This is a genomic window from Candidatus Dechloromonas phosphoritropha (genome assembly GCA_016722705.1).
Classification (GTDB): Bacteria; Pseudomonadota; Gammaproteobacteria; order Burkholderiales; family Rhodocyclaceae; genus Azonexus; species Azonexus phosphoritrophus.
The window spans coordinates 2293322-2408664 of sequence record JADKGN010000004.1 but is presented as its reverse complement, the minus strand read 5'-3'; the positions used below and the strand labels follow the sequence as shown (position 1 = coordinate 2408664).

The following is a 115343-nucleotide window of genomic DNA, read 5'->3' as shown; positions in this document are numbered from 1 at the left end:
CGGTCGACCATATCTGCTTCCTCGATTTTCCAGTCGGCAACCAGACGCAGCGCGTCGGTGCCGGCAATTGCGTAGGACGTTGCGCCAAGCATGAAGTGGAAGCGCCAGACGATTTCCGCCCGCGGTACGTCGGGCAATGCCTTGAACAAGGCCTGCTTGTAGCGCTCCATCACGCCAGCATACTCGTCGGCAATAAACGTCCGGATGAATTCCGATGGCTCGGTGTGCGTGCGCCCGAAAAGGCGCAGGAAGACAATGCCGCCGCGCAGGTCGTCGTCGGCCAGGCGCAGCAGCGTCCCGAAGAAGCCGTCGACAATCTGCGACGGCTTCAGGGGCCTGCCGCCCGCCGCCCGCTCCATCTCGTCGAGAACACGCAGGCGCTCCTCATTGAGCCAGTCCAAGCGGCGCCGGAATACCTCCTGCATCAGCGCTTCCTTGGAACCGAAGTGATAATTGACGGCCGCGAGATTGACCGCCGCTTCGCTGGTAATCTGGCGCATCGAAGTCCCCTCATAACCGTGCGCCATGAACAGGCGCTCGGCCGCGTCGAGAATGCGCTCGCGGGTATCAATGTTGCGGACTTCTGCCATAGACCTTGCCTGTTTCGTGAAAAGGTTGATTCATACGTTCGTTTTAATGATAGGTGAGATTTTTTGCTACCGCAAGTCAATCTTTAGGCAAAGTCGCCAAAAATTTCCGACTCACGCTGTCTGCCGCGCCCTGCCCCGCGATTGACTCCCGCGGCCCTGCTCGGCGATACTCGCCCGTTGGGGTGCCGGATATACGCTCGCCGCCCGTCAGTGCGTGCTGCACGTGGCACACGAAACCCTGACGAAAAACAATCAAATGGAGGCGGAAAGATGGATTCGTTAACAGTATGGGTCAACCTTGGACTCATCTTTTTGTTCGTCGCGGGAAATGCTTTCTTCGTCGGTTCCGAGATCGCGATTTCCTCGGCGCGGCGGAGCCGGATCAAGCAGATGGCCGACATGGGCAACAAGGCGGCGAAAACCGTCGAGATGCTGCACAACGAACCGGAGCGCTTCTATTCAGTCACCCAGGTCGGCATCACGCTGGTCTCTCTCGGCCTCGGCGCTTTCGGTATGGAAACGATCAGTACTCTTACCGACGCCTCCTTCGTCGCACTCTTCGCAATTTTCGGCGACAGCCATGCGATCCAGACGGCAGCGCATACCGCCTCCTACGCCTTCGCCTTCGTGGTCATCTCGTTCCTGCACGTCGTCGCCGGGGAACTGGCGCCCAAGGTACTCGCCTTCCACAAGGCTGAAGCGATCGCCATGGCCGTAGGTTGGGTGATCAACCTGATGTACATCATCCTCAAGCCCCTGATCTTCGTCATGAAGCTCTCCTCCAACGCCCTGCTCTGGGTATTCGGGCAACGCGATCTGGCACATGGCGCCGAGAGCCACTTCACGATGTCGGTCGAGGAAATCCGGATGGTCCTCTCAGCCAGCGAAAAGGATGGCGTCCTCGCCCCGGAAGAAACACAGATGATTCGCGGTGTCTTCAACCTTGACGAGCACAACGTGTACGAGGCGATGGTGCCGCGCACCGAAATCGTGGCGCTGTCGAAGGATGCAACGCTGTCCGATGCGCTACGCCTGTTCCAGGACATGCCGCACGCCCGTTTCCCGGTTTATGACCAGACGATCGACCGCATCACCGGCATCGTGTCGATCAAGGAACTGCTCACCGTCATGGCTGAACATACCTGCACAATGCTGGACAAAGTCAGCCAGCAACCGGTCGGCGAATTCGCCAAGAAGCCGCTGGTCGTTCCGCACACCAAGACGCTCAGCGAAATGCTGAAAGCCTTCAAAAAGGGACGGCAGCAGATTGCGATTGTCATCGACGAATACGGCGGCACCGAGGGACTGATCTCGCTCGAAGACATCCTTGAGGAAATTGTCGGCGAGTACGACGACGAGTTCACGCAAACGGCGGGACGCCGTGTGAAGAAGCTGGAAGGCAGCCAGTACGAAATCGACGCCTCGATGCGGGTCAGCGACCTGGAGCCGATCATCCATTATCCATTCCCCGAGGACGCCGACTATACGACACTCGCCGGACTGATATACAAGGTGCTCGGGCACGTCCCGCACGTCGGCGAAGCGGTCGACATCCATTCGGCCCGGCTGGTCGTTCTGGAAATGGACCATCACCGCATCACCAAGGTGCGCTTCGAGGATATTGCGCTTGATGACGCGGGCCAGGTAAGTCTGTCGGAATCACAATCGGCGGCCGACCCGACTTGACGTCATATTGGATGGAAGGGCGTGGCCACGCCCTTAAAGAAAATGACTTCCGGGCGCGCCAGGATCACCCTGCGAGTTAACCTCCGCCCTGCCCTGACCCGCGCCAAAACATCAATGTTTATGTTATAAGGCTCGCTGATTGAAGGGAGTGAACTGCGTGATTACTCCAATCGGGCGTTGCCACAGTTAAGGGAGTCTGACCATGTTTATGGAATTACCGTCCTGGCTCGACCTGGAACTGATCGTCCGGCTCTGCGTCCAGGTGCTCCTGCTGACCACATCGGCGTTCTTTTCGGGATCCGAAACGGCACTCTTTTCATTGACCTCCTTCGATCTGCAGAGGTTGCAGAACAGCCAGCATCCACGTTTCAGGGGTATTCAGGACATGCTGGTAGAGCCGCGGCGCCTGATTATCTCGTTGTTATGTGGCAATGAGTTGGTGAACATAGCCTCGGCGGCCAACATGGCGTCGATCCTCCTGATGTTTTTCACCGAAGACCAGACCACCTGGCTCAACATCTTGGTGATGGTCCCGATGCTTCTGCTTTTCGGCGAGGTGACGCCCAAGACCATTGCTGTCACTTACCCGATGATGGTCGCCACTCGCTTCTCCGCGCCGCTTTTGCCCAGATGGATCGCTTTCATTGCACCGCTGCGAAAGGTGGTGCGTGCCATCGCCGACCGGATTACCACGGCCATCGTCGGCGAACCGGTGAAGAAGGAAAACATTCTCCACTCCGACGAATTTCGAACGCTGGTCGAGGAAGGCGAGGCCAGTGGTGCGATCGTGCCCACCGAGCGGATTCTCATAGACAACTTGCTGGAGGCTTCGGAAGCGGAGGTCGTGGACATCATGACGCCGATTTCGAGCATGGTTTCCCTTGACGTGGACGCTCCGCTGCCGCAACTGGTAAAGGCCTTTCAGGCCATGCGCCATCCCCGCGTGCCGCTCTTCGAGGGTAATCCTGCGAATGTCGTCGGCTTCCTCCATTCGGAAGACATCATCAAACTGGTCCGCAGCGGCGGCGACTTGGCGTCACTCGAGGTGCGGGACGTGATGCGCCAGCCCCAGTTTGTGCCGGCCACCAAGAAAGTAGATGAATTGGTCGAATTCTTCCAGGAGAACCGCACCCGTCTCGCTCTGGTGATTGGTGAATATGGCAATGTTCTTGGCATCATCTCGATCCGCGACGTGGCCGCTTTCATGCTCGGCCGGCTTGCGCCGCCGCAGGAGGAGCCCGGTATCAGGGAGATCGAGGAGAGCAAGATCTATTCGATCCCCGGCGAGATGAGCCTGGTGGATTTCAATCAGTTGGTGGGCGCCAGCCTCGATGACCCGAGCATGAACACCGTCGGTGGCCTGGTCATGCGACTGCTGAATCGCCTGCCGCGGGTCGGTGACTCGGTCACCTTCGAGGGCTTCATTTTTTCCGTCGAGAGCATGCTGGGTTTGCGCATCGGCGGGTTCCTCGTGACCCGCCTGGACTTGGGCCCGGACCCCGAACTGGTGGACACGGGGTGCAGCCCGCCGCCACCAGTTGATGGCCGCCACGAGGACCAAGATCCGTCTGCTGGCGAGACGGACGCGCCTGCGGAGGCGCTTGCGGAGGTTACCTCGCAGTCGGTATCCAAAATCGATGAGGCAGCGTCCGGACAGGGTGTGGCGCCTTACGCTAACCCGTCAGCAGCGAAAGGGGCCTGAGCCGTGGAAATGTTCATTGAATGTACAGCGATCGTGATCTTCCTCTTGCTCAAGGGCTTTTTTTCCGGCTCCGAGATCGCCATGGTCAACAGCGACAAGATCAGGTTGCGTCATATGGCCAAGACCGGCGACAAAGGCGCGGCTCTCGTGCTCAAGATGTACAAAACGCCGGACCTGCTTCTCGGGACGACACTGGTGGGCACCAACGTGGCTACCGTTACCGTCACCACGCTGATCACCATCATCTTCATCGAAGCCATGGGTCCGAGCGGCGACATCATTTCGGTGGCGCTGGCGACCCCTTTCCTGCTGATCCTCGGCGAAATCGTTCCGAAAAGCATCTACCAGCAGAAAGCCGATTTTCTGGTGACCCGCATCGTTTTCGTGCTGCGCTTTTTTGCCTGGCTGTTCTTTCCCGTAGTTTTCGTTTTCAGTCGTGTTGCCCGCTTTGCGACCCGCTTGGCCGGGGGAAGTACGCCGGTGAATAGTGGTTTCATCAGCCGCGAGGAACTGCGTATGCTGCTCGAGACGTCGTCGGGCGCAGACGATGACGATGGCGGCTTCGATGCGGAGAAAGTTGCTCGCATCACGCGTTTCTCCGAGACTTCGGTAGGTGAGGTGATGACTCCCCTCGACGAGGTGGTAGGTATCAGCGAACATGCCAGCATGGAGGAAGCGGTGCAACTCGTGCTCGCCCACGGCTACAATCGCCTGCCGATCTATCGAGGCAACATGTCTAATATCGTGGGCATCCTCACCCTGAACTCGTGGGACCTGATGGCGACTGACATCAACCGGAAAGCCAAGGCCGACTACATCCAGGAACCGGTCTATGTCTCCTCCAGGCAGCCCATAGACCGCACCATCAAGACACTCCTTCTACGCCCGATAGACTTCATGGCGATAGTTGTGAACGAGTTCGGTTCAGCCATCGGCATTCTCAGCATGGAAGACATCTTCGAGGAGGTGGTTGGAGAAATCGATGTCGGCTACGATTTTGACGAGTACGAATCGCACCGCAGCAAGCAGCGCATCATGATCAAGGAGTTGGGATCCCAAGAGTTTCTGGTCGATGGCCGGACTCCAATCTCGCAGATCAACGAGGAACTGCACCTGAACATTCCCATGGAGGCGGCTCATACCGTGGCCGGGCTGATCATAAACCGCCTGCGCACGATTCCACCCGTGGGCAGCCAGATCCGCGAGGAAAGCTACCTGTTTACTGTGCGGGCGGTCAGCGCCCGCACCATCATCAAGGTTCATATCAAGCGAGCATAGCCAGCCGCAGCTTAGGCCTCCGCACTGCTTGACGCGGAGGCGCCCAGTCTTCCCGCGAACTGGGTTACTGGCACGCCTATCCACCGCAAGTCGCCAGGGTTACGCTCTCTCATTGCCTGTAGAATTCGCTGAAACGCTAGCGGGAGCAATAAATCGTGCGCGTCACCCTTGTTCACCCTGCCGGCTTCAATTTCGTTCCCGGACAGCCCGATTTTTCGGTGCTGGCCAACCGGATGCCGCCGATCGGCATCATGCAACTGGCCTCGTGGCTGGAAAAGTTCAGTCATAGCGTCCAATTGCACGATTGCCTGGGCCCCTATGCCCCGCCGAGCATTGCCGAGAATGCCGAGATCGTGCTGGCCAGTGAGCCGGAAATGGTCGGTTTTTCAGCGACGACCTCGGGGTTCATGGATGCCATCGAACTCGCCTCATATATTCGCGCGCGGCGACCGGACATCAAGATTACCTTTGGTAACGTGCATGTTTCGTCGCTCGGGGCGCCCATTCTCGAACACTATCCCGAGATCGACTATCTGGTAATCGGCGAGGGTGAAGGGGCCTTTCTTGAACTGGCCGATGGCAAGCCGTTGAAGGGGATCGCCAACCTGATTTACCGCGACGAAAGCGGCAAGATTCGCATCAACCCGCGCCGCGACCGCATCCTCGATCTCGATGATCTGCCCTTCCCGGCCTACGAAAAGCTGCCCGGCTTTCCGCATGCCTATCACCTGCCGCTGTTTGCCTACGAGAAGCGCTACGGTGCGACGATGGTCACCTCGCGCGGCTGCCCCTACACCTGTTCGTTCTGCGACCGGACGGTGTTCGAGCGCCTTTACAAGACCAATTCAGCGCAATACACCTACGACCACATGAAATACCTGCGCGACCGGTTCGGGGTCTATCACATCAACATGTACGACGACCTGTTCACGGCCAAGAAGCAGCGCGTGTTCGATTTATGCGAGCTCTTGATCGAGAAGCCGCTGGACATCCAGTGGAACTGCGCGATCCGCACCGGCCATACTTCGGACGAAATGCTGGCCAAACTGAAGCAAGCGGGCGTGCTGATGGTGTCGATGGGCATCGAATCGGCCGATCCGGCGATGATGGAAAGGCACAAGGCCGGCGTGACGCTCGATGCGGTGCGCGATACGGTACGGCAGATTCACGCCGCCGGCCTGCGCGCCAAGGGGCTGTTCATTTTTGGCATGCCCGGCGAAACGCCGGATACCGTGAAGGTGACCAGCGATTTCATTCTCTCGCTGGAACTCGACGAGATGAACATGACCAAGTTCAGCCCGCTGCACGGCGCGCCGATCTGGGAAGAGTGCGCCAGCCAGGTGTCGGGTGAGTTCATCGAAGACTGGCGACTGATGAATTGCCTGAATTTCGTCTTTTTGCCCGAGGGCTTCACGTCGCGCGAGGAGATGGATGCGCTCTACAACTGGCACGTCAAGCGCTTCTATGACAGCAAGGGTTATCGGCGCCGTTTTGCCAAACGGCTGTGGGCGCATCGCTGGAGCCTCTGGCATGTGCTCAAGCATTTACCCGAAACCATCGCCGCCGCCCGCTATTTCAGTGCCAACAAGGCGCAATTGGAAAAGGCCAAGCGCGAATTCAAGCTGCATCCCCGCCAGCCGCTCGGCCTCAAGCCTTACCTGAGCCAAGACTTACAGGTGGACAACATCGTTTCGATGTCGCCGGTCAAACTCTCGCGGCGGGAAGTGATGAAATCAATCGCTCCGCGGGTTGAAGACGGCAGCACCTGTTGTGTCCCGCCGGCAGCTCAGGCAGCAGTATAATTTTGGCCCCAATATGGTCCGCTTGTTCGGCAACAAGGCAGGCCATCTTGATTCCCCCCGGAGACCGCGGACGGGATGACTTCTACAGGCGAATTTTTTCTGGCCGCTCCCGGAGAAACTGACAGAATGAAACAGCAAGTGCAGGAAATTGAACGTCGGGAATGCGATGTTCTGGTCATCGGTGGCGGCCCGGCTGGAACGACGGTCGCGCCCCTGCTGGCTGAAAAGGGCTACCGGGTCGTCCTGCTCGAGAAGGCGCGCCACCCGCGCTTCCACATCGGCGAATCGCTACTGCCGGCCAACCTGCCGCTCTTCGAGCGCATGGGCATCGCCGACGAGGTAAAGGCGATCAGCATGGAGAAATGGGGCGCCGAGTTCGTTTCACCCCACCACGAAATGTCGCAAACCTTTCATTTCGCAGACGCTTGGGACAAATCGATACCCTACGCCTACCAGGTCAAGCGCGCCGAGTTCGACGAAATCTTGATTCGCAATGCAGGGAACAAGGGTGTTGAAGTACATGAGCAGTGCAAGGCCAAAGCGATTGAATTTTTGCCCGACAACAGTGGTGCAGTGATTCATGCCGAGCATGATGATGGGTGCAGGGTCGAATGGAAAGCCCGTTTTGTTGTTGACGCCTCCGGTCGCGACACCTTTCTGGCAAACCGTTTCCAGATCAAACACCGCAACCCGAAACACAACAGTTCTGCAATCTATGGCCATTTCTCCGGGGCCCGGCGCCATGATGGTCAGGCTGAGGGCCATATCAGCATCTTCTGGTTCGAGCACGGCTGGTTCTGGTTCATCCCGATGCAGGGCGATGTCACCAGCATCGGCATGGTGACCTGGCCATATTTCATGAAGACCAAGGGAAACCGCGACGTCGAGAAGTTCCTGATGGATGGCATCACCATGTCTCCGGCGCTGGCCGAACGCCTGAAGATGGCAACACTGGTTAATGAAGTCGAAGCCACCGGCAACTTCTCGTATGTCTCGGAGCGCAATCACGGCCCGAACTACCTGCTGCTCGGCGACGCCTATGCCTTCATCGACCCTGTCTTCTCTTCCGGCGTGCTGCTGGCCATGAACAGTGGCGTGATCGGTGCCGAAGCGATCGATACCTGCCTGAAAAATCCGGCTGCGGCAAAAACCGCACTCAAGCGTTTTGACGAACTGATGAAGCACGGCCCTAAGGAATTCTCGTGGTTTATCTACCGGGTAACCAACCCGATCATGCGCGACTTCTTCATGCATCCGAAGAACATTTTCCGCGTCAAGGAAGCCCTCCTTTCGGTCCTGGCCGGTGACATTTTCGGCAAGACGCCGATCTGGCGCGCCATCCTGATGTTCAAGACACTCTATTATATCGCCAACGTCATACAGCCCCGGCGCGCCTTTTTGGGGTGGAAGCGGAGGCGCATCAACATCCGCCGGGTCGACGATCCTGCGCTTAATTCCGCTTCGTGAATCTCTGTTTTCTTTCCTGCCTGAACGACACCGATCTGTCTTGCGCCATTGCCGGCCGCGAAGAATCCATTCTCGGCGGCGTCCGGATCGGCGGACGAGGCGCGGGGGCTGCCCCGGCGTGGCCAGTGCAGTTTATTGGGGCCCTGCCGATCGGTCAAATGGCGGGCAAGGTTGATGAAGTCTGGTGTTCCGATACACCCTGTTCTTCGGGCGAATTCGCGGACATCGCCTGGCGCCGTGCCGGTCCGGTGCTCTACGGCGTCCTTGAACTGCCAGAGAGCGATTTCCCCGGGGCGTCTGACTGTTCGCCACTCCAGGCCGCCAGTCAGGAGGCCTATCGCCGTATCTTCCGGCTGCTCGAGGCCCAGCAGTTGCCGTATCTGTGGCGCGTGTGGAATTACCTGGCCGACATCAACCTTGAAACGCACGGGCTAGAGCGCTATCGCCAGTTCAACATCGGCCGCCAGGATGCCTTCCTCGAATTCAGCCGGGGCGCAACCGGGAACGTGCCGGCCGCCTGCGCCATCGGCCTGGCCGGGGGACCGTTGCGCATCGCCTTCATGGCCGGCGGCGAAGCGGCCACTGCGGTCGAGAACCCGCGCCAGATCAGCGCCTACGACTACCCAGCCAAATACGGGCCACGCAGCCCGACCTTCTCGCGCGCCGCGCTGGTCAGTCTGGCCCGGCAGGAGATCCTTTTCATCTCGGGAACGGCCAGCATCCTCGGCCACCAGACGATGCATTGCGGAGATGTCGTGGCCCAGACGCGGGAAGCGCTAAACAATGTCGCAACCGTCGTTGCCGAGGCAAACCGTCTCGCCCGATCGGCTCCTTACCGAGTCGAGAAACTAGCTTACAGAGTATACCTGCGCCACGCGGCCGACTTGGCCGCCGCGCGCGACACGGTGCATCCGTTCCTTGGCACGGCTGCGGAAATTTCTTATGTTCATGGCGACATCTGCCGTTCCGATCTCCTTGTGGAAATCGAGGCGACGGCGCTGCACGACCTGGAGACTGCCGGATGAAGCATCGTTCCGCTTGTGGCGCCGGTCTGGCGCTGACCGTGACCTTAAGCTTGCCGGTGCCCGTCGGCGCCGCCGAGGAAAAGCCGTTGTGGGAAATCGGCGCCGGGGTTTCCGCTCTCACGCTCCCCGCCTATCGTGGTTCGGACCAGACCAGCAACTTCATCCTGCCGGTTCCCTTCTTCAGTTACCACGGCGACTTCTTCAAGGCCGACCGCCATGGCATCCGTGGCAGCTTTTTCGATACCGACCGGGTAGACTTCACGGTGAGCCTGGCGCTCTCACCGCCCACGGGAAGCGAGGACATTCGCGCGCGGGCTGGCATGCCGGACCTCAAGGCAAGCTTCGAGATCGGCCCGCAAGTGGACCTGACCCTGTGGCGTTCGGAAAACCGTGCCCGCTTCCTCAAATTGCGGCTGCCCCTGCGCACGGCACTGACCGTCGAAGGCTCGCCACAGGATGTTGGCTGGGTATTCAGCCCCAATGCCAATTTCGACATTACCGATCTGCCGGGTCTGCCGGGCTGGAATCTCGGATTGCTGGCCGGCCCGTTGTTTGGAAGCCGGCGTCAGAATGCCTATTACTATTCGGTCGCCTCACAGTATGCGACGCCGTTCCGCCCAGCCTACGAGGCCCCCTCGGGCTACGCTGGCATGGAATACACAATGGGCGTATCGAAGCGCTTCCCGAACTTCTGGCTCGGCGCCTTCGTGCGCTACGGCAATCTTGCCGGAGCCAAATTCGAGGACAGCCCGCTGGTGCTGCAGAACGAGGCACTGTCGGCTGGCGTGGCCCTGTCCTGGATATTCGGCGAGTCGAGCACCCGCGTCATGGTCGATGACTGAGCGCGCGCGCGGTCGCCCATACTGGTGGATCGCCTACGAATATCTGGCGATGGTCGTCGGCCTCGGGTTTCTGGCACTCATCTGCGTCCTCTGGCTGCCCTTCGCAATGATTCTCCACCGGCTGCTGCCGCGGCGCTGGGGGCAGCCGCTGGGACGCTTCATGATCATGGCCAACTTCCGTATCTATCTGGGTTTCCTCACACTCTGCTGCGCCTGCCGTTTCGAACTGTCAGCGCTCGACAACCTGCGCCATGAGGGACCGCTGATCGTCGTCGCCAACCACCCGTCGCTGCTCGATGCCGTGATGATTCTCTCGCGCCTGCCGAACGCCGTGTGCGTGATGAAGGCCGGACTGATGGACAATATCCTGTTCGGCGCCGCCGCGCGCCTCGCCCGCTATATCCGCAACGATGCGTCACTCAACCTCATTCTCGACGCCCGCGAGGAATTGCGTGAGGGCGCGCAACTCGTCATCTTCCCCGAGGGCACGCGCACCACGAAATTTCCTGTCGATCCGTTTCTGCCGACGGCGGCGGTAATCGCCGCGCGCGCCGGAACGCCGGTACAGACGCTGTGCATTACTTTCAGTTCACCCTATCTGGGCAAGGACTGGCCGCTCTTCGCCAGGCCGAAGCTGCCCCTCGACATCAGCATCCGCCGCGGACGCCGCTTCGCGGCGCAGAAGGACGCCGGCGACCTGACTACGCGGCTCGAACAGTACTTCCGTGCGGAATTGGGCCCTTCCGGAGCGTCGACCGCAACAGGTGCCACCGCGTCATGACCTCGGCGTCGCTCACCCATCTCGTCCTCATTCCAAGCTACAATCCGGGTCCCCGGGTAGTCGACACGGTGCTCGCCGCGCGCCGGCAATGGAACCCGGTGTGGGTCGTCGTCGACGGCAGTACCGATGACAGTTGTCAGAAAATCCAGGAAATGGCTGCTGCCGATGACGGCCTGCACGTCATCGTGCTGCCCGAGAATCGCGGCAAGGGCGCAGCGGTGCTGGAAGGCATCACGCACGCCGCCTCCGCCGGGTACACTCACGCCCTGACGATGGATTCGGATGGCCAGCATCCGGCCGACCTCATCCCGGTCTTCATGAAGGTGTCGCAAGCCCATCCCGAAGCGATGGTGCTCGGCAAGCCGGTCTTCGCCGCCGATGCCCCCGCCTTGCGCGTCAACGGCCGCAAGGTTTCGAACGCCTGGGCCAATCTCGAAACGCTGTGGATGGGCATCGGCGACTCGCTCTATGGGTTCCGTGTCTACCCGATCGCGCCGCTGGTGCGCGTGATGCAAGCCAACCGCTGGATGCGCCGTTTCGATTTCGATCCGGAAGCGGTCGTCCGCCTGTGCTGGGCTGGGATCAAACCAGTCAATATCGATGCGCCGGTACGCTATTTCCGTGCCGACGAGGGCGGCGTCTCGCATTTCAAGTACCTGCGTGACAATACGCTGTTGACCTGGATGCACACCCGCCTCTTCCTCGGCTTTCTGCTGCGCCTGCCCTTACTATTGCTGCGCCGGACCGGGTGAATACGACGGAAATCTTCCTGATCGCGATGACGATCATCTTCACCGTCCCTTTTCTGATCTGGCGTCTCGGGCGGACCGACTATTACGCGCCGCTGGTCGTCGTCCAGATCATCGCCGGCATCCTGCTCGGGCCGGGCGTTCTTGGCCGCTTTTTCCCGGATTACTACGCCTTCGTTTTCACCTCGCCGGTGGTGCAGTCATTGAACGGGATCGCGTGGTGGGCAGTCATGCTCTTCGTCATGATCGCCGGCATCGAGATCGACCTCAAGAAGGCCTGGGACCACCGTCGCGAGAGCTCGATTTCCGCCAGTCTCGCGCTCGCGACCCCGCTGCTTTTTGGTTGTATCGCCGCCGCCGTTCTGCTGTTCCAGGAGGGCTGGATCGGCCCACGAGCGCTGACCTGGCAGTTCGTGCTTGGCATCGGCATGGCCTGCGCGGTCACCGCGCTGCCGATCCTGATCCTGCTCATGGAAAAGCTCGAGATCCTGCGCCAGCCAATCGGTCAGCGCATCCTGCGCTACGCAAGTGTCGACGACATCGCCATCTGGGGGGTGCTGGCGCTGATCCTGATGGACTGGGGCCGGGTCGGCAAGCAGATTGCCTTCCTGACAGCATTCGCCGTGCTCGGCCACGGCTTCCGGCGCCTGATGATCCGGCTGGGCGAGCGCGACCGCTGGTATGTCGCGCTGATCTGGCTGGCCGCCTGCGCTTTCGGCGCCGACTGGGCCGGCCTCCATTTCATGGTCGGCGCCTTTCTCGCCGGGGCGATCATTGAATCGGACTGGTTCGATCAGGAACGAATGGACCTGCTGCGTCACCATGTCCTGCTCGTCATGATGCCGGTCTTCTTCCTGAGCACCGGTCTGCGCACCAACTGGACAATGGGCGGCGAGGCGGTATTGATCGCCGCGGCGCTCCTGCTCGTCGCGTCGGTCGCCGGCAAGCTGATCGGTGTCCGGATCGCCGGCAGAATCCTCAAGTGGGCGCCCGGCGAGGCTAGCATCATCGGCTGGCTGCTGCAGACCAAGGCGCTGATCATGATCATCTTCGCCAACATCCTGCTCGACAAGCAGATCATCACCAGCGAAGCCTTTACCGCATTGTTGCTGATGGCGATCGCCAGCACCATGCTGACCATGCCGATGGTGGCGCCCAGACTGGCGCGCATGAAGGAAATTCCGCAGCGCGCGCCGTGACAGGGCAATCGGTGGCTTCACCGCACCAGCGCGGTCAATGCCTTGGACCAAATGGCAGAAACCCCCGAACCGGACGACATTCCGCTTCGTGCGCCAGTCGCCGGCTGCTGAAGCTTACTTCGCGATATCGAGCAATTCGACTTCGAAAATCAGTGTCGAACCCGGCGGAATCCCCGGAACATTCTGGTTGCCATAGGCCAGGTTGGGCGGGCAGACCAGTCTGGCCTTGCCACCGACCTTGATCTTCTGCACTCCTTCGGTCCAGCAGGGAATCACCCGGGTCAGCGGGAAGGTCGCTGGCTGCCCGCGCTTGTACGAGCTGTCGAATTCCTGACCATTTTCCAGCGTGCCGCGATAATGAACCTTGACCGTGTCACTCACCTTGGGATTGGCTCCCGTACCCTCCTTGAGAGTCGTGATGCCGATGCCGGAGGCCGTTTTTTCCTCCTTGGAATCGGCGGCATGAGCCTGAAACGTGAGGACGACAAAAAGTGCTGCGGTGGTAATGACCAGTTTGTTCATAAGTCTGCCTTTGCGAAGGTTAAAAATCGAATACCGGATGCGGTGGCGTAATTGTGCCGCAGAACTTGTCGTATTGGCAGCGGCATGCACGCGTTGGCAGAGGTTCATCAACTCAACAGGCAGGCATCGCAGCCCCCGTGCCGACTGCGGGAAGCGATGACGTGGAATCGAAGTATCCGAGACCTCGTGGAGCTCGATTTCCCAGTGCCTGAGCGCCAGGGCGACGAGGTCCGCCTCGCCGCCAGTCAGGCGGCGGTCCGAATTCACGATGTAGAGCATCGCGCGAACGATCTTCCTTTCAGCACCGGGCCGCGGATTTCGTCGAGCAGCAGGCCGATGGTGCCGGAATCGAGCTCGAGTTGCCCGTTCGGCAAGCGGTTGGCACTGATCAGCAGATCTTCGCAATAGTCCGAGAGGACTTTGGCGAAATGGCCGGGAAATCGCGTTGACCGCAGCAGGCGAGGAATTGCTGCTCACTGTCCGTGATTTCGACGACGCTTGGAATCGCCTCGAATCGGCAATCGACGATCTCAAGGGCTTCAAGCGCGGCAAGCTGCGCGTCGGCCTGGTGACCACGGCCAAGCATGCCCTGCCGCACATGCTAGGCGATTTATTCTGGCACTCTCCGGAAATCGACATCGAGTTGGAGATCGCCAACAGGCAGAGGATCGTCGAGCGCCTGTTCGGCAACCAGGACGACCTTGGCGTGATGTCCTACCCTCCCGCAAATCTCGACATCGTCAGCCAGCCCTTCCTCGACAACGAATATGTCGTGCTGGCGCCTGCGGCCCACTGGGCCGTCGGCAAGGCTCTGAGATTACAGGAGCTGGCAACCGAGCATTTCCTGCTGCGCGAGGAAGGATCGGGTTCGCGCCACGTTATCGACCCGCACATGCGCGATACCGGTATCCAGTTGAAGGTCCGGCTGTCGCCGGCGAGCGACAAAGCGATCCGCGAACTCGTCGCCAGCGGCAATGGGCCTGACCGTGCTCTCGCGCCAGGCGCTCGGCGACAGGCCTGGGCGCGATGGCCTCGCTATTTTGGATATCTCAGGTTTCCCACTCAATCGTCGATGGAGCGTCGTTCACCTGCGTGGCAAGATCCTTTCTTTGCCGGCAATGGCCTTTCTCGCTGATCTGCTGCACGGTGCGGCCGGCGACCGAACTTCTGCGGCCTGACGGACTCAAAGCAACATTGCGCAACGGAATTGCCGTTGCCGCGGCGACCGGAAAGGAACCGATCATGGAAAGACCCGTACACAGCCTGTCAGTACTTTTCGCTCAACTCGGCCAGCCCAACGACGAAAAGTCCATCGCACAGTTCATCGATAGTCACCGCCCGCTGGCCGCCGACGTGTGCCTGCATGAAGCCACCTTCTGGACCCCCGCGCAGGCGGCGTTTTTGTGCGAGGCCATCGCCAGCGACGCCGACTGGGCCGAAGTCGTCGACGAGTTAAACCTCGACCTGCACGCACAGCGCTAGGCGAGCCGCGATGACCCGCCTCGAAAAAGACTCGTTCGGCACCATCGAAGTTGCCGCAGGGCGCCTGTGGGGGGCGCAGACACAGCGTTCGCTGGCGCATTTCGCCATTTCCAGCGAGCGCATGCCCGACGAACTGATCCACGCCCTGGCGCTGACCAAGGCCGCCTGCGCCAATGTCAACCTGGAGCTTGGCCTGTTGACCGCCAGCAAGGCCGGCGCCATCATGGCGGCCGCCGATGAAATTGCTTCCGGCCACCACACGGAGGAATTTCCGCTTTCAGTCTGGCAGACCGGCTCGGGGACGCAGAGCAACATGAACATGAACGAGGTGCTGGCCAACCGCGCCTCGGAATTGCTCGGTGGCGCACGTGGCAGCGCGCGACTGGTGCACCCGAATGACGAGGTCAATCTCGGGCAATCGTCAAACGACATTTTCCCGACCGCCATGCATCTGGCGGCAGCCCTCGGCATCACGCGCTACCTGCTGCCCGCGCTCCGCCAACTGACCACCACGCTCGATGAAAAAGCGACGGCCTTCGCCGGCATCGTCAAGATCGGCCGCACCCACCTGCAAGACGCCACACCGCTCTCGCTGGGGCAGGAATTCTCGGGCTACGTTGCCCAGTTGCAGCACGTCGAGGCATTCATCGTCGCCAGCCTGCCCTCACTCTATCCGCTGGCGGTCGGCGGCACCGCCGTCGGCACCGGGCTCAACACGCACCCGGAATTCGGTCTGCGGGTCGCCATTAAGCTGGCCGACCAAACCGGCATTCCCTTCACAAGCGCCGCCAACAAGTTCGCCGCACTGGCCGCCCACGACGGCCTGGTCGCCGCCCATGGCGCACTGAAAATGCTGGCCGTGGCGCTCATCAAAATCGCCAACGACATCCGCTGGCTGGCCTCCGGCCCGCGTTCCGGGCTCGGCGAGATCAGCATCCCCGAAAACGAGCCGGGCAGCTCGATCATGCCCGGCAAGGTCAATCCGACCCAGTGCGAGGCGCTGACCATGCTCTGCTGCCAGGTCATGGGCAACGACGTGGCAATCGGCATCGGCGGTGCATCAGGCAACTTTGAGCTGAACGTCTTCAAGCCGCTGATCGCCCACAACATGCTGCAAAGCATCCGCCTGCTGGCCGACGGCATGCACAGCTTCGAACATCACTGCGCACGCGGCATCACCGCCAACAGCGAGCGCATTGCCGAGTTAATGGAGCGTTCGCTGATGCTGGTCACCGCGCTGGTGCCGCACATCGGCTACGACAAGGCTGCCGAAATCGCCAAACGGGCCAGCCGCGAGGGCACGATACTGAAGCAGGCGGCGCTGGCCTCGGGCTACGTTACCGCCGATCAATACGAAAGCTGGGTGATACCGGAAGCGATGATTCAAGCGCGAGAATGACGGAACAAGACAAACCGGGACCAAAGACTCGGCCGTAGTTCGTACCGCCCGCATGAATTTTGCGACACGTCGACAAGTCAACACAGATTTGCTATAAGAAATTTGTAAATCGCCCGACAGAGAGATTTCATCCGCCTGAACGCACAGAGTCGGCTTAAGCTGACCAGGGATGAAATGGGGCGTTGAATGTGTTTGTCCGACAGGAGAAGACGCATGAAACGTGCTTCACTGGCCGCCATTGCGGCTATTGCGATCGCCGCCGGCATCGGGGTATATCAGATTGACACCCGCCCGCTAGGCGAAGTCCATGCCCAGAATACCACCATCGCAGCAGCAGCATCACCGCCAGGAAAGCCGATTCCGGAGCCCTCCGCAGTCGATCAGGATGCCCCGTACCATGAAGCCTGCGCCCGCGAGGGGCTGAACGAATCGGAATGCGTCGGCCGGCTGATCTGGTTCAAGGCGACCGGTGGCAACGAACGTTTCCACACCTACACCTTCCAGCAGCGCATCGGCGTCCTCGTAGACTGGTACCGCGTCCTGCGCACCGACCAGCGCGACGACCGTTTCTGGGCTTGGGGCATCATCAACGACCCTTCCTGCTGCAAGCCCGGCGCGCCCGACTGCCCGGCCAAAACGGCCGAAGAAACCTACGGGCTCGACTGGTGCCCCGGCGACGACGTGCTGCTCAAGTATGTCGGCAAGAGCGGCTACGTGGACCCGGCCTGCGGCCTCAAGGACGCGGCGCTCGACGCCGACGATCCGCACAGCCAGGGCGGCAAGGTCGACCAGCGCCACTCAGCCTGCGACCTCCGGTTCGGCACCTCGACCGGTGCCCTCGGTCTGCGCAAATTCCCCAACCCGCGCTTCGACGCCGCCAAGTGGCAGGCGCTGAATGGTGGCAACGCCAACTGGTCCGGGTTCAACGCGGCCAAGGCCGCTGCTACCGGTATCGAATCGGACCAGCGTGTCAGCAAGCTGGCCGATGCGTCGGTCGAACCGCCCTTCCTGATCGGCACCGCCTGCGGTTCCTGCCATATTGCCTTCGATCCGCTCAACCCGCCGGCCGACCCCGCCCATCCGCAATGGCAGAACATCAAGGGCCTGATCGGCAACCAGTACACGCGAATGTCCGAACTGCTCGTCTCCGGCATGCCCAGGAGCAGCCTCGAATTCCAGATATTCGCCCATGCCCGGCCCGGCGTGACCGATACTTCGGCCATTTCGCACGATCAGATCAACAATCCCGGGACCATCAACGCGCTGATCAACGTCGCCCAGCGTCCGGTGTTCAAGGGCGATGTCGTCACCAAGTGGCGCAAGGCCACCACCTGCGGTGCCGAGAAGGACGAGGACAAATGCTGGTGCGAACCCGGTCGCAGCGGCAAATGCTGGCTGAAAAGCACGCACGATGACGATACGACACCGGTCAACCTGGGTGGCCAGAAGGTCGTGCTACCCGGTGTCCATCACATCCTGAAGGGTGGCGAAGACTCGATCGGAGCACTGGAAGCTATCCAGCGCGTCTATTTCAACATCGGTTCGTGCTCCGAGCAGTGCTGGGTCAATCACCTGACTGATTTGCGCCAGATCGACCCCGAACAGCGGGGCTTCGACCAGACGCCGTTCAACATCGGCCAGTGCCGGCGCGATTGTCCCAACTTCCGGGCGGTCGAGGATCGTCTGCAGAACGTCCTTGATTTCTTCGTTTCCGCCGAATCCGACGAAAGCGACCTCTATGCCGCCCGCGCCAAAGCCGGCAAGCCCAGCTACAGCCGGGCCGACCTCGCCATCGACCTCGACAAGGAATTCGGCAAAGGCGCCGTCAGCCGCGGCCAGACGGTCTTCGCCGATAACTGCGCACGCTGCCATTCGAGCCTCCCGGAAAGTGCCAACGGTCCCTTCAAGAACCGCGATTTCGCCGCACCCAACGAAGCGCATCCGCGCAAGGTACGTGCCGATTTCCTCGGCAACGACCAATCGACGCCAGTCACCGAGGTCGGCACCTTCCGTTGCCGGTCCCTGCACTCCAACCACAAGGCCGGGCACCTCTACATGGAATATTTCTCCGACACGATGCGCCAGCGACCGATCGTGGCCGACATCCCTGAGCGTGACGAACTGAAGGACGGCGGGCGCGGCTACATGCGGAATATCTCGCTGGTCAATGTCTGGGCTACGGCCCCGTTCATGCACAACAATGCAATCGGACCTGAAATCTGCGGCAAGCCGGCCAACAAAGACAACGATTTTTCCCGCGTTCGCTATGTCGGCTCTGATGGCAAGCTGCTCGCCAGCCAGCCCGACTGCCTGCGCTACGACCCGACCGTCGATGGCCGTTTCCAGCTCTACAAGCTCTCCATGTTCGAGCTACTGCACCCGAAGGAACGCGGCAGCAAGCGCACTCTGACCAATAGCGACTTGATCATCGACGTCGGCATCCGTCCGCTCGATGGCAAGGCCGAGAAACCGCTTGGCGGCTTCGGCCAGGTCAGGATACCGGAGGGCGCCAGCGTCGGCTTTCTGAACGGGTTGCAGCACAAGCAGCTGATCGGCGACCTCTTCCTCGCCAAGCGTGACCCGGTGAAGCTCGAAGCCGCCGGCAAGAAGGATCTGGTGCCAACCCTGCAGGCGATGGCCGATGAAGTGCTGAAACACCCGGCCCGCTTCGTCGAGATATTGCGCGAACAGCGCGACTTCCTCAGCGCCAATTACGAGACCTGCACCCAGGAGATCGAGAACGAGGGCCACCGCTTCGGCGAGGACCTTTCCGAAGCCGACAAGAAGGCACTGACCGCCTTCCTCGCCACGCTTTAAGGGACGGGAGACCATCATGCGACTGCCGCACACCTTCACCCTGCATACTGGACTGATCGCCCTGCTTGCCCTGACCCTGGCCGCCTGCAGCAAGCCGGAACCGCCCAACATCGGCTTCGCCCCCTACGACAAGGGCTACCAGTCGAAGCTGGACCTCGCCCAGGTGGACCACAAGTACCCAATCCCGCCGGCCGAAGTGGCGAAGATTACGCCCGACTGGCTGGCCACGCTCGACCAGGAACAGCTCGACCAGATTTACGCCCGCCTGTCCGCCGGCCCCATTCCGGACGGCGCCTTCGACGGCCGTATCCTGCTGCCACGCGGGGAAAGCGGCAAGTTCCGGCTCTCCGAAATCGTCGGCGGCTTTACCGGCACCGCGCTGCATCTCAAAGGTCTGGTCATCGAGGATATCGGCGAGGCGCTATGGCGCGGCAAGGTCTTCTTCCGCGACGAGCGGGTGCTGCGCAACCGCATCGAAGACCTGTCGATCCTGAAGAAGATCGGCCTCGTCGAAGGCGAGCCGAAGAAGATGAACTACGGTGGCAAGGAAACCTGGCTGCTCTTCCCGGCCAAGCTTTATTGCGGGCAGAGCCTGCTCGACGCGCGTCGCGAATCGATCGTCATCGATTATTTCTTTACCGACGAAATCCCCGGCTACCAGGAGAGCCCGGACTTTCTCGCTGGCCGCCGCGGCCTCAAGGTGCGCGACGAAATCCGCATGATTCGCCCCGGCCTCTACCTCGGCCGCGCCTACCTCGACCGCGGCTTCGCGCTCAACTTCACCCTCTACGACAAGGCCACCGACGACAAGGCACGCGACGAATTCGTCAAGACCGGCAAGGTTCAGGAAGACTGCTGGCCTGGCACCCAGACGCGTGCCGTCGTCGCTGCCGCCAAACCCTGACGCCCCAGGTCAGCGGTGGCGTCCCGCCATGAGGCTGCGCAAGCTCCTGCTAGTCAGCCTGCTTGGCCTGCTCGGCCCAGGAGCACTCGCGCCGGCAGCGGCTGACACCCATCTTCCGCCGCCGACCTGGGTCATCGACCCGGCCGCCCCCGGCGACAACCTGCCCGCTGCCGGCCGCTCCCTTTTCGACCAGGTTTTCGCCGTTGACCGCAACGGCCGGGCGGCCATCGAGTTGCCATTCCCCTTCGCGGCCCTACTCGCCCGCCTCGACGCCCAACTGGCCCAAGACCCGGCCAGTCCGTTGCCACCGGCCAAGCGCGTCCTCATTCCCCTCGGCCGCTCCCTGCAGCGCACTGCAGCGGCCCCGGACTACTTCGCCTATCCCCGCGTCGTGGTTGCCGTCGATGGCGAACCGGCCTCGGCCGCCACGCCCTTCCTCAAGGACCGGCTCTACATCGGCTACCAGGAAAAATCCGCCGTGCTCGAGGTCATCAGCTACAACGAGGCCGCTGGCCGTTTCGAGTTTCAGTTGGTCAAGGACTACCGGGCCGGCGGCCAGCCACAAGTGGTCTACGCCCCCCGCATGGTGTGTTTTGCCTGCCATCAGAACGGTGCGCCCATCTTTTCCCGCGCCCTGTGGGATGAGACCAATGCCAATGCCCAAGTGTCCACCCTGCTCGCCGCCAGCGGCCGAAGCTTTTACGGCATTCCGCTCGACAGAGGCGTGGATATCCCTTACGCCATCGACAACGCCACCGAACGCGCCAACGGTTTCGCTCTGACCCAGCGTCTGTGGCGAGAAGGCTGCGGTGATGCCGATCTGCCCGCCCGGCGCTGCCGGGCCGGCCTGTTTTCCGCCGCTCTCCGCCACGCCCTAGCGGGCGGCCAGGCGTGGTTACCGGATGCCAATTTTGAACAAACAGTCAGTGCCGCATTGCGAGCTACAGCTTTCCACCGTTGGTCCGGCGGACTGGCCATCGGCAACCCGGACCTGCCCAACCGCAACCCACTGCAAGCCATGAGTACCTGGCCGGCCAATGACGCAGCTCGCAGCGCCTTCTCCCACGTGCCGGCCCGCTTCGAACCCCTGGCCCCGCGTCCGGCCCGGGGCCTCTGGCAAGCCGAAGCACCAGGCGCTGCAAGCACCTTGATTGCCGGCCTGGCGGAGTTCATAACAGCCCCGGACCGCCGGCGCCTCGAAGCTGCCCTGGCCGAGCAAGCGAATATCGTCACCAAACGAGTGACCGTACCCTGCCAGATCAACGCCAGCGCGCCGGCATCACGTTGGTCAGTGCAATGCGCACCGCTTCCTGGGCAACCAGGGCCGACGCTGAACGGCACCCTCTCTCTGGCTGCCGGCCGGCCGACAACAGGTCAACTCGGCCGCCTGACCCTGCCCGGCGGCACCGCCTTGAGTAGCCTCGAACTTATAGCTGCTGGCAAGTCTTCGGCGAGTGGCGCGGTATTCCTCGCCCGCGTCGACGGACGCCTGCCGCGCACCGCTGACGGAGACGCCATCCGCCGCCTGGAATTCCGCCGTAGTGCCAGTAACCCGGCTAGCGGCGAAGTAGTATTGGAGATTCGCCAGGAATTTGCCGCCATCGAGCTGGCCATGACAACCTTGGTTGAAAGCGCCAAAGGCCAAACCCTCTTCGTCCCCGGCGTACTTCCACGGGAAGCCATGATGGCAGCAATATTCAAGCAACTTGGCGTGCCCGCACAACCCCCCTGCTGCGCTGCTGCCCAAGCCCTGCCCACACCGCGCCTGGAAGTTTCGGCGCGTGTCCCGGGCGCCCAGACGAGCGCCCCGATGGACGGGTTCCTGCAAGCTTTTTATCCCTACTGCGCCGCCTGCCACCAGACTGCGGAAACTTTTCCACCAAATTTCCTTGCCGGCGACGGTGCCCAGGTCGCTGCCCGGTTGCGCCAATGCGCACCACGGCTTTACGTACGTCTGGCCATGGCAGATGTGCCAGCCGAGAAGCGAGAGAAAACGCCCATGCCACCGGAAACCATGCTGCCAGCCTTTGCCACCGACGTCAAAGGCTGGCATGCCAGCCCGACCCGCGCCGCCCTGCTCGCCCAAGTCGGCAACTGGCTGCAGGCCGAAACCGGCCAGCCGCCGAACCTGGCCCACCTGCTGGCCGGCGGCTACGAAGCCCTGCGCCCCTGCCTGCCGGCGCTATGAGACAGAATCACTTGCCAGCCAGACACGCGCCGACGCGAGAGTTGTGGATGGAAACGCTCAGCCGAACCGCGCATCGGGGAGGCGTTAGATCCGCCTTGGAATCTTCACCAACCTGTTGCGCTGCGGACATGAAGGCGCAAGGAAGCACGCTATTCGGCAGGGCCTAGGGAAACGCCTCCGAGCCGTCCGGCTCGTAGTGCGGCACCTTGTTCATGTCATGCCGAAACTTCGAGAGTTCGTAATACATGCGCTTGCGCGCGCGGCTTTGATTGCCGAGTGGACGGTGGTCCGGGATGCAATGCCACGGGTTGTACGACAAACGCCGCGCGAAGGCGATCTGCTCGGGCGAATCAAATTTCTGCCTGGGGATGTGCAGGGTCGCCACCGATACGCGCGGCGACAGCCGTTCCGGCCACAACACGGCGGCATTTTCGATCGGCATCAAATGCGGATCGGTCTGCAACTGTACCCGGACATCGAGATCGACATCGCCCTTGGCGAGCGCAGCCACCATCGCGTTGCGCAGATAGTCGTCAGGCGGGCGCAGCGGTAGCCGCGGTATCGGGGTCTTCTCCTTCGACACCGGCCAGAATGAATACTCCATCGCCTGCCCTTCGCCCATGAGATAAGGCACGCAACTGAAGTACGGGGCTTCAAGCGGACTGCTTTGCGTCTTGGTGAACAACCCCTGCATGATCAAGTCCAGCACGTGCGGACGCCTGAAATTCAGGAAGTGAAAGATCGCCGCATCCTTGGCGCTCCACTCCTGCAGGTGCGCATTGGCGCGGGTGTCTGGGGTCACGAAGGTCGGCGTCGACACACCGAACATATCCTGTGTGAATCTTTCTTCGCCCATGAGCTTGCGGCCAGGCACGTCCATCAGCTTCACGCTGATGCTCATGAAGCCCACGTCATCGATATCCGGCGTGACATACGGTCCCGGTCCGGAAAACCTCACCCACGCCGGATACGAACGCCGCACCGCAAAAATGCCACGGCGGAGCGGCTCCGGGAGATTGTCATGGACGATGAACTCGGCGCGGACAATGCCTTGAGTCTTGGTGTTGCCGCCACGCTCAAAGCCTCCCGGCTTCCACAGCCCGCTCATCTGCTTGCGAAATGTCGCGATGATCGACTCGAGATATTCCTCTTCGCCGGGCTGCAGGCGCTCTTCGGCGATCTTCAAGCCTTCGTCGGTGCGTCGAGCGTTGATCAACATCGTAACGAAACGTGCGACCGGGTCGCGCAGTACCGCGTCAAACGCCGGGCGCATCCACGGATCGATGCGCCGCTGCATTTGTATCAGGAACAAAGACGTATCGGCGACCCAGTCGAGCAGCAGCGAGCCGCTATTGGCGGGCGGCACCGGACGACTGGTATTCGAATTCACATTCACCTCCCTCGCCGGAACACTGCTGGGCAGACCGGCCGTCGCCAGATAGCGCAATGCGCGTATGCCGGGCATGAAAAAATATGCGCCTCCACGTACCGTAACAAACGCTGGCATTTCCGTGAGCCGCTGTATGGCTCCGTCGCTCTGCGGCACCGAATACACATTCGTGGGACTGCCATCGGGCCCCGGCTGGCGATGCCCGAGCAACGGATCGCCTTCATTGGCTAATCCCGCAAACTTCGTGCCGGCGATCCATGCCGCCTGCACGAACTCAAACTGGCGGCCGATGTTGGCCCCCAGACAAACGAAGTACAGTCCCGTTTCACTTGGCGCAGGCTTCTCGGAAAGCGCCTCGTCGAGGGTAATCTGCGTACCGTACTTGCGACCACGGCGCAGCAATCGGTGAAGGCGTGTCGTGGCGACGAGATCGGCATCGAGCAGATCCGACTTGAATCCCAGCGTGCGTATGAGACGCGAAATGAAAGAGGACTTGCCGCCCGGCAGATCGGCATTGCGCGGATTGCTGCGGCGGATATGCGCGCCCAGCGGACACTGCAAACCCTCCGCATCGGCGCGATAATCAAAACCGTTGAGATCGTCTTCGGCTTTCACCGGGTCGCTGGCGACTGCACCAGCCGGGCAGCCAATCAGCGGTGTGCCATCGCGGTTGCGGCCCACCATGGCCGCTGCCAGCGGCTCGCGCATCGTCGCATCGCCAGCGGCCTGGGCATCAAGATAATGCCAGAACCCGTGCACATCCTGCTCAAGCTGGCGCATCACGAGATAACTGCCGTTACGCCCGAGGTCGGCCTTGTCCGGCGCATCTTCCGCACGCGCGAGCGCGGAGGCACCAGCACGCTTTGGATCGAGCAACGGGCGATCGGTATAAGCGCCATACTCATTCGGATAACCTAGGACATATTCACCCAGGCATGACAAATTCAGGTAGCTGTACTGATCCTCGTCGACCGCCGGGCGCTCCCGGCGCCAATCGACCTCCGGCTGCGAGATGCCGTCGACAAATCCGAAAGGTTCAAGACGATCCAGATCCGCAGTCGACAGACAGCCAATTTCATCGAAGCCCACACGGCACTGTGCCCGGACGTCACGCTGGAAATCAACCAACTCACCGGGCAAGGCATAGAGCATCACCAGCACATGAGGCGTACGTTCTCCGGCGCCCCATGCCCACTTCGCCGGATCGTTCGCCGCAATATCACCGAGCCGGCGCGAGCGTCCGGGATCGGCGCTCATGCCGTTCATGAACTCGTTCGAAAAACCTTCGACGATGTCCGGCGCCACATCCAGTGCACGCAGTCCATCGCTGGTAAAGGCAATCTGCAGTGCGGACCTGGGTAGCGGCTTGGCCGCGATCGCGCTGGTAACCGGCGCCGCCGCGAGCCAGGCACGCGCCGCAACACGATCCTTGACCCGCAACAGCAGAAAGCACGATTGCGTCAGATGCCTGTACCCAAAGCGCAAGAGGCCCTGTATTTCCTGCCATTCCTGGGCCAACGGATCTTTTTCCACCGGTGTGCTCATAGCAGCCTCAACCAGGCAAGCGCCTGCGCATCGGACATCGATGCACACTCAATGCCCTCGCGTATGCGTTGGTTGCGCACCATATCGGCCAGTGTCAGTCCGGGGCAGGCCTTGTACCAGACCTGGCTCGGAATCTGGTGCCGGCGTTGGTAATACTTGAAGCGTTGCTCGGATCGCGCGCCGCGCTTGATCAGCCAATCGGTGCGCGGCCAGCCGATACCGTTGCTGAATATCAGGTTCAGCCCCCACGCCACCTTGTTGATGAAGTCATCCATGTAGGCCTCGTGGCTGCCATCGTAATTGCTGGTGAACAGGATGCGCGCCTTGTTGTCGATGAATACCCAGCGCGCGAAATGAATCGTACGCACGCGCCCCAAGTGACCGCGATTGAACACATGCCTGCACGCATAATCGATCAGCAGCAGGATCACCGACGCCAGCCAGCGGCGGAACCGTCCCGGCTTGAGCGAGCCCAGCGCCGAAAACTGGTTGGTGACATCGCGATCTTCGAGAAGCCGCAACGCTTGCAGCGCATCGGGATCGGGGCGTGGGCAGTATTCCGGATCACTCTTCTCGCGCTTGCGCAAAACCATTAGCACGAACGGCAGCGCCAGGATAATCAGCGGCGACAACAGGATCCCCGCCAGTGGGAGCCCGATTACGTGCAGTCCGTTCGCGATGCGCCAGCCGAGCGGCGTGGGTTGCGGACGGGTCAATCTCAGCCTGCCAGCTTGCACCTCGTCGTGCGCGAAGCGCACCATTTCGTGCCGCAGCGCTTCAGCACATTCGCTGGCGGGCGATCTGCCTGCCCGCAACCTCGCGGACAACGCATGCTGCAACGCGCTGTCTTCGCGCACCTCGCGCACCGTGCGGCCACGCCAATTCACATAATTGGCGGCAACCGGCACATCATGCTCGACCAGCCACGCATATAGATCACCAGCCGGGTCAAAGCCCTCGCAATGCGCGAAAATTCTGCGCAGGCCGTCACCCGCGCGTTGCGCGAAATCCGCAAGCAACACGCGCGCCGTGCCGTCGCAATCCCCCATGAAAACCAGATAAACAGGAAACTCGGGCGCCGGCCGCCTGTGCACAGCGAAATCATTCAGCGTCGCATCGTCGAGCAGCGCAAAGCGCGCAAAATGTACCTGCCCGAATTGGCCAAAGGGCACCAGTGAGTTGTTCGGGTCGGCGATCCCAGGCTGCAGATTCATTGTGTCGAGCAACGCGCGCAACGCGGCCTCGCGTCCGGTCGCGACGGGTACTAGCACCATGAAGGGAAATTGCGGCGTCACAGGATCAGAACTTCAGGCAGAAGTCGATCCGCGACGCATCGGATGAAGCGAGCACGATGCACTCCTTTCCATCAAGCCAGTTGGGTTCCCCATCAATTTTGCCAACAACGGCTGCGCGGCCCACCATGGGTCTCCGGTTCCTCGGCAAGCCTATTTGTGAGTCGAAACCTTTGCCTTGCCATCCGCAACAATTGCCAGTTTCGGCGGCCTTCGACGATCTGGCAGTGCGAGACATAACGATCGCGGCGCCCCTGGCTCGATCGTTCGGCATGGCGTCCGCAAGGCTATCGCTGAACGCGTTGTCGAGGTAACTTTGCGTCATCGACATCCGCTTTGCTTCCTCGTGTTCCATGGCCATCTCCTGTAGAAGGTTCCGCGAAGGACAGCTAATGCGAAGCCATTATCACAAATATCGCGATCTCGTCAATCCGGGCCAAGTCGAGTCCGCTGCCCGACGCCCCTGGAAATCCCGCGCGGACGCAGATTCGGGCTATACCTCGGGTTCTGAAAGTTCGCATGGGCGCGACCGTCAAGCGTCAAGGTCCCTTGACTGCCAGATCAAAGTTGCCGAATATGGATCACTCGCATCTCGCCCGGGACGAAAGTTGCCAGGCCTCCATCCTGTGCAATGCCCGACCTGGCCCAAGGAGTAATGACCGCCTGCCGGATCGACAGAAATTGACGGTCGACCGCGAAATGAAACGTAATTTCCATCGGCGATTCTACCGAAAGCAGGTTCGGACAGTCGTTTGGAAAGTTTTTCGGCTTTTGATTTTCAACCTTGCCGGGAGGGGGGCATGGCCGACATCTTCCTGAGTTACACGGCGCAGGACCGGGAGCAGGCGCGGCGCGTTGCGACGATGCTGGAATCGGTCGGCTGGTCGGTCTGGTGGGACCGCCGGATTCCGGCCGGCGAAACCTGGCGCGGCGTGTTGGAAAAAGCGCTTGAGAACATGCGCTGCATGATCGTCCTGTGGTCGGCCCGCTCGATCGAAAGCGAGTGGGTTTACGAGGAGGCCACCGAGGGGCACCGGATGGGCAAGCTGGTTCCGGTGTTGATCGAAGCCGTTCGCCCGCCGGCCGGTTTTCGCGAGATCCAGGCCGCCGATCTGACGAACTGGGATGGCTCGCGTGAATTCGAGGGCATGCGCATGCTGATTACCGACCTCGAAAATCTCCTCGGCAAACCTGTTCCTGCCGCGCCGCAGACCCCGGTTAAGTCGTCCGACAATATCCCGGCCTATGACCCGGCTGATCTAGCGGGTGGCACAACGACAAGGCATTGGTGGCCACCAAGCGTGTTAACGACGATGGCAGTTGCCGGTGCGCTGCTCCTTGTCGCTGCTGCCGCCTTCTTCATCCTCTCATCACGGGAACCCGCCGTGGTCGCCCCCCAGGCACGCGAACCCGTGCGGCAGGAACCCGCCCGCAGGCCACTACCGGCTGAGCACGTGCCACCGCTGGCGGTGCCCTCGCCAGCCGAACCAGCGGTAGCGACGATTGCCCCCCGGGAGCCCGCGCCGAAACCCGCACCCACCACAGAAGTAACCACACCGGCCATTGCACCACCCCGTACCGTGGCGCGACCAACCACCAAACGCGCCGAAACGACACGCGCAACCAGCGCGCGCTGCGCCGATCTTCTCTACCGGATGCAGCTGGGAGAATCGCTTTCTTACGAAGCGCAAGCCACATTCAGAAAGGAGTGCCAGCAATGACTACCCTCTATCGCCAAACCGCTATCGCCAGGCAATTGATCGCCGCACTGTCCGTCGCACTGCTGGCCTTTGGCTGCGCCAGCCTGGGCGAAGCGCCACCAACTTTGGCGGCACCTGGCGCCAGCAGCGCCGTCCAGCCACCCGCAACGCCGCCGGCACCGCCCCCCGTGCAGCCATACGACAAGGCAGTCCTGAGCGCGGCGACTGCCCTGTTCAAAAACGCCAGGCTGCCGCCCGAGGGGGTGCCGGTGCAAACCCGGTACACCGTGGTAATCGACCCGTTGATCGACGGCATGACCGGTACGCAATCGGTCGCCACCCACTCGATGGGCGCGCGCCTAACGACGATGATGCACGAACAGTACCCGCAATTCGACGTCAAGGAATTCTCCGCCGCCAATGTCGCCAAGAGCCCGCTGGTGCTGATCGGCACCTTCACCGGCGTCAACGCGCAGCGGCAGACCACGGGGCCGCGCGAGGCCTACCGGATTTGCCTGGCGCTGGCCGACCTGCGCACCGGCAAGCTGGTCAGCAAGGGGCTGGCATTCGCCTTGCCCGAGGGCGTCGACCCGACGCCACTCGCATTCTTCCGCGACGCCCCGGCATGGTCCGAAGATCCCGCGACCGAGGGCTACATCAAGACCTGCCAGGGCACCAAGGCCGGTGATCCGATCAACCCGCTGTACCTCGACCGCATCGTTGCCGCCTCGCTGGTTGCCGAGGCCATCGAGGCCTACGACATGGGGCGCTACCAGGAGGCGCTTGATCTCTACAAGAGCGCCCTGTCAACGCCGGCGGGAAATCAGTTCCGCGTCCTCAACGGCATCTATCTCGCCAACTGGAAGCTAGGGCGCCAGCAACAGGCGGAAACGGCCTTCGCCAAGATCGTCGACTATGGCCTCGAACACCGGCGCCTTGCCGTCAAGTTCCTGTTCCGGCCCGGCTCGACCGCTTTCGTGCAGGACCCGAAACTGAGCGGCCCGTATCCGGTCTGGCTGAAGACCATTGCCGCACAAACATCGAGCGGCGGCAAATGCCTGGAAGTGACGGGCCATACCAGTCCGACCGGCCCGGAACCCTTGAACGAACGATTGTCACTATTACGGGCGGAATACGTGAAATCGCGTCTGGAAGGGGCGTCACCCGCACTCGCCAAGCGGATGATCGCCAACGGTGTCGGGTCCAAACAAACAATGGTCGGCAACGGCCGCGACGACGCCAGCGATGCGCTCGACCGCCGGGTGGAATTCAAGGTGATCGGCTGTTGAGGGCCGGGCCGCACGCCCTACCTGCCCTCCCAGACAGGCTGGCTGAAGCGCAACCGCATCTCGTCGGGAATCGGCACGATCTTCAGGCGGTTGTATTCGTCCGCGATGCGTTGGTAGGTGCCGTCGGCCTTTACCGCCTCAAACGCTCTTTCCCACTTCTGGGCCTCGGCATCGGGCAAGTCCTTGGAGGCGGCGAGGTAAATTTCACTCTTGCGCACGATCTCGCCGAAGTTGAGCGCTTCGAGGTTGCCGCCGACCTCGTGCATGGCGTAGATTACCATCAGCCGCGGCGCCAGCCAGGCGTCAATCCGGCGCTGCTGCATAAGGCGCGCGTTTATCCATTCCTCTGGCTGCGGCTTGATGCGCGTGAAGCCGCGTTCCCTGAGTAGAGCCTCGGCACCCGAGCGGCCGAGCACGCCAACCGGGCGGTCCTTGACCTTGTCGAGGCTCGAAACGTCTACGCCCTGGCCACCGACAAGGATCAGGTCATCCGTGACGACCCTGACCAGCCAACGGTACTGATTCTCCCGCTCGGGCGTTCGCGTCAGCGCCAGGATGCCGATGTTCGGCTGCGTCCTTGCAATGCGTTGCGCCTCGCCCCAGGGGATAAACTCTATCAGCCCGGTGTGGCCGACGCGTTTAGCCATTTCGGTGACGACCTCGTACACAAGGCCCTGGTCGACTCCGGGCGTCTCGCCGACGCTGGCTGGCGGAATCTGGAAGGAATAAGGCGGAAGCTCCGCCGCGAGCAGGCGCAGTTCCTTCGTCTGCGATTGCGCCTGCACGCCGGCAGGCGGAAGGAACGATATCGCCGCGACAAGACACAGGATCAGGGTACGCACGGTCATCCCCTCAGAAAGTGCCGAACATGCCGTTGAGGAAGATCACGGCCACCATCGCCAGCAGCGGGAAAGCAACCGCCACCATGAAGATGTCGAAGTACGACTGCTTGTGGTTCAGCCCGCAGATGGCGAGCAGCGTGATCACCGCACCGTTGTGCGGCAGCGCGTCAAGGCCGCCCGAGGCGAGCGCGGCGACGCGGTGCAGAATTTGCGGGCTCAGGCCGGCAGCCTGCGCCAGCTCGAGGTACTGCTGCCCGACCGCCTGCAGTGCAATGCTCATGCCGCCCGAGGCCGACCCGGTTATGCCGGCGAGCACGTTGACGATGATCGCCAGGCCAACGACCGGGTTATCGGTGAGCGACATCAGCCAGATCTTGATAACGGCAAACGCCGCCAGACTGGCAATCACGGCCCCGTAGGCGACTTCCGAGCCGACGTTCAGGATCGGCAGCATCGAGCCAAGGGCACCGTCGTTCAGCGACTGGCGAACATTCCGGAAACGCTTCCAGGTAAGGGCGATGAGCACGATACAGGCCGTCACCATCGCGACGATGATCGCCCATGTGCCACCGACCGCCGCGGCGGTCGTCTTGCCGTACTTGGGTGTGGCCAAGTAGGAGAAGTCGAGATCGACGATGATGTACTTGCTGAAAATGAAGTTGATCACGAGCACCAGAATGACCGGGGTAATCGCCACGGCGAACGATGGGAGCCCTCCCGCCGGCGCCAACGCCTGTGACGCTGAAGTCTCCGGCCCCTCGGCGCCAAAACCTTCGCCGGCGCCCTGTGCGCGCCGCGCCCGCATCATGAGCCAGAGGCTGCCCAAGGCGAACATCATGACGCCGGCGATGATCCCCAAGCCGGGCGCAGCGAATGCATCGGTGTGGAAGTAAGGCATCGGGATGGCATTCTGGATCGCCGGGGAACCGGGAAGCGCCGACATGGTAAAAGTGAAGGAACCGAGTGCGATGGTCGCGGGAATAAGGCGCTTTGGCAGGTTGCCCTCACGGAACATCTGGATGGCGACTGGGAACACGGCGAAGGCGACGACAAACAGCGAAACGCCCCCATAGGTGAGCACGCCGCAGGCGAGGACGATGGCGATGATCGCGCGCTCCTTGCCGGTCCACTCGACGATCTTGTGCGCGATGGTCCGGGCGCACCCCGAATCGTCCATCAGCTTTCCGAAGACGGCACCAAGCAGGAAGAGGGGGAAGAACTTGATCAGGTAGTTGCCCAGGGCCGGCATGAAGACCTGGGTATAGGTTGCCAAGACAGGCGCCCCCGGATCTCCGATCAGGAGGCCCGCCAGCGCGCAGATTGGCGCGATCAGAATGACGTTCCAGCCGCGATAGGCGAGGAAAATCAGCAGCAGAAGTGAAACGAGAATTCCCAGAATACCAAGCATGGCTACCCTCCGTTCGCACAAGCATGAATCAGGATACTAGACTTTCCGCGACTGCATTCTAAGCACGATTATGATTTTTGGACAAGATTAATGGAACAGGGCCATTGCATAAGCAGATGCCAAAGATCCTGACGGAAAGTTTTCTTACAGTCAGGTAGTTATGGTAAGAACTTGTGGACCCGGGTGAAGCTCAGTGACCTGGCGCACCGAATCAATGCGGCCAATGACGGCACAGTCCGAGCAGTCGACCAACGCCACGACGCCCTCCGGCGGCAGGATCGAAGCGATCTGCGCGACGACGCAGTCATGGGATTTTTCGACATGCGGGTGAGGCAAGGCTTTCTTATAGTCTCAAGTAGCGCCATACTCACGCAGCAAAAATGGGTTGGCGGCAGGGCGGACCGGAACTTGAGGAAGGACGGTTGGCTTTCTTAGCACCAATCGGTCTTTTTGGGTAACTTGAAAGAGGAGACTGGAAATGTTTGAATCGGCAATGCTCGGTCACAAGATCGACAAGGAAACGTTCAAGGTTGAGGTACCCAAGTTGCGCGCGGGGCTGCTCGAAGCACAGGAGAAATTGCGCGAAAACGGTACCTTTCCGGTCATCATCCTGATTAGTGGCGTCGATGGGGCGGGCAAGGGTGACACAATCAATAGCCTCTACGAGTGGATGGATCCGCGCTACATGTCTACGCGCACCTTTTCCGCGCCAACGCAGGAAGAGCGGCAGCATCCGTCGATGTGGCGTTTCTGGCGGGCTCTACCGAAGAAGGGGCGAATCGGGATTGCGGCGGGTTCGTGGTATTCATGGCCAGTTGCCGATCGGATTGCCGGTGGTCTTTCGCGATCCGATTTTGACCAGCGCATGGATGAACTCAACCGCTTCGAGGAGATGCTGGTCAACGAGGGAGCGTTGGTGCTCAAGTTCTGGATACATCTCTCCAAGGATGCACAACGTGAGCGCCTGGCGTCGATCGAAGCGAATCCGCTGACCCGCTGGCGGGTGACCAAGGCGAGTTGGGATCGGCTGAAGACCTATGACAAAATGCTTGCGGTGGCGGGACATCTGCTACGTACGACAAGCACGCCTTGGGCACCCTGGATCATTGTCGAGGGGGCGGACGACCGCTATCGGTCGCTGACCGTCGGCAGGACAATTCTCGAATCGCTTCAGAAGCGCCTGGCCGACAACCGACCACAAACGTCCCCGGTGGCGCCACCGTTCTCACCGCGGTTCGATACTCTCGACGTGCTGAGTGCGCTGGACATGACACAAAGTACGCCGAAGAAGGACTACGAGACCGAACTCGCGACATGGCAGGGACGGCTGGCGGAACTGATGCGCCATCCCGAGTTCAAGAAGCGCGCTCTGATTCTCGCATTCGAAGGTTCAGACGCGGCTGGCAAGGGCGGTGCCATTCGACGGGTGATGTCGGCGATGGATGCGCGGCAATATCAGATCATCCCGATCGCGGCACCGAACGAGGAGGAGCGGGCGCGGCCCTATTTGTGGCGATTCTGGCGGCGAATGCCGCGCCTCGGGCGCGTTACGATTTTCGACCGCACGTGGTACGGCCGGGTGCTTGTTGAACGGGTAGAGGGATTCTGCAGCCAGGCCGACTGGCTGCGCGCTTATGCCGAAATAAACGATTTCGAGCATGACATCTGGCGTGCTGGTGGCATCATCGTCAAGTTCTGGTTGCAGATAACTGACGAGGAGCAACTCAGGCGCTTCGAGGAGCGCGCCCAGGTCGAGCACAAGCGCTTCAAGATCACCGAGGAAGACTGGCGCAATAGGGAGAAGGCCGGGGCATATCACGAGGCGGTCTGCGACATGGTCGATCGTACCAGTACGGGCACCGGACCGTGGACGATTGTCGAGTCGAATGACAAGTACTTCGCCCGAGTCAAGGTCCTGCGAACGATCTGCGAGCGCCTGGAGAAAGAACTCAAGATCGACCTGGCAAAGGAACCCAGGACGGTGATAACAAGAGACGCAAAGGTGGCGCCGGCCAAGGATGCGTCCGGAAAGGAAGCCTCGAAGGCGAAGGGCGACCACGGCAAACTCTCGACGGCTCAGTTAGCCAAGGAGCGGACGGCCGAAAAGGCGAAAGCGGCTAAGGAAGCAAAGGTCAGCAAGGAAACCGAAAAGACCGGCAACCCTTCTTGAGATGTGGTGAGTATCGAGTCTTGCCCGAGTTGTCGCTTGGTTCCGGTCGGTAATACCTTAGGCCAACGTCTTTCGCGGCAGGACTCTTCTTATCGCATTCAGTAGCAAGGCGCCGCAGGGCCAGCCACAAGCGTGCGTCGGCGCCGATATGCCATGCCGGGAGCGGTTTTGCCGTGGATTGATCGCGCAGTCGTGTGAAGCGCGATACGCTTAATTGCCTTCGGAAACGGAAGCGAACTGTTCACCAGTTTCCGACGGGTGCGGGCGCGGCTTTCCAAATTTTGCGTACGGTACCCGGGTGGATGCGCAACCACCCGGGATAAAGGGCGACCGGAACAGGTCCCGGTCGCGGAGATACTCGATCAGAAGATTTCGGGTATGAAGGTCTGGTCCGACATCGGCGGCCGCACATAACCCTGGTCCTCCTGACGCGGCGGCAGTTCGATGCGCTCCGGCGTAAGATCCTCGTAGTCGATCAGGCTCAGCAGGTGGGTCATGACATTCAGGCGCGCGCGCTCCTTGTCATCCCCGTGCACCACATACCACGGCGCCTGCTTGATGTCGGTATGGGCGAACATCTCGTCCTTGGCCTTCGAATACTCGACCCAACGCGCGCGCGACTGCAGATCCATCGGGCTCAGCTTCCAGTGCTTGGTCGGGTGGTAGATGCGCTTCCTGAAGCGTCGTTCCTGCTCGTCGTTGCTGATCGAGAACCAGTACTTGATCAAGATAATGCCGCTACGGGCCAGCATGCGCTCGAATTGCGGGCAACTGCGCAGGAACTCGCTGTGTTCGTCAGGGGTGCAGAAGCCCATCACCTTCTCGACCCCGGCACGGTTATACCAGCTGCGATCCATGAGGACCATTTCGCCGGCTGCCGGCAGGTGCAGCACGTAGCGCTGGAAATACCACTGACTCTTCTCGCGCTCGGTCGGCGCTGGCAATGCGACGAGTCTCGTGACGCGCGGGCTCAGGCTTTCCGTGATGCGCTTGATGCAGCCGCCCTTGCCGGCCGCATCGCGCCCTTCGAAAATCACGACGACTTTGAGCTTCTTGTACTTGATCCATTCCTGGAGCTTGACCATTTCCACTTGCAGGCCTGCAAGTGCCCTCTCGTATTCGCCTGCCTTCATGTGCTTGTGCTTCTCGGTGCCTTCATCCGACACCTCCTCGCCGCTGCCCCTGCCGATGAATTGCGTGGCTTCCTTGCGGGATGCCTTGATGGCCTTTACCGCATCCTCGGCTGCCTTCGTCAGCGCTACCTTGGCCTTCACGGCGCCATGCGAGGCTTTCGCTAGTGCCTCCTTGTCTTTTGCCGTTGGCGTGGCATTCTTTGACGCTGCTGACTTCGTTGCAGCGCTCGCCGCTGGCTTGGTTGCCTTGGTTGCAGCGGCCTGTTTCGTCACCGCAGCTGCGGGGGGGTTGGAAGACGCGGTTGCCGATTCATCCTTGGTGACCTCGGGGGTCCCCTTCTCGCTTTCAGTTGCCATGTATTGCCCTCCATTTTCAGTTAGCGACCGCGCATTATGAGGCAAATACCGACCTGTATAGCTGAAAACCGTTCCCGGCCTGAATCAGATCCAGGCAAAACCGTCGGCGTAGCGAGACACACGGGTGGTGTGGTGAGTTGAGGGCAACGAGAAATGGCCGCGACAGGCGGACCCGATTGCAGGTCTAGCCGGCTGGCCAGCTTTCGGTCAGAATGACTTCCGGTGGTAAGATTTTCGCCTCGCAACGCGGTCAGTCAGGCACGGTCGACGAACGCGAACCTTTTTCCTGTTGGGCGGGCGGGCGATTTGGCCAGCCTGTCAGCGAATTCATGATTCAACACGCAGTTAGCTATGGAGTAACAGATGGCACGAACCGTCAATTGCATCAAGCTTGGACGCGAGGCCGAAGGTCTCGATTTTCCGCCCTACCCGGGAGCACTTGGCCAGCGAATTTTCGAGAATGTCTCGAAGGAGGCATGGCAGCAATGGATCAAGCTGCAGACCATGCTAATCAACGAAAACCGGCTCAATCTGGTGGATGCCCTCCACCGCAAGTATCTTGCGGAACAGTTGGAGAAGCACTTTTTTGGCGCTGGGGCCGACCAGATTCAGGGTTACGTTCCGCCACCAGCCTGAGAACAGGATCGGTGGCAAGAGTTCTCGCCGCGGCGGGAACTCTTGTCTTGGAAAATTGCCCTTTCCTGGCCGTCGACCGCAACAGTCTGCTTACCGGCGAATCAGAAAATGCTCTTGACACCCTCGGCTCTACCGAGCAGCAGCAAGTCGGCAGGGCGGATGGCGAACAGGCCATTGGTGACGACGCCGGCCATCTGGTTGATTTCTGATTCCAGACCCTTGGGGTCGATGATGACTAGACCCCTGACATCGAGAATGACGTTGCCATTGTCAGTGATGAAGCCCTCGCGCAGCACCGGATCGCCTCCCAGTCTGGTCAATTCACGGGCGACGTAAGCGCGAGCCATCGGAATGACCTCGACCGGCAGGGGAAACCTGCCCAGCGTCGCCACCGCCTTTGAACCGTCGGCGATGCAGATGAACTTCCGCGCGACCGCCGCGACGATCTTCTCCCGCGTCAGTGCGCCACCGCCACCCTTGATCATGTTCAGGCCGGCATCGATCTCGTCGGCACCGTCGACGTAGAACGGAAGATCGTCGATGTCATTCAGATCGAATACCACGATACCATGGCTTTCGAGTCGTCTTTTCGTGGCTTCCGAACTGGCAATCGCGCCCTTCAAGCGCGTACGGAAAGTGGCGAGGGCATCGATGAAGCAGTTCGCGGTCGATCCGGTACCAACGCCGATGATGCAGCCTTCCGGGGAATTCTCGGCCACATGGTCGGCCGCCGCCTTTCCAACTGCAATCTTAAGTTCGTCCTGTGTCATGTCGTGTCTCGGCTTTTTGAAGTCATAAACATTTTACTCGCCAATACTTCGCACCAATTGCATCTGAAATTGCTAACATGCGGGTTGTCTATTTTTTCTTGAGGAGAGGCAGATGTCTGAAGAATTGAAACCGGAAACCCCCGCAGCGAAGCCTACCGTTACCCCCACGCCAGCCACAGCAGCGACACCAGCCGTAGCAGCGACGCCACCCGCAACAGCCAAGCCAGCCGCAGCCAAGCCAGCCGCAGCCAAGCCAGCCGCAGCCAAGCCAGCCGCGGTAGTCACTCCGGAACCGGCACAGATCAAGGCCAAGGTTGAAAGTGCACCGATTGCAGCAAAGTCGTCGACACCGGTTGGAAGCGATCTCGACGAGACGAAGGAGCAGAACGAGAAGGTGCTTTCTGACGCACTGGCTAAGGCCAAGGCCGCGAAGATTACCCAGCCGCTTGGCAAGCCGGCACCGTCTGGCGCTGCAATGGCGGATGAGGCTACCGAGGCCAAGGTGAGCAAGAAGGCAGCCAAGCAAGCCGCTAAGCAGGAAAAGATGGAAGCCAGACAGGCCAGCAAAGCAGCCAAGCAGGCCGCCAGGCAGGCCAAGAAGGAAGCGAGGCGAGCCGCCACGCAGGCCAAGAAGGCCAAGAAGGTGGCCAAGAAAGCTGCCAAGAAAGCCAACTAGGCACCCCGAATTGTGACGATGCCTGAAACGAGCAGTCGCCGCTTGCCTGGGACAGGAGCTTAACGCGGATTTTCGAGGCAGCGTCAGGCCCAGTGAGTTGCTCCGCGGTGCGATCGATCTTCCGCAGGCTGGAAAGGAGATTGCACCGACGGCAGAGGGAGTTCGTTGGTGAATATCCAGGGCGGCTACGGTCGGCCCGCTGATTCGGCATGTTTCCGAGCGCTCGGCGCGGATGTCGAATCATCCGCAAAGCACCCCTACTCTGTGGTGAGTTGCCCGAGTACGGATCTGGCGAGGCCGTGTCTTATGCCCTTCTAAATAAAATGGGATCATCTGTCGATTGGCTTGGCGTGGTCCTGCCTTATCGCCTGAACAATCTTTCGATCTTTGTCGTCGAGGAAGCCCAACGGGGTAGCCAGGATCGCCACCATTGCCGCAACTGCGGAATTCGGTCGCCGAGGAGGATAAGGCCCGATAAATCCCAGCAGCGGCCCGGGCAGTAGAGCCTAAGGTGATCTGGTTGCCTCAATCACCGTTCCAGGCTGGACCCAATTGCATGGAAATCATGGTGATGGCAAAGCCTTGAATTGCCGGTGCGCTGCCGGCGATTGCGGGCCGACAGCCAGCAAGCCTGCGCGGGACCGTTCAAGCGATGGCGAGAATGGCAACGCTTACAGCGAAGCCGGCCGCCCACACCAGTGAGCGAAGCGTGCCAAGATTCATCAGATAGGCAATGACATAGACGATGCGGGCGGTAACAAACCACAGTGCCAGGGCATCGATACGATCCTGATCCGCGTGCGCCTGCTGCGCCAAAATTACAGCGGCAATGAACAAGGGCAGAGCCTCAAACCCATTCGCCTGGGCCGCATGGGCACGCTGCTGCCAACCGGTCAAGCGAGCCTCCCATTCGCGCGGGTGCTTGTTGTCATAATGCTCGCCATTCCTGCCTCTCGCCAGAACCGAGGCAGCCTTCGCCAGACCTATGGTCAGCACCGGCAAAAGGCATACGGCCAAGATACACCAATGAGCTATCGGCATGAATCTATCTCCTCTCGTCGTAGGCAGATGCGGGCCATTCTGGATTGCCACCCATGGGGCAGGTCGGATTCCAACCCATGTCCCTGGGCAGAGACAGAACGGACCGGGAATTCAGAGCCACACAGTGTTTCCTTGAGTGTGCGGAATTCGATACCACGATGCCTCGTTGCCAGGCAGCAGCGCCCCCAGCGCCAAGCTCAGGACTGCGATGAATATGCCAGCGAAGAAAGCCGTCCAGAACCCGGAGATCTTGAAACCCGGAACCACGGCCGATACCAACAGCAACATCAGCGCATTGATGACCAGAAGGAACAGGCCAAGGGTGATCACCGTCAATGGCAGCGTGAGAACGATTAGGATGGGTCTTATGACTGCATTCACGAACCCAAGCAGTAGCGCAGAGACGATTAACGACGAGGTATTGGCGAAGCGGATACCACCAAACACGTGGCTTGCCATCCAGAGCGTGAGCGCCGAAAGCGCCCATTGCAGAAGAAAGGGCGTCAAATTGTCGAGCATGGTTTGATCAGTTGCCTTGAGGTTATTCGGCTGGTGCGAAGTTGAGTGCCTGTCCTGATTACCCGGGCCAGCGCGGTAATGTTAGCGCGAAAGGTGGAACGGCCGGAGAAAATGTCGCGGAATGCAACTGCCGACAAATAGAACGAATGCCCAGCACCGGAGGAAGTACGAGGCATTCAAGACGGACAGTGTCGGGGAAGGGGGAGAGGTGGGCCGCTCGGGCTGACGGGGGATCAATGCATGAGTTCAAGATACCTGCGCAACCTCGTCAACACAAGTGACGGATTGCAACAGTGCGTGTCAGTCGCCTTATTGGCAATAAGTTTCCGACACCGCGCGATAAAGGCGAAAGGCGTGCATGAAAAATTGCCCTTGCCTGTATCACCTGAGTCACAGATTCGTGTTGACCGTGATCGATCTCACGCGGCGCCTGACATCCAAATGGGAGAATGCATCCCATGAGCCTAATTCGCACCACTTTGTTCTGGATTGCCGCAATTGTCCTTCCTGGCGGACTGTTGCTGCTTGCGCCCATGGCAATTCGGGCGGCCCGGCGGATCCGCGCCAAACGGGAGTGAACCGACCAAAAAAAACAGTAAGCCACACCGAAGGATGGCCTCAGGCCTGCTTATCCGCGCGGCACCAGTTGTTACGTGGTTGCCTTCGGAGTAACCCCCGGCTTCCTGCCGGGCGCGGGGCGCGGAATATACCCGGCAATCCGGCACTGGAAGCCTTCCACGGGCGTGCCGCTGGCGTAACTGGGACGCTGCACCGGGAGATGTCGCCCTGCGCCGACAGTTCCGAAAGGGATTCCCTTACGGCATTTCCGTAGTTCCGCCTTGGCCCACAGCCTTTGGCGAAAGCCTTCCAGGTGTCAGGGGCGGTGTTCCCGCTAAGCGCTGAGCGCTGGTGCCCAATCACAGCTACTGGTTCAAGAAGGCAAGGAACTTGTAATTACCTGATACTCTATCGAATACGGGGTCGATCGACTACCGGCAGTGGCGGCAGTTCTCGAGCCCCGCGCCGCTGAACTACCTCAGAACAAAGGAAACACAAAATGCTCCTGGACCTCAGTTGGTTTGCGCTCGGCTTTACGGTTTTGGCGTCCGCCTTGTTCTTCTCTTCGGCAATCCGCATTTTCCGTGAGTACGAACGTGGCGTTGTCTTCACCTTGGGTCGCTTCTGGAAGGTGAAGGGCCCAGGGCTTGTCATCATCATCCCGGTGATACAGAAGGCAGTCAGGGTGGATCTGCGTACGGTGGTTCTGGAGGTGCCAACGCAGGATGTCATTTCACGTGACAACGTTTCGGTAAAAGTCAGCGCGGTCGTCTATTTACGCGTCATCGATCCGGAAAAGGCGATCATTCAGGTCGTCGACTACCTCAACGCCACCAGCCAATTGGCACAGACGATGCTGCGTTCTGTATTGGGCAAGCACCAACTGGACGACATGCTGGCCGAGCGCGAGAAGCTCAATACGGACATTCAGCAAGCCCTGGATGCACAAACCGACTCTTGGGGAATCAAGGTTTCCAATGTCGAGATCAAGCAAGTGGACCTGACCGAATCAATGATTCGGGCGATCGCCAGGCAAGCCGAGGCGGAACGCGAGCGGCGTGCCAAAGTGATTCACGCTGAAGGAGAATTGCAGGCATCTGAAAAGCTATTTCAGGCTGCACAAATACTCGCCCAAGAACCCCAGGCAATTTTGCTGCGCTATTTGGAAACCCTTACGGTGATCGGCGCGGACAAGAACAGCACTATCGTGTTTCCCTTGCCCATGGACCTTGTTGCACCGCTTCTGGCGCGAGCAAAAGTTGGGAGCGACGGGAACTGATCCAGACCAAGGGTGGGAATGCATGAAGTTTACGTGACTATCGATGTTGAAGCCGACGGCTCGGTGGCTAGCAAATATTCCATGCTGAGCATTGGATCGGCGGCCGATGCAGCCGGAAGCGTACTTGGCTCTTGCCAGCAGAATACCGAACCGCAGGTGGCCAATACCGCTTCTTCATTCTGTATCGCGTTTCAGCGCAACGATCTTCTGAAAGACAGGGGGTAGCCCAATAAGGCGAAAGCCCCGCACTAGGGGGGAGTGCGAGGCTTTCAAGACGGCCGGCTCAGGGGGAGGGGGAGAGGTGGCCGTCTAGGCTGATGTCTGGTCAGCGCATGAATGCAAGATACCGGTCCAACTGCGGCAACTCAAGTAACGGCTTGCAACAATGTGTGTCTGCCTGTGTACGGTTGCAGCAGTGCCTTGGCTGCCCCTATTGACCAGACTGATCGTTTGGCGGGTTCGAGTCCTTTCGCTTCTTCCAACTCCCCAGAAGTGCCGCACCCAGACCCAGCAGGATCTCATCCACGAAAGGAATCATATCCGGGATGAAAGAGTCGAGAACGAACAGCACGGCGGTAATGCCGAACAGGACCGGAAAGCGAAGCCTGGTGAGGTAGGCAATAAACGGGGCTATGATCAGCTTGTGCATGGGGCTTCTTTGGCGATTTCGATGGTCATGGGATCGGATGGTAATCCTGGGCCAATAAAGCAAAAAGCCACCCCGAAGGATGGCTTCATGCTGGCTCAACTGCCTGACCGCATCGGTTACGTGGTTGCCTTCGGAGTAACCCCCGGCTTCCTGCCGGGTGCGGGGCGCGGAATATACCCGGCAATCCGGCACTGGAAGCCTTCCACGGGCGTGCCGCTGGCGTAACTAGTGACGCTGCACCGGGAAATATCGCCCTGCGCCGACAGTTCGGAAAGGGATGTCCGCACCTCATCCAGAGAAATGCCGGTGGCCGCCGCAATCTCAAGGTCCAGCAGTTGGCCGTGTTTCTTCAGGTACTCATAAACCTCGGAAGTGTGCATTTGAAACTCCTTTCTGAAGACGGTGGTGCGTGGAGCAAGAGGCCGATGAACTGGCCTGCTGCTTGATTTACTGGTGGGCCCGCAGGGACTTGAACCCTGGACCAAAGGATTATGAGTCCTCTGCTCTGACCAACTGAGCTACAGGCCCGTCAAGTTAGTTGCCGCTGCTGTCGATGAAGCTGCGCAGCTTGTCCGATCGGCTCGGGTGTCGCAGCTTGCGCAGAGCCTTGGCCTCGATCTGGCGGATGCGCTCACGGGTGACGTCGAATTGCTTGCCAACTTCCTCCAGCGTGTGGTCGGTGTTCATTTCGATGCCGAAGCGCATGCGTAGAACCTTGGCTTCGCGCGTGGTCAGCGTATCCAGAATATCCTTGGTTACACCGCGCAGGCTCGAGTACATCGCCGCGTCGGCCGGGGCCAGGGTGTGCTGGTCCTCGATAAAGTCGCCGAGATGAGAATCGTCATCGTCACCGATCGGGGTCTCCATCGAGATCGGTTCCTTGGAAATTTTCATGATCTTGCGGATCTTCTCCTCGGGCATGTCCATCTTCTTGGCCAGCGTCGCCGGATCAGGCTCGGCGCCGGTTTCCTGCAGAATCTGACGGCTGATCCGGTTCATCTTGTTGATCGTCTCGATCATGTGCACCGGAATGCGGATGGTCCGCGCCTGGTCGGCGATGGAACGGGTGATCGCCTGGCGAATCCACCATGTGGCGTAGGTCGAGAACTTGTAGCCGCGACGGTATTCGAACTTGTCCACCGCTTTCATCAGGCCGATGTTGCCTTCCTGGATCAGATCAAGGAACTGCAGGCCGCGATTGGTATATTTCTTGGCGATCGAGATGACCAGGCGCAGGTTGGCCTCGGTCATTTCGCGCTTGGCGCGCCGGGCCTTGGCCTCGCCGGTAGACATTTGCTTGTTGATGTCCTTGAGATCCTTGAGCGGAATGCCGATGTGTTCCTGCAGGGCGAGCAGCTTTTTCTGCTCTTCCTTGATCGCGGGTGCGTTGCGGGTCAGGATGGCGACGTAGGTCTTGGGTGCCGCGGCGATCTCGACATCGACCCAGTCGAGATTCACTTCGCTGCCCGGAAAAACCTGGATGAAATGCGCGCGTGGCATCTTGACCTTGTCGACGCAGATTTGCTGAATCTTGCGTTCCGAGCCGCGCACCAGTTCAACCATGCCGCGCACGCTGTCGCAGAGTCGCTCGATCGAGCGCGAAGTGAAGCGGATGTTCATCAGCTCGTCGGTAATCTGCTGCCGGATCTTGAGGTAGGTCTTGTCCTGCGAACCCTTGCCGACCAGTGACTTCTGCATCCGGACATGCAGGGCCTGGATGGTGGCAAAGCGCTCCAGGGCATCAGTCTTCAGTCGCAGCATCGAAGCGGATACGGCGCCGGCGCCGCCATCGCTGTCTTCGTCGCTCTCTTCTTCCTCCTCCTCGATATCTTCCGGCAGGTCCGCATTGGGTGCAGATACGGTGGCGTTGAGGTCGATCAGCCCATCAACCAGTTCGTCGATGCGCATTTCATCGGCTTCGACCTTCGCCGCCATCTCGATGATATTTGCGATCGTCGTCGGGCAGGCTGAGATGGCCTGAACCATGTGCTTGAGGCCATCCTCGATACGTTTGGCGATCTCGATCTCGCCTTCGCGGGTCAGCAGTTCGACTGAACCCATTTCGCGCATGTACATGCGCACCGGATCGGTAGTGCGTCCGAATTCGGAGTCGACCGTAGACAAGGCCTGTTCCGCCTGCTCCTCGACCTCCTCGTCATCGGCCGCCACGGTCGCCGTATCGGACATCAGCAGGTCTTCGGCTGCCGGGGCTTCATCGAAGACCTGGATACTCATGTCACTAAAGGTCGAGATGATCGTTTCGATGCTTTCCGCATCGACGACGTCATCCGGCAGGTGGTCGTTGATTTCGGCGTAAGTGAGAAATCCCCGCTCCTTGCCCAGCTTGATCAGGTTTTTCAGGCGCGTCTTGCGCGCTTCGGCGTCAAGGGGGGCGGGAGTTTCGGTCAGTGCGCCCTGGAGCAGCGCCTTTTCTGCGGCCTTCTCCTTGGCCTTACTGATACGAGCCTTTGGGGCTTCCTTGACAGTGTCTGTTGCCTTGATCATGACTACGATCCATGTAATTGGAGAAAACCGTAAATTATACCATAACTTAGCTTCGATTTCCCCGGTTGCCGATAATGTCGATATAGGCCCGCTTTTCCTCCGGCGTCAGCCCGGTGACCCCAAGTTTCTGCACCCTGGCCTGCAACTCGGAAAAAGCGCGCTTCTGATCGCCTTCCTGCATTTTCTCGAGTATTGCGTCAAACTCTGCTTCTGCTTCACCTTCGTCAAACGGATGGTCAAGAAGTTCCGAAGCGAAAGCTTCCACCAGTCCCGCTTCTGGCCGGCCACGCATCTGCTCACGCAGATACGCATAACCTGGGGCATCCGGATGGGCCGCCACGAGATCATGCAGAAGGATCAGGAGCGGGCGCTCGGGCGTGTCCGGCAGGCGGCCCACCGGCAATGCCCTGGCCAGCACCGGCTTGTGCAGGACGATGCGCAGCAGGTTGCGGGAGAGCGACGGCGCCGGGCGCCTCGCCCTGGCCGGCGCGGCGGGCGTGTAGGATTTCAGTTCGCACAGGCGTTCGACCTCGCTCTGGGCAAAGCCGCTGGCTTCGGCCAGGCGCTTGACCAGTTGCAGGCGTAGCAGCGGCGTCGGCAGTTTGAGCAGCAGCGGCTTGGCTTCGTAAATCAACTGGGCCTTGCCTTCTGAACTGGTCAGGTCGCAGCGCTGGGCAAGTTCGCGCAGCAGGAAGTCGGAAAGCGGCATCGCCTGCTTGACCAGACGCTCGAATGCTTCCTTGCCATTGGCACGGATGTAGCTGTCCGGGTCATCTTCCTGTGGCAGAAAGACGAAGGCGAGGCGCTTGTTATCGGCCAGCGCTTCGAGCGCGTTTTCCAACGCGCGCCAGGCAGCCTTGCGCCCGGCATTATCACCGTCGAAACAGAAAACGACGCGGTCGACCTGGCGCAGCAGCTTATTTACGTGGGTCGCCGTGGTCGCCGTGCCGAGCGTCGCGACGGCATTGCCGACGCCATTTTGGGCCAGCACAATGACGTCCATGTAGCCCTCGGTGACGATCGCAGTATTGGTTTCGCGTAGTACCTGGCGTGCCTGCGGCAGGCCGAACAGTTCGCGCCCTTTCTCGAAGAGTGGGGTTTCCGGTGAGTTCAGGTATTTCGGCTCGCCGTGATCGATGATGCGCCCGCCAAAGGCGATGATGTCACCTTTCTGGTTGATGATCGGGATCATCAGGCGGTCGCGGAAACGATCGTAGCGACGACCCGCTTCATTCTCGATGACGAGGCCAACTGTTTTCAGTTCATCGGCGTCGTAATCGTAGAATATCGCCTGCAGGTTCTGCCAGCCCTCCGGCGCATAACCCATACCGAAGCGGCCGGCGACTTCTCCGGTCAACCCGCGTTTCCGGCAATATTCGATGGCGCGTGGCGAGGCCTTGAGCTGATCCTTGTAGTACTGCGCGGCGCGGGCCATGACGTCGATCAGGGCGCGTGTCTGGCCCGGCTTTTCATCGCTGAAGCTGCGCCCCTCGCTTTCCGATACCTGCATGCCGGCGCGGCTGGCCAGTTCCTTGACAGCATCGATGAAGCCCAGTCCCTGGTATTCCATGACAAAGCCAATCGCCGTGCCGTTCGCCCCGCAGCCGAAGCAGTGGTAAAACTGCTTGGTCGGGCTGACCGTGAACGACGGCGATTTTTCGTTATGGAAAGGGCAGCAGGCGGCATAATTTGCCCCTGACTTTTTCAGCGGGACGTAGCTGTCGACCAGATCGACGATGTCGACCCGCGCCAGCAGGTCCTGGATGAAGGAGTCCGGGATCACGCTCGCTTAGCCGGCAAGCGCGGCCTTGACCAGTTTCGATACTTCCGCCATGTCGGCTTTGCCGGTCAGGCGCGGCTTGAGCAAGGCCATCAGCTTGCCCATGTCGGTCGGCCCCTTGGCGCCGGTTTCGGCGACTGCCGCAGCAACGGCGGCAGCGGTATCGGCAGCACTCATTTTCTCTGGCAGGTAGGCGGCGAGAACCGCGATCTCGAATTTTTCGCCGTCGGCCAGCTCCTGGCGGCCGGCCGCTTCGTACTGGGTGACGCTGTCCTTGCGTTGTTTGGTCAGCTTTTCGATGACGGCGATAACGGCGTTGTCGTCGAGTTCGATACGCTCATCGACTTCCTTCTGCTTGATGGCGGCGAGCAGCAGGCGGATCGCGTTCAGCCGTGCTGTTTCCCTGGCCTTCATGGCCGCTTTCATGTCTTCGGTAATACGTGTCTTGAGGTTCATTTGGCTTTTCTCAAACGAAAAAGCCGCCTGCTGTGTGGCGGGCGGCTTCCATTTTCACTGAACAGTTTCGATCAGTACATTTTCGGCGGCAGGGTCAGACTGCGGAGGCGCTTGTGCTGGCGCTTGACGGCGGCGGCCGCCTTGCGCTTGCGCTCGGCGGTGGGCTTTTCGTAAAACTCGCGAGCGCGCAACTCGGTCAGGAGGCCCGTCTTTTCGACAGTGCGCTTGAAGCGGCGAATCGCCACCTCGAATGGTTCGTTTTCCTTGACACGAATGTTCGGCATAAAAATCACCCCCTCCCGTCAGGCGCCCGCCAGGTCAAGTAAACGGCGGTGCGCGCAAATTAGCATCCGCATGGTCGCGGAAAGCCAAGCAGTATATGGCAGAAATCCCTTTTGTCTCAAGTGGTAAAATGCGCGCCGATGCTAGTCCTCGGTATTGAATCCTCCTGCGACGAAACCGGTATTGCGCTCTACGACAGTGCTGCCGGACTCTTGTCGCATACTCTGCATTCGCAAGTCATGATGCACGCCGAGTACGGCGGCGTCGTGCCGGAACTGGCTTCGCGCGATCATATCCGCCGGGTCGTGCCGCTGTTGCGCGAAGCGCTGGCCAACGCCAAGCGGTCGCTGGCCGATGTCGATGCCGTAGCCTATACGCGCGGCCCGGGGCTGGCGGGCGCCTTGCTGGTCGGCTGCGCCTTTGCCGAAGCGCTGGCGGTGGCGCTCGACAAGCCGACCATTCCGGTGCATCACCTCGAAGGACATCTGCTGTCGCCACTGTTGTCGGCCGCGCCACCAACTTTTCCGTTCGTCGCGCTACTGGTTTCCGGCGGCCATACGCAGTTGATGCAGGTGACCGCCGTCGGCGAGTACGAACTGCTCGGCGAGACACTCGACGATGCGGCCGGCGAAGCTTTCGACAAAAGCGCCAAGCTGCTCGGCCTGCCTTATCCCGGCGGCGCCCTGCTGTCGAAGCTGGCCGAGCAGGGCAGGCCCGGCATTTACAAGTTGCCGCGGCCAATGCTGCATACCAATGACCTGAATTTCAGTTTTTCCGGTTTGAAAACGGCGGTACTGACGCTGGTTCGCGAGCAGTTGGAAGCATTGGGCGATGAATTCAGGGCCGATGCGGCATGTGCTTTTCAGGAAGCCATTGTCGAGGTGCTGGTCAAGAAATCGCTGAAAGCAATGAAGCAGACCGGCCTCAAGCAACTGGTCGTAGCCGGCGGCGTTGGCGCTAACCAACAGTTGCGGTCGACGCTGAATCAGGAGGCAAAACGCAAGCGCTTCCGCGTCTATTATCCGGAACTTGAATTCTGCACCGACAACGGCGCAATGATCGCGCTGGCCGGTTGCCTGCGACTACAGGCGGGAACGCCGGCGAAGGCGGCCGGCAGCTTTGCTGTGCAGCCGCGCTGGCCACTGATGGAAATGTCCGCCGGCAAGGCCTGAAAAAAACCCGGGTTGCCCCGGGCTTCGTGCATCAGACCGTCAGGCCCAAGGCCTTGGCGACGCCGGCGCCATAGGCCGGATCGCATTTGCTGCAGTTGCCGATGTGGCGGCGCTTGACCTCTTCCGGCGCATCGCCCAGCGAGCGGGCGGTGTTTTCGAACAGGACCTGCTGCTGGGCCGGCGCCATCAACTGGAACAGGGCGCGCGGCTGCGAGTAATAGTCGTCATCGTCCTCGCGGAAGTTCCAGTGATCGGCCGCACCGTCGATCTTCAGCGGCGGTTCGCGGTAGTCCGGCTGCTCCTGCCACTCGCCCTGGCTGTTCGGCTCGTAGCCCAGCGTGCTGCCGAAGTTGCCATCGACCCGCATCTGGCCGTCGCGGTGATAGCTGTGGAACGGGCACTTCGGCGCATTGACCGGAATGTGGCCGTGATTGACGCCGAGCCGGTAGCGCTGAGCGTCGCCGTAGGAGAACAGCCGGCCCTGCAGCATCCTGTCCGGCGAAAAGCTGATACCGGGCACGACGTTGGCCGGGTTGAAGGCCACCTGCTCGACTTCGGCGAAATAATTGACCGGATTGCGGTTCAGTTCCATGACGCCGACTTCGATCGGTGGGTAATCCTTGTGCGGCCAGATCTTGGTCAGGTCAAACGGGTGATAAGGAACCTTATCGGCATCGGCTTCGGGCATGACCTGCACCGCCAGCGTCCATTTCGGGAAATCGCCGCCTTCGATGGCGTCATAGAGGTCGCGCTGGTGCGTTTCGCGGCACTTGCCGACCGCCGCTTCAGCTTCGGCGTCGGTCATGTTCTTGATGCCCTGCTGGCACTTGAAGTGGAACTTGACCCAGAAGCGCTCGTTCTGCGCGTTGATGAAGCTGAAGGTGTGCGAACCGAAGCCATGCATGTGGCGATAGCTCGCCGGGAGGCCACGGTCGCTCATGACGATGGTGACCTGGTGCAGGGCTTCCGGTAGCAGCGTCCAGAAATCCCAGTTGTTGGTGGCGCTGCGCAGGTTGGTGCGCGGGTCGCGTTTGACGGCATGATTGAGGTCAGGAAACTTGAGCGGATCGCGCATGAAGAAAACCGGCGTATTGTTGCCGACCATGTCCCAGTTGCCTTCCTCGGTATAGAACTTGATGGCGAAACCGCGGATGTCGCGTTCGGCATCGGCAGCGCCGCGCTCGCCGGCGACTGTGGAGAAGCGGGCGAAGAGTTCGGTCTTCTTGCCGACCTGGGAAAAAATTTTGGCGCGGCTGTACTTGGTGATGTCGTTGGTTACGGTAAACGTACCATGGGCTCCCGAACCCTTGGCATGCATGCGCCGCTCGGGAATGACTTCACGGTCGAAATGGGCCAGTTTTTCGAGGAACCAGACGTCCTGCAACAGTTGCGGGCCGCGCGGACCGGCAGTCATCGAATTCTGGTTGTCTACAACCGGGCAACCAGCGGTAGTGGTAAGTTTCTTGTTGCTCATGGCGCATTCTCCTGGATCTGATTCAGCGGTTTTCGGGAAGGACGACGCGTTTTTCAGCTTCGACCGGAAAGCCCAGTCTAGGATACGGCATCTGATTTGCCAAATTGATTATTCGCATATTGCGAATTGTCTTTGGCTATGGCTGGCTAAAAACAGCTAGGCCGGGCGCGGCACGATCAGGATTTTTTCTTGCCGCCGATTTTGCTTTCCTGGCCAGCCAGCAGGCGCTGGAAGTTCTGCCAGTGCTTGCCGATCAAGGCCATTGCAATAATGCCGATGACGATGATCTGCGAGTTTGCCCCGTGCATCAACAGGGAATAAACCGGAGCCAGCGCTGCAGCGAGAATGGCGGCCAGCGACGAATAGCGGAAGGCGAGCGCGACGAACAGCCAAGTGGCTGCCACAGCCAGGCCGAGCAGCGGATCGAGCCCGATCAGGACGCCGGCGGCGGTGGCGACGCCCTTGCCGCCCCTGAACTTGAGAAAGACCGGATACAGGTGGCCGAAAAAAACGGCCAGTGCGACGAGGCCGATGATGTTGTCGCTTAATCCCATTCGCTGCGCCACGTACACCGCAACCCAGCCCTTCAGCGCATCGCCGAGCAACGTGAACAATGCGGCCTTCTTGTTGCCGCTGCGCAGCACGTTGGTCGCGCCGGGGTTGCCCGAACCGTAGCTGCGCGGGTCAGCCAGCCCGAACAGCCGCGAGGAAATCAGGGCGAAGGGAACGGAGCCGAGGAGGTAGGCGGCAAGGATGACGAAAGCCGTTTGCATGGGTGGCGAGTGTCACTGGGTTACAATCCGAGCCAATTTTACACTTTCACCACGGTCGACCGCCCAATGGACCTGATTTTCATCGACGAACTGCGCGCCGAAACCTGGATTGGCATCTATCCGCGCGAAAAGGCCATGCCGCAGACGGTCGAGATTTCGCTGCAGATCGGAGTGTCGACCGTATCGGCCGGGGCGAGTGATGATATTCGCGATACAGTCGATTACGCGGTGGTGGTCGACCGCCTCCGGGCCGACCTGGCGGCCAGCCACTTCAACCTGCTCGAAAAACTGGCTGAACATATCTCCACCTGGCTGCTCAGGGAATTCGCTGTCCACTGGGTCCGCGTTTCGGTCGCCAAGCTGGGCATGATTGCGGGCGTCAAGCGCGTCGGCGTCATCATCGAGCGGTCGATGTAGGTACGCAGGGACCTCGCATGCGAGCCGAACCCTGTGGCGATGAATTTCTTCAGGCCTTGAGCGCCGCCGTGACCGGCTTCGGGTTCAGCGTGCGTACGATGTCGTGCGGATGCACGCCGACCAGGAAACCACGCCGGCCGCCGTTGATGTAGACCAGCGGCAGGTCAAGGATAGTCTTTTCCAGATAAATCGGCAGCGCCTTCCTGGTGCCGAACGGGCTGGTGCCGCCGACCAGATAACCGGTGTGGCGGTTGGCGACCTCCGGCTTGCACGGCTCGACCTTCTTGCAGCCGATCTGGCGCGCCAGTTCCTTGGCCGACACCTTGCAGTCGCCATGCATCAGCACGATCAGCGGCGTCGCGTTTTCGTCCTCGAACACGAGCGTCTTGACCACCTCGTGCTCATCCACATTCAGCTCGCGCGCGGAAACCTTGGTCCCGCCGTGCTCCTCGTAGGTGTAGAGGTGGCTCGAAAACGGAACGCTGTGGGTCTTCAGGAATTTGATGGCCGGGGTTTCGGGAGCGTGGTCGGTCTTGCTCATGGCGATGGATGGATTGCTAACAAGGTGATTATCCATGAGCGGCGGCCATCAGTTCACCTTTCTGGCCAGGCAATACAGGGAAAACGCGCACTGTGCGAGGATTGTGCCCTTACGAATGATGGAGATGATGAATCCCATTTTTCTTGGGTGTTCGAGGTGGGCGCCGATTTCCCGGCGCAGGCGTTCGACTTTCTGCGGCAGGACGATGCCGAATTCGCTGATCAACCCGCGCAGGCGGTTGTAGAGGGCGGTGCGCTCTTCGATAAAGCCTTGCCGGGTGCGGTGCAGACAGAGGATGGCTTGCTGGTCGATGTCCTTGATTGGCACGAAGCGCATATTGGGCCGGGTGACGGCTTCGCAGATCGCGGCGGCATCCGCCGCATCATTCTTGCCGCGCTTGCCGCTCATCCGGTACGGCGCCACGAACTTGGGCGCCATCAGTTTGACGGTGTGCCCGAACTGCCGGAACAGTCTTGCCCAGTGATGCGCACCCGAGCAGGCCTCCATACCGATCAGACAAGGCGGCAGATTGGCAACCATCTCCAGCAATTGGCTGCGCGCCACTTTCGGTTTGACGAAAGCTGCCTGGCCACTCTGGTCAATGCCATGTAAAGCGAATACATTCTTGGCGAGATCGATGCCGACCGTAACAATGCTCATGGACTTCCCCTTTCGAATAAATGATTCAGCGCGGAAACTCAATCATGGCAGCTACTGCTGCCGGCGGCTTCCGCCGCTACTTCGAGACCTGGAAGTCCCTTTCATTCGTTAGGCCCTTTTCTGTCCATCGCTCATTCTTTACCAAGGAGAAGACCGTGTCTGAAGATCAACAAACGAATCAAGTTCCGCAACCGCAAGTGCCCGCAGCGCAACTGACATTTCTTGAACTGCTGAGAATTGTAATCACCGACCCAAGGCTCGATTCGGAGCAAAAGAAGACACTTCTTGATGAGTTACGAAAGAGCGGCGGTGTCGATCGTTGGACCTACCGATCTGCGATATGGATTCTCGGCGGCGTAATTTTGCTCACCATTGTGGCGATCTCGCTTATGACTACTGTCGGCGGAGTGCCCCCTGAACAGATACCCCAAGGCCTCGTAGCCATCGGATCGAGCGCAGTGGGTGGACTGGCAGGCCTGCTGACCCCGGGCCCAGAACATAGCGGATCTTGACGTGCGGTCTAACCGGTCAATGGAGCAGACAGTTTCCGAGATGCTTAGCATGCCTCCAACCGCCGCTCATTTCCAACGTTAGGCATCGCAGCAACCGACATGGCACTTCCCGAAAAAGACCTCTTCACGCTGGCAGAGATTGCGGCACGCTGGAAGTGCGACGACGCGGCGTTCTTAACCTATGCCAGCAAAGACTTCCTCACGTACTCCGTCTATCTTCGCGATCTGGGCAGCCACAGGACAGTGGAAGAGACTGAGAGCGAGGGAATTACGAGAACGCACACCGTGGCCTTCTCGATGGTCAGCCCAGACTACAAGCGGCAATCCATTCGATATTTGCGTGCGGACGACGCACGGCGAATCTTAGAGAGCCGCCCACCTGAGGAGATTGGCGTGTCAGTTCTCTACAAGTCCACACAGCGCACCAAGGAGCACGGAACCGGGCACGTGCAAGCGCACTACTTCACTCGGGCTGATCTCCTCATCTCAAGAGAGGAGCGAGATCGCTTTGAACAAGCGCACGAAGTCATCAGCAATCCCGGATGGCTGGCGCGCAGATGGAACTGGTTACAGGACGCTGAGAACCAGAAACCACTAGTTATCCTCGGCGGAGGCGTCGCCGCTATCACTGCGGCGGCATGGAAAGCCTTGCAATGGTGGCTGAAGGCCACTCCGCCCCAATGAAGGCGACGCCTAACCCTGCGCCCAGCCCCACTCCCTTCGGTCGCTGGACGCTGCGCGATAAAGCCGCGCAGCGCCGGTTAGCTCTACTACAAGGGCTTCCTCATATTCAGCAAGCGGATTTCTGATTTTTACTGTCTCATCGTTGTTCTGCCTCAATGATTTGTCTGCCCATCTGGTCTGCCATGTCGAAGCAAAGAAGGTGAAGGACTGCGGTACTACAACCGGTCATGTTGGGCTTCTTGCCCGGACCCTGATGAAAGACGCGCGCGGGGGCCTCATTCGTTAGTCGGGAATGACTTCTTCGCCTTGAGCTAATCAGGCATACCCCGCGCGCGCCCAACCCGCTTCACATCAACGTTGGCAGTGCTTCGCTGGTATTTTGCCGCCCGCGAGCAGCCGGTGACTCCCTTTGGTTTTCTCTCTGTTGACGCTTTTTTTCCTGCTCAGGCAACACCTGCGGTCAACCGGAAATCTTCCCCATATTTCATGACGGCCCAGGCCAGCCGCAGATTCTTGGCAGCAATGGCGACCGCCGCTTTCCAGTAGCCACGTCGTTCAACCAGAGCGCGAGCTAAACGGCTGAAGCGATCTTGCTTATCACCCAGACCGGCGAGGACAGAGCGGGCAGACAAGGCGGCAGGTTGGCAACCGTCTCCAGCAATTGGTGCGCGCCACCTTCGGTTTGGCAAAAACCACCTGGCCGTTCTGGTCAATGCCATGCAAAGGGAATGCATTTTTGGCGAGATCGATGCCAACGGTGACAATGCTTATGGACTTCCCCTTTCGAATGAATGATTCAGTGTGGAAACTCAATCATGGCGGCTACTGCTGCCGGCGGCTTGCGCCGCTACTTCGGAACGGGGAAGTACCTTTCATTCGTTAGTTGTGTGCTGCCTTGATTCATCATGCCACGACCAAAAACAATAAAGCCCTGCGTTAGTTGAATCGCTGCGGCCTTGTGAAACGTGCTGAAATTACATCAAAGGATTTTTAATAGTATTTTTGAACGACGCTGATAGTTGTACATGTCTCGTTTCCGCGCGGGCAGATCGTCGACCGAAGCAGGCTTGAAGCCGCGCTCGACGAACCAGTGTTCCGTACGCGTAGTCAGCACGAAGAGACGCTTGACACCCGCCTTTTTCGCACGGCGCTCGACACGCCTCATCAACTGCTCACCATAACCGCCTTCGCGATGCTCGGTGCTCACCGCCAGGCAGGCCAGTTCGGCATAATCGTCCGAATGGCTGTAGAGAGCCGCGCAGCCGACGATGATGCCATCGTGTTCGATGATGGAAAAATGATCGATCTCACGTTCAAGCAGTTCGCGCGGCCGGTGAACCAGAACGCCTTCAGCCTCCAGCGGCGCGATCAACGCGATCAGCGCGCCGATGTCATCCGGCCTTGCCTCGCGGATGTGCTCAAGCGACTCGCGCGTGACCACGGTGCCGACACCATCATGGGTAAACAGCTCGCGCAGCAACGACCCATCCTGTTCGAAACCGATAAGGTGTACCCGGCCGACACCGGCACGACTAGCCCTGAGAACACACGGCAGGCAACGGCGCATATCCGACGACAGCCAGTTACCGCCCGCCTTGACGATGTCACCTACCCCATCAGCAGTCATCTCTTCGATCAAGCCGCCGGCTGGATTGGTTACCCCGGGGCTATCCGTCAGGAAAACCAGCTTGTCGGCCCCGATCGCAACGGCCACTGCCTCGGCCACCTCTTCCGTCTGCAGGTTGAAGATTTCACCGGTCGGCGACGGCCCCTCGCAATTGAGCAGCACGATGTTGCCCAAGCTCAGTTGGGCGTTGATGCCCTCGGCGTCCACCTTGCGCACCTTGCCGGCGTAATGCATGTCAATCCCGTCAAGCACGCCGATCGGCTGCCCGGTGATGAAGTTGCCCCCGATGACCCGAATGCGGCTATTGGCCATCGGCGTGTTGGGCAGACCCTGCGAAAGCAGGGCCTCAACCTCAAGATAGACACTGCCGACGGCATCGAGTACGCACTCCAGGGTTATCGCATCGGTGACGCGATAGCCACGATGGTATTTCGACTCAAGATTCTTCTCGCGCAGCTCCTCCTCGATCTGGCGCCGCGCGCCATGCACCAGAACCAGCCTGATGCCGAGGCTGACCAGGAGATTGACGTCGTAGGCAAGCGTCTTGGCGGACTCGCTCGCCACCGCCTTGCCACTGAAGGCGATGACGAAGGTCCTCCCGCGAAAGGCATTGATATAGGGCGTGACCGCCCGGAACCAGGAAACGAAATGCTCGTCGTGGGCGGTTTCGCTCATCGCGGTTGCTACTTCTTGCCATGGTTACGTTTCAGCGCGTGCTCGACACTCTCGCACACCGTCTGCAGAACCTTGACGCGAGCAAAGTTCTTGTCGTTGGCCTCGACCAGGGTCCACGGCGCCAGCCCGGTCGAGGTACGGTCGACCATGTCGCAGACAGCGGAAACGTAGTCGTCCCATTTTTCCCGATTACGCCAATCCTCGTCGGTGATCTTGAAGCGCTTGAAATCCATTGCCTGGCGCTCCTCGAAGCGGCGCAACTGCTCGTCGGCGCTGATTTGAAGCCAGAACTTGATGACCACCACACCGGCATCGGTCAACTGATGTTCGAAATCATTGATCTCGGCATAGGCCCGCAGCCAGTCGGCTTCGGTGCAGAAACCCTCGACCCGCTCGACTAGGACGCGTCCGTACCAGGAACGGTCAAAGATCGCGACCCGGCCGGTACGCGGCAAGTGCCGCCAGAAGCGCCACAGATAGGGCTGGACGTGCTCCTCCGAAGTTGGCGCGGCAATCGGGATGATCTGGTACTGCCGGGCGTCGATTGGCGAAACCAGCCGGCGGATTGCGCCGCCCTTCCCGGCCGCGTCGGACCCCTCGAAGACCACCACCAGCGAGCGCTTTTCGAGGAAGTTCGGGTCACGCATCAGCTCGAAGAACCGGGACTGATATTTCGCGAGTTCGCGCTCGTAGTCCTTCTTGAGCAACTGCTTGCCGAGATCGAGTTCGGTCAGCACATTTTTCTCGTCAATCGCACGCATGATCGGCGGCGCCACCGGCACCTGCTGGCGACCCTGCTGCTGCAGACGGTGCTGCAGCGCGTCGAGAACGATACGTCCGACAGTCAGTGAGCGATATTCGTCATTCGTGCTCTCGATGATAATCCAGGGAGCATGTGCCGTATTGGTCACGCGCAGCACATGTCCGGCTACCTGCTGCAACTTGTCGTAAGTCTTGAGCCGTTCGTAGCTGGCCTTGGTCACGCGCCAGGCAGTGCGCGGGTTCTTCTCGAGCTCCTTCAGCCGCTGCTTCTGGCCATCTTTCGACAGGTGAAACCAGAATTTCAGCACCAGCGCACCCTCATTGACCAGCATCGCCTCAAAGCGGTTGAAGTCGTCGAGGCGGTCGTCCATATCGGGGGCTGCCATGGCGCCCCGGATGCTGTCGGCAATCGGCTGCGAGTACCACGAACCAGCGAAGATGCCGATCTTGCCCTGCGGCGGCAGCGCCCGCCAGTAGCGCCACATGTAGGGACGCGAACGCTCCTCGTCGCTCGGTGCGGAAAAGGCCAGGGTCGAGATGTGCCGCGGGTCCATCCATGAATATAGCAGGTTGATGGTTTCACTCTTGCCGCTGCCGTCCACCCCACTGATCAGGATGATGACCGGAAATTCCTTCTTTTCCAGCATGTCGTACTGAACATCGAGCAGCGCGGCGCGAAGCTTGGGGACCTCCTTCTTGAAGGTCTCCTTGTCGATGACGTGGCCCAACTCCGCTGATTCGAACATTCTTTACCCTCCTCTGAAATCACCCCACAAGGCCTGCATCACCGCCAGTGCAGCAAGGCCCGCCGTTTCGGTGCGCAGGGTCCGCGGACCCATGCGTACCCGTTGAAAACCAACCTGACGCGCGGCGACGATTTCCTGTGGGTCAAGCCCACCCTCGGCACCGATCAGCAGTTCCACGCTCTTCGCCGACGGCTGATCGACAAGAGACTGCTCGGCATCGGGCGCGAGCATGAGGCGTAGCGCCCCGCTGGACGGCCGAGCCAGCCAGTTTTCCAGCTTCTCCACAGGTGCAACCTGCGGCACCTGATTGCGCCCGCATTGCTCGCAGGCGGCGGCGGCCACCCCCTGCCAGTGCGCCACCCGCCGCGCCGCCCGCTCCCCAGCCAGACGCGTGACGCTGCGCCGGCTGTCCACCGGAACGATGTGCGAAACGCCCAGTTCAACCGCCTTCTGCACCGTGTAATCCATCTTTTCGCCGGACTGTACGGCCTGGACCAGCGTCACCACCAACCCCGACTCGCGCTCCACATCACGCCATGCCCCCAGCGCCGCAACCACTCGGCCCTTTTCGATGCGCTCGATGCGCGCCTCATACTCACCGGCACGGCCGTCAAAGAGAACGACTGGCGCCCCTGGCGGAAGGCGCAAAACACGTACCGCATGGCGCGCCACAGGTTCCGGAAGTTGAACGTGAGCGCCCGGCGCAAGCACCTCTCGGCAATAGAAACGCGGCTGATTCATGGGGTGGTATTATGGGCGAAATAGAAGATCGCGGGAAACAGATGGTTGCCTTGAACCCGCCCGCCTGCGCCTTCGGGCTCCCGGAAGTTCCGTTCGACCTGCCAGCTACCGACGGCAGATGCCACACGCTGACCGATTACCGGGGACCGAGTGGTCTCCTGATGATGTTTATCTGCAACCACCGTCCCTTTGCCAAGGCGGTCATCGAACGCATCGTGCGCGATTGCCGGGAACTGGCTGTCTTGGGCGTGTAGACAGCGTCGCGATCATCAGCAACGATGCCACCGCCTATCTGGAGAACTCTTTCGCGAACATGGTGATTGGCTGCTCGATCAAATGGCACGACACCTGACGCCGCGCCACGTCATGCGCGGGTCATGGTGATCGAGTTAACGGCACACGGGATCGGCATATGCAGATGCGCCTCCTCGATGGCGCGCGCCGGCACTGCGATCGTGGGTACCAGAGCAAGCGCTGCGTACGGCTTGCGGGTCATTACCCTCTGCACTTCGCCGATGCGTAATGTCGCCGCTTCGATCGCTTCTTCGACAAGATCCTTGGCGTCACATATCTGGCGCAGAGTTTCGAGTTCCATGCAAACTCCCTTCAGGCGCCCGCGCACCAAGTTCTTATCTGGTCATGGGCCGCTTCGCCGGGCACCAGATCCAGTTGTCCCACGCCGAAAAACGGGCACACATTGGCGCCCGCTTGCTGCGGCTACACCGGATCATCACCAATAAAGCACTTGTTAAGGACTTCCTGGCTTTGGTCGTCGCCGATTGGGAAAACAGGCCAATTCAGCGCGGAAACAACCGAAGTCAGTGTACGCGCCTGACCAGTGCTCCGAGCTTCGCAAGTTTCTCCTCGATTCGCTCGTAACCGCGATCAAGGTGATAGATGCGGTCGATCAGCGTTTCGCCGCGCGCCACCAGGCCGGCGATGACCAACGAGGCAGAAGCACGCAGATCGGTAGCCATCACCGTCGCCCCTTCGAGATGATTGACGCCGCGGACGATGGCGTTGCTACCCTCGATCTGGATGTCAGCACCGAGGCGCGCGAGTTCGTTGGCGTGCATGAAGCGGTTTTCGAAAATCGTTTCGCGGATCGTCGCCACGCCGTCGGCAATGCAATTGATCGCCATGAACTGCGCCTGCATGTCGGTCGGAAAGGCGGGGTAAGGCGCCGTGCGCAGACTGACTGCCTTCAGACGCGGCGGCGCGGTGAGGCGGATCGCGTCGCGCTCGACAGTGATCTCGCAACCGGCGTCCATCAGCTTGTCGACCACGGTATCGAGATAGGCGGCTGAGGTTTTCAGCAGGCGGATATTGCCCCCGGTGGCGGCGGCCGCACATAGGTAGGTACCGGTTTCGATGCGATCGGGCATGATGGAGTGGGTCGCCCCATGCAGTTTATCGACACCCTGGATGCGGATCACGTCGGTTCCGGCGCCGGAAATGCGGGCGCCCATGCTGACCAGACAATTGGCCAGATCGACCACTTCCGGCTCGCGTGCGGCATTCTCAATGATCGTTTCGCCGTCGGCGAGACAAGCCGCCATCATCAGGTTCTCGGTGCCGGTCACGGTGACCATGTCGGTGCAGATGCGCGCTCCTTTGAGGTGGCTCGCCCTGGCATGTACATAGCCCTGCTCGACATGGACTTCAGCGCCCATCGCCTGCAGGCCCTTGATATGCTGATCGACCGGCCGCGCGCCGATCGCGCAACCGCCGGGCAGCGAGACCCGCGCTTCGCCGCCGCGCGCCACCAGCGGCCCGAGAACGAGAATCGCCGCACGCATGGTCTTGACCATCTCGTACGAGGCAACTGGATTGTTGAGGCCGCCACCATCGAGCAACAGGCCATCGATGCCGTCCAGCGTCACGCCGACACCCATGCCGCCGAGTAGGCGCAGCATGGTGGAGATGTCGTTGAGGTGCGGAACATTGGTCAAGCACAACGGCTCAATGGTCAGCAGCGAGGCACAGAGAATCGGCAGCGCGGCATTCTTGGCGCCGGAAATGGCAACCTCCCCGGAAAGGGCTCTACCGCCCTGAATCAGCAATCTATCCACGCTGGGCGCTCCACTCTTCCGGGGTCAGGGTTTTGAAGGAAATCGCGTGCAGCTCGCCGCTTGCCAGCTTTTCATCGAGCGTCCGATAAACATGCTGCTGGCGCTGCACGCGGTTCATGCCGGCGAATTCCGCGCTGACCACGATGGCCGCGAAATGCTGGCCATCGCCGTCGAGGGCGAGATGTTCGCAGGTCATGCCGGCGCGAATAATATCCTTGATCTGGTCGGGATGCATGGGTTCAAGCCCTCAATTTCCAGCCACGCTTGAGCAGGCTCAGCGTCAGCAGCGAGACGGCGACGAAACAGGCGAAGACAATGCCCAAGCTGATTTCTGGTGCAATGTCGGAAACACCGAAAAAGCCGTAACGGAAGCCGTCAATCATGTAAAAGACGGGATTGTAATGCGACACGCGCTGCCAGACGACCGGCAAACTGTGAATCGAGTAGAAAACACCGGAAAGCATGGTCAGCGGCATGATCAAAAAGTTCTGGAACGCCGCTAACTGGTCGAACTTTTCGGCCCAGAGCCCGGCCAACATCCCCAGCGTGCCGAGAATCGTGCCCCCCAGGATGGCAAATGCGATGACCCATAGCGGCGCGACGATGTGAAACCCGGCAACCCAGGCCGTCGCGACCAGGACGCCGACACCGACCATCAGGCCGCGTGCCAGCGAGGCCAGCACATAGGCTGCGAAGAAGGCGCCGTAAGGAATAGGCGGCAGCAGGACAAAAATGATCGACCCGGTGATCTTGGCCTGGATCAGGCTGGACGACGAATTGGCGAAGGCATTCTGCAGCACCTGCATCATCACCAGGCCCGGTATCAGGAAGCTGGTGTAACGCACTCCATGCACTTGGACGTGATCGTCGAGAACGTGACCGAAGATCAGCAGATAGAGCAGTGCCGTCAGCACCGGCGCGGCGACGGTCTGGAAGGCGACTTTCCAGAAGCGCAGCAACTCCTTGTGGAAAAGGGTCCAGAAGCCGATCACTGGTTCATTGTCCGCACGAAGACATCCTCGAGCGAGCCGCCGGGGTGCGCCGCGATCAAGTTGGCCGTAGTATCCAGGACAATGACCCTGCCATCTTTCATGAGTGCAATCCGCTCGCACAGCGCCTCGGCTTCCTCAAGATAGTGCGTGGTCAGGATAATCGTGTGGCCTTCGCCGTTAAGCCGGCGCACGAACTGCCACAGGCCCTGGCGCAGCTCGACATCGACGCCCGCCGTCGGTTCGTCGAGGACGATCACCGGCGGCTTGTGCACCAGCGCCTGGGCGACCAGCACACGGCGCTTCATGCCGCCCGACAGGCGGCGCATGTTCACGTGGGCTTTAGCGGTCAGGTCGAGGTTTTGGAGAATCTCGTCAATCCAGGCATCGTTATTGCGGATACCAAAATAGCCGGACTGAATCTGCAAGGTTTCACGCACCGAGAAAAATGGGTCGAAGACCAACTCCTGCGGCACGACGCCGAGCAGGCTGCGCGCTTTCCGATAATCCTTGACGACATCGTGGCCGAGCACCGACAGGCTGCCGGAGTCGGTGCGAACCAGGCCCGCCAGTGCGGAGATCAGCGTCGTCTTGCCGGCGCCGTTCGGACCCAGCAGGCCAAAGAACTCGCCCTCGCCGATTTCTAGCGAAACACCGGCCAGCGCCTGTAGCGCGCCGAAATTCTTGACGACATCAACGATGGAAACCGCAGCGGCCATGGGTACCGCCTCAGACGCGCGGCAGAAGTTCGCTGACGCCGTAGAGTTCGGCCAGCGAACGCAGGCCTGGCGGAATATGGGCAAATATGACTGTTGACCGCGACCGACTGGCGACGCGCAGCCAGCCGAGCATGACGGCAATGGCGGACGAATCGGCGTCGCTGACCTGTTTGAAATCAAAGATCTGTTCGCCCGGCTGCAAAGCAGCGCGGCCGGCTTCGAGCAGCTTGCGGGCGTTGGCCATGACCATCGGTACCTTGACGACGAGGCGTTGCGCCTGCCGTTCGATCATTTGCCGCCGGCCTTGGCGCTACCACCCAGAACCGACTTGTTCTTGGCCGCGATCGCCGCGATCAGGCCGTCGATACCACCGCTGCGCACTTCCTGCGCAAACTGGTCGCGGTAGTTGGTAACCAGGCTGATGCCGGCAACAACCACGTCGTAGACCTTCCAACTCGTATCGGATTTCTTCAGATTGTAGTCAATCTGGACGGGCTTCGATCCGGGCTGGATGACCTCGGTACGGACCAGCACCTCGCTATCGTCAGAATTCATCCTGAACGGCTTGTACACGATCTTCTGATTCTTGTAGCTGGTCAGGGCATTCGAATAGGTGCGCACCAGCAGGGTCTTGAACTCGGCGATCAACTGCTGCTGCTGGCCCGGGGACGCCTTCTTCCAGTCCTTGCCGACCGCCAGTGCGGTCATGTGCCGGAAGTCGAAGTTGGGCAACACCTTCTGATCGACCAGGTCGATCGCCTTCTGCGTGCTGCCGTCCTGAATCTCCCTGTCCTTGCGGACGATTTCCAGGACCTCCTCGGTCACCCTCTTGACCAGCACGTCGGGTGCTTCCTGGGCGAGGGCCGGGACAGCGAGCAGTACGGAAAAAAAGACGGCAATCAGCTTTTTCATCATTGTTTTCAATCCAGTACATCCACGAGCCGCGGCGGGCTGCCATCAAAAATCTGGTTACGCCGGCGCTGCAGATAAGCGTCGCGTACATAGGAATATTTGTCGAGCGCCGCCTCCTCGACCACCTTGTCGGTCGGCAGGAGGCTGGCGCGGACATCGACAAAGCGCAACGCCACAAGGCTGTTGAGGGCGGCGGCCGACTTGTGGAGCGTATACCAGGTGGGATCGGTGTAAACATCGACGATCCAGCCGCCGGTGTCGCGCACCGTGCGTGGCCCGATCAGCGGCCAGAACAGGAAACTGCTATCGTCCCACCCCCAGACGGCCAGCGTCTGCCCGAAGTCTTCATCATGCTTCTCAAGACCGAGTTCGCTGGCAACGTCGAAGAGGCCGAAAATGCCCACAGTCGAATTGATAAGCAAACGCCCGAGGTCGTTCCCGGCATCCGCCAACTTGCCCTGCAAGGCGTTGTTCAGGACATTGCGAACATCGACGATATTGCCGAAGAAACTGCCGACGCCCGCCTTGGCCGGCAATGGCACGGCGAAGTCATAAGCCTGCGCCACCGGCTTGACGATGACTGTGTCGAGGCCTTCATTGACCGCGAACATGCCGCGATTGAAGCCCTCGAAAGGATCGCGGACGCTCTCCTCGGCCAATGCCGATCCGCCATGCGCAATCGTGCCGGCAACCAGGCAGCCGATACCGGCGAGCATCTTCCATGTCACGAGCCTATTTGTCATTTCGCTTCCTGCCCTTCTGCTGCCTTGTTGAAGAGGAACTGGCTGATCAGTTTCTCCAGAACCACCGCCGACTGCGTCTTGGTCACCGTATCGCCCGCCTTGAGCATTTTGTCATCGCCGCCGACATCGAGGCCGATGAACTGCTCACCAAGCAGGCCAGAAGTGTAGATTGCCGCAAAGGTGTCCCGAGGAAAACGGTAGCGCCCGTCGATGTCCATGGTCACCACCGCTTCATAGGTTTGCGGATCGAACCTGATATCAGCAATCCGCCCGACGCGAACCCCCGCGCTCTTGACCGGCCCCCGCGCCTTCAGCCCTCCAATATTATCAAAGCGCGCCTGTATCGTGTATGTTTCGGACAGATGCCCCGAAGAAAGGTTGCCGACTTTCAGCGCCAGGAACAAAAAGGCGGCAATGCCGATCGCCACGAAAATGCCGACCCAGAGGTCGAGTACGGTACGGTTCATGAAGCTCCCCGGAACATGAACGAAGTCAGAACGAAATCCAGTGCCAGTATGGCCAGCGCGGAGGTCACCACGGTGCGCGTAATCGCGCGCGATACCCCTTCTGCCGTTGGTACGGAATCGTAGCCCTCGAATACGGCGATCACGGAAACCGCGATGCCGAAAACAAAACTCTTGATGACACCATTCCAGATGTCGTAACGAAAATCGACGCCTGCTTGCATCTGCGACCAGAAGGCACCGTCATCGACACCGATGAAAACGACGCCGATCAGCCAGCCGCCGAGCACGCCCATCGCCGAAAACAAAGCGGCCAGCAGCGGCATCGAAATGACGCCGCCCCAGAAGCGCGGGGCAACGACGCGGGCGATCGGGTTGACTGCCATGATGTCCATCGCCTTCAACTGCTCGGTGGTCTTCATCAGGCCGATTTCCGCAGTGATCGACGAGCCGGCACGTGAGGCGAAAAGCAGTGCCGCCACCACCGGCCCCAGTTCGCGGGTCAGCGACAGGGCAACCAGCACGCCGAGCGCTTCGGTCGACCCGTAGCGCTGAAGCGTTTCGTAGCCCTGCAGACCAAGCACCAACCCGACGAAAAGTCCGGAAACCGTGATGATCAGCAGCGACAGCACGCCGCTGAAATAGATTTCGCGCAGGGTCAGTGGCAGACGCCGGAATGACGGGCCCGAGTAGCGCAGCACGGCAACGAAGAAACGCGCCGCGAAGCCCAGGCGCCAGATGCGGTCGACCACGACGTGGCCCAGCTTTCTGATTGACGACGCTGACTCAGCCATGTGCGCGACCGCCCAGGAAATCGCGCACGATTGTCGGCGCCGGATAGTCGAAATGCACCGGTCCCGCCACTTCGGCATGGACGAACTGGTGAACGAATGGGTCGTTGGAGCCACGGATTTCGTCCGGCGTCCCTTGGGCGACGATCCTGCCCTGCGATACGAAATAAATGTAATCAACAATCATCAGCGACTCGTGCACGTCGTGCGTCACCATGATTGAGGTCGCGCCGAGCGCGTCGTTCAGCTTGCGGATCAATTGGCCGATGACGCCCAGCGCGATCGGATCGAGCCCGGCGAACGGCTCGTCGTACATCACCAGCATCGGGTCGAGCGCCACCGCGCGGGCTAGCGCCACGCGGCGCGCCATGCCCCCGGACAGTTCGGCCGGCATCAGCGCGCGCGCGCCGCGCAAGCCAACGGCTTCCAGCTTCATCAGAACCAGGTCGCGGATCATCTCCTCCGAGAGGTCGGTATGCTCGCGCAACGGAAACGCGACATTCTCGAACACCGTCATGTCGGTAAACAAGGCGCCGAACTGGAACAGCATTCCCATCTTGCGGCGCAGGCCGTAGAGTTCGGCATGCGACATCTGCGACACGTGCTGATCCCCGAGGCGAACCATGCCGCCGGATGGCCGCAACTGGCCCCCGATGCAGCGCAACAGCGTCGTCTTGCCACAGCCGGAACCGCCCATGATGGCGACCACCTTGCCGCGCGGAATCTTCATGTCGATCCCGGCCAGCACGGGCCGTCCGTCATAGCTGAAATGAAGATCCCGGATATCGACCAGAATGTCTTCCGCCAAAATCACACCCCACAAGTAAGCCGGCGATTTTATCAGAATCGCGGGCCATCACCCCGGCGTCGCATCGCTATAATTGCACGAGACATTCCCGCAAAGTTATGCCAAAACCTTGTCAAACAAGCCCCTGCTCCTCATCGTCGATGACGACCCGCTGATCAGCGATGCGCTGAGTCATGCCTTTGCAGCAACGTTCGACGTCGTCACCAGCCATGCCCGCCCGCATTGTCTGGCCCTGCTCCACCAGTTGCGCCAGACGCCGCAGGTGGCACTGGTCGACCTCGGCCTGCCGCCGCAGCCGCACCGCCCGGACGAGGGCTTCGCGCTGATCGGCGAACTGCTGGCGCATGCGCCGGACATGAAGATCATCGTTCTCTCTGGCCAGAATGGCGAGGACAACGCCCGTCATGCACGCACGCTGGGCGCCGTCGAATTCGTCGGCAAACCCTGCGACCCCGGCCACCTGCTGACCCTGCTGCGCCAGGCGCTGGCCTTTTCCGGTGGCGGATCGGCGTCCGGCGACCCCGCCGGGCTGATCGGCGACAGCCTGCCGATGCAGCGCCTGCGCCTGCAACTCGCGCAATACGCCAACCTCAGCTTCCCGGTGCTGATCGAGGGTGAATCGGGCAGCGGCAAGGACGTCGTCGCCAGCCGCTGCCTGCACCAACTTACGGAACGGCAGAACCAGCCGTTTCTCGCACTCAATTGCGCGGCGATCTCGCCCAGCCTGCTCGAACCGACGCTTTTCGGCCACGCGCGCGGCGCCTTTACCGGCGCGGCGACCGCCAAGGCCGGCTATTTCGAAGAGGCCGGCGAAGGCACGCTGTTTCTCGACGAGATCGGCGAGTTGCCTGCCGACCTCCAGCCCAAGCTGCTGCGCGTTCTGGAAAACGGCGAGTACCAGCGCGTCGGCGAAACCCAGACGCGAACCGCGAAAGCGCGCATCGTCGCCGCAACCAATCGCGACCTGCGCCAGGAAATCAAGGCCGGCCGCTTTCGCGCCGACCTCTACCACCGGCTTTCAGTATTTACAATCAGCGTTCCGCCGCTGCGCGACATGGGCCGTGATCGCCTGCTGCTGCTCGACCATTTCCGCAAGCTGTATGCCGCTCAGGCCCAATGTCAGCCATTCAGCCTCGATTCCGCCGCCGAAGCGCTGTGGCTCGCTTACAGCTTCCCCGGCAACGTCCGCGAATTGCGCAACATCGTCATCCGCCTGACCGCCCGCCATCCCGGCCAGACAGTCACATCTGACCAGGTGCTGAACGAATTTGACACTTCCGACGAGGTTGACCGCAACACTATCGGCAAGGTGGCCGAAAACAACCACGAACAGCGCCTGCAGGCGGCGACCCGGCATCTGCAGACGGCCACCGGCATCGACCTCGACGCGACGCTCGCCGCCTGGGAACGCAGCTACATCGAAGCCGCCCTCGAACTGTGCGCCGGCAACGTCAGTCGTGCCGCGCGCCGCCTCGGGATCAACCGCAGCACCCTCTACAACCGCATGGAAAACTGGCATCGTTCATGAGCCTCTATCTTGAGCATTTCGGCCTGCGCGAACCGCCTTTCCGCATCACTCCACATACCGATTTCTTCTTCACCGGCGCCAACCGCGGCCCGACGCTCGACGCGCTGATCTACGCCATCACCCAGGACGAAGGCATCGTCAAGGTCACCGGCGAAGTCGGCAGCGGCAAGACGATGCTCTGCAGGATGCTGCTCGAGCGCCTGCCGGACGATGTCGAATCGCTCTACCTGGCCAACCCGTCGCTGTCGCGCCACGAAATTCTCGGCGCCATCGCCGACGAACTGGGCATCCCGGCCGACGGCAAGACCACGCATTCGATGATCCGCACACTGCAGGACGCGCTGGTCGAACGCTACGCCGCCGGCAAGCGGGTCGTCATCATGATCGACGAGGCGCATGCCATGCCGGCCGAGTCACTGGAGGAAATCCGGCTGCTCTCCAACCTCGAGTCAAAAGCCACCAAGCTGCTGCAGATCGCCCTCTTCGCCCAGCCCGAACTCGACGAGCGACTGGCAGCCAACGACATGCGCCAGTTACGCGAACGCATCACCCAGCACTTCAACCTGGCGCCGCTCAAGGCCGGCGAAGTGGGCAGCTATATCGAGTTCCGCCTGCGCGCCGCCGGCTACCGTGGACCCAACCCGTTCACGGCCCGCGCGATCGACCAGATAACGAAAATCTCCGAGGGACTTTCCCGGCGCATCAACATTCTGGCCGACAAGGCGCTGCTCGCCGCCTATTCCGGGGGAGCGCACCAGGTCGATGTGGCCGAGGTCAAAACTGCCGCGCAGGATGCCCGGTTTGCGCCGATTAAGAAGGAGGCCGGCGGCAAGCTGGTGCCGGCCCTCAAGATCGCGATTGCACTGCTGATGACGCTGGCCGTGGCCGCCCTCGCCTATGCCCTGTGGCCGAGATCGCCAGCCGGCAGCCCAGCGGCGGCACAGCCGCCGGCGGAACCGGCGCCAGCGGCGGCGCCCGTTGCGGCACCAACCGCAGCCGCGGCCACCAAGGCAAACGTGAAGGCTGCAGATCGTCCAGTTGCCGACAGCTCCACCCTGATTGCCCGGCACACGGCTCTCTATGCTGACTGGCTCGCTACCGCTCCTGACGACCACTACTTCATCCAGTTGACCACCAGAAGCGCAAACCATACCGAAGATATCGAGAGGTTTTTGGCCCGCGCCGGCCAGTGGCTCGAACCGGCGGAACTGCGGGTCTACGTGGTCGGCACGGCGGAGAACGGCCAGATCGGTGTCATCTACGGTGACTACCCGACACGGGCGGCCGCCTGGGATGCCACGCGCGCCTTTCCGGAGGAGGTACGCCGCATGCGTCCTTACCCGCGCCCGGTGAGCGCGTTACAACGATGACATCGTCACCGGACATCCGGTCGGCACCGGAAGCACGTTGTGCTAGCATGGCCACAACCTGCAACGTTGCCTTGAACTGCTCGAAAGAAAGCATTTTCGGATGAAATACGGTTTCCTCAGCGCATCCCTGCTGTCGCTGCTGCTTGCCGCCTGCCAGGCGCCGACGCCACAACAGCCGCTGGCCGGCCATCTCAGCAGCGAGAGCACCGCACCCCAAGGTAAAGGCGAGATTCCCGCTCCGGTGCAGCAGACGTTGGCCCTGCCCAAGCCACGCGCCGTGCCCAAGAGCGAAACCTACAGCGTCGTGGTCAACAACGTTCAGGTGCGTGATCTGCTCTTCGCGCTGGCACGCGACGCCAAGGTCAATGTCGACATCCACTCCGGCATCACCGGGACCGTTTCGCTGAACGCGATCAACCAGACGCTGCCGCAACTGCTGACCCGCATCTCCAAGCAGGTCGACATGCGCTTCGAACTGGACGGGCCGAATCTCGCGGTGATGCCGGACTCGCCGTTCCTGAAACATTACAAGGTCGATTACGTCAATATGGCGCGGACCGTGACCGGCACCGTATCAGCCAGTACCCAGATCAACACCAGCATCTCGGGCGGCGGCGGTTCGGGTGGCGCGCCTGCGGGCGGCGGCGCCAGCGGCTCCAGCAACATCTCGAACACATCGATCCTGAACAGTTCGAAAAACCTGTTCTGGGAACAGCTCGAAAAGAACATCAAGGACATCCTGCACGAAACCGACAAGGTCTTCCCCGAGGGATCGAGCGAGACCTTCATCGAGCAGGCCAATACCCAGACCGCGACCGGGGCTGCCGCATTGCCGCAAGGCGGCGGGCAGCGCGCAGCGCAAGCGATCGCCAGCGCGCTGCAGGCCAATCCGACGCCGGGCTCTTCGAGTCAGGCCACGGGCAATTCGGTCGTGCGCCGCAGCACCTTCCGCGAAGCTGCCTCGGTCATCATGAACCCCGAGAGCGGAGTGATCACGGTGCGCGCGACCTCACGCCAGCATGAAAAGATCCAGGAATTCATCGACCGAGTTACGGTTTCTTCTCACCGACAGGTGCTAATTGAGGCAACGATTGTCGAAGTGGCGCTAGGAGACGGTTACCAGCAGGGCATCAATTGGAGTCGCATAGTGACGGATGGTGTGATTGGCAAGAGCTTCGCAATTACACAAGCCAGCATTAACTCGAATGTAGGAAGCGTAGCAAATCCTTTCACACTGACATTCAAGAACCAAAAAGACACAGATACCACTATCAATAGCCTCGTTAATGTCTTGCAGTCATTTGGTACGGCAAAGGTTCTGTCCAGCCCCCGCCTTTCGGTGATGAACAATCAGACGGCATTGCTCAAGGTCGTCGAAAACTATACCTATTTCTTCGTCAAATCGGACATTGTTCCGGCAAGCGTTGTCGGCGCCCAACCCACGACCGCCACGACCACCACGCCGCAAACGGTATCGGTCGGCCTCGTCATGACCGTGACGCCGCAAGTTAGCGGGAATGGCATGGTCATACTCAACGTGCGGCCGAGCATATCGAGCATTACCGAACTCAAGGCTGATCCCAACCCCGAGCTTGCAAAGGCCGGGGTACAAAATCTGGTGCCACAGATCAGTACCCGGGAAATCGAATCGATCATGCGCGTCAACAGCGGCGAGATTGCCGTCCTCGGCGGCCTCATGAAAGACAGCATCGACTGGAAAACTGGCCGAGTGCCACTGGCCGGCCAGATCCCGCTGATCGGCGAACTGTTCAACACGCGCAACAACTCCGCAACCAAGTCAGAACTGGTCATCTTCCTGCGTCCGGTAATCATCAAGGATGCAAGCCTGAACGGCGATTTTTCCGGTTATCGCGCGCAGCTTCCCGGCGACGACTTTTTCGCCCAGACGCGCGAAGCGCAGCCCTTGAACAACTTTCCCGACTCCTCCGGGCAGCAATGAGCCTATTGATGGACGCCCTGAAACGGGCTGAAGCCAGCAAACAGCAAGCCGCGCGGGCGGCGGCCGGGCAGGCGCCGCCGACGGCTGCCGGCGACATGAGCCTGGAGCCGCTGGCTGCTTCCGTCGTCGGCGGGACTTCGCTGCCCGAGCTCGCTGCGCACATTGATGCCCTCGACGCCGATCTCGCAGCAACTCCCCCGCTCCGGCGCCCTCTGCCAGCGCCGCAGCCGCGGACGGCACCCAGCAGCCCCGAGCCCGAAGACATCAACCTGGCCGCGGCGCGCAACGCCTTTGCCGCCAAGCAGCAGGAGCCGCTCTCGCGGCGCCCGATGTGGCTGGCGCTGGGCACGCTCGGGCTGGCGATGGTCGGCATCGCCGCCTACGTCCTGTATCAAACGCAATCGCTGAGCAGCGGTTCGCTGACGTCGCCTACGGGCGGGCCCGTCGCGGTCGCCCAGAGCCCTGTCCCACCTGCTGCTGCGCTGCCGGCCTTGCCGTTGAACCCACCGGCGGCACAAGCCAATTTGGCCCAGATTTCGCCGTCGACCGCAGCAGCCCCGCCTGTCGTATCGCGCCCGGCCTTTTCGTCCCGCGACCAATCCGCCGCAACCATGCCCCCCGGCGAGGGACGAAATGCCGCCCCGGCGATCCGCCTGACGCGCTCGCGACCCGAACCCGACGCCAACGTCGAAGCCGGCTACGCCAGCCTGCAGGGCAATCGCTTCGATACGGCTCGCCACGATTACGAACGCGCTCTGAAGACCGATCCCAACAATGTCGACACACTGCTGGCGCTGGCTGCCATCGCCCAACGCCAGGGGCGCTCCGCCGATGCCGACCGCTACCGGCAGCGCGCCATCGATGCCGATCCGCGCGATCCGGCGGCCCAGGCGGCCAGTCTCGGCAGCAGCGCGAGTGGCGACCCGCTGGCCAATGAGAGCCGCCTGAAAACGCTGCTCGCCAACCAGCCGGAATCCGGGCCGCTGAATTTTGCCCTGGGCAACCTCTATTCACGCCAGAACCGCTGGTCCGAGGCACAGCAGGTCTATTTCAATGCCGTGGCCGCCGATCCCGACAACCCGGACTATCTGTTCAATCTGGCGGTAAGTCTCGACCATCTGCGCCAGCCCAAGCTCGCTGCCCAGCACTACCGTCTGGCCCTCGACGCAGCACAGCGGCGCCCGGCTGCGTTTGACAGCGACCGGGTGCAGCTGCGCCTCGCCGAACTTCAGCCCTGACGACGAGCCGCTCATGAACGATTCCGCAGGACAGCACCGCCCGCTGGGCCAGATCCTCATGACCAAGGGCATCCTGTCCGAGGATCAGCTGCGCATCGCGCTGCTGGAGCAGATGAAGTCCAACCAGCCGATCGGCAAGCTACTGATTTCTCTCGGGTTTGTCTCGGAGACAACACTGCGTGAGGCGCTTTCCGAGAGTCTGGGCCGCCAGAGCATCGATCTCTCGAACGCCATTGTCGACCCGCAGGCACTAAAGCTGGTGCCGCGCGACATCGCCACGCGCCACCACCTGCTGCCGCTCGATTTCGACGCCGCCAACCACCGGCTCACGGTGGCGATCGCCGACATCGACAACATCGTCGGCCTCGACCGGGTGCGCGCGCTGCTTCCCGAGAACGTCGAGATCGATCCGCTGATCGCCGGCGAATCAGAAATCGACCACGCCATCGACCAGTATTACGGTTACGAGCTGTCGATCGACGGCATCCTGCAGGAAATCGAGACCGGTGAGATCGACTGGAGAAGTCTTTCGGCCACCGATGACGAGTACAGCCAGCCGGTCGTTCGCCTGATCGATTCGATCCTCACCGATGCCGTCAAGCGCGACGTGTCGGACATTCACTTCGAGCCGGAAGCCAACTTCCTGCGCATCCGCTACCGCATCGACGGCATGCTGCGTCAGATCCGCGCGCTGCACAAATCATATTGGCCGGCGATGACCGTGCGCATCAAGGTGCTGAGCGGCATGAACATCGCTGAAATGCGCGCGCCGCAGGATGGTCGCATCGGGCTGACCGTGTCCGGACGCCAGGTCGATTTCCGCGTCGCCTGCCAGCCAACCATCCACGGCGAAAACATCGTGCTGCGCGTCCTCGACCGCCAGAAGGGCATCGTGCCGCTGGAGAATCTCGGCCTCGCCGAGGAACATCTGTACCGGCTGAAACTGATGATCGCCCGTCCCGAGGGGATCATCCTGGTCACCGGCCCGACCGGCAGCGGCAAGACGACAACGCTTTACTCGGTGCTCAACCACATCAACTCCGAGAGCATCCACATCATGACCCTCGAAGACCCGGTCGAGTACCCGATGGCGCTGGTGCGCCAGACCTCGGTCGCGGAAACCGCCAAGCTCGATTTCGCCAACGGCATCCGCTCGATGATGCGCCAGGATCCGGACGTCATTCTGGTCGGTGAAATCCGTGACGCCGATACCGCCGACATGGCTTTCCGCGCGGCGATGACCGGGCACCAGGTCTATTCGACCCTGCACACCAATTCCGCCGTCGGCACCATCCCGCGCCTGCTCGACATCGGCGTCCTGCCCGACATCATGGCCGGCAACATCATCGGCATCGTCGCCCAGCGCCTGATCCGTCGCCTCTGCGACCACTGCAAGTCGCCTTATTATGCCGAGACCCACGAGATGCAACTAGTCGGGTCGCCGGCTGGCGGCTCGCGCCCGGTTCTGTTCCGCCCAACCGGTTGCGAGCGCTGCGACTACCAAGGCTATCGCGGACGCATCGCGATCATGGAGCTGTTGCGCATCGATTCCGGAATCGACGAACTGATCGCCCGCCGCGCCACCACCAACGAAATCCGCGTCCGCGCGCTCGAGCAGGGCTTCATCACGCTGGCCGACGATGGCATGCGCCGGGTCCTCAACGGCACCACGTCGCTTGAGGAACTCGGGCGCGTCATCGACCTCACCGACCGGATGTAGCCATGCTATTCGACTACAAGGCCGTCAGCATCGAAGGGCGCATGGTCTTCGGACGAATCGATGCCATCAACCTCACCGATCTGGAAATGCGCCTCAAGCGCATGGACCTCGATCTGGTTACCGGCCGGCCGATCGACCACCACGGAATGTTTGGCAGCCGGAAGATTCCACGCCCCGAACTGATCAACTTCTGCTTCCATCTGGACCAGCTCGCGCGCGCCGGCGTGCCGATCCTCGAAGGCCTTGCCGATCTGCGCGACTCGATCGAAAATCCGCGCTTTCGTGAAGTCATCGCCGGGCTGATTGAGGGAATCGAAGGTGGGCAAACGCTGTCGCAGGCGATGGCCGACCATCCCACCATATTCAGCAAGGTCTTCGTCAGCCTGATCCGTGCCGGTGAAGCCAGCGGCGAGCTGGCCGAGGTGTTGAGCAGCCTCAGCGAATCGCTCAAGTGGGAAGACGAACTGGCGTCACATACCAAGAAGTTGCTGATGTACCCGGCGTTTGTCGGCACCATTGTCCTCAGCGCCACCTTCTTCCTGATGATCTACATGGTGCCGCAGCTCAAGCAGTTCGTCAAAAACATGGGCCAGGCCCTGCCGCCGCAGACGCAGCTTCTTTTCTTCGTCTCCGACCTGCTGGTCGGCTACTGGTGGCTTTTCCTGAGCATACCGGTGCTGGCCGTCGTCGCCGCGCAACTGGTCCTGCGCAGCAATCCCATCGCCCGTCTGCGGCTCGACGGAATGAAGCTGACCTTGCCCATCTTCGGGCCCATTCTGAAAAAGATCATCCTCTCGCGCTTCGCCAACACTTTCGCCATGCTCTACGCAGCCGGCATCCCGATCCTGGATTCGATTCGCACGACCCAGGACATTGTCGGCAACCGGGTCGTCCGCAAGGCCCTGGTCAGGGTCGAACAGTCGATCCGCGAGGGCCAGAATGTCGCCAGCGCCTTCCATGATGCCGGACTGTTCCCGCCGCTCGTCGTGCGCATGCTGCGGGTCGGTGAGAATACCGGGGCCCTCGACAAGTCGCTGCGCAACGTCAGCTACTTCTACAATCGCGACGTCAAGGAATCGGTCGAAAAGGCTCAGACCCTGATCGAACCGATGCTGACCCTCTTCATGGGCGCCTTGCTGGGCTGGATCATGCTTTCGGTCCTCGGGCCGGTCTACGACGTCATCAGCAAGATCAAGACGTGATTCCCCGCCGCCTCCTCTACCTCGACACCCAGCGCCTGACGGCCCATGTCTGGCAACGCGGGAAGTTGCGGCCGGAAGGCGTCTTCGAGATGCGCCCCGAGGAATTCACGCGGTTCACCGCTTACCTGCGCTCCCACCGCAACAGCCATTTCCGGATGCTGGTCAATGTCGCCGAGGAAGGACACGAACTCGAAACGATTCCGTTCCTGCAGGGCGCCGACCGCAAGGCGCTGATCACGCGCAAGCTGGGGCAGCATTTTCTTGGGTCCCCGCTGGCCACCGCGATATCGCTCGGCTACGAGAAGAGCAAGCGCAAGAATGAGAAACTTCTGCTCTCGGCCCTGACCAACCCGGCTCACTTCGAGCCGTGGCTGAAGTGCCTGGAGGACGCGGACGCGGCGCTGGCGGGCATCTACACGGTGGCGCAACTGGGCGGCATACTGCTCAGGAAGCTCGGCAAGTCCGCTCCCCGCGCCCTCTTGCTGACCTTTCAGGACCACTCGATCCGCGAGAGCTATCTGGTCGATGGCCAGCCGCTGTTCTCGCGTATGGCTCCGCTGAACGACAGCAGCATTGGCGGTCTCGCCTCACGCTTCGCCTCGGAGGCGAACAAGCTCCACCAGTATCTGCTCGCCCAGCGCCTTGTCGGGCGCAACGAGGACTTGCCCGTCTATATTCTGGCCCATCCGCAGGCGGTTTCGGCGGTCCGCCAGTCGTGCCGCGACATGGCGAACCTCGGTCTCGAGATCATCGACAGCCACCAGGCAGCCCGCCAGCTCGACCTCAGGAGCCTGCCCGGCGACAGCAGCAGCGAACTGCTGTTCCTGCACCTGTTGGCCACCGCGGCCCCGCGCCAGCAATTCGCCGCTGAAGACCACCGCCACGATTACCACATTTCGCAGATCCGCTACGGGCTGCTCACACTCGGCGCCATTGCCGTCCTTGGCGGAGCGCTGTTTGTCGCCAAGCAACTCTACGACGCCAGCGCCATGCGCGAGCAAACCCAGGATCTGGCACGCCGCGAAGCCGATCTCAACTGGCGTTACCAGGAAATTTCCGCCACCTTCCCGCAACTGGGCATCGACAACGAAACCCTGCGCCGCGTCACCAATCGCCAAAGTGAACTTGTCAGGAAACAGCGTCTTCCGGACGACGCCTACCGCCTGGTCAGCCGCGCGATGAACGAGGTGCCGAACGTCCATCTCGAGGCGCTTGAATGGTCGCTCGGTGGGAGCGCGCCGGCAACGGGCGCCGCGACACCCGGCAAGACCACGGCACTGCCCGACGGCAAGGCCGAAGTGATCACCTTGCGCGGCTCGATTCGCCTCGGGCCGACCGCAACGGCACGACAGACGCTGGCCACCTTCGAGCATTTTGTCGAGATATTGCGGGTCGACCGCGACAGCGACGTCAGCGTCCAGCAGCAGCCGTTCGATATCGAATCGGGGCGCTCCCTGCGCGGCGGCGACATGGAGACGGAAAGCGCGCCCCCGCGCCAGTTCACGATCCAGATCGTGCGCAAGGTAACATCATGAAACTGACGGCCCGCGACTCCAGCAAAATCGCTTGGATCGCCCTGCTCGTCGCGCTGCTGATCGGCCTGGCGATCGCCGCCGGCCTCTGGAGCACCGGCGACACTGGCAAGGCGCGGGCAGAACGCGATGCGGCGGCGGCACGCAAGCTCGAGATCGAGAAGCGCCTCGGCCGGGTGCGAACCGAAGAGCAGGAGATCAAGGCGCGTACCCAGCAGTTTCAGCAGATGGAGCTTGCCGGAATGATCGGGCAAGAGAAGCGGCTCGAGTGGACCGAACTGCTGCGCGACCTCCAGCGCCGGTTGCGGCTGCCGGGCATGAATTACGAGTTCGGACCGCAAGTTCCGCTTGAAAGCGTTGCCGGGGCCGACTACGCCTATCACAGCAGCCAGTTGAAGATCCAGTTGCGGGTGCTGCATGAGGAAGATCTGCTCAACTTTGTCGGGCAGTTACAGAAGGAAGCCAAGGCGCTGGTCGTCTTGCGCGGCTGCAAGCTTTCCCGCCTGCCTGGGGCAAACCCGGCCGCCAGGGATGCCGCGCAACTGATCGGCGAATGCACGATGGAGTGGATCACCCTGCGCCGCGCCAGCGGGACCAAACAGCCATGAGAAGACGCCATCTGCCGGTTCTCCTGCTGGCTCTCGCCGCTGTGCCGGCTTGGCCACAGGGCGAACCGCCGGGCCGCCTGTTCTTCACCCCACAGCAGCGCGCGGCGCTCGACCGCGAGCGCCTGCTCGGAATCAGCCAGCGCCCGAGCGGCCTCGATGGCGATGCGAGCTATACGTTCAACGGCGAGGTACGCCGCAGCAGCGGCAAGAACACGCGCTGGATCAACGGCGAAGCGCAGACGGCGGGTGGCCGCGGCCCAGGCGTTCCCGCCGGCGACACCTATCACCCAACCACCGGCGAACACGACAGCCTGCTCGGCGGCGGCACGATCGTCATCAAACGCAAGCCACCCAAACCATGAAGCACGACGCGCGCCGTATCCGCAACCAGTCGGGTATCGCGCTTATCGCTCTGCTTGTCCTGCTGATCATGGCCGGCGCCTATGCCTTCTACCGCAGCGCCAATGTCAACGCTAGCCGGACCCAACAGGATCAAAAGCTTCTGCTGCGCCTCGCCCAGGCCAAGGAAGCCTTGATTGGCTATGCCGTCACCGACAACAAGCGTCCCGGCCGGCTTCTCTGCCCCGACCTGATCGGTAATGGCGTATCTCCCCTGCTCTCTCGTGATGACTGTGATGCCTACGTAGGCTGGCTACCCTGGAAAACACTTGATATAAAAGAAACCAGTGACGATCAGGGTATGTTGTTCCGCTATGTCGTATCACCCATGTTTGGTGGCGACCGGGCAAGACCTCCCCTGAACAGCGACACCGTCACCTCGCTCCGGCTGGATGTTCCAGCAGGCGCGGACAGTAACGATGTGGTGGCCCTGATTATCGCCACACGTGGGCAGATGGATACACGTAACGCGGATGGCGACGATTACTTCTATTCGTATTCGTACCAACCAAACAATCCAGACGATAACGATGTCATTATGCCGGTGACCCGCCAGGAACTGATGGCGGCCGTCGAGAAACGGGTTGCCAACGAGGTAAAAGCCTGCCTTGAAGGGCACGCTGCAAGCCCTGACAACACAAGCCATACCTATCCGTGGCCAGCACCACTATCAAACAACACATTCAAAGGCGTAACCGGTAGCCTGTTCGGGATGATTCCCGCCACGCAACCAGGCGGCAACCCGGATGAGGCTCTGAAGAAATCGACCGGCGATCTCAAGGCAGCGGAAATCGCTCTGAATTCCGTGTCGACCGCAACCGACCAACTCGCCGCGGTTCAACAGATCAGCAACCTGGCTGCCTATGCCCGCGCGCTTTACGACAGGCTCTACATCGCGGCGGCCGATCTTGAGGCGAAAGCCAAGGGAGCCGATGAGCAATTTGCAACCCTCGATAACGCGATCGTCGCAACAACCACCAGCACGCTGGCCACCGTGCCTGCGGCAGTAGGGGCCGCCCTCCCCAGTCTTGCCGCATTCAGGGAATCGCTCGCGAACATGGGGCTGGACCCGTTCCTGATGGAACTTCAACTCCAGAATGCGACCCTCAAGGCAAAAATAGATGCAGCCGTCGCAGCGACCACGACAGTGACCAAGACCAAAGCACTGGGCGCGCTGCAAACCCAACTCAATGTCTTTGCAAACAAATTATTCGCCTACAGCAGTACACCGAATCCCGGCCTTGCCAATTTACTCAACACAGATTTGCTGAGCGCAGAGGCCGCATCCGTCGATGCCAAAACCGCCAAGGGCCAGCCTGATGATGCCACCCTGGTAAACCAGGCGTTAGCGTCCGCCACAGCCTTGTACGATGCCAATACCACGCTCTACACAACAGTTCTGGCCAATCGGGTTAACATCGACGGCAATGAAATCAGCTTCCGCGCCGAGCAAATCGCGGCGGCGCTGTCCGTATTTTCCCAAAACCCAGACAAGGAATCGGCGGTGGCGCTAACTCCGGTTCTCGACGCCTCGCGCACACTTGTCGCCACCATTGCGACAGCTTCCAGCACGGTGGTTTCCGCTCGATCCATCAGTCTCTCGGCACTCGATGACGCGCTTGCTGCGGCGCAGGCGGCAAGCAATTTCTCCCTCATCCAATCAACAGCGGCGACAACGGTCACTCGGCTAAACACGCTGGCTGCGGCAATGATCAACAATGGCGACAATATTGCGCAGGAATCCCTTAAGAACGCTGCTGAAACACTGAGCGCCTCGGGACAGACCGCACCGGGAACGCGCACGGCCGCGCTTGCGCTCCGAACCCCGGCCAAAGCGGTAATCTACTGGGCTGGCGTAAGCGAAGCCGACGCTGCAGATATTGCGCGACTGTCCCGGAAAAGCACATGGGCATCCGGGGACAGCGATACCTCGGCCTATACCGCGTCACGAAAGCTTCTTGACAGCATCGACGGCGGCACCGGGACGGCAAGCGCGCTCGAGGCCTACATCAGGGCGCCAAGCGATGCCACCAAACAATCCGCTGCTCAAGACGCTCTGGCCGACACGCAAACTAAGCTTGCCAACACGCTCAGTGCAGCAGGCAAACTGGAGTCACTTCTGGAAACCAGTCAGGCAGACGCGGTCACCCCCACGGTCTGGTATGGCAGCGCCTGCTCCCTCCTCAAACCATCAACCGGTAGCGACACCTGGTGGGTGGCAAACCAGTGGGCCAACCTGTTCTTCTACCAGATCAGCGACCGCGTGCGCCCGGCTGTCGGTAAACTTACCGTCAACGGGAGTGGCACGACGTATCGCGTGGTTGTCATCAGTGCCGGGAAGGCATTGACAGGTCAAGATCCAACCCGCAGCACACGAAAAGCGACTCACTTCCTAGAGGGAATCAATGCCGACAGCAACGCCCCTGCCACCCCTGGCGCCACCAGCACCCCTGGGGGCCGCGATGGGAATGCACAAAATCCACCACCAACCCCAACCGCATTCTCCAGCCAGCCAGTGTCGGCTATATTCAACGACCGGCTAGCCTACTGACCCGCATTCGGACCCAGCAACTTGCATCCATCCCAGCTTCCTTGCAGAAACAACGGCTTCTCGCTGGTCGAACTGGCCATCGTGCTGGTCATCGTCGCGCTGCTGACCAGCGGACTGCTGCTCGGCATTGCGGCGCAACGCAACGCAGCGGAAAACGTCGATGCCCAGCGCCAACTGGAGAATATCCGGGAGGCACTGCTGGGATTTGCGATGGCCAATGGCCGCCTGCCCTGCCCGGCAAAAGCAAACTTACCGAACACCGATGACGACGCCGGCAAGGCACTTACTCCGCCATGTGATGGCCTGCTACAGCACGGGGTTCTGCCTTGGAAAACACTTGGGTTACCCGAAACCGATCCGTGGGGAAACCGTTTCACCTATACCGCCAGCAGCACTTTTACCAAGTCCAAGTTACCTGAAGCCTTAGCAAGCTTCACGCTTACCGACATTGGTAATGCAGACGTAAAGGAAAGCACCGCCGGCAGCACCATTGCCGCGGATTTACCTGCAGTCATCGTCAGCCATGGCAGCCGGGCGGCCGGCGCCTGGCAGACCGGCGGCAACCAGTTGCCCGGTGCCACCGGCGACGAACTGGAGAATTCCAACGCCACAATGACCTTCATCTCGCACACACCCACCGACACCTTTGACGACCTAGTGGTCTGGATACCCCCGAGCATCCTCAAGGCAAAAATGGTGGCCGCCGGACGGCTACCGTAACGGTCTAAACCGCCTCTTCCTTCGGATCACGCGCCATCAGCAGTTCCAGCGCCTCGCCGGCGCTGACGCTGCCATCAAGCACGGCGGCGATGACCTTGGAAATCGGCATGTCGACCGCCAGTTCGTTCGCCAGGCGCACCACTTCGCGCGCGGTATAAACACCTTCGGCGACATGCCCGAGTTCCTTCAGGATCTGCGGCAGTGACTTGTTCTGGGCGAGCGCCAGACCGACGCGGCGATTGCGTGACAAGTCGCCGGTACAGGTCAGGATCAGGTCGCCCATGCCGGCAAGACCCATGAAGGTGTCGCGGTGGGCGCCGAGCGCGACGCCGAGGCGGGCAATTTCCGCCAGTCCGCGCGTCATCAGCGCGGCACGCGAGTTGAGTCCGAGCCCGAGCCCGTCGCAAACGCCGGTAGCGATGGCCAGCACGTTCTTGACCGCCCCGCCGACCTCGACGCCGACCAGATCGTCATTGGCATAGACGCGCAGACGCCGGGAATGCAACTGCCGTGCGGTATCCACGGCGAACTGGTGATCGTTGGCCGCCAGCGTCACGGCGGTCGGCTGTCCGGCGGCGACTTCCTCGGCAAAGCTCGGCCCGGACAAGGCGCCGCAGACGGCGTTCGCCCCCAGCACCTCGACAACCACCTGATGCGGCAGTTTGCCGGTATCCGCTTCAAACCCCTTGCACACCCAGAGCACCGGCAGCGCGCTATTCAAAGCCTTCAAACGCTCTACGGTCGGACGCAGGCCGGCAATCGGCGTGGCAATGATTAGCAGCTCGGCCCCGGCGATGGCCACGGAAAAATCAGTCTCGATGCGAACGCCTGCGGGCAGTTTGTGGCCGGGAAGGAAGCGGTGATTTTCACGGGTATTCTGGAGGTCGACCGCAACATCGTCCTCACGCGACCACAGCGTCACCTCATTCTTGCCAGCGAAGGCGATGGCCAGCGCGGTTCCCCACGCCCCGGCGCCGAGCAGGGTGATCCTCACAGCCCCCAGACCTGCGTCGTACGCACGTAGCCAGTAATGCCATCGCGGTGATAGACCTTGGCCCAACCCGGCGCCGCCGGCTCGAGAAAGTCCACGAGCACCCACTTGTCGAGTTCGCCGACCACCGGCGCATCCGGCTTGTCGGATTGCCGAATCTCGGCGCGCGGCGCAGTGACCACCAGGGTGCGGCGCTGGCCGACATTGCGCGCCTCGACCCAGGCCATCGTGCCCTCGGCGTCGCGCACCTTGAACCAGCCCTCGACGCGCACCACGACCTCGACCGGCGTTTGCGCGCGCATCAGGTAGAGCTTCTTGCCTTTCTGAGACGGCGAGTCGTAAAGAATCGCGACTGGCACCTCAATCGAACGATAGTCAAGGGCCAGCGCCGTGCCGGCGGCGACGATCAGAACAAGGGCTGCAACGGCTTGGCGCCACATGGTCGCGCCTTACTGAATGGTAACTTCGGTCGGGGTCGAGGCCGACGCCTGCTCTTGCAGGCGCTGCATATACATGGCCTCGAAATTGACCGGCTGCAGAACGATCGGCGCGAACCCGGCACGGGTCACAGCGTCGGAAACGACTTCCCGCGCATACGGGAACAGGATGTTCGGGCAGGCGACGGCAAGCAGCGGCTCGACCTGATCACCGGGGACGTTCACGATCCGGAAGATGCCGGCCTGGCCGATTTCAACCAGGAAGACTGTCTTTTCCTCGAGCTTGGCCGTTACCGTGACGGTGAGCACCACTTCGTAGGCACCCTCGCCGAGACCTCTGCCGGCGCTCCCGAGCTGGATCTCGACCTGCGGCGCCTCGCGTTCGAGGAAGATTTCCGGCGCATGCGGCACTTCGATGGAAAGATCCTTGATGTAGAGCTTCTCGATGCCGAAGACCGGCTGTTCGTCTTGTTCCATGATTCTCTTTCAGGTGATAAATCGGTTTTCAGGCGCCGTCGAGCAGCGGCCGCAGCTTGCCGGCCCTATCGAGGGCACTCATATCATCGAAGCCGCCAACATGGGTGTCCCCGATATAGATCTGCGGTACGGTGCGGCGCTGGGTCTTGCTCATCATTTCGTCGCGCCTTGCGCGGTCGAGATCGATGCGGATCTCCTCGATCTCGGTCACCCCGCGCGCCTTGAGCAGCATTTTGGCGCGTACGCAGTAGGGGCAGACCGCCGTGGTATACATCAGGACGCGGGGGCTCATCTGTTGCGTGTTCCCTTCTTCACCGGATAACCGGCGCCCACCCAGGCATCGATGCCGCCGGTAAGATTATGGACCCTGGCGAAGCCCAGCTTCCCGAGTTGGCCGCAGGCCTTCCCGGAACGCATCCCGGACGCACAGCAGACGATCACCGGCTTGTCCTTGAAGCGCTCGATCTCGTTGATGCGATCGGCGAGCTTGGCGAGCGGAACATTCTTCGCGTCCGGCAGATGCCCGGCGGCGAATTCCTCGACTTCGCGCACGTCAATCACTTGGGCATCCTCGCGATTGATCAGCAGGGTGGCTTTCGCCGGATTGACCTCGTTCGCGCCGCTTCCCACCAACAAGGGAAAAATCAGCGCAATGCCGCTGACCACGACGAGGGCGATCAGCAGAATGTTCTGGTAGATGAAGTCCATCGGCACCTGGCTATTCCTCCGCGCTGCAAAAGACTTCGCGCATCATGCCGACGAGCTGCAGGGTGCGCTGGTCGCCCACCCGGTAGTAAACACGGTTGGCATCCTTGCGTGTGAGCAGGACACCCTTTTCCCGAAGGATGGCGAGATGCTGCGAAATGTTGCTCTGCGACGTGCCGACTGTAGCGACGATTTCCTGCACGCAAGCCTCCTGATCGCCGATCACGCACAGTATCTTCAGGCGCAGGGGATGGGCGATGGACTTCAGCGCGCGAGCCGCCAACTCGATGTCTTCCTGCTTGTCGATCAGGCTGAAGGTGGCCTTTTCCATGAGAGAACCCCGATATCGTCAGAAGGATGATTATAAAATAACGGCTTGCGTTTCACAGACCTTAATCAACATCAAGCCGGACTCGGGCATGAATGAATTGTATCCTCGCCGCCCGCGCTCGTGGCGCCGTCACGGAAAATGCCACTCCCGGAGCACGGGCAGCAAGATCGTTGTCGCGTCGGCGCCAGCGACGAGGCCGGGGCATTGACAAGGCCCCTGGCCACGGCGCTCATCGCCGCTGCTTTGCTGTGCGCGCACTCCGGCTGCGCCTACGCGGCCCGGGACAAGGCCAAGCCCGCCTCCACATCGCCGGAAATCTCCGAGAAGCAGGCGGATCTTGGCGAATTGCGCAACCGTATCGAAAGCCTGCGCAAGGATCTCTCGACCAGCGAGGAAAACAAGGCCGATGCCGCCGATCGCCTGCGCGAATCGGAACGCCGGATATCCCGCCTGCAACGCGAGCTGTACGAACTGGCTGAGCAGCGCGGTCAACTGCAAAAAAGGCTGCAAAACCTCGAAGAGCAATCGAAATCGCTTTCAGCGACGCTCGTACAACAGCAGGAGCAACTCGAAAATCTGCTCTACAGGCAATATTTGCGTGGCAGTCCGGATTCACTCCAACTCCTGCTCAACGGCAACGATCCGAACCAGATGGCACGCGACCTGCAGTATCTCTCGGCAATAGCGATGACCCGCGCCGAACTGATGAATGAAGTCAGCGTCACGCTGGAGAAGAAAAAAGTTCTTGCCGCGGATGCCAAGGAGCGTGCTGACGAGATCCGCGAGATCGAGGCGCAGCAGCAGCAGCGTCATAACGACCTGCAAAAGCAGCGCGAAGAGCGCAAGGCCCTCCATGCCCAGGTTTCCGACAAGGTGAAGGCCCAGCGCAAGCAGATTGGCAACCTGCAGCAAGACGAGCGCGGGCTGACCGAACTGATCGACCGGCTGTCCAGGATTCTCGCCGCCCAGGCAGCGCAAGCGGCCAAGGCTGCACGCGAGGCGCAAGCGGCCAAGGCCGCACGCGAGGCGGAGGCGGCCCGCGCCCGGGCCGCCGAGGCTGCTCGCAACGCCGAGGCCACCCGCCTCGCCGAAGCGGCACGGCGTAAGGGGAAGGAGAAGGCGCGCTCCCGCCCGAGCGAGGAAGTACGGGAATCGCCACGCCCGGCGCCGGTCAGCGAACCGGCGCGCCCGAAAGCGGTCGAAGTCGAGAACCGTTACGAACCGGCCGTCAGCGACAGTGGTTTTGCGCGTCAGAAGGGAAGTCTGCGCCTCCCGGTGCGCGGTGCCGTGGCGGGACGCTTCGGCAGCGCGCGCGATGGCGGCGGCACTTGGCGCGGCCTGTTCATCAAGGCCGGAACTGGCAGCGACGTCAAGGCCGTGGCTGGCGGACGAGTCGTTTTTGCGGAATGGATGCGCGGTTTCGGCAATCTGCTGATTGTCGACCACGGCGATTCATATCTTTCGATTTACGGCAACAACGACTCCCTGCTGAAACAGGTCGGGCAGGGAGTCAAGGGTGGCGAGACAGTGGCTACCGTCGGCAACAGCGGAGGGAATCCGGAATCCGGTTTATACTTCGAAATTCGCCATAAGGGGCAACCGGTCGACCCGATGAAATGGGCAAGTCTGAAATGAGCAAAATGAAAACAATCAGTTTGGTGGTGGGCGGCTTCGTCGCCGGCGCGATGATCAGCCTGCACGTCCCGGCGCTGGCCGACAAGGACGCCAAGGCGGGTCTTCCAATCGACGAATTGCGCACCTTCGCCGAGGTCTACAGCGGCATCAAGCAGGGCTATGTCGAGCCGGTCGAAGACAAGACGATGATCAACAATGCCATCTCCGGCATGCTGTCCAACCTCGACCCGCACTCCGCCTACCTCGATGCCGACGCGTTCAAGGACCTGCAGGTCGGTACCCAGGGAGAATTCGGCGGGCTGGGCATCGAAGTCGGCATGGAGGACGGGCTGGTCAAGGTCGTATCCCCGATCGAGGATACCCCGGCCTACCGCGCCGGCGTCAAGTCGGGGGACCTGATCTTCAAGCTCGACGATACCCCGGTCAAGGGTCTGACGCTGAACGAAGCCGTCAAGAAAATGCGTGGCAAGCCGAAGACGTCGATCAGACTCTCGATCCTGCGCAAGGGCGAGGCGAAGCCGATCGAATTGACGCTGCTCCGCGAGGTGATCAAGGTCCAGAGCGTCAAGTCCAAGCTGATCGAACCGGGTTACGGCTGGGTTCGCATCACCCAGTTTCAGGAAAACACCACCGCCGAGCTCGCCAAGCATCTGACAAACCTTTACAAGGGGGGCAGTCTGCAAGGCCTGGTTCTCGACCTGCGCAATGACCCCGGTGGACTGCTCAACAGCGCGATCGGCGTTTCCGCGGCCTTCCTGCCGCCCGACGTCAAGATCGTGTCGACCGATGGACGCGCGCCGGACGCCAAGCAGGAGTTTCTCGCCCGGCCCCAGGACTATCTGCGCGGCACGCGCGAAGATCCGCTCAAGACGATACCGATAGAGGCCAAGAAGGTGCCCATGGTCATCCTCGTCAACAGCGGCTCGGCTTCGGCATCCGAAATCGTTGCCGGCGCCCTGCAGGATTACAAACGCGGCATCATCATGGGTACGCAGACCTTCGGCAAGGGATCGGTCCAGTCGGTCATTCCTCTGCCCGGCAACACCGCCATCAAGCTGACCACCGCCCGCTACTATACGCCGGACGGGCGCTCGATTCAGGCCAAGGGCATCGTCCCCGATATCGTCGTCGAGGAAACGACGAACGGCAACGGCAGCGGCGCCAGCGGCCGCATTCGCGAGGCCGATCTCGATCGTCACCTGATGAACGACCGCGACAAGGATGCGGCCAAGGAAGCGCAGAAGCCGCAAGCCAAGCCGGCGGCCAAGACCGGCAAGGACAAGGGCGGCAAGGACGAGACCGACGAGGAGACGTTGGCGCGCCTCGAATATGGCACTAAGAGTGACTATCAGTTCCAGCAGGCTCTGAACCTTCTCAAGGGATTGAAGATCTTGCAGAGCAAGACCCTGTAGGGAATTCATCGGAGGCATGATGAACAGCGGAGATCTCAGGAAGAATCGCGAGATACTGTTCGCCAAGTTCCCGCCCGGCCAGGTGCCGGAAGCGGTGGACGATCTCCGGCACATCGACGAAGTCGACGTCCAACCGAGGTTCGAGAAACGCGCCGTGGGCGTCGGCTACGATGTGTCCGTGCACACGCTGCGCGAAATCGACGACCATCTCATCGACCATGGCTATCATCTCGACAACACACTGATGACCAAGCTGACGCGCGCGCTGATCTACTACGTCGAGGACACGCAGAGGCACAACATGGCGGCTCCCGAGAAGCGCCTCAAGCGCTCTGCGCAGGAGGCTTATGTCAAGGCCTGGGATCATCGCCCGCACGGCGACCACGACGACACCCCGCCGGAGTGGCGCGAATACAAGTGACCGACGAGCAGCTCCTGCGCTACAGCCGGCACATCCTGCTTGACGCGCTAGGCATCGAGGGACAGGAACGATTTCTTGCGGCCCACGCGCTGATTATCGGCGCCGGCGGTCTCGGTTCACCCGCTGCCCTGTATCTCGCTTCCGCGGGGATCGGCAGGATCACGCTGGTCGATGACGATACCGTCGACTTCACCAACCTGCAGCGCCAGATTCTCCATACCCAAGCCCGCGTCGGCATGGCCAAGGCAGAATCGGGGCGTCAGGCGCTGGCTGCGGTCAACCCGGAAATCAACATTATTCCACTGCAGGAAAGGCTGGCCGGCGCCGCGCTCGACACGCTGGTGGCAAGTGCCGACATCGTCCTCGACTGTACCGACAACTTCGCCACCCGGCATGCCATCAACCGCGCCTGTGTGCATCATCGCAAGCCACTGGTGTCGGGCGCCGCGATCCGTTTCGACGGCCAGGTCAGTGTCTACGATCTGTCACGCGACGATTCACCCTGCTACCACTGCCTGTTCCCGGAAGGCGAGGATGTCGAGGAAGTGCGCTGCGCGGTAATGGGCGTCTTCGCACCGCTGACTGGCATCATCGGCGCGACGCAGGCGGCCGAGGCCCTGAAGCTGGTCGCCGGCATCGGTGAAACGCTGACCGGGCGCTTGCTGCTGCTCGACAGTCTGGACATGGAATGGCGCACCGTCCGCTTCAAAAAGGACGCCGGTTGCGCAGTCTGCGGCGCCAATTAAAGTCCGGGAGACTGCTAAACGTGCCGAACTTCGGCATGCAGATTGACGCCCAGTGCGCGAACCACTTTCATCACCGTCTCGTAAGGAAGCGCTGATTAACTCGTCATACCCGCGAATGCGGGTATCCAGCGCCTTGATTTGCCTGGGTTCCCGCCTACGCGGGAACGACGAAACCGAATAAATCAGCGTTTCCGTAACGAGGCTTCGCCCCAGGCGAGAGCGCCTTGTAAAGACTTTCGCGCCCCAAACCAGAATCTTTTGCCAACCGTGCCCTCCCACGCGCACGAGCAACAGCCTTTACCGTAGCCAGAAATGCGTCGGGATCAGCGTCGTCCAGCGCCGCCGTCAGATAGGCGGCTATCGTTTCCTCGTTATCCAGGTAGTCAGCCACGTAAAAATGGGTGAAATTAGTCATGGTCAATCCTTCGGTAATGATGGCGACTCCCTTTTGGTTCAACGCGCCGACTGTCCAGCTTGCTCCGGAATGACCGTCCGGCTTCGCCTGGCATCCCTGCTGTTGACCCGTTTTGACACGGGGTAGGAAGAGAATTGAGGAAGACCGAAAAAGCAAATGACGGAAAATCTGGACTGTTACGGTCGACGTGGAAAATTGGGCAAAAACCAAATGACTTTGACCCCAATGGCACTGATCGCCACCGGCGCCCGCTTGCTCGAAGGCAAGGTGGGCAGGCGGGTGGTGGTGGATATCAATTAAATTGAGCCTGGCCCGAATGGCACTTACTTAAGCTTTTTTGGGTGCCCATGGCGCTGGATATCCTCCCGTGCCATAGGGCGTGGTCTCATCAATAATGGGTAGGCATTGCGGCGTCGCTTGAGGGCACGAGGCTCGATGCGGCCTGGGCGATTGCCGACGGTTTGCTGGGCAATGAGGGCGAAGAGTTCGCTGGGGTGTGCGATGCCACCATGATAGGCATGAGGCGCCCAGGCGAGCCAGACTTGCACGGCATGCTTGAAGCTCAACTGACGGGGCAAGAGGCCGCTTTGTAGCGCCGCTTGAGCCATCATCAAGCGGATCAAATTGTAGGCGAGCAGATAGACCCAGATTTCCTTCACGGCCATGGCGGGCGTTTGGCAGCCCAGTTGCTCCATGCCCAAGGTGGTCTTGATGTTGCGCAGATCAAGTTCAACATGCCAGCGATCCCGATACAGGCGTTTGATGGCCTCCTTGGATGTTTGCTTTGGACACAGAAAGGTCGTGACGAGTGTCTTGCCCCCCGCCCGAAGCTCGCGAACCGTGACACTGGCCGGTGCCTGCGCGTAATCCTCCTGAGACATCCAGTCTGGCTTGATGCCTGGTTTGGATAAAACCAGCAGGTGGTCACGCTCCCCCAGTCGCTGGCCGAGGCAAAAATCGGTGGTGCGTTGGCGTGATCCGTGTTGTTCAAAGACGGCATCAACCCCTCGCTCGATCAGCGCGCAGAGCAGGAAGTAGGTGGCAAAGAACGCATCGCCCACCAGCACATCGCCGCGCACCAAGGTGTCGATCTGGCGGCGCAGCAAGGACTGCTCGTCGCTGCCTTTGCCGCGACAGGCGCTGATCGCGGCATTGAGCACAGCACCGCTGCCCAGGTAGATCAGGCCGACGATCCGGCATTGCGGGAATCCCAATCCAGCCTTCTGGCTACCGGGCTGCGGGAAGTCGGCCTGATTGGCGTCAGTATCGGGCATGATCACCGTGGCCCCATCCACCAATCGTACCGGACGCCCCCGCCAGTGCCATGCCGTCGGGGCATGGGCCGTTAGCCATTGCCCGGTCTGATGGGTCAAGGTACTGACCATCGACGTCGGCACGCGTTGGCGAGCCCGGCAGTAGGCGCCGGTATGGGTGCTGCAGGGCGTGAGTCCGGCGATCAGGCGCTTGATCGCCCCTTCATTGACGGCGCGTTGGCAGGAGCGGTCGGCGCTGAGGGCTTGCGCCAAAAACATCGATAGCGTTTCAGTGGGCGGAAACAGTCGCTCTCGGTGCGGCGGCAAGGCCAACTCCACGGCATCGAAGAGTTCCGGCCCAGTCAATAGATCGAAAAACGCGTGGGCATCTACGCTGTTGGCCTTCGCCGAAATCGCGTGACGTTGCCGGGTGATGGCTTTGTGAGTAGCATGCATTGGGGCTGATTCCTCGGGTGACAGTCGGGTGTTTGGCGACTCCAACTTATCACGCGTCGATTCAGCCTGCTTTATCAATTACATCAGTATGTTGGGGCTTAAGTAAGTGCCATTCGAGCCTGGCCCGAATGGCACTTACTTAAGCTTTTTTGGGTGCCCATGGCGCTGGATATCCTCCCGTGCCATAGGGCGTGGTCTCATCAATAATGGGTAGGCATTTCGGCGTCGCTTGAGGGCACGAGGCTCGATGCGGCCTGGGCGATTGCCGACGGTTTGCTGGGCAATGAGGGCGAAGAGTTGGCTGGGGTGTGCGATGCCACCATGATAGGCAGGAGGCGCCCAGGCGAGCCAGACTTGCACGGCATGTTTGAAGCTCAACTGACGGGGCAAGAGGCCGCTTTGTAGCGCCGCTTGAGCCATCATCAAGCGGATCAAATTGTAGGCGAGCAGATAGACCCAGATTTCCTTCACGGCCATGGCGGGCGTTTGGCAGCCCAGTTGCTCCATGCCCAAGGTGGTCTTGATGTTGCGCAGATCAAGTTCAACATGCCAGCGATCCCGATACAGGCGTTTGATGGCCTCCTTGGATGTTTGCTTTGGACACAGAAAGGTCGTGACGAGTGTCTTGCCCCCCGCCCGAAGCTCGCGAACCGTGACACTGGCCGGTGCCTGCGCGTAATCCTCCTGAGACATCCAGTCTGGCTTGATGCCTGGTTTGGATAAAACCAGCAGGTGGTCACGCTCCCCCAGTCGCTGGCCGAGGCAAAAATCGGTGGTGCGTTGGCGTGATCCGTGTTGTTCAAAGACGGCATCAACCCCGCGCTCGATCAGCGCGCAGAGCAGGAAGTAGGTGGCAAAGAACGCATCGCCCACCAGCACATCGCCGCGCACCAAGGTGTCGATCTGGCGGCGCAGCAAGGACTGCTCGTCGCTGCCTTTGCCGCGACAGGCGCTGATCGCGGCATTGAGCACAGCACCGCTGCCCAGGCAGATCAGGCCGACGATCCGGCATTGCGGGAATCCCAATCCAGCCTTCTGGCTACCGGGCTGCGGGAAGTCGGCCTGATTGGCGTCAGTATCGGGCATGATCACCGTGGCCCCATCCACCAATCGTACCGGACGCCCCCGCCAGTGCCATGCCGCCGGGGCATGGGCCGTTAGCCATTGCCCGGTCTGATGGGTCAAGGTACTGACCATCGACGTCGGCACGCGTTGGCGAGCCCGGCAGTAGGCGCCGGTATGGGTGCTGCAGGGCGTGAGTCCGGCGATCAGGCGCTTGATCGCCCCTTCATTGACGGCGCGTTGGCAGGAGCGGTCGGCGCTGAGGGCTTGCGCCAAAAACATCGATAGCGTTTCAGTGGGCGGAAACAGTCGCTCTCGGTGCGGCGGCAAGGCCAACTCCACGGCATCGAAGAGTTCCGGCCCAGTCAATAGATCGAAAAACGCGTGGGCATCTACGCTGTTGGCCTTCGCCGAAATCGCGTGACGTTGCCGGGTGATGGCTTTGTGAGTAGCATGCATTGGGGCTGATTCCTCGGGTGACAGTCGGGTGTTTGGCGACTCCAACTTATCACGCGTCGATTCAGCCTGCTTTATCAATTACATCAGTATGTTGGGGCTTAAGTAAGTGCCATTCGAGCCTGGCCCCTTTGATTGCCTTTGATTGAAAGCCTGTCCCCTACTCTACCCAGTTTTTCAATTAAGCACGACAGCACGAACCTCTCGCGCCGAGGTGCTCACTTCACCTTCGCGCCCTTGGCCGATGGGCTCAGGCACATGGAGCCGGGCGGCATCAGCATCGCGAAGGGTGTGGTCAGACTCGCCATGTAGGCGGAGATGGCGACCAACTGATCATCGTTGTAGTTCTTGACTATACGCACCATTACCGGGTCGGAATTGCCGCGCCTACCATCTCGGATATCAGTCATCTGGCGCAGCAGATACTTGTAATGCTGACCCGCGAGCACTGGGTAGAACATGTCTTTGAAGCCTTGGCCGCGCGGCTGGTGGCATTGGCTGCATTCCTTCTCGTACAGCAGCTTGCCATGCGATACCGTTTCGGCCGTAGCAGGGCCGGCATACTTGCCGGAATCGAGTGGAATGCACAAGGTAGAAATATACGCCGCGACATTTGCCACTTCCTGCGCATCGGCCAGTTTTCTGGCAAACGGTTGCATCGTCGGATTGTAGCGAAGGCCCGAGCGTATATCGGCCAGTTGCTTGATCAACACGGAAGAGTGCTGCCCAGCCAGCTGCGGGATGCTGCCGTCGGGATTGCCCTGTCCGTGGGACAGGTGGCAGGCTTCACAATAAGCCTTGTAGGATTCCGCGCCGGCCCAGACATTCCCCTTGGCCTGGATAGCCTTGATCTTCTCGGCGTTAGCGGCGCTCCACGACTCGTCTATGCTGTCCGTGCCTCCGACCTTTTCTGCAGGCGTCGCGGCCAGCGCCACTGCGGAGACCAGTGCCAGAGAAGCGGCAACGCCAAATATTGATCTGTACATTAGGGCATCCTCCAGTATTTGAAAAGAAAGGGCTTTCCCGAAGGAAAGGTGCCGAAACATCTTGCGCGCGTTCGCAAACGGGGTCAAGCTTCGATGAATCAAAGGAATCAAAGGGGCCAGGCTCGAATGGCACTTACTTAAGCTTTTTTGGGTGCCCATGGCGCTGGATATCCTCCCGTGCCATAGGGCGTGGTCTCATCAATAATGGGTAGGCATTGCGGCGTCGCTTGAGGGCACGAGGCTCGATGCGGCCTGGGCGATTGCCGACGGTTTGCTGGGCAATGAGGGCGAAGAGTTGGCTGGGGTGTGCGATGCCACCATGATAGGCATGAGGCGCCCAGGCGAGCCAGACTTGCACGGCATGCTTGAAGCTCAACTGACGGGGCAAGAGGCCGCTTTGTAGCGCCGCTTGAGCCATCATCAAGCGGATCAAATTGTAGGCGAGCAGATAGACCCAGATTTCCTTCACGGCCATGGCTGGCGTTTGGCAGCCCAGTTGCTCCATGCCCAAGGTGGTCTTGATGTTGCGCAGATCAAGTTCAACATGCCAGCGATCCCGATACAGGCGTTTGATGGCCTCCTTGGATGTTTGCTTTGGACACAGAAAGGTCGTGACGAGTGTCTTGCCCCCCGCCCGAAGCTCGCGAACCGTGACACTGGCCGGTGCCTGCGCGTAATCCTCCTGAGACATCCAGTCTGGCTTGATGCCTGGTTTGGATAAAACCAGCAGGTGGTCACGCTCCCCCAGTCGCTGGCCGAGGCAATAATCGGTGGTGCGTTGGCGTGATCCGTGTTGTTCAAAGACGGCATCAACCCCTCGCTCGATCAGCGCGCAGAGCAGGAAGTAGGTGGCAAAGAACGCATCGCCCACCAGCACATCGCCGCGCACCAAGGTGTCGATCTGGCGGCGCAGCAAGGACTGCTCGTCGCTGCCTTTGCCGCGACAGGCGCTGATCGCGGCATTGAGCACAGCACCGCTGCCCAGGCAGATCAGGCCGACGATCCGGCATTGCGGGAATCCCAATCCAGCCTTCTGGCTACCGGGCTGCGGGAAGTCGGCCTGATTGGCGTCAGTATCGGGCATGATCACCGTGGCCCCATCCACCAATCGTACCGGACGCCCCCGCCAGTGCCATGCCGCCGGGGCATGGGCCGTTAGCCATTGCCCGGTCTGATGGGTCAAGGTACTGACCATCGACGTCGGCACGCGTTGGCGAGCCCGGCAGTAGGCGCCGGTATGGGTGCTGCAGGGCGTGAGTCCGGCGATCAGGCGCTTGATCGCCCCTTCATTGACGGCGCGTTGGCAGGAGCGGTCGGCGCTGAGGGCTTGCGCCAAAAACATCGATAGCGTTTCAGTGGGCGGAAACAGTCGCTCTCGGTGCGGCGGCAAGGCCAACTCCACGGCATCGAAGAGTTCCGGCCCAGTCAATAGATCGAAAAACGCGTGGGCATCTACGCTGTTGGCCTTCGCCGAAATCGCGTGACGTTGCCGGGTGATGGCTTTGTGAGTAGCATGCATTGGGGCTGATTCCTCGGGTGACAGTCGGGTGTTTGGCGACTCCAACTTATCACGCGTCGATTCAGCCTGCTTTATCAATTACATCAGTATGTTGGGGCTTAAGTAAGTGCCATTCGGGCCAGGCTCGGATGAATCAAAGGGGTCGGTGCCATTGGGGTCAGAATGAATTGGATTTTTCAATTCACCCCAATGGCACTCGCTGCGCCATTCGCGGTAGCCAAATCGCGGCCGCGCCTTTTCTAGCCGCCGCTCAGCGCCTGTACGATCATCAGTTCATCGCCCTCCCGTAGCGGCATCCCCAGATCGAGCACCATCTCGCGCTGGCAAAACAGGCGAATGTGGCGACGGATGTGTCCTCGCTCGTCGATCATGCGGAAGCGGAAGCCGGGAAACTGCCGGTCGAGATCATCGAGGACGGCGGCGACCGTCTCGCCCGTGGCCTCGACCCAGGGCCGGCCGGTGTAGGAATGCAGGGCGCTGGGGATCAGCACGCGCATCGCGTTCGCCCGCTCATTGCGTATATGCCGCCTCGACCGCATAGATCTCCGGCAGGTGGCGGGCCAGACATTCCCACTGCCGGCCTTCATCGCGGCTCTGCCACAACTCGCCGCTGGTGGTGCCGAAATAGAGGCCCACGGTGTCCTGCCGGTCGGCCGTCATGGCCTGTCGCTTGACCGTCCACCACGCCTGGCTCGCCGGCAAGCCGGCGTCCTGCCGCTGCCAGGTATCGCCACCATCGCGCGTCGCATAGACCGCCGGACGGCCGCCCGGGCTGGTGCGTGGCCAGACGTCGGAACCGTCCATGGGAAACACCCAGAGCGTCTTGTCGTCGCGCGGGTGCAGCACCAGCGGGAAGCCGATGTCACCTACCTCCTTCGGCATGTTTGCGCCGATCCGCTGCCAGTGCCGCCCCGGCCGGTCGAGCCGGTAGATACCGCAGTGGTTCTGCTGGTAGAGGCGATCCGGGTTAGCCGGGCAGAGGCGGACGCAGTGCGGGTCGTGGAAGGCGATCTCGGCGGGGTCGAAGCCGGCGACCACTTCCATGCCGTCGACGAGTGGTGCGAAGCTCTGTCCGCCGTCGTGCGATTCATGCACGCCGCCGCCCGACATCGCGAAGTACAGATGTCGCGGGTCGCGCGGGTCGACGATGATCGAATGCAGCTTCGGTCCGTCCGGCGTGCCGTCCTGCACCGTGCCGAACCATTGGCGGTATTGCGGATCGTCGTTGATGCACGAGTACGGCGCCCAGTTCATGCCGCCGTCTTCGGAGCGGAACAGCCCCTGCGGCGAGGTGCCGGCATACCAGACATCCTTTTCGTCGGCGTGGCCCGGCGCCAGCCAGAAAGTGTGATCGACCGCGCGGGCATCGAGCCCGTTGTTGGCCGGGCCGAAAGCCGGCGGTCTGGCGGCCTCCTGCCAGGTCTGCCCAAAATCGGTCGAGCGGAAGATGGTCGGCCCGAGGTGCCCGGTCTTGGCCGCCGCCAGCAGCGTGTGCCCGTCGCGTGGGTCAAGCACCAGATGATTGATGATGTGGCCGAGGAAATGTGGGCCGTCGACCCGCCATGTTTGTCGTGCCGCATCGGCGTGATACAGCCAGGCGCCTTTGCGGGTCGCTACCAGCAGCACCGGCTTGCCCTGCGTCGTGTCTTGCGTGGTCATCATGGTTCGCTCCTTGATGTTGTGGCTGGCCGCGATTTATCTGTTGAGATCATGATTTCCCCCGGAGCGTTCATGTTATTTGGTCCCGGCCGCCGGCATTTTGGCATGTTATTGGTCGTCGACCGCAACAAGCCGGAAAGGCCGTTATTCGCCTCGGACGAGTCCTCGCGCCATGCCATCCTCGCGAGTTAGGGAAGCGCTGACTTATTCCAAATACGTCATTCCGGCGCAGGCCGGAATCCAGGAAAATCAACGAACTGGACCCCGGTTTTCGCCGGGGTGACAAACAAATCAGCGCCTCCTTAGCGGAGTATCCCAGGTGGCCGTTATGGCTGCCCATGTACCAGTAGTTGCCCTGGGCACCGAAGTGAGGAAACCTCAGGGACAGACCAGAATGGCGCTAAGTTAAGGACTTATTGCATCCACATTTTAAGCCACAATGCTGGCGATGAGCATGCTGGACGGCCTTAACTTAGCGCCATTCGGTAGAGTAGAGGACAGGCTTTCGCCTGCCCTCCCTCATCAAACCGTGCATGCGATTTTCCCGCACACGGCTTTCCGATGTTCTTCACACCAAGGCATGCGCAGTTCCTCGACTCATGGTTGCTAGCTCAACCGAGTTGGTCGAACCTGCGCACTCAATGCTTGAGTACGCAACATCAGCGTTTTCCTGCTTGGCCTTGGCATAGAGCTTCCTCTGTAGCGTCCTGATCGTATCCGGGGTGGTTAGCGACATGGCAATCCCCTGGTCCTCCGCGCTTCGGTTGCATGAACAAAGCAGGGTTCCTTCCCTCGACCGGGGTTGTGTTGTCCCGCGATCTCAGTCGGTACTATGAACCCCTCCGACTCCCGTCTCAGGCCGCTGCGCTTTCGTTTCCTTATACGCAACAGTCGGTGGCCTCCCCACCTCCCAAAACGGGTCTCCAGCACTGGGCAGTCTATCTTCGAGTACATGCCGACCCTGCTACCCCGGGAGTCAACGAATGCCACTTCCGTTATTTCAGCATCCGCCCAACGGCCTTCCCCTTCTGTCCACAGGGTCGGCGTCTCCATTTCGTTTACGAGGCTACTCATGGGTTCACTTGCGTTACGGCCTGCTCTCTTGCTGTTTGGAAACTCACGACCTCGTGTTACCACGACGCCGCTTCCTCATGCTACCGGGGCGTACGGACAACTCCCCGGACGGGACTTCAACCCGCTAGACTTACTGCTGTTACTGCGAACGGACAGACCACAGTTTTCCGCAGCCGCAAAACACCGGAAACCGTGGTCTGGCCCCTGTGATTGCCAAAAAGGTCACCAAGGAATAGCATGCCCATATGCTCAAACAGTCACCCAAGCCAACGGTCTGTGGGGAGCAGATTGTTCAGGATAGGGTTCCTCAAGGAGGGGTTGATGCGCAACGCAATGATTACGGCGGCTCTGGTCGCCGCTGCTGTTTCCACCGGCGTCCGTGCCGCCGACATGCTGCCGTTGAAGCAAGGCATCTATGTGCCGGCGAATCGGCCCTGCAAGGGTGCCTCCAACGCCGAGATCGTTAACTATTGGGGCGGCAATTCGTCGTTCGGGAGTGCGCAGGCGACGTGCACGATCAGCAAGCTGACGCACAAGGGCAATGTCTTCACGATTACCGACAAGTGCGCCGACATCCGGGGCGGAGGCGAGATCGTTGGTGGTCCGACAGTAGTCACGATCGCCGGTCCGACCAGCTTCACGATGGGGGGCGAGGTGTATCGTTATTGCGGGGCAAAGGTGCAGTTCTGAGCGGAAGAATACCTGGGGTAATAGACCACAGGCGACAGACCAAGGTTTTCCGCAGCCGCAAAACACCGGAAACCGTGGTCTGTCGCCTGTTGTCGCTGTTGTCCGTTGAGATCATGATTTCCCCCGGAGCGTTCATCTTATTTGCACCCGGCCGTCGACCCTAACGGAGACGGGCGATCAGGCGAATATCTTCGCCAATCTGGCGCAGATCGTGAATCCGCAGCCGGTGCTTGTCGTCCAGTGTCGTCAATTCGGGCAGGTTGAACAGGCCGCCGGCCGCGTGGCCGATCAGGCACGGCGCCAGGTAGAGCAGCAATTCGTCGACCAGACCTTCGCGCAGCAGCGAGCCGTTCAGCTTGAATCCGGCCTCGGCATGCACTTCGTTGATGCCGCGCTGGGCCAGCAAGTCGAGCAGCGCTTGCAGGTCAACTTTGCCGGTTGAGTTAGGCAAAATTTCGACGAAATTTCCGGTCGACCGCAACAATGCCATTTTTTCGGCATTTTCGACGGCGCCAACCACCAACGCCCCTCCGCCCTGCAGAACGCGTGCGGTAAGCGCTATCTCCAGTTGGCTGTCGACCACCACGCGCAACGGCTGGCGGCTGGTTTCGACATCGCGCACCGACAATTGCGGGTCGTCGTCACGCACCGTACCGATGCCGGTCAGGATGGCGCAGGCACGGGCACGCCAGCGCTGGCCGTCGCGTCGTGCCTCGGGGCCGGTGATCCACTGGCTGACGCCGTTGTTAAGTGCCGTCTTGCCATCCAGGCTGGCTGCCGCCTTGAGGCGCAGCCACGGGCGGCTACGCGTCATGCGCGAGACAAAGCCGATATTCAGCTCGCGCGCTTCATTTTCCAGCACGCCGCACGCCGTTGTGATGCCGGCTGCCTGCAGCAGGGCAAGACCCTGACCGGCGACCAGCGGATTGGGATCGCTCATCGCCGCGACGACGCGGGTGATACCGGCAGCGATCAGCGCCTCGGCACAGGGCGGCGTCCGGCCATGATGGCTGCACGGCTCCAGTGTCACGTAGGCAGTCGCGCCACGGGCCTGGTCGCCAGCCATGCGCAGGGCATTGACTTCGGCGTGCGGCTCTCCAGCCTTTTCGTGCCAGCCTTCGCCGACGATCTTGTCGTCGCGGGCCAGCACGCAGCCGACTCGCGGGTTGGGCGCGGTCGTCCACAGGCCGCGCTCGGCAAGTTGCAAGGCGCGTGCCATCATGCCGTGGTCGACGGCGGAAAAGCTCATTTTTTTCCGCTGGTCGGCGAGACTTCGCGGATGGCGCGCGAGAAGGCATCCACGTCTTCGAAGTTGCGATAGACCGAGGCGAAGCGGATGTAGGCCACCTTGTCGAGCTTCTTCAACTCGCGCATGACCAGCTCGCCGAGTTGCTGCGTGCTCACCTCGCGTTCACCGGCGGTGAGCAACATTTCCTCGATATCGGCAACAGCGGCATCGACCGATTCCATCGATACCGGCCGCTTGCGCAAGGCGAGTTCGAGGCTGGCGCGCAGCTTGGCGCGGCTGAATTCGGTACGCAGGCCGTTTTTCTTGACCACCTGCGGCAACTGGATCTCCGCCCGTTCGTGGGTCGTGAAGCGCTTGTCGCAACGGTTGCACTTGCGGCGACGGCGAACGACGTCACCCTCTTCATTGAGGCGGGTATCGGCAACTGCCGTATCCTCAGCGCCACAGAACGGGCACTTCACCAGCGTTCAACCATAGACCGGATATCTCCGGCAGAGCGCAGAAACCTTGGCGCGCACCTCTGCAGCCACGGCTTCATCGTTCGGCGCCTCGAGGATGTCGGCCACCAGGTGCGCGACTGCCTCGGACTCGATCTCGGTGAAGCCGCGTGTCGTCATCGCCGGCGAGCCGATGCGGATGCCGGAGGTAACGAAAGGCTTCTGCGGATCGTTCGGGATGCCGTTCTTGTTGACCGTGATGTGAGCGCGGCCGAGCGCCGCTTCGGCATCCTTGCCGGTAATGTTCTTGGCGCGCAGGTCGAGCAGAAAAACATGGCTCTCGGTACGACCCGAGACGACGCGCAGGCCGCGCTCCTCGCCGAGCACCTTGGCCATGACGCGGGCGTTGGCGATAACCTGTTCCTGATAGCGGCGGAAGCCCGGCGCTGCAGCTTCCTTGAAGGCCACTGCCTTGGCGGCGATGACGTGCATCAGCGGGCCGCCCTGGAGGCCGGGGAAGATGGCGGAGTTGATCGCCTTCTCGTGCTCGGCTTTCATCAGCACGACACCACCGCGCGGGCCGCGCAGCGTCTTGTGCGTGGTCGAGGTGACGACATCGGCGAACGGTACCGGATTCGGGTAGAAGCCGGCGGCGATCAGCCCGGCGTAGTGCGCCATATCGACCATGAAGATGGCGCCGATTTCCTTGGCAATCTTTGCGAAGCGTTCAAAGTCGATGCGCAGCGCGTAAGCCGAGGCGCCGGCGATCAGCAGGCGCGGCTTGTGCTCACGGGCCAGCTCTTCCATCTTGTCGTAATCGATTTCTTCCTTTTCATTGAGACCGTAGGAAACGACTTTGAACCACTTGCCGGACATGTTGAGTGCCATGCCGTGTGTCAGGTGGCCGCCCTCGGCCAGGCTCATGCCCATGATCGTGTCGCCCGGCTTGCAGAAGGCCATCAGTACCGCCTGGTTGGCCTGCGAACCGGAGTTCGCCTGGACATTGGCGGCCTCGGCGCCGAACAGCTTCTTGAGGCGGTCGATGGCGAGTTGCTCGGCGACATCGACGTGCTCGCAACCGCCGTAGTAACGCTTGCCGGGATAGCCTTCGGCATACTTGTTGGTGAGCTGCGAGCCCTGGGCTTCCATGACGGCCTTGCTCACGTAGTTTTCCGACGCGATCAGTTCGATGTGGTCTTCCTGACGCTGGACTTCGGCCTGCATGGCCCGCCAGAGTTCAGGGTCAACTTTTGCCAGGGTGTCTTTCGCGGAAAACATGGGAATGCCTCAAGCCATTGAAAAGGAGTGCAATTTTATCATGAGGGAAGCTCGTCGAGGGCGCCCGGTTCGAGATGTCCGGTTTCACCCCAGGATTCCATGGTCCAGACGCCGTCGACCGCCGCAATCCAACTGATGCCGGCGTTGGGAATCAGGAAATCGCGCGGCGTTTCGAGCGGGTTGCCGCGCACGAAATGATTGACGATGTCGAGAACCCCGCCATGCAGAACGACGGCGACGTTGCGCCCCGGATGCGCGGTGGCTATTTCCTCGAGCTTGCCGGTCACGCGGGCGGCCATCTGCCTCAGGCTTTCGCCACCGTCGAAGCTGTAGTCGGTGTCGCGTCTGGCAAAAGCGGCATAGCCATCGGGAAAACGCGCCCTGGCCTCGTCGTAGGTCAGGCCTTCGAAGATCCCGTAACGGCGCTCGCGCAGTTCGGGAACCGCTACCGGAACCAGGCCGAGCGCCGCGCCAATCACCCGCGCCGTAGCCCATGCCCGCCTGAGATCGCTGCTGTAGAGCGCGCTGATGCCCGCGGTACGCAGCCATGAACCGGCAGCAGCAGCCTGGTTGAGGCCGGTCGCGTTGAGTTCGACGTCGATCTGCCCCTGGATACGTCGTTCCATATTCCACTCCGTTTCACCGTGGCGCACCAGGCAGATGCGGGTTGTAGGGATTTCCACCATGTGCAATCCTCGATCTTCACCTTAAAATTCGCGCCGAGGGAGTTTCCCTTTACCCCGGACAATCATAGAAGCCGGGAATTCTAACAACCGAGGAGGATTTTTCGTGACCCTTCTGCTCAAGTTCTCGCAGCTGATCGACTGGATCAATGAACGCGTCGGCAAGGCCGCGTTCTGGCTGGTGCTGGTGATGACCCTGATCAGCGCCGGCAATGCCAGCTATCGCTTCGTCTTCCATGACAGCTCCAACGGCTTGCTGGAAATCCAGTGGTATCTGTTTGCCGCCGTCTTCCTGCTCTGCTCGCCTTATACCCTGCAGAAGAACGAGCACGTCCGCATCGACGTCCTCTCGGGCAAGCTGTCGCCACGCGGACTCGCGGTCATCGACATCATCGGGACGATCTTCTTCCTGTTGCCGATGGTTGTTACAGTGCTCTGGCTGTCGCTGCCGCTGGTCGCCGAGTCGTACAAGATCAATGAGCATTCGGCCAATGCCGGCGGCCTGCTGCGCTGGCCGGTCAAGATTCTGCTGCCGATCAGCTTCATGCTGCTTGCGCTGCAGGGTGTCTCCGAATTGATCAAGCGCATCGCCTTCCTGGCCGGGATGATCGGCGACCCGAATTCCAAGGCCAGGAGGCCGACCCCCGAAGAAGAACTGGCCGCCGCCATCGCCGCCACCAAAGCAATGGAGGCCAAATAATGGAATGGATGATCGCCAACATGGCGCCGCTGATGTTCGGTGGCCTCGTGGTCTTTCTGCTCTTCGGCTACCCGGTCGCCTTCGCCCTGGCCGCCAACGGCATCGTCTTCGGGCTGCTCGGCATCGAACTCGGATTGCTGCATCCGGCATTGTTCCAGGCGCTGCCCGAACGCATCTTCGGCATCATGGCCAACGACACGCTGCTGGCCATCCCTTTCTTCACCTTCATGGGCCTCATCCTTGAGCGCTCGGGAATGGCCGAGGATCTGCTCGACACCATCGGCCAGCTGTTCGGCCCGATGCGCGGCGGCCTCGCATACGCGGTGGTCTTCGTTGGCGCCCTGCTCGCCGCGACGACCGGCGTCGTCGCCGCCTCGGTGATCTCGATGGGCCTGATCTCGCTACCGATCATGCTGCGCTACGGCTACGACAAGCGCCTGGCCACCGGCGTCATCGCCGCCTCCGGCACCCTGGCGCAGATCATCCCGCCGTCACTGGTGCTGATCATCATGGCCGACCAGCTCGGCAGGTCGGTCGGCGACATGTACGAAGGCGCGATCATCCCGGGATTAATTCTGACCTCTCTCTATGTCGGCTACGTCGCAATCCTGAGCATCATCAAGCCGAGTTCCTGCCCGGCGCTGCCGGCGGATGCGCGCACCCTGCACGGCTTCAAGCTGCTACTGCGCGTACTGACAGCACTGGTGCCGCCACTGCTGCTCATCTTCCTGGTCCTCGGCACCATCTTCCTCGGCATCGCAACACCGACCGAGGGCGGCGCCATGGGCGCCACCGGAGCGCTAATTCTGGCCCTGGGCCGCAAGCGCCTGTCGTGGAAGCTGCTCAAGCAGGCCATGGAAACAACCGGCAAGCTCTCGTCCTTCGTGGTCTTCATTCTCGTCGGCTCAACGGTCTTCGGCCTGATCTTTCGCGGCGTCAACGGCGACCTCTGGGTGGAACATCTGCTGCTCGGACTGCCAGGCGGCCAGGCCGGCTTCCTGATCGTGGTCAACCTGCTGGTCTTCGTCCTCGCCTTCTTCCTCGACTTCTTCGAACTTTCGTTCATCATCGTGCCGCTGCTGGCGCCGGTGGCCGACAAGCTGGGCATCGACCTGGTCTGGTTTGGTATCCTGCTCGCGGTCAACATGCAGACCTCGTTCATGCACCCGCCCTTCGGCTTCGCGCTGTTCTACCTGCGCTCGGTCGCTCCGGCCTCGGTCAAGACGACAGACATCTACTGGGGCGCCATTCCCTTCGTCTGCATCCAGATCATCATGGTCACGCTGATCATCGTCTTCCCGAACATCGTCAGCTACGGCGATCCGGAACACCGGACTACGACCGAGCAGGGCGACGGTTCGGACCTCGGCGCGCTGATGCAGCAAGGTGGCATGAGCGGCGACAGCGCGGATCAGAAGGATCCCGCCGCCGACCTGCTGAAGAACCTGCAGCAGAATGAGAAATAGTCAGCCGGATCGACCGAACGGGGCTGCGGCCCCGTTTTTCATTGGCGCATAGCCGGCGCCGATCGTCGCGATAGAAGAAGGCAACTTGATAAATCCCGGTCGCGCGCTCAGAATGAAATCACATCATCTACAGGAAAGGTAAACGGCCATGGATATCGGAATCAACAAAAAGGATCGAGAACAGATCGCGGACGGACTGTCCCACCTGCTCGCCGACTCATACACCCTCTACCTGAAGACCCACAACTTTCACTGGAACGTCACCGGGCCGATGTTCAACACCCTGCACGTAATGTTCATGGGTCAGTATACGGAGTTGTGGAATGCGCTGGACATCATCGCCGAACGCATCCGCGCCCTCGGCGTCGCCGCCCCCGGCACATACCGCGAGTTCGCCAAGCTGACGGTGATCAAGGAAAGCGAGGGCGTGCCCAACGCCACCGAGATGATCAGGCAACTGGTCGCCGGCCAGGAAGCCGTCACCAGGACCGCGCGCAGCATGTTTGCCATCGTCGACAAGGTCGGTGACGAACCGACCGCCGACCTGCTGACCCAGCGCATGCAGATTCACGAAAAGAACGCCTGGATGCTGCGCAGCCTGCTCGAGCAATGACGCTCGTCACTCCGCCCTGAAACGAAAAACCCGCGAAATTCGCGGGTTTTTCGTCGTCGACCGTGACCGTTTAGCGATGGCGCTGCACAAACCCGTCCATTCGGTATTCGGCAACGCTGAACCAGGCGTTCTGCGTCTTGCGGTACTTGTCGTACTCGGTGTAGATCTTCTTGAAAGCCGGATTCTTGGCCGATTCGTCAGCGTACAACTGCTGGCTGGCCTTGTAGGCGGCTTCCATGATGGCGTCGGAGTAGGAATTCAGCTTGACACCGTTTTGCAGCAGGCGCGACAAGGCCGGTGGATTCTTGTGGTCGTATTCGGCCATCATCGTCACGTTGGCTTCGTAGGCGGCCGCCTGGAAGGCTTCCTGGTACTCCTTGGGCAGTTTGGCCCATTCGGCCTTATTCACGAAGAAGTGGATCGTCGGACCCGGCTCCCACCAGCCCGGATAATAGTAATGCTTGGCAACCTTGAAGAACCCAAGCTTTTCATCGTCGTACGGACCGACCCACTCGGCGGCATCGATGGTGCCTTTTTCAAGCGCCGGATAGAGGTCGCCACCGGCAATCTGCTGGGGCACAGCGCCAAGTGCGGCAAAGACGTTGCCGCCGAGGCCGGCGATCCGCATTTTCAGGCCCTTGAGGTCTTCGAGGCTCTTGACTTCCTTGCGGAACCAGCCGCCCATCTGGACGCCGGTATTGCCGCCAGCGAAGGAAAGGACGTTGTAGTTGCTGTAGAACTCGTCGAGCAACTTCTGGCCGCCACCGAAGTAAATCCAGGCATTCATCTGGCGGGCGTTCATGCCGAAGGGCACGGTGGTGCCGAAGCCAAAGGTCTTATCCTTACCGACATAGTAGTACGAGCAGCTATGGCAGCACTCGACGGTACCCTGCTGCGTTGCGTCAAGCGCCTGCAGGCCGGGAACGATTTCGCCACCAGGGAAAACGCGGATATCGAACTTGCCGCCGGTCAGGGCGCGCACCCGGTTGGCCAGCGTGTCGGCGCCGCCGAAGATGGTGTCGAGGCTCTTCGGGAAGCTGGACGTCAGGCGCCATTTAACCTCCGGCAATGACCCGGTAACTGCTGGAGCACTTGAGCGTGCAGGCGCTTGCGCTGCTGGCGTCGAACTCGGCGTGGCGGATTTCGGCTCTTCCTTTTTGCCGCAGGCTGCCAGGCCGACGGCAGCGGCACCTACCGCTGCCTTGGCAAGAAAATTACGACGCTGCATGTTTTTGTCTCCTCGAGAGTGATTGGTAACGTCAGACTTTGTAGCACGGTCATCCTAACCCAATGGACTGCCTTGGCGAGTTGCGGAAAACCCCAATAGGCCTACTCGCCGGCGACCGTCATGCGGTCGACCAGAATCGAGCCGGTCTGTTTCGAGCCGCGCACCAGCACGTCGTTGCCGACGGCGACGATGCCGGCGAGCATCGCCTTGAGGTTGCCGGCGATGGTGATCTCCTCGACCGGGTAGGCGATGCTGCCGTTCTCGATCCAATAACCGGCGGCGCCGCGCGAGTAGTCGCCGGTGACGTAATTGATGCCATGCCCAAGGAGTTCGGTGACCAGCAGGCCACGGTTCATTTTCTGCAGCAGGCCGTCAAGTGCAAGTTCACCCGGCTCGATGATCAGATTGTGGCTGCCGCCGGCGTTGCCGGTCGTCTGCATGCCCAGCTTGCGCGCCGTGTACGTACTCAGGAAATAGCCCTGCAGGATACCGCTGCTGACCACCTCGCGATCGCGGGTGGCGACGCCGTCGCTGTCGAACGACGCGCTGCCGAGGCCGCAGCGGATATGCGGACGCTCGCTGATGTTCACGAATTCCGGCAGCACGCGCTTGCCGAGGTGGTCGATCAGGAACGACGATTTCCGGTAGAGGGCGCCGCCGCTCGCCGCATGCACCAGGCTGCCGAGCAGGCCGCCGGCGAGCGTGGCCTCGAACAGGACAGGAAAATCGCCGGTCCTGACCTTGCGCCCGCCGAGGCGGGCCACGGCGCGCTCGGCGGCAATGCGCCCGACGCGCAACGGGTCGTCGAGTTGCGCGCCATCGCGATGCGTCGTATACCAGTCGTCGCGCTGCATGCCGTCGTTTTCGCCAGCTATCACCGAACACGAAATATAGTGGCGCGAAGTCGGGTAGCCACCCATGAAGCCGAGGCTGTTGGCCGCGACGAATTGCGCCTGCTGTGTCGAGATCGACGCGCCCTCCGAATTGCTGACCAGTGGGCTGGTGTCGAAGGCGGCCTGCTCGCACCGGCGCGCCGTGTCAATTGCATCTTCCACGGTCAACGCCCACGGGTGGTACAAATCCAGATCGGGGCATTCCCTGGCCATCAGCGCCTCATCGGCCAGCCCGGCGCAATCGTCCTCGGCGGTAAAGCGGGCAATGTCGAGCGCCGCCTCGACGGTCTCGCGCAAGGCCTGCGGCGAAAAATCGGAGGTGCTGGCGTAGCCCTTGCGCTGCCCGCAGTAGACCGTGATGCCGACGCCCTTGTCGCGGTTGAACTCGATGGTTTCGACCTCGTCGCAGCGCACGCCGACCGACTGGCCGAAGCCCTCGGAAACGTCGACCTCGCTGGCGGTCGCACCCTTGTCGCGGGCGTGCTTGAGGACATCCTCGGCCAGTTGCTGGAGCCTGGCGAATGGGTAGGAAAAGCTGGCGACTTCAGGCATGAACGGGACGTCCGGGCGGGAAAGCCGCTATCATAGCAGCCCCATGCCACCCACCTTTGCCATGCACGACGAAGATTTCTCCGACAGTAACGAGCGCCCTTCCAAGACCCGGGAAAAGAAGGCGATGCACGAACTGCAGGACCTCGGCACCGAACTGGTCGGGCTTTCCGCTGGCCAGCTCAAGCGCATCAAGCTGCCGGACAACATCCACGAAGCGGTGCGCGCGGCCCAGAAGATCACCGCACACGGCGCCCACAAGCGGCAGTTGCAGTATCTCGGCAAGCTGATGCGTAGCACCGACGACGAACCGATTCGCGCCGGCCTGGCGCTGATTCGCGGCGAATCTTCGGCCGAAACCGCCCGCCTGCATCGCCTGGAAAGGCTGCGCACGCGCCTGCTCGAAGACGAATCGGCAGTGGCCGACATCGCCACCACCTGGCCCGGCGCCGACATCCAGCAATTGCGTCAGTTGCGGCGCAATGCGCTCAAGGAGCAGGAAGCGAACAAGCCGCCCAAGAGTTTTCGCGCCATCTTCCAGATTCTGCAGGAACTCGATCTACAAGAAGCGAGCAATGCTGCAGAATGAAGAGTTGGTCATCGGCCTGGTCTCGATCAGCGACCGCGCCGCGACTGGAATTTACGAAGACAAGGGCATCCCGGCCCTCCAGGAATGGCTGGCCAGCGCGCTGACGACGCCGTGGCGCGCCGAAACCCGGCTCATCGCCGACGACCGGGCGGCCATCGAAAATGCGCTGATCGAGCTGGTCGACCGCAGCCGGTGCCATCTGGTACTGACCACCGGCGGCACCGGCCCGGCGGCGCGCGACGTGACGCCGGAAGCGACGCTGGCAGTCGGCGACAAGGAAATGCCCGGTTTCGGCGAGGAAATGCGGCGCATCAGCCTTAACTTCGTGCCGACCGCCATCCTCTCGCGCCAGGTCGCCGTGATCCGCAAGCAGACGCTGATCATCAACCTGCCCGGCCAGCCAAAATCGATCAAGGAAACGCTGGAAGGCGTCCGCGCTGCCGACGGCAAGGTCAGTCACGTCGGCATCTTTGCCGCCGTGCCTTATTGCATCGACCTGATCGGCGGCCCCTACGCGGAAACCGACGACGCCGTGGTCAGGGCTTTCCGTCCCAAGGCCGCGCTACGCGGCCGATAGGGCCTCAGCCGACCGGCGTCAGCCGATAGCGCGCGAGATCATAGTCGCTCGCCTGTTCGACGATGGCGACCGGCGCGAGCTGAACCCGCGTGCCGTTGTCGTTCCATTCCAGCGTCGTCCGCAGGTCGAATGCGCCGAACGGCATCACCGCCCGTACTTCACCCGGCGCGCCGCCCTCGCGGAGCAGCAGGACACGGATCCCGGGAACCGCGGCATAGCTCGACGCGGCGCGTGACTTCAGTTCGGCCGGCATCGCCTGCCGCGTCAGGGTCTCGACACCTACGCGCAGTTCCGATTCACCGGTGCGGCGGTAGCGGCGGACGATGCCCAGCCACCAGTCTTCGCGACCCGCCTGCTGCATGGCGATCAGCGCGCCTACCCTGAGCCCGTCGCCGGGAATGCTGTCGAGCAGAGCCCCAAAACCGCCCCGGCTGACATCTTCGATGGCCCAGATAGCCGTCGGATCGCCATTGGCGCGCGTCGTGAATTGCCCCGAAAAGGCGCCGAAGGCGTTGGCCAGACCATGGAGAACGATGGCGTGCTGCTTGACCGGGTGCCGGTCATGGCGCCGTTGCGGCGGGATGGGCGCAAGATAGGTGGCGAGATGGCGGACCACCGGGAGCAGCACCCGGGCATGATAGTGGCCGCCCAGAGTGATGTCTGCGGAAACATCGTGTCCGCGCTCGAGCTCATTCAGGAGCGCGTCGATTCCGGCAGGTGCCGTGCCCGGCTTGAAAAAGCGCTGCGTCGGCCTCTGCCCGGCCGGCCCCCGGGTAAGGCGCCGGGGCGGTTCGGCCAGCGCGAGGTCAACCCAATAGATGGAGTCGATTTCGGCCACTGCTGAAAAAACGAAGCCCGGCAGGAAATGCACGATCAGGCGCTCGGCCAGATCGACTTCCAGCGGCAGCAGGCCGTCCAGCGACGCCGCCTGAAAGGCGACGCCCTTGATGAATTCCTGCTGCGGACTCGTGACCCTGGATGCATTCGCATGCAACTGGATGGCGCGCGTCGCCACGCCGGCATTTTCGGCCGACAGCAGCGCGGCCCCGAGACGCCGCCAGAGTTCTCCTGTTGATTTTCCGAAATTGAACTGCTCCCACTTGAGGATGGCGGCCAGTGCGGCAATCAGACGCGCCGTGAGCGCCGGCAGATTCTGCCGCAAGTGTGAACCAACCCGGCTCTTCTCACCGGCTGCAGCCAGGCAGCGCTCGTAACTGGTGGCCAGCAAGGTCCAGAAGCCGTGGCTGGTGGTCCAGATACGCTTTCCCTCGGTTCGCGAAAGGTTCTGCGTATGTAGATAGTTCCGCTCCAGGCGTTTCAGATGCGGCTGGGCGGCGTCATCGAGGCGGCTGACCACCTCGTAGAGGTGATCCTCGGGGAATTCAGGGGCACTGCCCAGCGACTCGAGCCAGCCGACGACCTCGTCAATGGCCCGCAAGGTGTCGTCGCCGGAAATCTGGTCGATGATGCGCCGCATTTCCCGTGGGTCCGCCAGCGGATGATCGACCTTCGCCCCGGTGAGGCGGCCAAGACCCCGCAGTTTGTTCAGCATTTCCGTTCCATGACGGACAGCATCTGCTGCAACCGACCCAAGTTTGATTACCACGCCAGTCTACTCCGGAGCCTGCTTGCTGATGATAGCCAGTGCGGCCTCGAGGGGCGCCCTGGAAACCAGGATGATGCCATCGCGCGGATGGCTCATCTCGAGAATGACGAATATTGCCGCCGACATCGAGACCGCGCAAGTCACCAATGCAATGACCGAGGTTGAGTTGAGCGGCGCGAGCAGCCCCCGGCCGATGAAGAGCGGGATCAGACGGAATCCGGGGGTGATCATGGCCGGGATTGGACACCATGAGCAGCCGCAGGTCAATCGCGGCGCCGCAGTGCCATGGGGACCATGTAGAATTCTACCTCTTGACCCTGTTCCGGGATTAGTCCCATGCAGCAATATCACGACCTGATGCGCCACGTCCTGGAAAGTGGTCACGACAAATCCGACCGCACCGGCACCGGTACGCGCTCCGTTTTCGGCTGGCAGATGCGCTTCAACCTCGCGCACGGCTTTCCGATGGCGACAACCAAAAAACTGCATCTGAAGTCCATCGTCCATGAATTGCTGTGGTTCCTGCAGGGCGACACCAACATCGCCTACCTGAAAGAGAACGGCGTCCGCATCTGGGACGAATGGGCCGACGAAAACGGCGACCTCGGGCCGGTTTACGGCAAGCAGTGGCGACGCTGGGAAACCGCCGACGGCCGCGTCGTCGATCAGATCGCCCAACTGGTGCACAGTCTGAAGAACAATCCGGATTCACGCCGCCACATCGTTTCCGCGTGGAACCCCGGCGACGTCGACAGCATGGCCCTGCCGCCCTGCCACTGCCTGTTTCAGTTCTACGTCGCCGACGGCAAGCTGTCGTGCCAGCTCTACCAGCGCAGCGCCGACACCTTCCTCGGGGTCCCGTTCAACATCGCCTCCTACGCGCTGCTGACGCTGATGCTGGCGCAGATCTGCGGCTACCGGCCCGGCGAATTCGTCCATACCTTCGGTGACGCGCACATCTACAGCAATCACTTCGCGCAGGCCCGGCTGCAGCTTTCTCGCGCGCCGCGCGCCCTGCCGACGATGTGGATCAATCCTGCGGTCGACGACGTTTTTGCCTTCAAATTCGAAGACTTCCGTCTCGACGGCTACGACCCGCATCCGCACATCGCCGCCCAGGTCGCCGTTTAGTCATGATTCTCGGCGGCGACCTCGGCGGTACCAAGACCCTGCTGGCTCTGGCCGAAATGAACGGCGACCGGCTGCGCATCGTCCGCCAGCAACGCTTCGCCAGTGCCGACTACCCGACATTCACGGCGCTGCTGGACGAATTTCTCGCCGACCGCCCGGTCATATCCGGCGCCTGCTTCGGCGTCGCCGGACCGACCGACGGGCAGCACGCCAAGCTGACCTACCTGCCGTGGCAACTTTCGGCATCCGAACTGGGGCAGCGTTTCGCCATTCCGCGCGTCACGTTGACCAACGATTTTGCCGCTGCCGCCCACGGCCTGGCACTGGTTGAAGCCGAAAGCATCGTCACGCTGCACGCCGGCAAGCCGCTTGACCATGCGCCGCGCGTCATTCTCGGCGCCGGCACCGGGCTCGGTGTCGCCGGGTTGGTCTGGCAGGGCGATCGCTACTGCGTCATCGCCGGCGAAGGCGGCCACATGGGCTTTGCGCCGCAGACCACCGAGCAGTGCGAACTGTGGCGCTGGCTGTTCGACGAGAATGGCCGGGTGACCACTGAAGACATCGTTTCCGGCCCCGGCCTGGCACGGATTTATGCCTTTTTTGGCGGTCGACCGCAGCGGGCGGAAGAAATCGGCAACGCCGCCCTCGTCGGCAGCGACCCCATCGCCGTCAAGACCCTGAACCTGTGGCTGCAATGCTATGGCGCCTTCGCCGGCGATCTTGCACTGCACTGGCTGGCGCGCGGCGGCGTCTATCTGGCCGGCGGCATCGCCGCCAAACTGCTGCCCGGCAGCGATGTCAGCCCGTTCGTCGAGGCTTTCCTCGCCAAGCGCGAACATCGGCATCTCGGCGAAGACATGCCGGTCCGCCTGGTAACCGACGAGGGCCTCGGTCTCAGGGGTACGCTGGCGCTGGCGTCACATTGCGTGTAGCGCCCACGGCAGGCGGCAGCCGGGAACTGATCGATCGCCAAATACTCAACTGCGCCGCAACACTACCGCCGCCAGTGGCGGAATCGTAATTTCTAGGTTGGCCGGGCGGTTCATCCACTCGCCCTCGCAGGCATCGAGCGCCCCGGAATTACCGAGATTGCTGCCGCCGTAATACGTCGAGTCGGTATTGAGGATTTCGACATAGCGCCCGGCTGCCGGCACGCCGAGGCGGTAGGCCATTTGCGGCACCGGGGTGAAGTTGACCGCAACGACAACGCAGCTGCCGTCGCGCCCCCAGCGCAGCCAGGACAGCACCGAATTTTCACTGTCGTGACAATCGATCCACTCGAAGCCGAGGCTGGTGAAATCCTGCTCGTGCAGCGCCAGGGTGTCGCGATAGAGGCGATTGAGGTCACCCGACAGGCGTTGCAGGCTGATGTGGCCGGGATCGGCGAGCAGGCTCCAGTCGAGTTCGCGGGCTTCCGACCATTCGCGCTGCTGGCCGAATTCGCAGCCCATGAACATCAGCTTCTTGCCCGGCGTAAATGTCTGCCAGGCCAGCAGCAGGCGCAGGTTGGCGAAGCGCTGCCAGGTGTCGCCCGGCATCTTGCCGAGCAGCGAACGCTTGCCGTGCACGACTTCGTCATGCGAGAAGGGCAGCACGTAGTTCTCGCTGTAGGCATAGACTTGGCCGAAGGTCAGTTCGTCGTGGTGCCAGCGCCGGTAGATCGGGTCGCGCTGGAAGTAGCGCAGGCTGTCGTTCATCCAGCCCATGTTCCATTTCATCGAGAAACCGAGGCCACCGACATAGGTCGGCCGCGACACCAGCGGCCAGGCGGTCGATTCCTCGGCGATGGTCAGCGCGCCGGGGAATTCGGCGTGGACCATCGTGTTGAGATCCTTGAGGAAGTCGACAGCGTCGAGATTTTCGCGCCCGCCGAACTTGTTGGGCAGCCACTCGCCCGCCTTGCGCGAGTAATCGAGGTAGAGCATCGAGGCGACCGCATCGACGCGCAGGCCGTCGAAATGGAATTCAGCCAGCCACCAGTAGGCCGACGAGAACAGGAAACTACGCACTTCATGCCGACCGTAGTTGAAGATATGCGTACCCCAGTCGACATGCAGGCCGAGGCGCGGATCTTCGTGTTCGTAGAGCGCGGTGCCGTCGTAGCGGGCGAGCGCCCAGTCATCCTGCGGGAAATGGCCTGGCACCCAGTCGAGGATGACGCCGAGCCCGGCCTGATGGCAGGTGTCGATGAAACAGCGCAGATCATCCGGCGAACCGTAACGTGCGGTCGGCGCGAAGTAGCCGGTGGTCTGGTAGCCCCAGGATTCGTCGAGTGGGTGTTCGGTGACCGGCAACAGCTCGAGATGGGTGTAGCCCTGGTCGACGGCATAGGGCACCAGGCGCTCGGCCAACTCGCGCCACAGGTAGGGCTTGCCGTCCGGATGGCGCATCCAGGAACCGGGATGCAGTTCGTAGATATTGACCGGCGCGTGCTGCCAGTCCCACGCCGCACGCTTCGCCAGCCAGGCGGCGTCATTCCAGACGTGTTGCGACGGCGACGTGACATAGGCGGCGGAGCCCGGACGCAGTTCGAAACCGCGGCCATAGGGGTCGGACTTGATCAGTTTCTCGCCGCTGTGGCGATTGACGATTTCGAAGCGGTACAGGCTGCCGGGCAGCGCCGCCGCAACGGTGCCCTCCCAGACGCCCGAGGCACCGAGCGAATGCAGCGTGTCGACGCCGCCACGCCAGCCGTTGAAATCGCCGACCACCGAGACCTGGCCGGCATTGGGCGCCCAGACGCGAAACAGCGTCCTCCCATCCGACGGATGGGCGCCGAGCAGGCGGTAGGTCTGAAAATTCCGGCCTTCGTTGAACAGATAAAGCGCGTCCGATGACTGCATTTGCTCCCCCTCTCGCAGTATCATAAGACAAAACAGTGACCAGGGAGGTCCCCTATGCCGGACAGCACCACTTGCACGCATCAGACGTATTGCTTGATGCGCGACGAAACCGATATGCGCTTCATCAGCCACCTGACGCGCAACACCTTCGCCATCATTCTGGCCGGCGGCCGCGGCAGCCGCCTCCGGCAACTCACCGACTTCCGTTCCAAGCCGGCCGTGCCGTTCGCGGGCAAGTTTCGCATTCTCGATTTCACGCTGTCCAACTGCGTCAATTCGGGCATCCGCAAGATCGGCGTCGCCACGCAGTACAAGGCACACAGCCTGATCCGCCACATCCAGCGCGGCTGGAGTTTCCTCGATGGGCGTTTCGACGAATTCATCCAGTTGCTGCCGGCGCAGCAGCAGATCGACGACACGCAGTGGTATCAGGGGACCGCTGACGCGGTCTACCAGAACAAGCATTTTCTCAAGCGCTACAACCCGGAACATATCCTGATCGTCGCCGGCGACCACATCTACAAGATGGACTATGGCCGGATGCTGGCGATCCACGCCCAGCACCGCGCCGACATGACGGTCGCCTGCATCGACGTGCCGCTCGGTGAAGCAGGCGAGTTCGGCGTCATGGGCGTAGATGAAGACGATCGCGTGATCGACTTCCTCGAGAAGCCGCAGAATCCGCCTTCGATCCCCGGCCAGCCCGACCGTGCACTGGCCTCGATGGGCATCTATATCTTCAACGCGAAATTTCTCTTCGAGCAACTGGAAAGGGACGCGCTGACCAAGGGTTCGAGCCGCGATTTCGGCAGGGACATCATCCCGCATATCGTCCCGCGCTACCGGGTGTTCGCCCACCGCTTCGCCGACTCCTGCGTCGGCAGCGAACACCATCGACCCTATTGGCGAGATGTCGGAACCATCGATGCCTACTGGGAGGCGAACATGGAAATGACCAAGGTGACGCCGGAACTCAATCTCTACGACAAGGACTGGCCGATCTGGACCTATCAGGAGCAGTTGCCGCCGGCCAAGTTCGTCTTCGACGACGACGGGCGGCGCGGTATGGCAATCGACTCGCTGATTTCCGGCGGCTGCATCATTTCCGGCGCCGCGGTCAAGCGTTCGCTGCTGTTCTCCAGCGTCACCGTGCATAGCTGGACATCAATCGAGGATTCGGTGATCCTGCCGGGGGTCGATATCGGGCGCCGTGCGCTCCTCAAGCGTTGTGTCATCGACAAGAATTGTCGGATTCCCGATGGGATGATCGTCGGTGTCGATCCGGAAGCCGACCGCAAGCGTTTTCACGTCAGCCCCAAGGGGATCACGCTGGTCACCGCCGAAATGCTCGGCCAGGGCGCGGCGGAAAACCGCTGATGGCGGATCTCGCATTTCTCTGGCACATGCACCAGCCGGATTACCGGCATCCCGAAACGGGGCATTTCGTGCTGCCCTGGGTTCTCCTCCATGCCATCAAGGATTATTCCGACATGGCCAGCCACCTCGAACGCCATCCCGGCGTGCGCTGCACGGTCAATTTCGTGCCGGTGCTTCTCGATCAGGTCGAAGATTACCGCGAACAGTTCGCCACCCGGCAGTGGCGCGACCCGCTGTTGCAAATCACCGCTCAACCCGATCCCGACACGCTCGATGCCGGGGAGCGGACATGGCTGCTCGACATGGCCTTCCGCTGTCACGCACGAACGATGCTCGACCCTTTCGCGCCCTACCGGCGGCTGCGCGACCTGCTGGATTTTGTCAAGACGCAGGATGCCAATTCGCTGAGCTATCTCTCCGGCGGCTATTACGCGGATCTCGCCGTCTGGTTCCTGCTCGCATGGACGGGCGAGAGCCTGCGCCGCGAGGGGAATGTCGTGCCGCAATTGATGGCCAAGGGCAGCGGTTTCGATCTCGCCGACCGTGAGGCCCTCCTCGCCGAACTCGGTGCCGTCGTGAGTCGGCTGATTCCCCGCTATCGGGCTCTGAGCGAGCGCGGCCAGGTCGAACTGAGCTGCACCCCGGAAAATCACCCGCTGGCGCCGCTGCTGATCGATTTCAAGGCTGCCCGCGAAAGCTGGCCGGAAAGCCCCCTGCCCTCATCGCCCGAATACCCGGGCGGGCGTTCCCGCGTCGCGACCCATCTGGCCGCCGCCCGCGTCAGCCACGAGCGGCGCTTTGGCAGCGTGCCGGCCGGTCTGTGGCCGGCCGAGGGCGCCTTGTCGACGCCCTTTCTCCACCAGATCGCCGAATCTGGTTTCCAGTGGACCGCGAGCAGTCATGGCGTCCTCAAGCATTCCGCCGGCAATCAGGCCGCGACGACGACTCCATGGCAGGCTCCCGAGGATACGCCGGGCGACATCACGCTGTTTTTCCGCAACGAGCGACTCTCCGACCTGATCGGCTTCGAATACGCCAACTGGCACGGCCGCGACGCCGCCCAGCATTTTATGGGCGAACTCAAGGCGCTCGACCGCCCCAAGCGGAACGACCTGATCACGGTCTTTCTCGACGGCGAAAATGCTTGGGAATACTACCCGTACAACGCCTGGTACTTCTTTTCGGACCTCTACGACGCTCTTGAGGAGAACCCGAAAATCCGCACGGTAACCCTGAGCGAGGCAGCGGCCACGCAGCACGACCGCCGCCCTCGGCTGCCCCGGCTGACTGCCGGAAGCTGGGTCTATGGCACGCTGTCGACCTGGCTCGGCAATCCTGACAAGAACCGTGCCTGGGACATGCTATGCGAGGTCAAGCTGTGCGCCGACCGCGCGTTGCAGGGCGACCGGCTCGACGATGACGAGCGTGCCGCCGTATTGCGGCGACTGGCCGTTTGCGAAAGTTCGGACTGGTTCTGGTGGCTCGGCGACTACAACTCGCCGCAGTCGGTCGCCTGCTTCGACGGCCTGTTCCGAGAAAATGTAAAATCCCTCTACCGCCTGCTGCGCCTGCCGATTCC

At 61.2% G+C, this 115343-nt stretch carries 109 protein-coding genes, 1 tRNA gene and 2 pseudogenes (2 of these 112 running past the window's edge); 53 read left to right on the top strand and 59 right to left on the bottom strand.

Going from position 1 to position 115343, the window contains the following annotated elements; genetic code table 11:
• On the bottom strand, positions 1-590 hold the 5' portion of the coding sequence (locus IPP03_17360) for a TetR family transcriptional regulator (GenBank protein ID MBL0354331.1). 106 nt of this gene lie to the left of the window's left edge; the window shows 590 of its 696 coding nt (coding positions 1-590); its start codon is at positions 588-590; the stop codon falls past the left edge of the window.
• Positions 591-860: 270 nt separating this feature from the next.
• Between IPP03_17360 and IPP03_17355 the strand changes: the two genes are divergently transcribed.
• The 10 genes from IPP03_17355 (at position 861) to IPP03_17310 (ending at position 13121) form a co-directional block, all read left to right on the top strand.
• Positions 861-2276: an HlyC/CorC family transporter gene (locus tag IPP03_17355; GenBank protein ID MBL0354330.1), complete on the top strand. Its 1416-nt coding sequence runs from the start codon at positions 861-863 to the stop codon at positions 2274-2276.
• A gap of 202 nt (positions 2277-2478) precedes the next feature.
• Positions 2479-3978, top strand: coding sequence for an HlyC/CorC family transporter (locus IPP03_17350; GenBank protein MBL0354329.1), 1500 nt, complete (start codon positions 2479-2481; stop codon positions 3976-3978).
• A 3-nt stretch (positions 3979-3981) separates the two neighbouring features.
• Positions 3982-5256: an HlyC/CorC family transporter gene (locus tag IPP03_17345; protein MBL0354328.1), complete on the top strand. Its 1275-nt coding sequence runs from the start codon at positions 3982-3984 to the stop codon at positions 5254-5256.
• Between the two features lie 155 nt (positions 5257-5411).
• On the top strand, positions 5412-7058 hold the full coding sequence (locus tag IPP03_17340; GenBank protein ID MBL0354327.1) for a cobalamin-dependent protein: 1647 nt from the start codon (positions 5412-5414) through the stop codon (positions 7056-7058).
• 126 nt (positions 7059-7184) lie between these two features.
• On the top strand, positions 7185-8525 hold the full coding sequence (locus IPP03_17335) for a tryptophan 7-halogenase (GenBank protein MBL0354326.1): 1341 nt from the start codon (positions 7185-7187) through the stop codon (positions 8523-8525).
• 20 nt (positions 8526-8545) lie between these two features.
• Entirely contained in the window at positions 8546-9550 is a 1005-nt protein-coding gene (locus IPP03_17330) for a hypothetical protein (GenBank protein ID MBL0354325.1), read from the top strand.
• Positions 9547-10392, top strand: a complete 846-nt coding sequence (locus IPP03_17325; GenBank protein ID MBL0354324.1) for a MipA/OmpV family protein — start codon at positions 9547-9549, stop codon at positions 10390-10392. The genes IPP03_17330 and IPP03_17325 overlap by 4 nt, the downstream gene beginning before the upstream one ends.
• Positions 10385-11173, top strand: a complete 789-nt coding sequence (locus IPP03_17320) for a 1-acyl-sn-glycerol-3-phosphate acyltransferase (protein MBL0354323.1) — start codon at positions 10385-10387, stop codon at positions 11171-11173. The genes IPP03_17325 and IPP03_17320 overlap by 8 nt, the downstream gene beginning before the upstream one ends.
• On the top strand, positions 11170-11925 hold the full coding sequence (locus IPP03_17315) for a glycosyltransferase family 2 protein (GenBank protein ID MBL0354322.1): 756 nt from the start codon (positions 11170-11172) through the stop codon (positions 11923-11925). The genes IPP03_17320 and IPP03_17315 overlap by 4 nt, the downstream gene beginning before the upstream one ends.
• Positions 11926-11951: 26 nt before the next feature.
• Positions 11952-13121 carry a cation:proton antiporter gene (locus tag IPP03_17310; GenBank protein ID MBL0354321.1) on the top strand — a complete coding sequence of 390 codons (1170 nt, stop codon included), beginning with the start codon at positions 11952-11954 and terminating at the stop codon, positions 13119-13121.
• Positions 13122-13235: 114 nt separating this feature from the next.
• Here IPP03_17310 and IPP03_17305 read toward each other — a convergent pair whose 3' ends face one another.
• Positions 13236-13643, bottom strand: a complete 408-nt coding sequence (locus tag IPP03_17305; GenBank protein ID MBL0354320.1) for an FKBP-type peptidyl-prolyl cis-trans isomerase — start codon at positions 13641-13643, stop codon at positions 13236-13238.
• Between the two features lie 445 nt (positions 13644-14088).
• Here IPP03_17305 and IPP03_17300 point away from each other — a divergent pair, with 445 nt between their 5' ends.
• From IPP03_17300 to IPP03_17275, 6 genes are all read left to right on the top strand, one after another.
• Positions 14089-14778: a hypothetical protein gene (locus tag IPP03_17300; protein MBL0354319.1), complete on the top strand. Its 690-nt coding sequence runs from the start codon at positions 14089-14091 to the stop codon at positions 14776-14778.
• Between the two features lie 107 nt (positions 14779-14885).
• Positions 14886-15125, top strand: a complete 240-nt coding sequence (locus IPP03_17295; protein ID MBL0354318.1) for a DUF2789 domain-containing protein — start codon at positions 14886-14888, stop codon at positions 15123-15125.
• Between the two features lie 10 nt (positions 15126-15135).
• On the top strand, positions 15136-16524 hold the full coding sequence (gene fumC / locus IPP03_17290) for a class II fumarate hydratase (GenBank protein MBL0354317.1): 1389 nt from the start codon (positions 15136-15138) through the stop codon (positions 16522-16524).
• 213 nt (positions 16525-16737) lie between these two features.
• A complete protein-coding gene (locus IPP03_17285; GenBank protein ID MBL0354316.1) occupies positions 16738-19341 on the top strand; it encodes a cytochrome c in 2604 nt (867 codons plus the stop codon).
• A 16-nt stretch (positions 19342-19357) separates the two neighbouring features.
• A complete protein-coding gene (locus IPP03_17280) occupies positions 19358-20245 on the top strand; it encodes a hypothetical protein (GenBank protein MBL0354315.1) in 888 nt (295 codons plus the stop codon).
• Positions 20246-20273: 28 nt separating this feature from the next.
• The gene (locus IPP03_17275; GenBank protein MBL0354314.1) at positions 20274-22433 is read left to right on the top strand and encodes a hypothetical protein; all 2160 of its coding nucleotides are present in this window, start codon (positions 20274-20276) and stop codon (positions 22431-22433) included.
• 163 nt (positions 22434-22596) lie between these two features.
• On the opposite strand, the gene IPP03_17270 is transcribed toward IPP03_17275, so the two are convergent.
• The 3 genes from IPP03_17270 to IPP03_17260 all read right to left on the bottom strand — a co-directional run bounded on the left by IPP03_17270 (position 22597) and on the right by IPP03_17260 (position 27015).
• Positions 22597-23730 carry a catalase family protein gene (locus IPP03_17270; protein MBL0354313.1) on the bottom strand — a complete coding sequence of 378 codons (1134 nt, stop codon included), beginning with the start codon at positions 23728-23730 and terminating at the stop codon, positions 22597-22599.
• Positions 23731-25364: 1634 nt separating this feature from the next.
• Complete coding sequence (locus tag IPP03_17265; GenBank protein ID MBL0354312.1) at positions 25365-26663, bottom strand: hypothetical protein; 1299 nt, start codon at positions 26661-26663, stop codon at positions 25365-25367.
• A gap of 4 nt (positions 26664-26667) precedes the next feature.
• A complete protein-coding gene (locus IPP03_17260) occupies positions 26668-27015 on the bottom strand; it encodes a hypothetical protein (protein MBL0354311.1) in 348 nt (115 codons plus the stop codon).
• Positions 27016-27460: 445 nt separating this feature from the next.
• On the opposite strand from IPP03_17260, the gene IPP03_17255 reads away from it, so the two are divergent.
• Both IPP03_17255 and IPP03_17250 read left to right on the top strand, forming a co-directional pair.
• Positions 27461-28381 carry a TIR domain-containing protein gene (locus tag IPP03_17255; GenBank protein MBL0354310.1) on the top strand — a complete coding sequence of 307 codons (921 nt, stop codon included), beginning with the start codon at positions 27461-27463 and terminating at the stop codon, positions 28379-28381.
• Positions 28378-29649 (top strand): OmpA family protein, encoded by a 1272-nt coding sequence (locus tag IPP03_17250; protein ID MBL0354309.1) that lies wholly within the window; start codon positions 28378-28380, stop codon positions 29647-29649. The genes IPP03_17255 and IPP03_17250 overlap by 4 nt, the downstream gene beginning before the upstream one ends.
• Before the next feature lie 17 nt (positions 29650-29666).
• On the opposite strand, the gene IPP03_17245 is transcribed toward IPP03_17250, so the two are convergent.
• On the bottom strand, positions 29667-30491 hold the full coding sequence (locus IPP03_17245; GenBank protein MBL0354308.1) for a transporter substrate-binding domain-containing protein: 825 nt from the start codon (positions 30489-30491) through the stop codon (positions 29667-29669).
• A gap of 10 nt (positions 30492-30501) precedes the next feature.
• Positions 30502-31899 (bottom strand): GntP family permease, encoded by a 1398-nt coding sequence (locus IPP03_17240; protein MBL0354307.1) that lies wholly within the window; start codon positions 31897-31899, stop codon positions 30502-30504.
• A gap of 478 nt (positions 31900-32377) precedes the next feature.
• Between IPP03_17240 and pap (IPP03_17235) the strand changes: the two genes are divergently transcribed.
• Entirely contained in the window at positions 32378-34069 is a 1692-nt protein-coding gene (gene pap / locus IPP03_17235) for a polyphosphate:AMP phosphotransferase (protein MBL0354306.1), read from the top strand.
• A gap of 362 nt (positions 34070-34431) precedes the next feature.
• Here pap (IPP03_17235) and ppk2 read toward each other — a convergent pair whose 3' ends face one another.
• On the bottom strand, positions 34432-35202 hold the full coding sequence (gene ppk2 / locus IPP03_17230) for a polyphosphate kinase 2 (protein MBL0354305.1): 771 nt from the start codon (positions 35200-35202) through the stop codon (positions 34432-34434).
• 720 nt (positions 35203-35922) lie between these two features.
• On the opposite strand from ppk2, the gene IPP03_17225 reads away from it, so the two are divergent.
• Positions 35923-36195: an oxidative damage protection protein gene (locus IPP03_17225; protein MBL0354304.1), complete on the top strand. Its 273-nt coding sequence runs from the start codon at positions 35923-35925 to the stop codon at positions 36193-36195.
• A gap of 101 nt (positions 36196-36296) precedes the next feature.
• On the opposite strand, the gene rpiA is transcribed toward IPP03_17225, so the two are convergent.
• Complete coding sequence (rpiA, locus tag IPP03_17220; GenBank protein ID MBL0354303.1) at positions 36297-36965, bottom strand: ribose-5-phosphate isomerase RpiA; 669 nt, start codon at positions 36963-36965, stop codon at positions 36297-36299.
• Between the two features lie 112 nt (positions 36966-37077).
• Here rpiA and IPP03_17215 point away from each other — a divergent pair, with 112 nt between their 5' ends.
• Complete coding sequence (locus tag IPP03_17215) at positions 37078-37641, top strand: hypothetical protein (GenBank protein ID MBL0354302.1); 564 nt, start codon at positions 37078-37080, stop codon at positions 37639-37641.
• Between the two features lie 645 nt (positions 37642-38286).
• Here the strand turns inward: IPP03_17215 and IPP03_17210 are convergent.
• A complete protein-coding gene (locus IPP03_17210; protein MBL0354301.1) occupies positions 38287-38682 on the bottom strand; it encodes an MAPEG family protein in 396 nt (131 codons plus the stop codon).
• A 111-nt stretch (positions 38683-38793) separates the two neighbouring features.
• Positions 38794-39201 carry a phage holin family protein gene (locus IPP03_17205; GenBank protein MBL0354300.1) on the bottom strand — a complete coding sequence of 136 codons (408 nt, stop codon included), beginning with the start codon at positions 39199-39201 and terminating at the stop codon, positions 38794-38796.
• 1063 nt (positions 39202-40264) lie between these two features.
• Between IPP03_17205 and IPP03_17200 the strand changes: the two genes are divergently transcribed.
• Positions 40265-41038, top strand: a complete 774-nt coding sequence (locus IPP03_17200) for a slipin family protein (GenBank protein MBL0354299.1) — start codon at positions 40265-40267, stop codon at positions 41036-41038.
• Positions 41039-41056: 18 nt separating this feature from the next.
• The gene (locus IPP03_17195; protein MBL0354298.1) at positions 41057-41263 is read left to right on the top strand and encodes a hypothetical protein; all 207 of its coding nucleotides are present in this window, start codon (positions 41057-41059) and stop codon (positions 41261-41263) included.
• Positions 41264-41468: 205 nt separating this feature from the next.
• Here the strand turns inward: IPP03_17195 and IPP03_17190 are convergent, their stop codons facing one another.
• The 7 genes from IPP03_17190 to IPP03_17160 form a co-directional block, all read right to left on the bottom strand.
• Complete coding sequence (locus IPP03_17190) at positions 41469-41687, bottom strand: hypothetical protein (protein MBL0354297.1); 219 nt, start codon at positions 41685-41687, stop codon at positions 41469-41471.
• Between the two features lie 116 nt (positions 41688-41803).
• Positions 41804-42067: a transcriptional regulator gene (locus IPP03_17185; GenBank protein MBL0354296.1), complete on the bottom strand. Its 264-nt coding sequence runs from the start codon at positions 42065-42067 to the stop codon at positions 41804-41806.
• 71 nt (positions 42068-42138) lie between these two features.
• Positions 42139-42215 (bottom strand) — tRNA-Ile (locus IPP03_17180).
• A gap of 6 nt (positions 42216-42221) precedes the next feature.
• Positions 42222-44192, bottom strand: coding sequence for an RNA polymerase sigma factor RpoD (gene rpoD, locus IPP03_17175; GenBank protein ID MBL0354295.1), 1971 nt, complete (start codon positions 44190-44192; stop codon positions 42222-42224).
• 46 nt (positions 44193-44238) lie between these two features.
• Positions 44239-45975: a DNA primase gene (locus IPP03_17170; GenBank protein MBL0354294.1), complete on the bottom strand. Its 1737-nt coding sequence runs from the start codon at positions 45973-45975 to the stop codon at positions 44239-44241.
• Between the two features lie 6 nt (positions 45976-45981).
• Positions 45982-46428, bottom strand: a complete 447-nt coding sequence (locus IPP03_17165; protein ID MBL0354293.1) for a GatB/YqeY domain-containing protein — start codon at positions 46426-46428, stop codon at positions 45982-45984.
• Between the two features lie 71 nt (positions 46429-46499).
• Entirely contained in the window at positions 46500-46712 is a 213-nt protein-coding gene (locus tag IPP03_17160; GenBank protein MBL0354292.1) for a 30S ribosomal protein S21, read from the bottom strand.
• A gap of 138 nt (positions 46713-46850) precedes the next feature.
• Between IPP03_17160 and tsaD the strand changes: the two genes are divergently transcribed.
• Complete coding sequence (gene tsaD, locus IPP03_17155) at positions 46851-47882, top strand: tRNA (adenosine(37)-N6)-threonylcarbamoyltransferase complex transferase subunit TsaD (GenBank protein MBL0354291.1); 1032 nt, start codon at positions 46851-46853, stop codon at positions 47880-47882.
• 31 nt (positions 47883-47913) lie between these two features.
• Here the strand turns inward: tsaD and IPP03_17150 are convergent, their stop codons facing one another.
• Together IPP03_17150 and plsY are read right to left on the bottom strand one after the other, a co-directional pair.
• On the bottom strand, positions 47914-49356 hold the full coding sequence (locus tag IPP03_17150) for a catalase (protein MBL0354290.1): 1443 nt from the start codon (positions 49354-49356) through the stop codon (positions 47914-47916).
• 176 nt (positions 49357-49532) lie between these two features.
• Complete coding sequence (gene plsY / locus IPP03_17145) at positions 49533-50129, bottom strand: glycerol-3-phosphate 1-O-acyltransferase PlsY (GenBank protein MBL0354289.1); 597 nt, start codon at positions 50127-50129, stop codon at positions 49533-49535.
• A gap of 66 nt (positions 50130-50195) precedes the next feature.
• Between plsY and IPP03_17140 the strand changes: the two genes are divergently transcribed.
• Positions 50196-50546: a dihydroneopterin aldolase gene (locus tag IPP03_17140; protein MBL0354288.1), complete on the top strand. Its 351-nt coding sequence runs from the start codon at positions 50196-50198 to the stop codon at positions 50544-50546.
• A 49-nt stretch (positions 50547-50595) separates the two neighbouring features.
• On the opposite strand, the gene ybaK is transcribed toward IPP03_17140, so the two are convergent.
• Positions 50596-51087 carry a Cys-tRNA(Pro) deacylase gene (ybaK, locus tag IPP03_17135; GenBank protein ID MBL0354287.1) on the bottom strand — a complete coding sequence of 164 codons (492 nt, stop codon included), beginning with the start codon at positions 51085-51087 and terminating at the stop codon, positions 50596-50598.
• A gap of 90 nt (positions 51088-51177) precedes the next feature.
• A pseudogene (locus IPP03_17130) lies at positions 51178-51747 on the bottom strand (IS110 family transposase).
• A 44-nt stretch (positions 51748-51791) separates the two neighbouring features.
• On the opposite strand from IPP03_17130, the gene IPP03_17125 reads away from it, so the two are divergent.
• Entirely contained in the window at positions 51792-52259 is a 468-nt protein-coding gene (locus IPP03_17125) for a hypothetical protein (GenBank protein ID MBL0354286.1), read from the top strand.
• A 99-nt stretch (positions 52260-52358) separates the two neighbouring features.
• Positions 52359-52943, top strand: a complete 585-nt coding sequence (locus IPP03_17120) for a hypothetical protein (GenBank protein MBL0354285.1) — start codon at positions 52359-52361, stop codon at positions 52941-52943.
• Between the two features lie 443 nt (positions 52944-53386).
• Here IPP03_17120 and IPP03_17115 read toward each other — a convergent pair.
• The 4 genes and pseudogenes from IPP03_17115 to IPP03_17100 form a co-directional block, all read right to left on the bottom strand.
• Positions 53387-53569 (bottom strand): annotated as a pseudogene (locus tag IPP03_17115) (IS110 family transposase).
• A gap of 353 nt (positions 53570-53922) precedes the next feature.
• Positions 53923-55245, bottom strand: a complete 1323-nt coding sequence (gene argA, locus IPP03_17110; protein ID MBL0354284.1) for an amino-acid N-acetyltransferase — start codon at positions 55243-55245, stop codon at positions 53923-53925.
• A gap of 8 nt (positions 55246-55253) precedes the next feature.
• Positions 55254-56753, bottom strand: a complete 1500-nt coding sequence (pap, locus tag IPP03_17105; GenBank protein MBL0354283.1) for a polyphosphate:AMP phosphotransferase — start codon at positions 56751-56753, stop codon at positions 55254-55256.
• Positions 56754-56756: 3 nt separating this feature from the next.
• A complete protein-coding gene (locus IPP03_17100) occupies positions 56757-57494 on the bottom strand; it encodes a 16S rRNA (uracil(1498)-N(3))-methyltransferase (protein ID MBL0354282.1) in 738 nt (245 codons plus the stop codon).
• Positions 57495-57505: 11 nt separating this feature from the next.
• Between IPP03_17100 and IPP03_17095 the strand changes: the two genes are divergently transcribed.
• Complete coding sequence (locus tag IPP03_17095) at positions 57506-57748, top strand: hypothetical protein (GenBank protein MBL0354281.1); 243 nt, start codon at positions 57506-57508, stop codon at positions 57746-57748.
• A gap of 110 nt (positions 57749-57858) precedes the next feature.
• Here the strand turns inward: IPP03_17095 and IPP03_17090 are convergent, their stop codons facing one another.
• The 11 genes from IPP03_17090 to IPP03_17040 form a co-directional block, all read right to left on the bottom strand.
• Positions 57859-58089, bottom strand: coding sequence for a hypothetical protein (locus IPP03_17090; protein ID MBL0354280.1), 231 nt, complete (start codon positions 58087-58089; stop codon positions 57859-57861).
• A 223-nt stretch (positions 58090-58312) separates the two neighbouring features.
• The gene (gene murA / locus IPP03_17085) at positions 58313-59566 is read right to left on the bottom strand and encodes a UDP-N-acetylglucosamine 1-carboxyvinyltransferase (GenBank protein MBL0354279.1); all 1254 of its coding nucleotides are present in this window, start codon (positions 59564-59566) and stop codon (positions 58313-58315) included.
• On the bottom strand, positions 59559-59801 hold the full coding sequence (locus IPP03_17080; GenBank protein ID MBL0354278.1) for a BolA/IbaG family iron-sulfur metabolism protein: 243 nt from the start codon (positions 59799-59801) through the stop codon (positions 59559-59561). Before IPP03_17080 ends, murA begins: the two co-directional genes overlap by 8 nt.
• Before the next feature lie 4 nt (positions 59802-59805).
• Complete coding sequence (locus IPP03_17075; protein ID MBL0354277.1) at positions 59806-60558, bottom strand: ABC transporter permease; 753 nt, start codon at positions 60556-60558, stop codon at positions 59806-59808.
• Positions 60555-61274: an ABC transporter ATP-binding protein gene (locus IPP03_17070; GenBank protein MBL0354276.1), complete on the bottom strand. Its 720-nt coding sequence runs from the start codon at positions 61272-61274 to the stop codon at positions 60555-60557. The genes IPP03_17075 and IPP03_17070 overlap by 4 nt, the downstream gene beginning before the upstream one ends.
• 10 nt (positions 61275-61284) lie before the next feature.
• Positions 61285-61566: an STAS domain-containing protein gene (locus IPP03_17065; GenBank protein ID MBL0354275.1), complete on the bottom strand. Its 282-nt coding sequence runs from the start codon at positions 61564-61566 to the stop codon at positions 61285-61287.
• A complete protein-coding gene (locus IPP03_17060) occupies positions 61563-62189 on the bottom strand; it encodes an ABC transporter substrate-binding protein (GenBank protein MBL0354274.1) in 627 nt (208 codons plus the stop codon). The genes IPP03_17065 and IPP03_17060 overlap by 4 nt, the downstream gene beginning before the upstream one ends.
• A gap of 5 nt (positions 62190-62194) precedes the next feature.
• Positions 62195-62929, bottom strand: a complete 735-nt coding sequence (locus IPP03_17055) for a VacJ family lipoprotein (GenBank protein MBL0354273.1) — start codon at positions 62927-62929, stop codon at positions 62195-62197.
• Entirely contained in the window at positions 62926-63396 is a 471-nt protein-coding gene (gene mlaD / locus IPP03_17050) for an outer membrane lipid asymmetry maintenance protein MlaD (protein MBL0354272.1), read from the bottom strand. Before mlaD ends, IPP03_17055 begins: the two co-directional genes overlap by 4 nt.
• Positions 63393-64187: a lipid asymmetry maintenance ABC transporter permease subunit MlaE gene (mlaE, locus tag IPP03_17045; protein ID MBL0354271.1), complete on the bottom strand. Its 795-nt coding sequence runs from the start codon at positions 64185-64187 to the stop codon at positions 63393-63395. Before mlaE ends, mlaD begins: the two co-directional genes overlap by 4 nt.
• A complete protein-coding gene (locus tag IPP03_17040; GenBank protein ID MBL0354270.1) occupies positions 64180-64992 on the bottom strand; it encodes an ABC transporter ATP-binding protein in 813 nt (270 codons plus the stop codon). The genes mlaE and IPP03_17040 overlap by 8 nt, the downstream gene beginning before the upstream one ends.
• Before the next feature lie 73 nt (positions 64993-65065).
• On the opposite strand from IPP03_17040, the gene IPP03_17035 reads away from it, so the two are divergent.
• The 11 genes from IPP03_17035 (at position 65066) to IPP03_16985 (ending at position 79820) form a co-directional block, all read left to right on the top strand.
• Entirely contained in the window at positions 65066-66520 is a 1455-nt protein-coding gene (locus tag IPP03_17035) for a sigma-54-dependent Fis family transcriptional regulator (protein MBL0354269.1), read from the top strand.
• Entirely contained in the window at positions 66517-67890 is a 1374-nt protein-coding gene (locus tag IPP03_17030; protein ID MBL0354268.1) for an AAA family ATPase, read from the top strand. The genes IPP03_17035 and IPP03_17030 overlap by 4 nt, the downstream gene beginning before the upstream one ends.
• A 100-nt stretch (positions 67891-67990) precedes the next feature.
• Positions 67991-69850: a pilus (MSHA type) biogenesis protein MshL gene (gene mshL, locus IPP03_17025; GenBank protein ID MBL0354267.1), complete on the top strand. Its 1860-nt coding sequence runs from the start codon at positions 67991-67993 to the stop codon at positions 69848-69850.
• 8 nt (positions 69851-69858) lie between these two features.
• A complete protein-coding gene (locus IPP03_17020) occupies positions 69859-71088 on the top strand; it encodes a tetratricopeptide repeat protein (protein MBL0354266.1) in 1230 nt (409 codons plus the stop codon).
• 13 nt (positions 71089-71101) lie between these two features.
• Positions 71102-72808 (top strand): Flp pilus assembly complex ATPase component TadA, encoded by a 1707-nt coding sequence (tadA, locus tag IPP03_17015; protein ID MBL0354265.1) that lies wholly within the window; start codon positions 71102-71104, stop codon positions 72806-72808.
• Between the two features lie 2 nt (positions 72809-72810).
• Positions 72811-74010, top strand: a complete 1200-nt coding sequence (locus IPP03_17010) for a type II secretion system F family protein (protein ID MBL0354264.1) — start codon at positions 72811-72813, stop codon at positions 74008-74010.
• Complete coding sequence (locus IPP03_17005; protein ID MBL0354263.1) at positions 74007-75545, top strand: hypothetical protein; 1539 nt, start codon at positions 74007-74009, stop codon at positions 75543-75545. Before IPP03_17010 ends, IPP03_17005 begins: the two co-directional genes overlap by 4 nt.
• A complete protein-coding gene (locus IPP03_17000; protein ID MBL0354262.1) occupies positions 75542-76150 on the top strand; it encodes a hypothetical protein in 609 nt (202 codons plus the stop codon). Before IPP03_17005 ends, IPP03_17000 begins: the two co-directional genes overlap by 4 nt.
• On the top strand, positions 76147-76512 hold the full coding sequence (locus IPP03_16995) for a hypothetical protein (GenBank protein MBL0354261.1): 366 nt from the start codon (positions 76147-76149) through the stop codon (positions 76510-76512). Before IPP03_17000 ends, IPP03_16995 begins: the two co-directional genes overlap by 4 nt.
• On the top strand, positions 76509-79100 hold the full coding sequence (locus tag IPP03_16990) for a hypothetical protein (protein MBL0354260.1): 2592 nt from the start codon (positions 76509-76511) through the stop codon (positions 79098-79100). The genes IPP03_16995 and IPP03_16990 overlap by 4 nt, the downstream gene beginning before the upstream one ends.
• 81 nt (positions 79101-79181) lie before the next feature.
• Positions 79182-79820, top strand: a complete 639-nt coding sequence (locus IPP03_16985) for a prepilin-type cleavage/methylation domain-containing protein (GenBank protein MBL0354259.1) — start codon at positions 79182-79184, stop codon at positions 79818-79820.
• Positions 79821-79824: 4 nt separating this feature from the next.
• Here IPP03_16985 and IPP03_16980 read toward each other — a convergent pair whose 3' ends face one another.
• From IPP03_16980 to IPP03_16955, 6 genes are read right to left on the bottom strand one after another with little or no spacing between them, the layout of a single operon-like run.
• Positions 79825-80814: an NAD(P)-dependent glycerol-3-phosphate dehydrogenase gene (locus IPP03_16980; GenBank protein ID MBL0354258.1), complete on the bottom strand. Its 990-nt coding sequence runs from the start codon at positions 80812-80814 to the stop codon at positions 79825-79827.
• On the bottom strand, positions 80811-81251 hold the full coding sequence (locus IPP03_16975) for an SH3 domain-containing protein (protein MBL0354257.1): 441 nt from the start codon (positions 81249-81251) through the stop codon (positions 80811-80813). Before IPP03_16975 ends, IPP03_16980 begins: the two co-directional genes overlap by 4 nt.
• A gap of 9 nt (positions 81252-81260) precedes the next feature.
• Positions 81261-81725 carry a protein-export chaperone SecB gene (gene secB, locus IPP03_16970; GenBank protein MBL0354256.1) on the bottom strand — a complete coding sequence of 155 codons (465 nt, stop codon included), beginning with the start codon at positions 81723-81725 and terminating at the stop codon, positions 81261-81263.
• Between the two features lie 28 nt (positions 81726-81753).
• Positions 81754-82017, bottom strand: coding sequence for a glutaredoxin 3 (gene grxC, locus IPP03_16965; GenBank protein MBL0354255.1), 264 nt, complete (start codon positions 82015-82017; stop codon positions 81754-81756).
• Positions 82014-82433: a rhodanese-like domain-containing protein gene (locus tag IPP03_16960; protein ID MBL0354254.1), complete on the bottom strand. Its 420-nt coding sequence runs from the start codon at positions 82431-82433 to the stop codon at positions 82014-82016. The genes grxC and IPP03_16960 overlap by 4 nt, the downstream gene beginning before the upstream one ends.
• Positions 82434-82443: 10 nt before the next feature.
• Positions 82444-82761, bottom strand: coding sequence for a winged helix-turn-helix transcriptional regulator (locus IPP03_16955; GenBank protein MBL0354253.1), 318 nt, complete (start codon positions 82759-82761; stop codon positions 82444-82446).
• A 138-nt stretch (positions 82762-82899) separates the two neighbouring features.
• Between IPP03_16955 and IPP03_16950 the strand changes: the two genes are divergently transcribed.
• The 4 genes from IPP03_16950 to moeB are packed head-to-tail and all read left to right on the top strand — an operon-like array spanning position 82900 to position 86975.
• Positions 82900-84396: a peptidoglycan DD-metalloendopeptidase family protein gene (locus IPP03_16950; GenBank protein ID MBL0354252.1), complete on the top strand. Its 1497-nt coding sequence runs from the start codon at positions 82900-82902 to the stop codon at positions 84394-84396.
• Positions 84378-85808 (top strand): S41 family peptidase, encoded by a 1431-nt coding sequence (locus IPP03_16945; GenBank protein MBL0354251.1) that lies wholly within the window; start codon positions 84378-84380, stop codon positions 85806-85808. The genes IPP03_16950 and IPP03_16945 overlap by 19 nt, the downstream gene beginning before the upstream one ends.
• 19 nt (positions 85809-85827) lie before the next feature.
• Entirely contained in the window at positions 85828-86229 is a 402-nt protein-coding gene (locus IPP03_16940; GenBank protein MBL0354250.1) for a hypothetical protein, read from the top strand.
• The gene (gene moeB, locus IPP03_16935; protein ID MBL0354249.1) at positions 86226-86975 is read left to right on the top strand and encodes a molybdopterin-synthase adenylyltransferase MoeB; all 750 of its coding nucleotides are present in this window, start codon (positions 86226-86228) and stop codon (positions 86973-86975) included. The genes IPP03_16940 and moeB overlap by 4 nt, the downstream gene beginning before the upstream one ends.
• A 154-nt stretch (positions 86976-87129) precedes the next feature.
• Here the strand turns inward: moeB and IPP03_16930 are convergent, their stop codons facing one another.
• The 7 genes from IPP03_16930 to IPP03_16900 form a co-directional block, all read right to left on the bottom strand.
• The gene (locus tag IPP03_16930; GenBank protein MBL0354248.1) at positions 87130-87390 is read right to left on the bottom strand and encodes a putative addiction module antidote protein; all 261 of its coding nucleotides are present in this window, start codon (positions 87388-87390) and stop codon (positions 87130-87132) included.
• A gap of 323 nt (positions 87391-87713) precedes the next feature.
• On the bottom strand, positions 87714-89099 hold the full coding sequence (locus tag IPP03_16925; GenBank protein MBL0354247.1) for an IS4 family transposase: 1386 nt from the start codon (positions 89097-89099) through the stop codon (positions 87714-87716).
• Positions 89100-89234: 135 nt separating this feature from the next.
• Positions 89235-90620 (bottom strand): IS4 family transposase, encoded by a 1386-nt coding sequence (locus IPP03_16920; GenBank protein ID MBL0354246.1) that lies wholly within the window; start codon positions 90618-90620, stop codon positions 89235-89237.
• Positions 90621-90835: 215 nt separating this feature from the next.
• A complete protein-coding gene (locus tag IPP03_16915; protein MBL0354245.1) occupies positions 90836-91603 on the bottom strand; it encodes a c-type cytochrome in 768 nt (255 codons plus the stop codon).
• Between the two features lie 133 nt (positions 91604-91736).
• On the bottom strand, positions 91737-93122 hold the full coding sequence (locus tag IPP03_16910) for an IS4 family transposase (GenBank protein MBL0354244.1): 1386 nt from the start codon (positions 93120-93122) through the stop codon (positions 91737-91739).
• A gap of 239 nt (positions 93123-93361) precedes the next feature.
• The gene (locus tag IPP03_16905; GenBank protein ID MBL0354243.1) at positions 93362-93619 is read right to left on the bottom strand and encodes a MoaD/ThiS family protein; all 258 of its coding nucleotides are present in this window, start codon (positions 93617-93619) and stop codon (positions 93362-93364) included.
• Between the two features lie 13 nt (positions 93620-93632).
• Positions 93633-94784, bottom strand: a complete 1152-nt coding sequence (locus IPP03_16900) for a glycosyl hydrolase (protein ID MBL0354242.1) — start codon at positions 94782-94784, stop codon at positions 93633-93635.
• Between the two features lie 1392 nt (positions 94785-96176).
• Here IPP03_16900 and IPP03_16895 point away from each other — a divergent pair.
• The gene (locus tag IPP03_16895) at positions 96177-96545 is read left to right on the top strand and encodes a hypothetical protein (GenBank protein MBL0354241.1); all 369 of its coding nucleotides are present in this window, start codon (positions 96177-96179) and stop codon (positions 96543-96545) included.
• A 160-nt stretch (positions 96546-96705) separates the two neighbouring features.
• Here the strand turns inward: IPP03_16895 and ribD are convergent, their stop codons facing one another.
• From ribD to IPP03_16875, 4 genes are read right to left on the bottom strand one after another with little or no spacing between them, the layout of a single operon-like run.
• The gene (gene ribD, locus IPP03_16890) at positions 96706-97794 is read right to left on the bottom strand and encodes a bifunctional diaminohydroxyphosphoribosylaminopyrimidine deaminase/5-amino-6-(5-phosphoribosylamino)uracil reductase RibD (GenBank protein ID MBL0354240.1); all 1089 of its coding nucleotides are present in this window, start codon (positions 97792-97794) and stop codon (positions 96706-96708) included.
• Positions 97791-98255 carry a transcriptional repressor NrdR gene (gene nrdR / locus IPP03_16885; GenBank protein ID MBL0354239.1) on the bottom strand — a complete coding sequence of 155 codons (465 nt, stop codon included), beginning with the start codon at positions 98253-98255 and terminating at the stop codon, positions 97791-97793. Before nrdR ends, ribD begins: the two co-directional genes overlap by 4 nt.
• A 6-nt stretch (positions 98256-98261) precedes the next feature.
• Complete coding sequence (locus tag IPP03_16880; protein ID MBL0354238.1) at positions 98262-99509, bottom strand: serine hydroxymethyltransferase; 1248 nt, start codon at positions 99507-99509, stop codon at positions 98262-98264.
• 38 nt (positions 99510-99547) lie between these two features.
• Complete coding sequence (locus IPP03_16875; GenBank protein ID MBL0354237.1) at positions 99548-100195, bottom strand: histidine phosphatase family protein; 648 nt, start codon at positions 100193-100195, stop codon at positions 99548-99550.
• Between the two features lie 103 nt (positions 100196-100298).
• Here IPP03_16875 and IPP03_16870 point away from each other — a divergent pair, with 103 nt between their 5' ends.
• The 3 genes from IPP03_16870 to IPP03_16860 all read left to right on the top strand — a co-directional run bounded on the left by IPP03_16870 (position 100299) and on the right by IPP03_16860 (position 102971).
• Complete coding sequence (locus IPP03_16870; GenBank protein ID MBL0354236.1) at positions 100299-100892, top strand: TRAP transporter small permease subunit; 594 nt, start codon at positions 100299-100301, stop codon at positions 100890-100892.
• Complete coding sequence (locus tag IPP03_16865) at positions 100892-102358, top strand: TRAP transporter large permease subunit (protein ID MBL0354235.1); 1467 nt, start codon at positions 100892-100894, stop codon at positions 102356-102358. The genes IPP03_16870 and IPP03_16865 overlap by 1 nt, the downstream gene beginning before the upstream one ends.
• A 148-nt stretch (positions 102359-102506) precedes the next feature.
• A complete protein-coding gene (locus tag IPP03_16860; protein ID MBL0354234.1) occupies positions 102507-102971 on the top strand; it encodes a DNA starvation/stationary phase protection protein in 465 nt (154 codons plus the stop codon).
• A 70-nt stretch (positions 102972-103041) separates the two neighbouring features.
• On the opposite strand, the gene IPP03_16855 is transcribed toward IPP03_16860, so the two are convergent.
• Both IPP03_16855 and pmbA read right to left on the bottom strand, forming a co-directional pair.
• Positions 103042-104199, bottom strand: coding sequence for a TRAP transporter substrate-binding protein (locus tag IPP03_16855; protein ID MBL0354233.1), 1158 nt, complete (start codon positions 104197-104199; stop codon positions 103042-103044).
• A gap of 101 nt (positions 104200-104300) precedes the next feature.
• Positions 104301-105644 (bottom strand): metalloprotease PmbA, encoded by a 1344-nt coding sequence (gene pmbA / locus IPP03_16850; GenBank protein MBL0354232.1) that lies wholly within the window; start codon positions 105642-105644, stop codon positions 104301-104303.
• 61 nt (positions 105645-105705) lie between these two features.
• Between pmbA and IPP03_16845 the strand changes: the two genes are divergently transcribed.
• A complete protein-coding gene (locus IPP03_16845; GenBank protein ID MBL0354231.1) occupies positions 105706-106230 on the top strand; it encodes a DUF615 domain-containing protein in 525 nt (174 codons plus the stop codon).
• Positions 106217-106807 carry a molybdopterin adenylyltransferase gene (gene mog, locus IPP03_16840; protein MBL0354230.1) on the top strand — a complete coding sequence of 197 codons (591 nt, stop codon included), beginning with the start codon at positions 106217-106219 and terminating at the stop codon, positions 106805-106807. Before IPP03_16845 ends, mog begins: the two co-directional genes overlap by 14 nt.
• Positions 106808-106811: 4 nt before the next feature.
• Here the strand turns inward: mog and IPP03_16835 are convergent, their stop codons facing one another.
• Together IPP03_16835 and IPP03_16830 are read right to left on the bottom strand one after the other, a co-directional pair.
• Positions 106812-108359, bottom strand: a complete 1548-nt coding sequence (locus IPP03_16835; protein ID MBL0354229.1) for a hypothetical protein — start codon at positions 108357-108359, stop codon at positions 106812-106814.
• Between the two features lie 60 nt (positions 108360-108419).
• Positions 108420-108644, bottom strand: coding sequence for a hypothetical protein (locus IPP03_16830; protein MBL0354228.1), 225 nt, complete (start codon positions 108642-108644; stop codon positions 108420-108422).
• Between the two features lie 105 nt (positions 108645-108749).
• Here IPP03_16830 and IPP03_16825 point away from each other — a divergent pair, with 105 nt between their 5' ends.
• Together IPP03_16825 and IPP03_16820 are read left to right on the top strand one after the other, a co-directional pair.
• The gene (locus tag IPP03_16825; protein ID MBL0354227.1) at positions 108750-109544 is read left to right on the top strand and encodes a thymidylate synthase; all 795 of its coding nucleotides are present in this window, start codon (positions 108750-108752) and stop codon (positions 109542-109544) included.
• A gap of 2 nt (positions 109545-109546) precedes the next feature.
• Positions 109547-110476, top strand: coding sequence for a glucokinase (locus tag IPP03_16820; protein ID MBL0354226.1), 930 nt, complete (start codon positions 109547-109549; stop codon positions 110474-110476).
• Positions 110477-110521: 45 nt separating this feature from the next.
• Here IPP03_16820 and glgB read toward each other — a convergent pair whose 3' ends face one another.
• Positions 110522-112387: a 1,4-alpha-glucan branching protein GlgB gene (gene glgB, locus IPP03_16815; GenBank protein MBL0354225.1), complete on the bottom strand. Its 1866-nt coding sequence runs from the start codon at positions 112385-112387 to the stop codon at positions 110522-110524.
• Positions 112388-112441: 54 nt separating this feature from the next.
• Here glgB and glgC point away from each other — a divergent pair, with 54 nt between their 5' ends.
• Both glgC and IPP03_16805 read left to right on the top strand, forming a co-directional pair.
• The gene (gene glgC, locus IPP03_16810) at positions 112442-113764 is read left to right on the top strand and encodes a glucose-1-phosphate adenylyltransferase (protein ID MBL0354224.1); all 1323 of its coding nucleotides are present in this window, start codon (positions 112442-112444) and stop codon (positions 113762-113764) included.
• Positions 113764-115343 carry the 5' portion of a glycoside hydrolase gene (locus tag IPP03_16805; protein ID MBL0354223.1) on the top strand. It continues 76 nt past the right edge of the window, so the window shows 1580 of its 1656 coding nt (coding positions 1-1580); it begins with the start codon at positions 113764-113766; the stop codon falls past the right edge of the window. Before glgC ends, IPP03_16805 begins: the two co-directional genes overlap by 1 nt.

Excerpts from the sequence above, each read along its gene's own strand:
- IPP03_17000 (MBL0354262.1), top strand. The coding sequence starts at position 75,542 with ATGAAACTGACGGCCCGCGACTCCAGCAAAATCGCTTGGATCGCCCTG.
- IPP03_17335 (MBL0354326.1), top strand. The coding sequence starts at position 7,185 with ATGAAACAGCAAGTGCAGGAAATTGAACGTCGGGAATGCGATGTTCTG.
- IPP03_17100 (MBL0354282.1), bottom strand. The coding sequence starts at position 57,494 with ATGAATCAGCCGCGTTTCTATTGCCGAGAGGTGCTTGCGCCGGGCGCT.
- rpiA (MBL0354303.1), bottom strand. The coding sequence starts at position 36,965 with ATGACACAGGACGAACTTAAGATTGCAGTTGGAAAGGCGGCGGCCGAC.
- IPP03_17355 (MBL0354330.1), top strand. The coding sequence starts at position 861 with ATGGATTCGTTAACAGTATGGGTCAACCTTGGACTCATCTTTTTGTTC.
- IPP03_16825 (MBL0354227.1), top strand. The coding sequence starts at position 108,750 with ATGCAGCAATATCACGACCTGATGCGCCACGTCCTGGAAAGTGGTCAC.
- IPP03_16920 (MBL0354246.1), bottom strand. The coding sequence starts at position 90,620 with ATGCATGCTACTCACAAAGCCATCACCCGGCAACGTCACGCGATTTCG.
- IPP03_17320 (MBL0354323.1), top strand. The coding sequence starts at position 10,385 with ATGACTGAGCGCGCGCGCGGTCGCCCATACTGGTGGATCGCCTACGAA.
- IPP03_16990 (MBL0354260.1), top strand. The coding sequence starts at position 76,509 with ATGAAGCACGACGCGCGCCGTATCCGCAACCAGTCGGGTATCGCGCTT.
- mlaD (MBL0354272.1), bottom strand. The coding sequence starts at position 63,396 with ATGAACCGTACCGTACTCGACCTCTGGGTCGGCATTTTCGTGGCGATC.
- IPP03_17250 (MBL0354309.1), top strand. The coding sequence starts at position 28,378 with ATGACTACCCTCTATCGCCAAACCGCTATCGCCAGGCAATTGATCGCC.
- IPP03_17305 (MBL0354320.1), bottom strand. The coding sequence starts at position 13,643 with ATGAACAAACTGGTCATTACCACCGCAGCACTTTTTGTCGTCCTCACG.
- IPP03_17165 (MBL0354293.1), bottom strand. The coding sequence starts at position 46,428 with ATGAACCTCAAGACACGTATTACCGAAGACATGAAAGCGGCCATGAAG.
- IPP03_16820 (MBL0354226.1), top strand. The coding sequence starts at position 109,547 with ATGATTCTCGGCGGCGACCTCGGCGGTACCAAGACCCTGCTGGCTCTG.
- IPP03_17270 (MBL0354313.1), bottom strand. The coding sequence starts at position 23,730 with ATGCAGCGGCGCATCGATCCGTGGATGCGCCCGGCGTTTGACGCGGTA.
- IPP03_17350 (MBL0354329.1), top strand. The coding sequence starts at position 2,479 with ATGTTTATGGAATTACCGTCCTGGCTCGACCTGGAACTGATCGTCCGG.
- tsaD (MBL0354291.1), top strand. The coding sequence starts at position 46,851 with ATGCTAGTCCTCGGTATTGAATCCTCCTGCGACGAAACCGGTATTGCG.
- mshL (MBL0354267.1), top strand. The coding sequence starts at position 67,991 with ATGAAATACGGTTTCCTCAGCGCATCCCTGCTGTCGCTGCTGCTTGCC.
- IPP03_17150 (MBL0354290.1), bottom strand. The coding sequence starts at position 49,356 with ATGAGCAACAAGAAACTTACCACTACCGCTGGTTGCCCGGTTGTAGAC.
- IPP03_17205 (MBL0354300.1), bottom strand. The coding sequence starts at position 39,201 with ATGCTCGACAATTTGACGCCCTTTCTTCTGCAATGGGCGCTTTCGGCG.
- tadA (MBL0354265.1), top strand. The coding sequence starts at position 71,102 with ATGAACGATTCCGCAGGACAGCACCGCCCGCTGGGCCAGATCCTCATG.
- pap (MBL0354306.1), top strand. The coding sequence starts at position 32,378 with ATGTTTGAATCGGCAATGCTCGGTCACAAGATCGACAAGGAAACGTTC.
- IPP03_17055 (MBL0354273.1), bottom strand. The coding sequence starts at position 62,929 with ATGACAAATAGGCTCGTGACATGGAAGATGCTCGCCGGTATCGGCTGC.
- IPP03_16855 (MBL0354233.1), bottom strand. The coding sequence starts at position 104,199 with ATGCAGCGTCGTAATTTTCTTGCCAAGGCAGCGGTAGGTGCCGCTGCC.
- grxC (MBL0354255.1), bottom strand. The coding sequence starts at position 82,017 with ATGAGCCCCCGCGTCCTGATGTATACCACGGCGGTCTGCCCCTACTGC.
- IPP03_17225 (MBL0354304.1), top strand. The coding sequence starts at position 35,923 with ATGGCACGAACCGTCAATTGCATCAAGCTTGGACGCGAGGCCGAAGGT.
- IPP03_16995 (MBL0354261.1), top strand. The coding sequence starts at position 76,147 with ATGAGAAGACGCCATCTGCCGGTTCTCCTGCTGGCTCTCGCCGCTGTG.
- ppk2 (MBL0354305.1), bottom strand. The coding sequence starts at position 35,202 with ATGAAGGCAGGCGAATACGAGAGGGCACTTGCAGGCCTGCAAGTGGAA.
- plsY (MBL0354289.1), bottom strand. The coding sequence starts at position 50,129 with ATGCAAACGGCTTTCGTCATCCTTGCCGCCTACCTCCTCGGCTCCGTT.
- IPP03_16915 (MBL0354245.1), bottom strand. The coding sequence starts at position 91,603 with ATGTACAGATCAATATTTGGCGTTGCCGCTTCTCTGGCACTGGTCTCC.
- IPP03_16950 (MBL0354252.1), top strand. The coding sequence starts at position 82,900 with ATGCCACTCCCGGAGCACGGGCAGCAAGATCGTTGTCGCGTCGGCGCC.
- IPP03_16865 (MBL0354235.1), top strand. The coding sequence starts at position 100,892 with ATGGAATGGATGATCGCCAACATGGCGCCGCTGATGTTCGGTGGCCTC.
- pmbA (MBL0354232.1), bottom strand. The coding sequence starts at position 105,644 with ATGCCTGAAGTCGCCAGCTTTTCCTACCCATTCGCCAGGCTCCAGCAA.
- IPP03_17140 (MBL0354288.1), top strand. The coding sequence starts at position 50,196 with ATGGACCTGATTTTCATCGACGAACTGCGCGCCGAAACCTGGATTGGC.
- IPP03_16940 (MBL0354250.1), top strand. The coding sequence starts at position 85,828 with ATGAACAGCGGAGATCTCAGGAAGAATCGCGAGATACTGTTCGCCAAG.
- argA (MBL0354284.1), bottom strand. The coding sequence starts at position 55,245 with ATGAGCGAAACCGCCCACGACGAGCATTTCGTTTCCTGGTTCCGGGCG.
- IPP03_17095 (MBL0354281.1), top strand. The coding sequence starts at position 57,506 with ATGGGCGAAATAGAAGATCGCGGGAAACAGATGGTTGCCTTGAACCCG.
- IPP03_17315 (MBL0354322.1), top strand. The coding sequence starts at position 11,170 with ATGACCTCGGCGTCGCTCACCCATCTCGTCCTCATTCCAAGCTACAAT.
- IPP03_17065 (MBL0354275.1), bottom strand. The coding sequence starts at position 61,566 with ATGATCGAACGGCAGGCGCAACGCCTCGTCGTCAAGGTACCGATGGTC.
- IPP03_17255 (MBL0354310.1), top strand. The coding sequence starts at position 27,461 with ATGGCCGACATCTTCCTGAGTTACACGGCGCAGGACCGGGAGCAGGCG.
- IPP03_16900 (MBL0354242.1), bottom strand. The coding sequence starts at position 94,784 with ATGATGACCACGCAAGACACGACGCAGGGCAAGCCGGTGCTGCTGGTA.
- IPP03_16975 (MBL0354257.1), bottom strand. The coding sequence starts at position 81,251 with ATGTGGCGCCAAGCCGTTGCAGCCCTTGTTCTGATCGTCGCCGCCGGC.
- IPP03_17120 (MBL0354285.1), top strand. The coding sequence starts at position 52,359 with ATGGCACTTCCCGAAAAAGACCTCTTCACGCTGGCAGAGATTGCGGCA.
- IPP03_16955 (MBL0354253.1), bottom strand. The coding sequence starts at position 82,761 with ATGGAAAAGGCCACCTTCAGCCTGATCGACAAGCAGGAAGACATCGAG.
- IPP03_17285 (MBL0354316.1), top strand. The coding sequence starts at position 16,738 with ATGAAACGTGCTTCACTGGCCGCCATTGCGGCTATTGCGATCGCCGCC.
- glgB (MBL0354225.1), bottom strand. The coding sequence starts at position 112,387 with ATGCAGTCATCGGACGCGCTTTATCTGTTCAACGAAGGCCGGAATTTT.
- IPP03_17090 (MBL0354280.1), bottom strand. The coding sequence starts at position 58,089 with ATGGAACTCGAAACTCTGCGCCAGATATGTGACGCCAAGGATCTTGTC.
- IPP03_16910 (MBL0354244.1), bottom strand. The coding sequence starts at position 93,122 with ATGCATGCTACTCACAAAGCCATCACCCGGCAACGTCACGCGATTTCG.
- ribD (MBL0354240.1), bottom strand. The coding sequence starts at position 97,794 with ATGAGCTTTTCCGCCGTCGACCACGGCATGATGGCACGCGCCTTGCAA.
- IPP03_17160 (MBL0354292.1), bottom strand. The coding sequence starts at position 46,712 with ATGCCGAACATTCGTGTCAAGGAAAACGAACCATTCGAGGTGGCGATT.
- secB (MBL0354256.1), bottom strand. The coding sequence starts at position 81,725 with ATGGAACAAGACGAACAGCCGGTCTTCGGCATCGAGAAGCTCTACATC.
- IPP03_17325 (MBL0354324.1), top strand. The coding sequence starts at position 9,547 with ATGAAGCATCGTTCCGCTTGTGGCGCCGGTCTGGCGCTGACCGTGACC.
- glgC (MBL0354224.1), top strand. The coding sequence starts at position 112,442 with ATGCCGGACAGCACCACTTGCACGCATCAGACGTATTGCTTGATGCGC.
- IPP03_17215 (MBL0354302.1), top strand. The coding sequence starts at position 37,078 with ATGTCTGAAGAATTGAAACCGGAAACCCCCGCAGCGAAGCCTACCGTT.
- mlaE (MBL0354271.1), bottom strand. The coding sequence starts at position 64,187 with ATGGCTGAGTCAGCGTCGTCAATCAGAAAGCTGGGCCACGTCGTGGTC.
- IPP03_16930 (MBL0354248.1), bottom strand. The coding sequence starts at position 87,390 with ATGACTAATTTCACCCATTTTTACGTGGCTGACTACCTGGATAACGAG.
- IPP03_16835 (MBL0354229.1), bottom strand. The coding sequence starts at position 108,359 with ATGCTGAACAAACTGCGGGGTCTTGGCCGCCTCACCGGGGCGAAGGTC.
- IPP03_16845 (MBL0354231.1), top strand. The coding sequence starts at position 105,706 with ATGCACGACGAAGATTTCTCCGACAGTAACGAGCGCCCTTCCAAGACC.
- IPP03_17280 (MBL0354315.1), top strand. The coding sequence starts at position 19,358 with ATGCGACTGCCGCACACCTTCACCCTGCATACTGGACTGATCGCCCTG.
- rpoD (MBL0354295.1), bottom strand. The coding sequence starts at position 44,192 with ATGATCAAGGCAACAGACACTGTCAAGGAAGCCCCAAAGGCTCGTATC.
- IPP03_16905 (MBL0354243.1), bottom strand. The coding sequence starts at position 93,619 with ATGCGCGTGCTGATCCCCAGCGCCCTGCATTCCTACACCGGCCGGCCC.
- IPP03_17125 (MBL0354286.1), top strand. The coding sequence starts at position 51,792 with ATGGCAGCTACTGCTGCCGGCGGCTTCCGCCGCTACTTCGAGACCTGG.
- IPP03_17080 (MBL0354278.1), bottom strand. The coding sequence starts at position 59,801 with ATGCATCCCGACCAGATCAAGGATATTATTCGCGCCGGCATGACCTGC.
- IPP03_17240 (MBL0354307.1), bottom strand. The coding sequence starts at position 31,899 with ATGCTTGGTATTCTGGGAATTCTCGTTTCACTTCTGCTGCTGATTTTC.
- IPP03_17275 (MBL0354314.1), top strand. The coding sequence starts at position 20,274 with ATGAGGCTGCGCAAGCTCCTGCTAGTCAGCCTGCTTGGCCTGCTCGGC.
- IPP03_16860 (MBL0354234.1), top strand. The coding sequence starts at position 102,507 with ATGGATATCGGAATCAACAAAAAGGATCGAGAACAGATCGCGGACGGA.
- mog (MBL0354230.1), top strand. The coding sequence starts at position 106,217 with ATGCTGCAGAATGAAGAGTTGGTCATCGGCCTGGTCTCGATCAGCGAC.
- IPP03_17210 (MBL0354301.1), bottom strand. The coding sequence starts at position 38,682 with ATGCCGATAGCTCATTGGTGTATCTTGGCCGTATGCCTTTTGCCGGTG.
- IPP03_17010 (MBL0354264.1), top strand. The coding sequence starts at position 72,811 with ATGCTATTCGACTACAAGGCCGTCAGCATCGAAGGGCGCATGGTCTTC.
- IPP03_16830 (MBL0354228.1), bottom strand. The coding sequence starts at position 108,644 with ATGATCACCCCCGGATTCCGTCTGATCCCGCTCTTCATCGGCCGGGGG.
- IPP03_16875 (MBL0354237.1), bottom strand. The coding sequence starts at position 100,195 with ATGGTGGAAATCCCTACAACCCGCATCTGCCTGGTGCGCCACGGTGAA.
- IPP03_17295 (MBL0354318.1), top strand. The coding sequence starts at position 14,886 with ATGGAAAGACCCGTACACAGCCTGTCAGTACTTTTCGCTCAACTCGGC.
- IPP03_16895 (MBL0354241.1), top strand. The coding sequence starts at position 96,177 with ATGCGCAACGCAATGATTACGGCGGCTCTGGTCGCCGCTGCTGTTTCC.
- IPP03_16945 (MBL0354251.1), top strand. The coding sequence starts at position 84,378 with ATGGGCAAGTCTGAAATGAGCAAAATGAAAACAATCAGTTTGGTGGTG.
- IPP03_17070 (MBL0354276.1), bottom strand. The coding sequence starts at position 61,274 with ATGGCCGCTGCGGTTTCCATCGTTGATGTCGTCAAGAATTTCGGCGCG.
- IPP03_17185 (MBL0354296.1), bottom strand. The coding sequence starts at position 42,067 with ATGCACACTTCCGAGGTTTATGAGTACCTGAAGAAACACGGCCAACTG.
- IPP03_16960 (MBL0354254.1), bottom strand. The coding sequence starts at position 82,433 with ATGGACTTCATCTACCAGAACATTCTGCTGATCGCCCTCGTCGTGGTC.
- ybaK (MBL0354287.1), bottom strand. The coding sequence starts at position 51,087 with ATGAGCAAGACCGACCACGCTCCCGAAACCCCGGCCATCAAATTCCTG.
- IPP03_16880 (MBL0354238.1), bottom strand. The coding sequence starts at position 99,509 with ATGTTTTCCGCGAAAGACACCCTGGCAAAAGTTGACCCTGAACTCTGG.
- IPP03_17190 (MBL0354297.1), bottom strand. The coding sequence starts at position 41,687 with ATGCACAAGCTGATCATAGCCCCGTTTATTGCCTACCTCACCAGGCTT.
- IPP03_17195 (MBL0354298.1), top strand. The coding sequence starts at position 41,057 with ATGCATGAAGTTTACGTGACTATCGATGTTGAAGCCGACGGCTCGGTG.
- IPP03_17060 (MBL0354274.1), bottom strand. The coding sequence starts at position 62,189 with ATGATGAAAAAGCTGATTGCCGTCTTTTTTTCCGTACTGCTCGCTGTC.
- IPP03_17030 (MBL0354268.1), top strand. The coding sequence starts at position 66,517 with ATGAGCCTCTATCTTGAGCATTTCGGCCTGCGCGAACCGCCTTTCCGC.
- pap (MBL0354283.1), bottom strand. The coding sequence starts at position 56,753 with ATGTTCGAATCAGCGGAGTTGGGCCACGTCATCGACAAGGAGACCTTC.
- IPP03_17310 (MBL0354321.1), top strand. The coding sequence starts at position 11,952 with ATGACGATCATCTTCACCGTCCCTTTTCTGATCTGGCGTCTCGGGCGG.
- IPP03_17020 (MBL0354266.1), top strand. The coding sequence starts at position 69,859 with ATGGACGCCCTGAAACGGGCTGAAGCCAGCAAACAGCAAGCCGCGCGG.
- IPP03_16925 (MBL0354247.1), bottom strand. The coding sequence starts at position 89,099 with ATGCATGCTACTCACAAAGCCATCACCCGGCAACGTCACGCGATTTCG.
- IPP03_17260 (MBL0354311.1), bottom strand. The coding sequence starts at position 27,015 with ATGGAACACGAGGAAGCAAAGCGGATGTCGATGACGCAAAGTTACCTC.
- fumC (MBL0354317.1), top strand. The coding sequence starts at position 15,136 with ATGACCCGCCTCGAAAAAGACTCGTTCGGCACCATCGAAGTTGCCGCA.